General features: G+C 39.6%; 78 protein-coding genes and 1 riboswitch (1 of these 79 running past the window's edge). Of the genes, 33 read left to right on the plus strand and 45 right to left on the minus strand.

The window, feature by feature from the left end; all coding sequences use genetic code 11:
- Positions 1-1,229: 1,229 nt before the first annotated feature.
- Both ACT29H_RS04495 and ACT29H_RS04500 read left to right on the plus strand, forming a co-directional pair.
- Positions 1,230-2,318, plus strand: coding sequence for a helix-turn-helix domain-containing protein (locus ACT29H_RS04495; protein ID WP_444820407.1), 1,089 nt, complete (start codon positions 1,230-1,232; stop codon positions 2,316-2,318).
- A gap of 442 nt (positions 2,319-2,760) precedes the next feature.
- The gene (locus tag ACT29H_RS04500) at positions 2,761-5,940 is read left to right on the plus strand and encodes a GLUG motif-containing protein (RefSeq protein WP_444820408.1); all 3,180 of its coding nucleotides are present in this window, start codon (positions 2,761-2,763) and stop codon (positions 5,938-5,940) included.
- 321 nt (positions 5,941-6,261) lie between these two features.
- Here ACT29H_RS04500 and ACT29H_RS04505 read toward each other — a convergent pair whose 3' ends face one another.
- Positions 6,262-7,272 (minus strand): BMP family ABC transporter substrate-binding protein, encoded by a 1,011-nt coding sequence (locus ACT29H_RS04505; protein ID WP_444820409.1) that lies wholly within the window; start codon positions 7,270-7,272, stop codon positions 6,262-6,264.
- Positions 7,269-9,362 (minus strand): C13 family peptidase, encoded by a 2,094-nt coding sequence (locus ACT29H_RS04510; protein ID WP_444820410.1) that lies wholly within the window; start codon positions 9,360-9,362, stop codon positions 7,269-7,271. Before ACT29H_RS04510 ends, ACT29H_RS04505 begins: the two co-directional genes overlap by 4 nt.
- Positions 9,363-9,822: 460 nt before the next feature.
- Here ACT29H_RS04510 and ACT29H_RS04515 point away from each other — a divergent pair, with 460 nt between their 5' ends.
- Entirely contained in the window at positions 9,823-10,644 is an 822-nt protein-coding gene (locus tag ACT29H_RS04515; protein WP_444820411.1) for a carboxypeptidase-like regulatory domain-containing protein, read from the plus strand.
- 434 nt (positions 10,645-11,078) lie between these two features.
- Entirely contained in the window at positions 11,079-11,903 is an 825-nt protein-coding gene (locus ACT29H_RS04520) for a carboxypeptidase-like regulatory domain-containing protein (protein ID WP_444820412.1), read from the plus strand.
- Positions 11,904-12,827: 924 nt separating this feature from the next.
- On the opposite strand, the gene ACT29H_RS04525 is transcribed toward ACT29H_RS04520, so the two are convergent.
- From ACT29H_RS04525 to ACT29H_RS04540, 4 genes are all read right to left on the minus strand, one after another.
- On the minus strand, positions 12,828-14,450 hold the full coding sequence (locus tag ACT29H_RS04525; protein ID WP_444820413.1) for a sodium/sugar symporter: 1,623 nt from the start codon (positions 14,448-14,450) through the stop codon (positions 12,828-12,830).
- Positions 14,451-15,169: 719 nt separating this feature from the next.
- Positions 15,170-15,463: a hypothetical protein gene (locus ACT29H_RS04530; protein WP_444820414.1), complete on the minus strand. Its 294-nt coding sequence runs from the start codon at positions 15,461-15,463 to the stop codon at positions 15,170-15,172.
- Positions 15,464-15,551: 88 nt separating this feature from the next.
- A complete protein-coding gene (locus ACT29H_RS04535) occupies positions 15,552-15,791 on the minus strand; it encodes a hypothetical protein (protein WP_444820415.1) in 240 nt (79 codons plus the stop codon).
- A 61-nt stretch (positions 15,792-15,852) separates the two neighbouring features.
- Positions 15,853-16,503: a metal-dependent transcriptional regulator gene (locus tag ACT29H_RS04540; protein WP_444820701.1), complete on the minus strand. Its 651-nt coding sequence runs from the start codon at positions 16,501-16,503 to the stop codon at positions 15,853-15,855.
- 465 nt (positions 16,504-16,968) lie between these two features.
- On the opposite strand from ACT29H_RS04540, the gene ACT29H_RS04545 reads away from it, so the two are divergent.
- Together ACT29H_RS04545 and feoB are read left to right on the plus strand one after the other, a co-directional pair.
- Positions 16,969-17,982 carry a metal-dependent transcriptional regulator gene (locus ACT29H_RS04545; protein ID WP_444820416.1) on the plus strand — a complete coding sequence of 338 codons (1,014 nt, stop codon included), beginning with the start codon at positions 16,969-16,971 and terminating at the stop codon, positions 17,980-17,982.
- A gap of 68 nt (positions 17,983-18,050) precedes the next feature.
- Positions 18,051-20,264 (plus strand): ferrous iron transport protein B, encoded by a 2,214-nt coding sequence (feoB, locus tag ACT29H_RS04550; protein WP_444820417.1) that lies wholly within the window; start codon positions 18,051-18,053, stop codon positions 20,262-20,264.
- Between the two features lie 230 nt (positions 20,265-20,494).
- Here feoB and ACT29H_RS04555 read toward each other — a convergent pair whose 3' ends face one another.
- A complete protein-coding gene (locus ACT29H_RS04555) occupies positions 20,495-21,853 on the minus strand; it encodes a hypothetical protein (protein WP_444820418.1) in 1,359 nt (452 codons plus the stop codon).
- 81 nt (positions 21,854-21,934) lie between these two features.
- On the minus strand, positions 21,935-23,164 hold the full coding sequence (locus tag ACT29H_RS04560; protein WP_444820419.1) for an OmpP1/FadL family transporter: 1,230 nt from the start codon (positions 23,162-23,164) through the stop codon (positions 21,935-21,937).
- Between the two features lie 475 nt (positions 23,165-23,639).
- On the opposite strand from ACT29H_RS04560, the gene ACT29H_RS04565 reads away from it, so the two are divergent.
- The 6 genes from ACT29H_RS04565 to ACT29H_RS04590 all read left to right on the plus strand — a co-directional run bounded on the left by ACT29H_RS04565 (position 23,640) and on the right by ACT29H_RS04590 (position 29,687).
- Entirely contained in the window at positions 23,640-25,169 is a 1,530-nt protein-coding gene (locus tag ACT29H_RS04565) for a DUF4301 family protein (RefSeq protein WP_444820420.1), read from the plus strand.
- A gap of 322 nt (positions 25,170-25,491) precedes the next feature.
- Complete coding sequence (locus ACT29H_RS04570; RefSeq protein ID WP_444820421.1) at positions 25,492-26,934, plus strand: tetratricopeptide repeat protein; 1,443 nt, start codon at positions 25,492-25,494, stop codon at positions 26,932-26,934.
- Positions 26,924-27,691, plus strand: a complete 768-nt coding sequence (locus ACT29H_RS04575; RefSeq protein ID WP_444820422.1) for a phosphosulfolactate synthase — start codon at positions 26,924-26,926, stop codon at positions 27,689-27,691. The genes ACT29H_RS04570 and ACT29H_RS04575 overlap by 11 nt, the downstream gene beginning before the upstream one ends.
- On the plus strand, positions 27,681-28,586 hold the full coding sequence (locus ACT29H_RS04580) for a DUF368 domain-containing protein (protein ID WP_444820423.1): 906 nt from the start codon (positions 27,681-27,683) through the stop codon (positions 28,584-28,586). The genes ACT29H_RS04575 and ACT29H_RS04580 overlap by 11 nt, the downstream gene beginning before the upstream one ends.
- Positions 28,587-28,590: 4 nt before the next feature.
- A complete protein-coding gene (locus ACT29H_RS04585) occupies positions 28,591-29,337 on the plus strand; it encodes a shikimate dehydrogenase family protein (RefSeq protein WP_444820424.1) in 747 nt (248 codons plus the stop codon).
- The gene (locus ACT29H_RS04590) at positions 29,334-29,687 is read left to right on the plus strand and encodes a translation initiation factor (protein ID WP_444820425.1); all 354 of its coding nucleotides are present in this window, start codon (positions 29,334-29,336) and stop codon (positions 29,685-29,687) included. Before ACT29H_RS04585 ends, ACT29H_RS04590 begins: the two co-directional genes overlap by 4 nt.
- A 71-nt stretch (positions 29,688-29,758) precedes the next feature.
- Here ACT29H_RS04590 and ACT29H_RS04595 read toward each other — a convergent pair whose 3' ends face one another.
- Positions 29,759-30,268, minus strand: a complete 510-nt coding sequence (locus ACT29H_RS04595; protein WP_444820426.1) for a ferritin — start codon at positions 30,266-30,268, stop codon at positions 29,759-29,761.
- Positions 30,269-30,784: 516 nt separating this feature from the next.
- Between ACT29H_RS04595 and accC the strand changes: the two genes are divergently transcribed.
- Both accC and ACT29H_RS04605 read left to right on the plus strand, forming a co-directional pair.
- Positions 30,785-32,296 (plus strand): acetyl-CoA carboxylase biotin carboxylase subunit, encoded by a 1,512-nt coding sequence (gene accC / locus ACT29H_RS04600; RefSeq protein ID WP_444820427.1) that lies wholly within the window; start codon positions 30,785-30,787, stop codon positions 32,294-32,296.
- A 140-nt stretch (positions 32,297-32,436) separates the two neighbouring features.
- Complete coding sequence (locus ACT29H_RS04605) at positions 32,437-32,952, plus strand: biotin/lipoyl-containing protein (RefSeq protein ID WP_444820428.1); 516 nt, start codon at positions 32,437-32,439, stop codon at positions 32,950-32,952.
- Positions 32,953-32,972: 20 nt separating this feature from the next.
- Here ACT29H_RS04605 and ACT29H_RS04610 read toward each other — a convergent pair whose 3' ends face one another.
- Entirely contained in the window at positions 32,973-33,284 is a 312-nt protein-coding gene (locus ACT29H_RS04610) for a DUF721 domain-containing protein (protein ID WP_444820429.1), read from the minus strand.
- Between the two features lie 101 nt (positions 33,285-33,385).
- The gene (gene recF, locus ACT29H_RS04615; RefSeq protein ID WP_444820430.1) at positions 33,386-34,507 is read right to left on the minus strand and encodes a DNA replication/repair protein RecF; all 1,122 of its coding nucleotides are present in this window, start codon (positions 34,505-34,507) and stop codon (positions 33,386-33,388) included.
- A gap of 135 nt (positions 34,508-34,642) precedes the next feature.
- On the opposite strand from recF, the gene ACT29H_RS04620 reads away from it, so the two are divergent.
- From ACT29H_RS04620 to corA, 3 genes are all read left to right on the plus strand, one after another.
- Positions 34,643-35,323 (plus strand): tetratricopeptide repeat protein, encoded by a 681-nt coding sequence (locus ACT29H_RS04620; RefSeq protein WP_444820431.1) that lies wholly within the window; start codon positions 34,643-34,645, stop codon positions 35,321-35,323.
- Between the two features lie 86 nt (positions 35,324-35,409).
- Positions 35,410-35,910 (plus strand): 6,7-dimethyl-8-ribityllumazine synthase, encoded by a 501-nt coding sequence (ribH, locus tag ACT29H_RS04625; protein ID WP_444820432.1) that lies wholly within the window; start codon positions 35,410-35,412, stop codon positions 35,908-35,910.
- Positions 35,911-35,974: 64 nt separating this feature from the next.
- Positions 35,975-37,033, plus strand: coding sequence for a magnesium/cobalt transporter CorA (gene corA / locus ACT29H_RS04630; protein ID WP_444820433.1), 1,059 nt, complete (start codon positions 35,975-35,977; stop codon positions 37,031-37,033).
- Between the two features lie 118 nt (positions 37,034-37,151).
- Here corA and ACT29H_RS04635 read toward each other — a convergent pair whose 3' ends face one another.
- Positions 37,152-38,618: a PAS domain-containing sensor histidine kinase gene (locus ACT29H_RS04635; RefSeq protein ID WP_444820434.1), complete on the minus strand. Its 1,467-nt coding sequence runs from the start codon at positions 38,616-38,618 to the stop codon at positions 37,152-37,154.
- A 430-nt stretch (positions 38,619-39,048) separates the two neighbouring features.
- Between ACT29H_RS04635 and ACT29H_RS04640 the strand changes: the two genes are divergently transcribed.
- From ACT29H_RS04640 to ACT29H_RS04655, 4 genes are all read left to right on the plus strand, one after another.
- Positions 39,049-40,104, plus strand: coding sequence for a hypothetical protein (locus tag ACT29H_RS04640; RefSeq protein WP_444820435.1), 1,056 nt, complete (start codon positions 39,049-39,051; stop codon positions 40,102-40,104).
- Positions 40,105-40,112: 8 nt separating this feature from the next.
- Positions 40,113-41,903 carry an aminopeptidase P family protein gene (locus tag ACT29H_RS04645; protein ID WP_444820436.1) on the plus strand — a complete coding sequence of 597 codons (1,791 nt, stop codon included), beginning with the start codon at positions 40,113-40,115 and terminating at the stop codon, positions 41,901-41,903.
- 140 nt (positions 41,904-42,043) lie between these two features.
- Positions 42,044-43,498 (plus strand): redoxin domain-containing protein, encoded by a 1,455-nt coding sequence (locus ACT29H_RS04650; protein ID WP_444820437.1) that lies wholly within the window; start codon positions 42,044-42,046, stop codon positions 43,496-43,498.
- Between the two features lie 275 nt (positions 43,499-43,773).
- Positions 43,774-44,652, plus strand: a complete 879-nt coding sequence (locus ACT29H_RS04655; RefSeq protein ID WP_444820438.1) for a DUF4465 domain-containing protein — start codon at positions 43,774-43,776, stop codon at positions 44,650-44,652.
- A gap of 56 nt (positions 44,653-44,708) precedes the next feature.
- Here the strand turns inward: ACT29H_RS04655 and ACT29H_RS04660 are convergent, their stop codons facing one another.
- The 6 genes from ACT29H_RS04660 to pta all read right to left on the minus strand — a co-directional run bounded on the left by ACT29H_RS04660 (position 44,709) and on the right by pta (position 52,615).
- On the minus strand, positions 44,709-46,904 hold the full coding sequence (locus tag ACT29H_RS04660; protein WP_444820439.1) for a T9SS type A sorting domain-containing protein: 2,196 nt from the start codon (positions 46,902-46,904) through the stop codon (positions 44,709-44,711).
- A gap of 122 nt (positions 46,905-47,026) precedes the next feature.
- Positions 47,027-48,103 carry a butyrate kinase gene (buk, locus tag ACT29H_RS04665; protein ID WP_444820440.1) on the minus strand — a complete coding sequence of 359 codons (1,077 nt, stop codon included), beginning with the start codon at positions 48,101-48,103 and terminating at the stop codon, positions 47,027-47,029.
- 37 nt (positions 48,104-48,140) lie between these two features.
- Complete coding sequence (locus ACT29H_RS04670) at positions 48,141-49,037, minus strand: bifunctional enoyl-CoA hydratase/phosphate acetyltransferase (RefSeq protein WP_444820441.1); 897 nt, start codon at positions 49,035-49,037, stop codon at positions 48,141-48,143.
- A gap of 111 nt (positions 49,038-49,148) precedes the next feature.
- Complete coding sequence (locus tag ACT29H_RS04675; RefSeq protein ID WP_444820442.1) at positions 49,149-50,366, minus strand: acetate/propionate family kinase; 1,218 nt, start codon at positions 50,364-50,366, stop codon at positions 49,149-49,151.
- A 217-nt stretch (positions 50,367-50,583) separates the two neighbouring features.
- The gene (locus ACT29H_RS04680) at positions 50,584-51,543 is read right to left on the minus strand and encodes a 3-hydroxyacyl-CoA dehydrogenase family protein (RefSeq protein WP_444820443.1); all 960 of its coding nucleotides are present in this window, start codon (positions 51,541-51,543) and stop codon (positions 50,584-50,586) included.
- 70 nt (positions 51,544-51,613) lie between these two features.
- Positions 51,614-52,615 carry a phosphate acetyltransferase gene (gene pta, locus ACT29H_RS04685; protein WP_444820444.1) on the minus strand — a complete coding sequence of 334 codons (1,002 nt, stop codon included), beginning with the start codon at positions 52,613-52,615 and terminating at the stop codon, positions 51,614-51,616.
- Between the two features lie 547 nt (positions 52,616-53,162).
- Here pta and ACT29H_RS04690 point away from each other — a divergent pair.
- Both ACT29H_RS04690 and thiL read left to right on the plus strand, forming a co-directional pair.
- Positions 53,163-54,836 carry a dipeptidase gene (locus tag ACT29H_RS04690; protein WP_444820445.1) on the plus strand — a complete coding sequence of 558 codons (1,674 nt, stop codon included), beginning with the start codon at positions 53,163-53,165 and terminating at the stop codon, positions 54,834-54,836.
- A 199-nt stretch (positions 54,837-55,035) separates the two neighbouring features.
- Positions 55,036-56,055 carry a thiamine-phosphate kinase gene (gene thiL / locus ACT29H_RS04695; RefSeq protein WP_444820446.1) on the plus strand — a complete coding sequence of 340 codons (1,020 nt, stop codon included), beginning with the start codon at positions 55,036-55,038 and terminating at the stop codon, positions 56,053-56,055.
- A gap of 39 nt (positions 56,056-56,094) precedes the next feature.
- Here the strand turns inward: thiL and ACT29H_RS04700 are convergent, their stop codons facing one another.
- Complete coding sequence (locus ACT29H_RS04700) at positions 56,095-56,730, minus strand: LysE family translocator (RefSeq protein WP_444820447.1); 636 nt, start codon at positions 56,728-56,730, stop codon at positions 56,095-56,097.
- 239 nt (positions 56,731-56,969) lie between these two features.
- Between ACT29H_RS04700 and ACT29H_RS04705 the strand changes: the two genes are divergently transcribed.
- From ACT29H_RS04705 to ACT29H_RS04715, 3 genes are all read left to right on the plus strand, one after another.
- Entirely contained in the window at positions 56,970-59,225 is a 2,256-nt protein-coding gene (locus ACT29H_RS04705) for an inorganic phosphate transporter (protein ID WP_444820448.1), read from the plus strand.
- A 286-nt stretch (positions 59,226-59,511) separates the two neighbouring features.
- On the plus strand, positions 59,512-60,522 hold the full coding sequence (locus ACT29H_RS04710) for a porin (protein ID WP_444820449.1): 1,011 nt from the start codon (positions 59,512-59,514) through the stop codon (positions 60,520-60,522).
- 14 nt (positions 60,523-60,536) lie between these two features.
- A complete protein-coding gene (locus tag ACT29H_RS04715; protein ID WP_444820450.1) occupies positions 60,537-61,898 on the plus strand; it encodes a hypothetical protein in 1,362 nt (453 codons plus the stop codon).
- A 280-nt stretch (positions 61,899-62,178) separates the two neighbouring features.
- Here ACT29H_RS04715 and ACT29H_RS04720 read toward each other — a convergent pair whose 3' ends face one another.
- The 5 genes from ACT29H_RS04720 to ACT29H_RS04740 all read right to left on the minus strand — a co-directional run bounded on the left by ACT29H_RS04720 (position 62,179) and on the right by ACT29H_RS04740 (position 67,090).
- Positions 62,179-62,892: a LytR/AlgR family response regulator transcription factor gene (locus tag ACT29H_RS04720; RefSeq protein WP_444820451.1), complete on the minus strand. Its 714-nt coding sequence runs from the start codon at positions 62,890-62,892 to the stop codon at positions 62,179-62,181.
- A 461-nt stretch (positions 62,893-63,353) separates the two neighbouring features.
- The gene (locus tag ACT29H_RS04725; protein ID WP_444820452.1) at positions 63,354-64,010 is read right to left on the minus strand and encodes a TrmH family RNA methyltransferase; all 657 of its coding nucleotides are present in this window, start codon (positions 64,008-64,010) and stop codon (positions 63,354-63,356) included.
- Positions 64,011-64,100: 90 nt separating this feature from the next.
- Positions 64,101-64,373: an HU family DNA-binding protein gene (locus ACT29H_RS04730; RefSeq protein WP_444820453.1), complete on the minus strand. Its 273-nt coding sequence runs from the start codon at positions 64,371-64,373 to the stop codon at positions 64,101-64,103.
- 342 nt (positions 64,374-64,715) lie between these two features.
- Positions 64,716-66,665, minus strand: a complete 1,950-nt coding sequence (locus ACT29H_RS04735) for an LTA synthase family protein (protein ID WP_444820454.1) — start codon at positions 66,663-66,665, stop codon at positions 64,716-64,718.
- 131 nt (positions 66,666-66,796) lie between these two features.
- Positions 66,797-67,090: a hypothetical protein gene (locus ACT29H_RS04740; RefSeq protein ID WP_444820455.1), complete on the minus strand. Its 294-nt coding sequence runs from the start codon at positions 67,088-67,090 to the stop codon at positions 66,797-66,799.
- A gap of 549 nt (positions 67,091-67,639) precedes the next feature.
- Between ACT29H_RS04740 and ACT29H_RS04745 the strand changes: the two genes are divergently transcribed.
- Positions 67,640-68,947: a M18 family aminopeptidase gene (locus ACT29H_RS04745; protein ID WP_444820456.1), complete on the plus strand. Its 1,308-nt coding sequence runs from the start codon at positions 67,640-67,642 to the stop codon at positions 68,945-68,947.
- A 270-nt stretch (positions 68,948-69,217) separates the two neighbouring features.
- Here the strand turns inward: ACT29H_RS04745 and ACT29H_RS04750 are convergent, their stop codons facing one another.
- A complete protein-coding gene (locus ACT29H_RS04750; RefSeq protein WP_444820457.1) occupies positions 69,218-71,863 on the minus strand; it encodes a serine hydrolase domain-containing protein in 2,646 nt (881 codons plus the stop codon).
- Between the two features lie 233 nt (positions 71,864-72,096).
- Between ACT29H_RS04750 and ACT29H_RS04755 the strand changes: the two genes are divergently transcribed.
- Complete coding sequence (locus tag ACT29H_RS04755; protein WP_444820458.1) at positions 72,097-72,507, plus strand: response regulator; 411 nt, start codon at positions 72,097-72,099, stop codon at positions 72,505-72,507.
- A 425-nt stretch (positions 72,508-72,932) separates the two neighbouring features.
- Positions 72,933-75,485: a T9SS type A sorting domain-containing protein gene (locus tag ACT29H_RS04760; protein WP_444820459.1), complete on the plus strand. Its 2,553-nt coding sequence runs from the start codon at positions 72,933-72,935 to the stop codon at positions 75,483-75,485.
- A gap of 24 nt (positions 75,486-75,509) precedes the next feature.
- Here the strand turns inward: ACT29H_RS04760 and ACT29H_RS04765 are convergent, their stop codons facing one another.
- The 8 genes from ACT29H_RS04765 to ACT29H_RS04800 form a co-directional block, all read right to left on the minus strand.
- On the minus strand, positions 75,510-77,003 hold the full coding sequence (locus tag ACT29H_RS04765) for a calcineurin-like phosphoesterase C-terminal domain-containing protein (protein ID WP_444820460.1): 1,494 nt from the start codon (positions 77,001-77,003) through the stop codon (positions 75,510-75,512).
- 179 nt (positions 77,004-77,182) lie between these two features.
- Entirely contained in the window at positions 77,183-78,673 is a 1,491-nt protein-coding gene (locus ACT29H_RS04770; protein ID WP_444820461.1) for a hypothetical protein, read from the minus strand.
- Between the two features lie 102 nt (positions 78,674-78,775).
- The gene (locus ACT29H_RS04775) at positions 78,776-81,619 is read right to left on the minus strand and encodes a M16 family metallopeptidase (RefSeq protein WP_444820462.1); all 2,844 of its coding nucleotides are present in this window, start codon (positions 81,617-81,619) and stop codon (positions 78,776-78,778) included.
- A 142-nt stretch (positions 81,620-81,761) separates the two neighbouring features.
- Positions 81,762-82,220: a hypothetical protein gene (locus tag ACT29H_RS04780; RefSeq protein ID WP_444820463.1), complete on the minus strand. Its 459-nt coding sequence runs from the start codon at positions 82,218-82,220 to the stop codon at positions 81,762-81,764.
- 21 nt (positions 82,221-82,241) lie between these two features.
- Positions 82,242-83,693, minus strand: coding sequence for a RagB/SusD family nutrient uptake outer membrane protein (locus tag ACT29H_RS04785; protein WP_444820464.1), 1,452 nt, complete (start codon positions 83,691-83,693; stop codon positions 82,242-82,244).
- A gap of 171 nt (positions 83,694-83,864) precedes the next feature.
- Entirely contained in the window at positions 83,865-87,233 is a 3,369-nt protein-coding gene (locus tag ACT29H_RS04790) for a SusC/RagA family TonB-linked outer membrane protein (RefSeq protein ID WP_444820465.1), read from the minus strand.
- 183 nt (positions 87,234-87,416) lie between these two features.
- A complete protein-coding gene (locus ACT29H_RS04795; protein ID WP_444820466.1) occupies positions 87,417-88,655 on the minus strand; it encodes a FecR family protein in 1,239 nt (412 codons plus the stop codon).
- A 141-nt stretch (positions 88,656-88,796) separates the two neighbouring features.
- Positions 88,797-89,333: an RNA polymerase sigma factor gene (locus ACT29H_RS04800; RefSeq protein ID WP_444820467.1), complete on the minus strand. Its 537-nt coding sequence runs from the start codon at positions 89,331-89,333 to the stop codon at positions 88,797-88,799.
- Positions 89,334-90,116: 783 nt separating this feature from the next.
- Between ACT29H_RS04800 and ACT29H_RS04805 the strand changes: the two genes are divergently transcribed.
- Positions 90,117-93,389, plus strand: coding sequence for a S41 family peptidase (locus ACT29H_RS04805; RefSeq protein WP_444820468.1), 3,273 nt, complete (start codon positions 90,117-90,119; stop codon positions 93,387-93,389).
- A 1,487-nt stretch (positions 93,390-94,876) separates the two neighbouring features.
- Here the strand turns inward: ACT29H_RS04805 and ACT29H_RS04810 are convergent.
- The 5 genes from ACT29H_RS04810 to ACT29H_RS04830 form a co-directional block, all read right to left on the minus strand.
- Positions 94,877-97,222 carry a TonB-dependent receptor gene (locus tag ACT29H_RS04810; protein ID WP_444820469.1) on the minus strand — a complete coding sequence of 782 codons (2,346 nt, stop codon included), beginning with the start codon at positions 97,220-97,222 and terminating at the stop codon, positions 94,877-94,879.
- A gap of 459 nt (positions 97,223-97,681) precedes the next feature.
- A complete protein-coding gene (locus tag ACT29H_RS04815) occupies positions 97,682-98,053 on the minus strand; it encodes a hypothetical protein (RefSeq protein ID WP_444820470.1) in 372 nt (123 codons plus the stop codon).
- A 212-nt stretch (positions 98,054-98,265) separates the two neighbouring features.
- Positions 98,266-98,781, minus strand: coding sequence for a biotin/lipoyl-containing protein (locus ACT29H_RS04820; protein WP_444820471.1), 516 nt, complete (start codon positions 98,779-98,781; stop codon positions 98,266-98,268).
- 249 nt (positions 98,782-99,030) lie between these two features.
- Positions 99,031-100,518, minus strand: a complete 1,488-nt coding sequence (locus ACT29H_RS04825) for an acetyl-CoA carboxylase biotin carboxylase subunit (protein WP_444820472.1) — start codon at positions 100,516-100,518, stop codon at positions 99,031-99,033.
- Between the two features lie 78 nt (positions 100,519-100,596).
- Positions 100,597-102,135 carry an acyl-CoA carboxylase subunit beta gene (locus ACT29H_RS04830; RefSeq protein WP_444820473.1) on the minus strand — a complete coding sequence of 513 codons (1,539 nt, stop codon included), beginning with the start codon at positions 102,133-102,135 and terminating at the stop codon, positions 100,597-100,599.
- Positions 102,136-103,054: 919 nt separating this feature from the next.
- Positions 103,055-103,255, minus strand: a riboswitch (cobalamin riboswitch).
- Between the two features lie 178 nt (positions 103,256-103,433).
- Between ACT29H_RS04830 and ACT29H_RS04835 the strand changes: the two genes are divergently transcribed.
- Complete coding sequence (locus ACT29H_RS04835; RefSeq protein WP_444820474.1) at positions 103,434-103,772, plus strand: DUF6686 family protein; 339 nt, start codon at positions 103,434-103,436, stop codon at positions 103,770-103,772.
- 17 nt (positions 103,773-103,789) lie between these two features.
- Here ACT29H_RS04835 and ACT29H_RS04840 read toward each other — a convergent pair whose 3' ends face one another.
- Positions 103,790-104,503 carry a DUF3307 domain-containing protein gene (locus ACT29H_RS04840; RefSeq protein ID WP_444820475.1) on the minus strand — a complete coding sequence of 238 codons (714 nt, stop codon included), beginning with the start codon at positions 104,501-104,503 and terminating at the stop codon, positions 103,790-103,792.
- Positions 104,500-105,102, minus strand: coding sequence for a SatD family protein (locus tag ACT29H_RS04845; RefSeq protein WP_444820476.1), 603 nt, complete (start codon positions 105,100-105,102; stop codon positions 104,500-104,502). The genes ACT29H_RS04840 and ACT29H_RS04845 overlap by 4 nt, the downstream gene beginning before the upstream one ends.
- Before the next feature lie 539 nt (positions 105,103-105,641).
- Between ACT29H_RS04845 and ACT29H_RS04850 the strand changes: the two genes are divergently transcribed.
- Together ACT29H_RS04850 and ACT29H_RS04855 are read left to right on the plus strand one after the other, a co-directional pair.
- Positions 105,642-106,931 carry a metallophosphoesterase family protein gene (locus tag ACT29H_RS04850; protein WP_444820477.1) on the plus strand — a complete coding sequence of 430 codons (1,290 nt, stop codon included), beginning with the start codon at positions 105,642-105,644 and terminating at the stop codon, positions 106,929-106,931.
- Complete coding sequence (locus tag ACT29H_RS04855; RefSeq protein WP_444820478.1) at positions 106,928-110,422, plus strand: ATP-binding protein; 3,495 nt, start codon at positions 106,928-106,930, stop codon at positions 110,420-110,422. The genes ACT29H_RS04850 and ACT29H_RS04855 overlap by 4 nt, the downstream gene beginning before the upstream one ends.
- A gap of 130 nt (positions 110,423-110,552) precedes the next feature.
- On the opposite strand, the gene ACT29H_RS04860 is transcribed toward ACT29H_RS04855, so the two are convergent.
- From ACT29H_RS04860 to ACT29H_RS04880, 5 genes are all read right to left on the minus strand, one after another.
- On the minus strand, positions 110,553-111,782 hold the full coding sequence (locus ACT29H_RS04860; protein ID WP_444820479.1) for an isocitrate dehydrogenase (NADP(+)): 1,230 nt from the start codon (positions 111,780-111,782) through the stop codon (positions 110,553-110,555).
- A 75-nt stretch (positions 111,783-111,857) separates the two neighbouring features.
- Positions 111,858-112,139, minus strand: a complete 282-nt coding sequence (locus ACT29H_RS04865) for a hypothetical protein (protein WP_444820480.1) — start codon at positions 112,137-112,139, stop codon at positions 111,858-111,860.
- Between the two features lie 326 nt (positions 112,140-112,465).
- Positions 112,466-113,569, minus strand: a complete 1,104-nt coding sequence (locus ACT29H_RS04870; RefSeq protein WP_444820481.1) for a DNA polymerase III subunit gamma/tau — start codon at positions 113,567-113,569, stop codon at positions 112,466-112,468.
- 60 nt (positions 113,570-113,629) lie between these two features.
- Positions 113,630-114,361, minus strand: coding sequence for a 23S rRNA (guanosine(2251)-2'-O)-methyltransferase RlmB (rlmB, locus tag ACT29H_RS04875; RefSeq protein WP_444820482.1), 732 nt, complete (start codon positions 114,359-114,361; stop codon positions 113,630-113,632).
- 180 nt (positions 114,362-114,541) lie between these two features.
- Positions 114,542-115,343, minus strand: the 3' end of a protein-coding gene (locus ACT29H_RS04880) for an ABC-F family ATP-binding cassette domain-containing protein (protein WP_444820483.1). 1,163 nt of this gene lie beyond the right edge of the window; only the last 802 of its 1,965 coding nucleotides appear in the window; the start codon falls outside the window, past its right edge; the stop codon is at positions 114,542-114,544.

Genomic DNA, 115,343 nt, shown 5'->3' on the forward strand with positions numbered 1-115,343 from the left:
GTCCATCATTATAATCACATGGTCCTGGTGATTTCTACCACAGGGGGTCCATCATTATAATCACATGGTTCTGGTGAATGGTTACAATAGAATCCGTAGGAATCTAACATTTATAGAAATAAACAGCATCCGCAACATCATGCGCCAGGACAAAGTTTTCGCCGGTGATGCACAACGAGGTGTATCATCTCATCATTTTTCACGGTAAACACAATTCGGGCGGCTTCACGACAGAAACATGAGAACACCCTACTCCGATGACTTAATAAAAAATACACTTTTCCGTTATTTGCCAATCGATAATTTTCAGTAATTTCGGGACTCGTTATAAAATGGGTTCATCACAAAAACGAACCTTACTTTATGAACGCCCATAAGCTATAAGTCGATTTGTTAGGGTCGCAATGAATGACCTCTGAAAGGCTCCTACGGTTCATGGAGCAAGTCATGCCAATCTCCTTCGACCAATAATTAGAAAAACTTTATACGTATGCAAAAACAGAACACCTTATTTTTAGTATTAGCCCTTGGCATTTGTTCGGCAACACTACTCGTTGACCGTTTTCTTGTAACGATACCCGATGGGTTGGTTATAATATTGATGATTGTTGCCGTTGTTTTATTAATTTATCATTTCATTCTTTCCAGGAAGAATAAATAGAAGCAGCGAGTAGCAAAATACAGAAATACATCTACTGTAAATTTTCCCATTATAAAATATTGCCCAACAGAACTTTTCCCTTGGTCGTTGCGGATTTGCAGTTCACAACGCATCATTCTAGGGAATAGAAATCCCGTTCTTCTACTCGATAAAGATTAAATCACGTTTAAACCCGAAAAATGCATTAGAAAATCTATTACGAATTAAAATTGCTGCCAATCAAGGCGCAAGCTAACTTGTTTCAATTCACCATAGCGATGCTATGCCTCATTTCAACAAGTTCTTAACTGATAGCACTTTTAATTCTCATGACGAAGTTCAAATGCATAATTCGGGATTAATTCTTTTTCTTTTGATTTTTTTATACGGATTGCAAAGCCTTTTTTTAAGTTCTGCATGGCTTACAAATCACGCAGGTGTGGGGAAAGCCAACAATATGTCAAGGTCCCACCAAATAATAAAAAATGATTCGCGGGATTTTTTACTTTTGTACTGAATCGTTTTACATTAAGAAATGCAACTCATCCTGCCATTTAATCGCCTAGCTCTTAGTCTTATTTGTCTTGTAATGGGAATCGTATTTTTAGTGGTGCCTGTTCAAAATAATACCAACCTAAAGCCGTATAAGAAGTCGTTAATCATCTTGTCGGTGGCCTATTTTTCTTTCGCCTCACTATTCATTCTTTCTGTTCTGTTAATGCCCAAATTAAAGGTGTTAACCGAATTTTTCGATTTTATAGGACTTGTGGTGGGCTATATTCAGGCACTTTTGTTTACATTTTCCTTGCTTTTATTAATTGATAGTCGTTTTGTTACCGTCAAAAGAATTGTGCATCACACAATACCACTCATTTTGTTTGTCTTGGTATACTTCACATTCTGCCTTTTTTTTGATGTTCCTGTTGTAAAAGATTTTTCTGTCGTAAAATTCAACCTTTCCAATCCTTGTGTTTTCACCCGTGTATTGTTCTCGGGTCTTTATTTAGTACAAATTTCCTATTATGTCTATTTATTTTTACTGATAGAGAAGAAATGTAAAAAAGATATAAACAATTATTATTCGGGGAATCAGGAAGCCATTATCCGGACAGTACATTATCTGTTTTTTGCCGCCACAACAATGGGTGTTTTAGCTTTTTTATGGATTGTATATCCGGTTTTCTGGATTGAAAATGTACTCATTGTTTTTTCCTCTGTTTTTTATCTTGTTTTCGCCATTAATTATATTCGTTATCCCATTATTTTTTTCGAATTAGAGCCTTTATTAAAGGATACTTCCCTAAAAAAGGAGAAGCATTTCAGCGTTGAGATGGGGCTTCCTATGGATTGGGCGGTTTACAAAGCACAAATAGAAAAATCTAAAATATTTCTCAAAAAGGGAATTACCCTTGAAGAATTGGCCTTGTGGTTAGGGGTAAGCCGAACGGTTCTTTCTAATTCCATAAATTCGCAGGAAGGCAAAAACTTCAATTCCTGGATAAATTCCATGCGTATTTCAGAAGCAATACAAATGATGAATACGCAACCGGAGCTGCCTATTGCCCAGATAGCTGAGCTTACCGGCTATTCAGAACCCTCTAATTTTGGGCGCCAGTTCAAATTAATTACGGGTAGCACCCCCGGCCAATACAAAAAAGCCATTCAATTAAACATCTGATTATCTGCAGTCTGCATAAAACTAGTCAAATCGTACAGGATATTTGTACGATTTGATTATTCACTTTTTGTTTTCCTTTTTTTCTTTGAGAACGGTTTTAATTAAACCTGAGGCATAGGGTATTACTGTGTTCCTCCTTTGTGAGTAATTCATGGTATGGTGTTCCGGTATGACCTGTAACACCGGTTTTGCCGTGCAAGTTATTTCGGCATGTGGGAGGAACCAAAAACAGGCTTGGTTTCGGATTGTGACGGGCAACCCAAAGGGGGCTCGAAATAGCAGGACTTGCAGCCACAGCTTTCGACCATCAAACACAACAGGCTTGATAAGAAAGGTTCAAATTTAAGGTCAGACCGGTTCCGGGAATGTGGGTTTTTCAAGGAAAATCTGTGTCTGCGGCTGAGCACTTAACGTTTAAATAAAGTCAACTAATCAGATAGAAATGAAACGAAAACTTTTACTCTTATTTGTGTGGTGCCTTATCAACGCAATGTTCCTCGGGGCACAAACAGCAACCGCACCTGCAGGTAGCGGAACAGAAAACCATCCTTACCAAATTTCAAACATTGAAAATTTATATTGGCTATCGCAAACCGAAACGGCATGGGATGCCTATTTTGAGCAAACAACAGATATTGATGCTTCTACTACAAGCACTTGGGATAGTGGTAACGGCTTCTCCCCCATTGGTAATCAAACAACCCAATTTTCGGGACATTATAACGGGAAAGGTTATACCATCGATGGCCTAACCATTAACCGTTCATCCACCCATTATATCGGTTTATTTGGATATACCAGAACTGCCACCATTGATAGCTTAGGGCTTACTAATGTTAAAGTAAAAGGGACTTCTAATGTAGGCGCCCTGGTGGGATATAATTATTATTCCACGCTGAGAAATAGTTCTTCCACCGGCTCGGTTTCGGGATACGATAATGTTGGCGGCCTGGTGGGGTGGAATTTGACAGGCACAGCGGAATATATGATAACGAATTGTTACTCTTCCTGCTCGGTTTTTGGGAATAAAGGGGTCGGTGGCTTGGCGGGCTATAATTCTTTATCCTCGACGGTAAATAATAGTTATTCCACCGGCGCGGTTACAGGCGATGATAATGTCGGTGGTTTGGTGGGATATAATGCTTTATCATCGACGATAAATAATTGTTGTTTCACCGGCTCGGTTACGGGAGATTGCTACATCGGCGGCCTGGTGGGCTATAATAATTCATCGACGGTAAGTAATAGTTATTCCACCGGCGCGGTTACAGGAAATCATAGCGTCGGTGGCCTGGTAGGATATAATAATACATCCTCATCGGTAAGTACCAGTTATTCCACCGGTGCGGTCTTTGGGATTGGAATTATTGGCGGCCTGGTGGGTTTAAATTCTTCATCATCGACGATAAATAATTGTTATTACAATTACGAAACCAGCGGCCAAACATCCGGCGTTGGCTCTGACCACAACAGTCAAACCGTAACACCCCTTACCACCACGGCCATGAAAAAAAGCTCAACCTATATTTTATGGGACTTTACAAATACCTGGAAGATGGTAGACGATATGACGTTCCCTCGTTTGGTTCATGTTTCTAATTTGCCGGTCATACTACCTACGCTTTCTTCCAACACAACCGTCAGTGAAACATATATTGATACCATTCAAGTTGTGTACATGGACAATCAGGATGTATCCCTGGAATTATTATCTTATCCCGAAGGCATGACCCTGACACAAGACCGGATCATCCATTATTCACCAACAAGCTGGGGAAACGATATGGTCGAAATAAGGGTGACGGACGGTGATGGGTTGTCTTATATCTATAGTTACAATATTCAAACAATCGGTTTAAGTGGTAGAGGTACAGAAAGTGAACCATACCATATTGGCACACTAGATGATTTGCACCAGTTGTCCGGGTTGCCAGTTTTATGGGATAAATATTTTATCCAAACAGCTGATATACAAGCTTCCGAAACGAGCAGCTGGAATGATGAAGCCGGTTTCTCCCCTATTGGCAACCTGACCCAAAATTTTACCGGTAATTATAACGGGCGAGGCCATACCATCGATGGCCTAACCATGAACCATCCATTCACCCAATATATCGGTTTATTTGGTTTTACCAGTGGTGCAACCATTGACAGCTTAGGGCTTACCAATGTTAAAATACAAGGATTTTATAGTGTTGGCAGCCTGGTGGGATATACCGATTATTCCACGTTAAGTAATAGCTATTCCACCGGCTCGGTTGCCGGGGTGGGAAATGTTGGCGGCCTGGTGGGTTCCAATACTTCTTCTAATATAAATAATTGTTACTGCACCAGCTCTGTTTCGGGGGTGAATGATATCGGCGGATTGGTGGGAATCAATCAATTATTATCTACGGTAAATAACTGCTATTCTACGGGTTCGGTTTCAGGGAAGAGCATTGTTGGCGGGTTGGTAGGATATAATATTGAATCCGAGATAAGAAATAGTTATGCCACGGGTTCTGTTTCGGGAGAAAATAAGATGTGTGGTGGTTTGGTGGGCTATAATTTTAATTCCGAGGTAAATAATGGTTATGCCATTGGTTTGGTTACCGGCAATAAAATGACTGGAGGCTTGGTGGGAAGTAATAGTACCTCAGAGATAAATAGTAGTTATTTCAATAGCGAAACCAGTGGACAAACATCCGGGATGGGTGATGACAACCACCATCAAACCGTAACAGCCCTTACCACAAATGAAATGAAAGACCAAAGCCATTTTGAAGAATGGAGTTTTACTACCGATACTGCGGTTTGGGGTATAAAAGCCAATAGCACTTACCCTGCTTTATTAAGCATAAAAAACAATGCGCCTTTTGCGTTTGCGGATACCCTAAATGTTGCGGGAAATCGTTCGTTGCTGACAAACGATTATGACTACGAGACTGCACAGGAGGCTCTTACCTGCAAACTAATTTCTGCGACCACAAAAGGAAGCATAATTAATGGCACTTATCGTTTTAATCCCGGTACACCAATTGGAACAATGGATACCGTAACCTATCGTGTAGGTGAATTGTTAGCCAGCGGCGATACGCTATGGGGCAACTATGCGGTAGCCATATTACAAAAAGCGAATAATACGGCCCCTGTATTAACGTCAGTTAAAGAGGTAACAGCCAATGAAGACACGCCACTAACATTATCGCTTCATGATGTTACGGCAAGTGACCTGGAAAATGATGCACTGTGGCTGGTGATTTCATCCAGAGATAATTACACGGTAAATGGTACCACCATCACACCCGGTGCCGGGTTTGTCGGTACATTAACGGTTCCCGTGGCTGTAAGCGATGGTGAATTAATAAGCAATTGGATGGATATGACCATTACAGTCGGGCAAAATGTTTCTATTCAGCCAACAGAACAAAATAGGACGGCCATTAATGTATATCCAAATCCTGTCACAACAACATTAAATGTTACGGGCAGCACAGGTGTTGCTTATATTTATGATTTAACCGGTAAAATGGTGTTGAGCCGGGATTTGAGCCTAGACAACAGCATAAACCTATCACCATTATCCAAAGGCATTTACCTGTTAAGCATTGATGGAGAGTGCATAAAAGTGGTGAAGGAATAAGATGAAACCGAGAACCGAAGTCAGGAACCCGATTCCTTAGGGTTTTCTGGCTTTGGTTTTGGCACTATATACCTATTCTTATTGTGTTCATCACACTGGTGCATGCCCCTTTCATCCTATCATAAAAGAAAAAATGAATGCGATATTTGGATTAACCCGAAAAATGCATTAGAAAATCTATTACGAATTAAAATTGCTGCCAATCAAGTCGCAAGCTAACTTGTTTCGATTCACCATAGCGGTGCTATGTCTCATTTCAACAAGTTCTTGATTGATTGCACTTTTAATTCTCATGACGAAGTACTAATGCATAATTCGGGTTTAAATATCCCCGCCGGAACTCAAAATGAATTCTTTTTCTTTTTCAATAGCAGTTTTAATGAGTTCCTCCGGAATTTGGGTGTTTTCCATCACCACTTCATTCATCCAGAAATCGGTACTACCATCATCCATAGAAAGCACTACATTCCCTGAGTTGAGATTTCCGGAAGAGAATTGTTCGATACAATCGAACACCACCTTGTCGAAACGCTTTATAACAGAGCCGGTAACAACAGTAAGGCCCATCCAGCTTTGGTCGGCATCCACACCTACCACGTATCGCTGTTTCGGAAAGTCACGTGCAGCATTTATAATACCCTGGTTCGACCCCGACGACAGTGCAAACAACAAGTTGTGGTCCGGTAAGAGGTTGTTGGTAAACCGGTAGGCCGAATCGGGCATTTCGAACCCTGAAAAACCGGTACTCAGAAATTGGGGAGGACTGACCGTTCCGCCGGCATCAGCCACGCCCTGGTTAAATCCTTGGATGTATTCCGTAAGGAAAGGGGCATCGAAACCAGCCACCACCAATGCTTTGCAAGGGGAAGCTTTTTGAGCCGATATGTAACCGCTGACGTAGGAAGAGGCATAGGTATGAAACGTAACTTGAAACAATCTATCCTGCGCCGAAGCTGTTGTCTCCAAACCGAGAACAAAATGCTTTCCAAAATGGCCGTTAATGCTTTCAAGGGCCGAGGTGTATTGCGACCCAACGATTATAACTAATGCTTCCGGCGAGATGTCGCTTTTTAACTCAGAGATGTCCTGGATCCACTGTTCACCCGCCTCCAGCGAGTCGGGAATAATATAATTCACTTTAAAATTGACGGTCTGTACGGTTTTTTCAATGCCTTCATAGACGCCATCCACAAAACTACGGTCCCCGATTCCTTCGGTTGGAAATAGCACAAACACCTCAAATTCAGGAACAAATTCAGATAATTCATCCTCTTTTTTGCAGGCAGATACAGCCAATACGAGAAAACACAAAATAGCCAGACTTCTTTTCACGGGATTACAAATTCACTTAAACGGATGTCATAAATATTGCCAAAATTGTTGTAGTTATAAAACGACACATGTGAGCCGTTGACAAAAATAAAGCATTTTTCATACAGTTGATTGAAGGTGATTTCAGGATTTTCAGAAATATTCTTATTAATGGAATAGGCGAATTTATCAGCCAGCCAGCTTTTAATTTCCGAATCGTAAAAATAGGCTTTCGATGTTTCAAAAGCATTGGCACCGGTCATCACCAACACCCCGGGAGTTAAAATATTTTCAGCGACAGAACCCGAATAACAGGCTTCTAATGTCCAAAAAATCAATCTATATTTATCAGATTCATTCATTGCATCGAAAACCGTTTCCCAGTAATCGGAAGTAAGGATTTCAACGGTATCACCTTCCAGCACCATACCGTCGGGATGGCCATGACCGGAAGTAAACAGAAAGACATTATCGGTCGATGAACTATTCAAAACAATTGGTGTTTGCTCTGTTTCATTACCTATCAAAATATTCTTTAATGCTTCACTATTTATTTCGGAAAGGCGGTAATCCACATGCACATCTACATATAGATTTCCGCCGTCAGATTCATTTCTGACAACTCCCGGCAATGCATTATTTGGCGAGTTGCCCAGGTCATCTTCTATAATGAGTATAATCTGCTCATCTGAAAATCCGTTTTGTTTGAGCAACTGATAAGCATGCAACACGTCGGCCTGATGCCTATAATTATTCCATCCTTTGGAGGTAGCCATTAAGACGGCAAAGTTGTTCTGTTTAGCAGATAACACAGGCCAGGTACCGGTTTCGTTAAACTGCTGCCGTTCAATGGCAATGGTACGGTAAGCGGCCGAGGTAGAACTAATGCGTCCTTCCCCGTCGGAAGTATAAAAATCAGTAACCACAAATTGTCCGGCATCTACCCGCCAGCGTCCATACGTGGAAGAAGTAACATCAGTGAAATAAAGTTCATCAAAATTAAGTGAGCCACTGGCCCCATTAATATCAGGAAAAATGCCCTGACGTAACCATTCCAGTGCCTTGCCGATTTCGTCCCGTTGCCAGCTGCAAGATCCATCACGTCCTGATACCACTTGTTTTAAGGCATCGACCAAAGACTCTCCGCCTTCACCCTCCGAAACCTCCAAAGCAAGAGCAAGAAGCATTACGGCATCATACATATTGGCCAAAAAGGCATTGGGATATTCTCCGTATTTCACTTTGTAAGAAATATCGAACCCTGCCGAAGGGTCTGAAGTCAGGGCAGTACCTTCAAGGTTTTCGGCCAGCACGCCTAGGTTGTCCACCAAAGAAGGCAAACAGGCAGCATCGGAAAATAAGAGCCTGATTTGCCGGCTTTCTAACCTGTAAGCCCGACCTAATGTAGCATTTAAAGCAGGTTGATTAAGAGCAGCAATAACAGCATCGGGTGAAGTGGATACAATCGCTTCCCAACTGGCTTCACAGGCATCGACATCTTCTGGCTGAATCACCTCTACACCCGAAACCTCAAGCCCAAGTTCCGTTGCAAAAAAACCGAACCATTCTTCAAACGAATCACCATACTGCGAGTCTTCGGTTATTAATGCTACTTTGCGGGCGCCACCCGATTGTGCAAGTAAAAGCAATGTTTTTGTTTGAGCAATATCCGGTTCAGTCAAACGCCAAAAATAATCTTTACCAGCAAAAGCCCTCGAAAGATTGGACGAGGTAGCTACGGGCGCCATTAAAATTTTCTTTCCATTGATAAACAAAGGAGCAACCTCGAAAACATCAGCAGAAGTTAAAGGCCCGATAACCGCTTTGACAGATTCATCTGCGATAAATTCTTTTGAAATGGTCTCCAAATCGTTAACAGCCAAATCTTTTTTTACCAATACAATATCATGCCCGGCAACTCCTCCGTTTAGATTGATATTTTCAACAGCCCAATCCAGGGCCTTATCCCAGTCAGAAGCATATTCTCCCGTCCATGGCAACATCACCCCAATTTTCAAAGTTGGTTTTGGATCCTCGTACTCCCAAATGCTGCAACTATTGGCCAGGAAGCCAATTACGAGCAATATGGCTAATTCATTGATGCGATGCATTAATTTTATTAATTATTCGTATTAACTACTAAACTCACAGATTTAATAATACTAAAAACTATTTTCTTAAGGTTTAATGGTAAAGTATCTATTAGTTATTGGGTAAAAGGAAATGAAACGAGCATGACCAAGAAAACTTGTCACAATAAGAACATGTATAAACTTTAGGTCATGCGAGTTTCATCCAGCCAATAACTTAGATAAAATTTATACGGATGAAATATTTGTCTAAACAGGTTTTAAACGGTAACCTATATTGGCAAGGCTAATTTCCTTTTTGTTCCAATCCCCAAGGGGCACTTTCGTAATCGCGAAAAATAGAAAAACAAAATTAAATTTAAAAATCAAAAACTATATTTTTTATTGGCCTATAATCTTTTTCGAACAAATGCAACTTTTTTTCATTTTTTCTGTAAAACACTATATTTTTCTCTTTATAAATTTTAATTTAACTACTATTATGTATAATAAAGTTTCTTTTTTTCATTTATTTATTCTCGTCTCTTTTGTTTTAGTATCATGCGAAAAAGATGACACAAGTCGAGAACAATTCAGTACCATTTCCGGGAAACTGGAAGCGGGAGAGAATATGATTACTGAAGACTTTGCAAACATGCAAGTCATTCTTGCCAAACTCGGGGAGGAAGTGGATCCGGAACAGGTTACTACCCAAACGGAGAATATGGAATTGGTTCAAACATCCTTTGTGAGCGAAAACGGCACTTTTGTATTTGACAGTGTGGATGCAGGAGATTATTTAATAGCCCTATCAGAAGGTTTCATCATGACAGCAGACACCTTTGCAGTGCTGTCGGTGGAAAAAGGGCAATCAGTTACATTGGAAGATAAAATTGTTGAACGGCAGCCCGAAGAAAATTTTTTTGGGGGACGTAGACTTTATACTGTGCGTTTTAAAAACAAGACCAACGGTTTTGACGAAAATGGAAATTACCATAAAGAGCGATATCCGCTGGTATCCATCGAATTCTACGAAAATGTTTTTTCCTTAGGCACCATTACACCAGACCAAGTGAATGATGGTGAATTCAAATTTAAATTAGACCCTGACAAAAAAACGCAATTCGTTTTAAAGTGTAAAGACATAAATGACGGAACGGTTTTTACATCGGAAAAATTGGACTTTTTCCATTCTTTGGGAGCTAATCAATATGATGATATTAGCGACTACGGGTATTATTCTATTGCAGTTAAAAAATCATGGCTGTTCGGCCATATAATAGAACTTAAAATAATAGCCCTCTCCAAACTTGAAGCTTATTAGGGAATTGTTTCCCTTTTTTACGTGTTCATTGGTAAAGTTAGGATATAAAAAAATAATATCACTGTAACAGGAAACAGCATTATTTGTTACACCGAAAAACAGGCAAGTTTTTACGGAAGTAAAATTGACTTTATCCCGATCAGGAGCATTTTACCTTGTTCAAGGCATCACTACCCCAATTTTCAGAGTCGGTCCCGGGGTCTCCTACTCCCAAATCCTGCTGCCATCAACAGGAAGATATTTACAGCCATTATTGCTAACTTACTGATGCATCTCTATTAAACATAAGCCTTCCTGACTCACAAATTTTTAAAAACTAAAAACTCTAATTTTAATAAATATGTATATTTTTTGAACATATACAATTAAATTTCAATTTATTCATATAGACCTCTAATAATTTTTTGTTTAAACATTTTAATTTACCGACAATTATGTTTTATAAGCTTTTTTCATTTATTTTATTTGGTATTATCTGTTTCACTTTCGTGTCGTGCGAAGAAGACGACACAAATCCAGAACAAATCAGTACAATTACCGGGAAGCTGAAACCGGGTGAGAATATAACTACTGATGATTTTAGAGAAATGCAAGTCATACTTGCCAAACTAAGTGAGGACCTGGATCCGGAACAGGTTACCACCCAAACAGAGGATATGGAATTGGTTCAAACATCCTTAGTAAGCGAAAACGGCACCTTTGTATTTGACAGTGTGGATGCAGGAAATTATGTAATAGCCCTGTCCGAAGGTTTCATCATGACAGCAGACACTTTTGCAGTATTGTCGGTAAAAAAAGGACAGTCAGTTACATTGGAAGATAAAATTGCTGAACGACAGCCACCGGAAAATCCATATTACAAATTCCATTATTATTATGATGTAACTTTTAAAAACAAGTCATTTGGTATTGACGAAAATGGAAATTACCATAAAAATGGGTATTCGCTGGTATCCATCGAATTCTACGAAAATGGTTCTTCTATAGGTATCATTACACCAGACAAAATAAATAATAAAGGTGAATTCAAAATTGAATTATACAAGTACGAGGATCCGCAATTCGTTTTAAAGTGTAAAGATAACGTGGACGGAACGGTTTATACTTCTGAAAAATTGGACTTTTTCTATTCTTTCGGAGCAAAACAAAGATCGACACTTATATACCAATATAATTTTTCTCTTTTTGTTGATAAATCATGGCTTTTCGGGCATAAAATAGAACTTAGATCATTTGATTATAATACATTAAATATTTAAATTCTCCTCTCTTTTAGATAACTTTATAACTTTTATAAGTTAGATTTTCTTATCTGCCAAATTTGGCGGATAAGAAAATCTAAGCAACCACCAAAAAACTTTCTCAGGTCGTTTATAATTTAAAGATTAATGCGCTCTTTCAACATTTCAAAGTTTATACACCTTTTTTTGCGGATAATTCTAAGCTATTATTTAGTTGTAAAGGTCTGTAATTACTACTAAATACATATGCTCTCTTTCCACAGGAATAGATGTTATATCCATTGCCCTAATCGGATTGGGCTTTTAATTTTTAAATCCCGAACTGTAATTTTTTCGCTTCTTCACAACAACAAGTTTACATGAATTTCTAATGGTACTTGCTGCCTAAATTTGGGTGACAATTATAATGGGAAAATAATCCCCCTACCACTACTTTAAATTCATTTTACTACCGTTGCCGACTAAAAGTATGGTCAATGAAACGTGCATGACGACTTGGGCCAAATGGGGTATTTATAACTAAGGAAGAAGTGCACAGGCAGAAGTGGAAATTATCGATTTAATGATTGCGGGTTGGCAATTTCCCCTTTAGGGGATTAAGGGGTGAGCAATGGATGGAAATAACTTTAATCAACTATATAGGTGAATTTTATGCAAAGCATGACCAAGAAAATTTGTCACAACATTGACATTGCCCCGTCCTGATTTTTGTTTACAGATTAATGGTTAATAATTTGTCTATTTTCAGACTGTCCCCCTTGCAGGGAAGGCGTCACGACCAACCAAACAGCCCAAACAAAAACGGGGAACTTCCAAAGGATGGAAGTTCCCCGATTTCTTATAGGAAGAGAGCATGCCTCCGAGAGCCACAAAAAATACCGTCATGCCAGTCTCTTCATACCTCTAAAACAATTACATCAAGAGGGGTAACCGCTCAAGCTTTTACCAGAAAACAATATACAAAACGGCCAGAATAACCGTAATGGCATAAGCACTAAGATTAAAGCTTTTATTGGTTTTAAATGTTTGCTGATCCAACGCAATGGCTTTTGGATCGTCATCATCCTTGGCAGTGGTCAGCGATACACCCATAATAACAACAATGGTTGTTAAAAGGGTATACATTGCCCGATCCATAAAAGGCATATCAATAGGTAACACCTTCAACAGAAGGGCAAATGGAACAGAGACGATAACTCCGACAATAGCCCCTTTGGCATTGGTTTTTTTCCAGAATAGTCCGAGCAAGAAGATGGCGAGGATACCGGGACTGACAAGAGTCGTATATTCCTGAATATACTGGAACATTTGCGGAATCGACCCCAGGAAGTTTGCCAACGAGATAGCGATCAGCAACGCAACCAAAACCGTAATGCGTCCTGTGGTCACCAAAGCTTTGTTACCGGCATTTTTATTAAAATAGGGTTTGTAAATATCCATGGTGAAAATGGTCGCCGTTGAGTTGAGCATGGATGCCAATGACGACACAATAGCCGCCGATAGTGCAGCAACCACCAATCCTTTTATGCCTACAGGAATAAAACGTGCAATCAACCAGGGATAAGCTTTGTCGTAATTAATAGCATCGCCTGTATTAAAAGCCTCCTGGGCACCAAACATATCCTGCGAATACATGGTAAAGGCGATAATTCCGGGAATAACCACAATAAGCGGAACAATAATTTTCAAGAAACCGGCAAAAGCAAGTCCTTTTTGAGCCTCAGCCAATGATTTAGCGGCAAAAGCACGTTGAATGATGTACTGGTTGAAGCCCCAGTAGTATAAGTTGGCAACCCACATACCGCCAATCAAAACAGCAATTCCCGGCAAATTGGTATATTCCGGATTGTCCGGACTTAAAATCATATGAAACTTTTCCGAGGCTACGTTATAGATGGTAGAAAGACCTTCCATGGCTCCCCCGGTAGGTGTTACATTATCCAAAGCAATAACCGTGGTGATGATACCCCCCACAACCAACAAGACAACCTGAATGACATCGGTCCAGGCAACGGACGACAACCCTCCCCAGAGAGAATATGCGGCTGAAAATAACGCCAGACCAATCATGAAGGGGATAATTTTCGTTCCGTCACCCAGCCCCATAATGGTATCGAGAGCTTTTCCACCCAAAAAGAGAACGGATGTCAAATTCACGAAAATAAACAAGCAGATCCAAAAGATCGCCAGAATCGTTTTCAGATTGGTATTATACCTTTTCTCCACAAACTCAGGGATTGTATATAATCCTTGACGTACAAACACCGGAAGAAAATATTTAGCTACAATAATTAAAGTTATCGCTGCCATCCATTCATACGAAGCAATCGCCAACCCTATCGCAAAACCGGAGCCGGCCATTCCGATAAATTGTTCGGCCGAAATGTTGGCGGCTATCAAGGATGCTCCGACAGCCCACCATGGCAATGATTTACTGGCCAAAAAATAATCTTCAGCAGTTTTTTCTTTTCCTTTCGATCTGGAAACCCAAAGCCCGACACCTACAATCAGCAGGGCATACAGAGCAAAAATAAAATAATCAATAAAGTGAAAATCTGGATTCATATTCAATTTAGATTTTTAATTAGTAAAAACTGGTTAAATCTATTTAGCATCTGCAAAGCATTCCCAATCTAGAACTCAATTAACAAAACCTATTATTCTTTCGAAAAATTTTCCAAATATACATTACCCAATAAATCTATCCTAATGAAATTCTTAATTTCACCAAGGATGTCAAAACTTCCTTCAAATACCTATGAGAGCTCCAATCCGGCCATATTTATCCGATTTAGAAATATCGCATCTAATCTCCAATCAAAACAGGATCATTCTAAATGTCCGCTTCCGGGCCATCCGAAATGGACAAGCAAATCCCCCTCAATTTCTTTTTATACAAAGGATCGATCCCTTTTTAAGAAAATATACTATTCCGTAACCGTTGATGATTTATTTGCTCAAAATTAAGCATCCGTTAATAAATAATGGTTCCCTCAAATTCATTTTTTGTATTTATTTTCCCCTTTGGGGTTTAACACAAAAAATAATGCACCACTCCATGGCGTATAAGCTTTTCGGCCAAACTTCCATCAACGAATACATAAACAATTGATGACCCCATCAAAAGCACACACTTTAATCTTTTCTCAGGAGGAATGGTATTATGAGGAAGGTTGTTTTTAGGATATGTCAATCTATCCCAACATAATGGTGCTAAGAATATTTGGTGAGCTATTAAAATTATTCGTTGAAAACCATTTTAAATACCGTTCGGAAGATTGGTATCAACGAACCGGATCACATTTTTTATAGTCCATGACCAAAAATGCTTTATTATCGTTTACCGGCACTTCATCGGAATGAATTTTAAAAAAACCTTGCTGTCGGCATATTGCATCACTTTCTTCCGAGGCCAGATCCACGGCTATCTGCGATAATTTCTGCAACGTGGTATACTTGGTCTTAGACACGAAAGAAGCGTTATTGTTTTTCTGAATGACAATAACCAGTTTTCCATCAGACTTAAGGGTATTAATAATCTTAGGGAGAACAATGGAAGGATTAACATATTCCAACACAAAAAGCCAGATCGATATCGGTCAATTCCGGATTTTCCGTTTCCAAATCACAACAAATCGTATAAAGCTTAGGAATTTGACAACGATACTATATTACAACCTGGTTTAAATAATCGGAATTGATATCCAGGGCATAAACCTCATCAGTAACCGTATTATCGACAAATTCAATTCCATTACCGGCGGCACACCCCGGCAGGAAGAATTTTTTGGGCGCATAATTTCTCGATGCCCGGTTGGTTAATGAGCCAAGCATTTGAGATGGCCCAACGTCCTCCATGTTGGATTCATAATCAGAATACGGAATTGCTAACCATGGATTTCTCATTAGTATAAAGCTTACTTCAGTCATTGACCGAATGCAACTCGCTAATTAACCAAGTCACACCCTAACTCATCTCAACCAGTAGCCTCACACACACATCGTTGGAAAGGACTTCATTGGCATGCTCCGGATAAGAAACCGTCATACTTTTATCAAAAGGCTCGATGTGATCAATCTTTATGACGATGCCCAATTTCAGTTCTTTTCTATTCAAATACTTCAACAAATGAGTATCGCTATTCTGAATGGCACACAATCGAACAGATTGGCCAACATCAGCATCGGAAAGCTTGAAATAATTAGGTAAAACAATATTCCCGCTTTTATCGGGAATGGGCGACCCATGTGGATCTGCATCCGGGAATCCCAAAGCTTCATCCATCCTATCGAAGAGCTTATCTGAGTGAATATGTTCTATCTCTTCGGCGATTTCATGAACCTCTTCCCAGCTAAATCCCAGTATCTCTACCAGGTACATTTCAGCAATTCGATGCTTACGCAAAATTAATCCGGCAGCTTTTTTACCCTTCCCGGTCAATTGCAATGGCTTATATTTTTTATAAGTTACTAACCCCAAATCATGCAATCGTTTCACCATACTATTGACAGTAGGAATACTGACCCCCATCTTTTCACTGAGAAGAGATAAGGAAATACTTTTGCCCTCCTGGGCAATCAAGTACATGGCTTTAAGATAGTTTTCCTTTGTTTTCAGATGTCTTTCCGTTTAATTTTAACGCCAAAGATATAAAAAAACACAAACACATTTGTTAGACTAATCTAACTTATTTAATTTGCATTATCTAAATACCCAATTAAACCCATTACAACTCAGCTCATAAACAACTTAAAGACTTGAAACCAACCATGAAAACAGAAATAATAAAAGAGTTAGGCCATCCTATTGCATCTCATTGGAGAAGAAAAAATTCTTTTCAATTTGCAAGGAACCCCATATCAACTATAGAATTACCCGGTTTGAAGCGGCCTGTCATCATTGAGCCGGTTGACGATTTTACATCAGAATAGAAGTTACTTATGCTATAGATTGGATGAAACTCGCATAACCATAAATTTATACCTATTTTTATTGTGTCAACCTATTTTGGTCATACTCGTTTCATCCTTTCCACTTTCACTGAACACCGATTCACCGTTTTTCCAATAAAAAAGAGCAACAATGGAAAACTTTATGGTATTTGCATCCACGTTTCTTGCATTATTGCTGGTCATGTTATGGATTTTCTGGCCTCGGAAAGGTTTTCTGGCCAGATTAGCCATCATAAAGATCAATAATCAACGAGTATTACTGGAAGATGCTTTAAAATATCTATACGACTGCGAATACAAAAAGCAGATGTGCACCTCTAAAGACCTGGCCAAAAACCTCAATATTAATGAGCATTCTGCCAACCGGTTATTAGAGAAGCTAAATGCCATGGGACTGATAGCCATTGCCAAAGGACAGCTCCACCTGACCGAGGCCGGAAAATCCTATTCTCTTCGCATCATAAGAGTTCACAGGATTTGGGAAACTTACCTGGCGGATGAAACCGGGCACACACAAACCGAATGGCACCCCAAAGCTGATCATTGGGAGCATTTCATTACGCCGGATGATGCCAACCAGCTGGCAGCCAATATGAGCAATCCGGCTTTTGATCCCCACGGCGATCCCATCCCCACGGCCGATGGAGAATTACCTCTTTTTCAGGGCAAAGCACTGAATCAATTAAAAAAAGGGGATCGAGCCAAAATCATCCACCTGGAAGATGAGCCCGATTACATATACAAACAACTGGTGGCGCTGGGCCTTTATCCGGGAATGGACATATATGTATTAGAGGTTCAAAAAGAAAAAATCTCCTTTGCTGCCGATGGAGAAGAGTGTGTGCTAACCCCTCTTTTTGCAGAATCGGTCACTGTAGAGCCAATCGTTGCAAAGCAATCGCCGGTAAAGGCCTTAAACAAGCTTTCAGAATTGAAGCTTGGCGAAAGCGCAAAGATTGTTGCCATATCCAATAATTGTCGTGGTCAGGAACGCCGTCGTTTAATGGACCTGGGAATTGTTCCCGGCACAAACATTACAGCCCTTTTAAAAAGCGCATCAGGAGACCCCGTAGGTTATCGGATTATGGAAACCACAATAGGTATTCGAGAAAGTCAGGCCAATATGATATACATTCAAAAATGATTGACCTTAATAATCGATTTGTGTTCCTCTAATAGAAACAAGGATAGAATTCAAAAATACTGAAGACGATGACGAAGCCAATAGCCACCGGATGCGAGAACTGTCCGGTTCATCATAAAGAAAACTTAAAACGTTTGGGTATCAACACCTCCACATTTGATTATGTAATTGCACTGGCGGGCAATCCAAACACGGGAAAGAGTACAGTCTTTAATAATGTTACCGGCCTCAGACAGCACACCGGCAATTGGCCGGGAAAAACCGTGAGTCGTGCCGAAGGGGCCTTCTCGTTCAACGATAAGCGTTATAAGGTGGTGGATTTACCCGGCACCTATTCGCTGCTATCCACCAGTACCGATGAAGAAGTGGCCCGCGACTTCATTCTTTTCGGACGTCCTGATGTTACCGTGATAGTAGCCGATGCCACGCGGTTGCAAAGAAACTTAAATCTGACCCTTCAAACCTTAGAAATTACCGACCGGGCAGTCCTATGTGTGAACCTAACAGACGAAGCGGAGCGAAACCACATTCAGATCAATTTCAGAGCTTTATCTCGCGAATTGGGCATTCCGGTAGTGGGAACCGCTGCCCGCAGAAACAAAGGTATGAATGAGCTGCTAACAGCCATCGAGCAGGTGGCTTCCGGTGCTTATGTCTGTAAGCCTTATAAACCCCGAAAACGGCCAGACAAAATCAATCATACCATAAAAGATATTTCCCGGCATCTGCAGGAACTGTTCCCCAAACTTCCCAATTCCGACTGGGTAGCGCTTCGACTTCTGGAAGGCGATCAGAGTATTATTGACGCCGTTAGGTCGGGTAATCTTGGTCTGTTAAACAATACCCCCACCTCATCTCAAAGCAGTACCAACAACCAAGAAGAAAGAGACCAACTGCTTGGAATGGTGAATACGGCACGCTGGAATCTGGGGATTAACTTTCATGATTCCATTGTAGAAGGAATCTATAACGATGCAGCAGAGATAGCGGCAAAGGTGGTTAAGACGGACGACCAAAAGCCGGCATACAGTTTTGACATCAAAATAGACAAAATTGTCACCAGCCGATGGCTTGGATTCCCCATCATGTTACTGCTGCTAGCTCTGGTGTTCTGGATAACCGTGTCGGGAGCCAATTATCCTTCCGAGCTGCTTGCCTCGGTTTTGTTGGATACCTTTCATCCCATACTGAAAGGATGGGGAACCACATTAGGTATGCCTTGGTGGTTAAATGGCGTGTTGATCGACGGCGCTTATCTCTCCATGGCCTGGGTAATCTCAGTAATGCTTCCGCCAATGGCCATATTTTTCCCGCTATATACACTACTTGAAGATCTGGGCTATCTGCCACGAGTGGCATTCAACATGGATAGTCTGTTTCGTAAAGCAGGAGCCCATGGTAAGCAAGCGTTGTCAATGAGTATGGGGTTTGGATGCAATGCGGCCGGCGTTATTGCCACCAGAGTGATCGATAGTCCTCGCGAACGACTAATCGCCATTATCACCAATAATTTTTCGCTGTGCAATGGTCGTTGGCCTACGCAGATATTGATCGCAACCATCTTTATTGGAGGGGCAGTACCTGCTCAATTGGCAGGGTTGGTTTCAGCGGCTGCCGTAGTTGGCATTGCCCTTTTGGGCATTATTCTCAGCCTGGTGGTATCCTGGGGCTTGAGCCAATCAATTTTACGAGGTGAAGCCTCAGCCTTCAGTCTGGAACTCCCTCCCTATCGGCCGCCTCGAGTCCTGCAAATACTTTATACCTCTCTCATCGACAGGACCATATTTGTACTTTGGCGAGCCATTGTATTTGCTTTTCCTGCCGGCATTGTAATCTGGCTGGTAGCCAATATCCATGTGGAAGGAATTAGTATTGCCGAACAATTTATCGACTGGGTTAATCCGGCAGCGCTATTGTTCGGTTTGAACGGCATTATAATTCTAGCCTACATAATAGCCATCCCTGCCAACGAAATTGTGATCCCCACCATTTTGATGTTAACCGTCTTAACACAGAATATGTCAGGTGTCGGTGCAGGAGCGGGCGTGATGTTCGAGCTGGATTCCATGCAAGATACCGCCACACTTCTGCATGCCGGGGGATGGACACTTCTCACAGCTGTTAACCTCATGCTTTTCAGTCTGCTTCACAACCCCTGTTCTACAACCATTTACACCATTTATAAAGAGACGGGAAGTGTAAGATGGACGCTGGTATCCACATTTCTTCCAATAGCCATGGGCCTCATGGTTTGCTTGTTAACCACCTGGATTTGGGGATAAAAAAGATCTAAATCGTTTTTATTGAGCCACAAAATATCTTTAACCAATACATCGTGCTGATAATAAAAAGCCGGGTCGATTACCACAAAGTTTCATAAACCGTTTTCTCAATTATGAAAAAGGCTTTCCCGCAGAATGGGAAAGCCTTTTCGTTGTTACATTAATTATTACAGATCTCCTAATCCCTCTATTTATGCCATAGAGGCCGTCAAGAGGTGAAAGAGATCCACTTATGGAAAAACAATTCCTTTTTGATCATTAACAACAACATGAGGGACGGTACTGCCATAGGTTTCATTGATGGCATCAATAAAGGCATTAGCCACGATTGCTGACCCGCGGCCGGTAAGATGTATTCCATCCAACGAAAAAAGACCACCTGTCACATAATCATTGGTATAGGTAACGCCGTCAACAATTAATCCTTCAAAAGTTTTCAGCAACAACTCATTGGTTTCAACTACAGCCAAACCATACTGCGAAGCACCATCTCTGATAATTTTATTAAAGTCTTCGGTGGCGCCGGATAAGTTGTTCAACTCCAATTCATCCAGTACATATTCTTTGGGTATGGCGACCTGCGTTCCCCAACCTTCGGTGGTTATTTTTTCCCGAGGAAGAGTCATCAGAATCTTCTCGTCTGCTTTTATTTGTCTCCTTCCCAAAGCATGTAAAGGATCCTCAATCACAAAGAAATTAAAACCTTCCGAAAAGGCTATTTCATCTAATCCAAACTGCAACGCCAGAGCATTATAGTCGGCATATGCCGCATTGAGTGCTTCGGCCTGATCTGCACTTAATTCAAGGGCATTGGGGACAATAAGATTAAAGAAGGGGAGCAACTCAATGTCGGGAATAGTGGCTGTCACACCACCGGCCCCTGAACTTGTCATCTGTGCCATTAGGGTATTTATGCTTTGCGAAAAGAAACCAAGAGTGGTAATGTCGTCTGATTCGGTTCCCCCCGCTTCTCCTTCCCCACCGGCCAAAGCATAACTCAACACATCGTTTCCACCTATCCACAAACTAAAAAAAGTGGGATTTTGCATCAAAGCATCGGATAAAGCCGTAGAAGTTCCGGGATTTGAGGCAAACCGGGCATAAAAGGGATTAAAATTGCCTTCACCTAAAGTTGGATCTCCATACTCCGGCACGATCAAATGGAAACTTTTGGCACCGGGAATTCCAAGATTGTGGTAAGGAGCACCACTGTTTATCCAGGTAAAGGGATCTGTCAGCAATTCCGGGTTTCCTTCCGTTGTCTGGGGCGACAAGCCGGACTCCGTTACTTTTAACACCATTTCTCCCTTAAGAGACGATCCCACACTGGTACCGTCGGGAAGCATAGGAATGGAGTAAGCCTCACTGCCTACCTTCATAAGTTGTTGGGCCAGCAAAGAAGAAAAAGCGGACTGCTGGCCGTCGGCTGAAAGGGCTCCGTTGGTATATCCTGCTGTATAAGAATCGCCCAGCGATACAAACACCGAAAAATCGGCGGTCCCTTTTTGAGGCGTAGGAACATCTACATTCTCTTCACACGAAAAGAAAAAAACTGCAAAAAATATTACAATTATTATTCGACTAATCATACTAATAAACTTTTCAATTATTGAAAAAAGGATTTGTGGATGAAACTAGCTTACACCCACCCCCTTCTTTTATTCTCATTTTTAAAAGACCCAGCTCAAACCCACTCCGGGGATCCATGCTGAAGATTCATAAGTTCCGTAAAAATTCAGAGGAGCATAACCATCTTCACGTGTTTGCCCAGCAATATGAAGCAAGGAAGCATCCACCGTAAGCTTGTCATTCAGCGACCACGAAAAACCAACCGATATTCCTGTTTTGTTGGTGCCGGGCGTTTCAGGCGTCAAATAATCTTCAGGTATAGGCGTTTCATCATAATATACCCCGGCTCTCAATTTAAGAAAACTGGTAGCCTCATATTCAGCTCCAAGCCTGTAAATCATGGTATTCGTGAAATTGCGAGGATTATGTGAATCCTGAAGCGCCGCCGTATTTTCCTTAAAATCAAAATTCAAATCCTGATAGTCAGACCACCCTACATGTTGAAGGTCAAAAGCAAAGAGCAACTTATCCGTAGCTTTCAGTCCGATGCCAAAGGTAAGGTTGGATGGCATGGGTAATTCGGCCGAAAAAGTATTGTTCCCGGGGAAGTTACTTGCCATAGATGCAGGGACGAAAAAAGTGGCATCCCCACCATCCACTTTCATTAGTACCTTAGATCGGTAATTTATGCCGGCGGTAAATCGCGGACTTACTTTAAAAAAGATTCCAACATTGTAACCAAAGGCAGTGGTAGTACCATTTAGATTTACGTCACCGTCACCATCTACCAATTGTAAAGGAAGCGCTTTGGCCAGATCCACGCTACCAAAAGCAAAAACGGGTCCACCCCCAACACTAATGTTTGGGGTAATGGCATATGAAATGGTAGGTTGAACATATATAGCCTTCAATGAAATATTCTGAATCAGATAGCGTCCATCCCAATCATCATCCCATTTCAGAGAGTTTCCATAAGGAGAATTGGCCCCAATGCCCACCACAAGCTTTTCATTGAGACGCATCGCTCCATAAAAACTAAATGGTGTTCCCACAGGGTTATCACTTTCAGCCTTATAAACAGATGGTTGTTTCTTTACAAAAGAATTATTGGAAAAAACCCCACTGACCCCTGCAGAAAGAAATATATTGCCTTCCAGAAAGGACAATGCTCCCGGGTTGAAATGAATGGAAGATGGGCCCAAAAGAAGACCTGTTCCGGTATGTCCCATCCCAGTCTGTTTTTGCCCCTGCAAATTTACCTGAAAGCCTTCTGCCATTACCGTCGCACCCAACAGCACAAAGGCTGCAAGTGTTAAAATAAAATGCTTCATAACAATTAATTAATACAAATTTTAAAAAAAGAAAAGCCACGAATGTAGTCAATATCGCTTGATTAGCACACTCAGCCATTTTCGACGATATAAACATTAACGTTCGAAATTCATATATTCAAATAGTCGAATTTTCATACATCTAATTTACAGCTTTTTACAAACACTTCAAACTAAACAATAAAATCGATGGTCGATAATCCATTCATCAAAAGGTCGAATTTTATTACTGCATTTTTTCTTTAATTCGATTTTTTGATGGCTTGAATAGATTAGAGGAATGAGAGTAGATATTATTAAATAAGATAGGTATGATTCTGTTTGAGCCCGGTTAGTATTTAATAATTTATCAAATCAAATTTTACTATTATTTGTTATATTGCAGTTGAATACCCGAAAACCTTTAAGTAAAAACAATCTTTTAAAATTATAGTTGAAAATATTATATAAGTAAACCAAATTAAAGCAACCCAATATGTTTAAGCAGTCGGATATCGAACAATTAAAAGCAAAAGGCATTTCCGAATCTACCATAATTCAACAAATAGAACGCTTTAAAAAGAATTTTCCGCCAGTAAAAGCGGATCGTCCTGCCACCATAAATGATGGCATTATTTCACTCCCATCGCATGTAATTGACCATTATATTAATATTTTTAACCGTGAGAGAGAAGACAACCTTAAACTCATGAAATTTGTTCCGGCTTCAGGTGCCGCCACTCGCATGTTTAAAGATCTCTTCCAATACCTTGATCAACCGGAACCCATCATAAACTTGGCAGACAATCACCCCGTTCGACAGTTTATTGACAACTTGCATGATTTTGCCTTTTTCTCCCGATTGGAAGAGTTATTTCCGAATCATAATCTTAAAAAGCATGAAGTAAGGCGGGAATTAGCCAATGAAATTATTCAAAAAGTATTGCACAAAGAGGGATTAGGCTATGGCTTTTTACCCAAGGGATTGATTCTTTTTCACAAAAACGGCAACCTATCCAATACATCCATGGCCGAGCATCTGTATGAAGGAGCCATGTACTCAAAAGATAAAGATGGCGTAGCCAGGATTCATTTCACCATAAGTCCCGAACATCTGGATTTTTTCAGGGAACAAGTAAAGAAAGACCAATCCATAGCGAAACAAGCAACGAATACCTCATTCGAAATTTCTTTCAGTTTTCAGAAGCCTCATACAGATACCATTGCCGTCACCCCCCAAAACGAACCCTTCAGAGATCGTCATGGTCAGTTACTCTTTCGGCCGGGTGGTCATGGAGCTCTTATCGAAAACTTAAACGATTGTGATGCCGATATAATATTTATAAAAAACATCGATAATGTGGTACCTGCCTCTCTCCTACCGGTAATAGTAAACTATAAACAAGCACTAGGCGGCTTGGCTCTGGAAATCAGGAATAGAGTATTTCAATACCTTCGCCAATTGGAAGAAAAAATTTCTGATGAGCTCATTGTTTCGGCCCGTAAATTCTTAAACGACTTTCTTCACACCGATATTCCACTCCAACAGCAAACCGCTAGTATAGAGGAACAGGCAGCCTACCTTTATCAATATTTTAATCGTCCGATTCGGGTATGTGGAATGGTAAAAAATCAGGGGGAACCGGGTGGTGGCCCCTTCTGGGTCAAGGATGCAAGCGGGCAACAAACCCTTCAGATTGTGGAAGGCTCTCAATTTAACCTCAAAGATCCCGATCAAAAAGAAGTGTTTGAAGCCAGTACCCATTTCAATCCTGTCGATTTGGTTTGTATTACCCAAAATTATAAGGGAGAAAAATTTGATTTGCTTCAATATATAGATCCTGAAACCGGGTTTATTTCTCTGAAACACTTTCAGGGAAAAACCATCAAAGCATTGGAACTACCGGGCTTATGGAACGGTGCTATGGCCCGATGGTTGACCATCTTTGTGGAAGTACCGATCGAAACTTTTAACCCCGTTAAAACGGTAACCGATCTTTTAAGACCGGCGCATCAACAGGAATAGATCATCTGTTATTGGAGAGAGGCCAATATTCATGAATCGCGCCAGTGATGGCCCCCAAAGGGTATAGCCTGATAAACCTTCAAAAACGGGAGGTTACCACGCCAACACTTAAGCCTAATGAGCCAGGAACAGTTAACATCGCAAAAAGGTCATAAACCGGACAAAAATCATTGTCCGGTTTCAATGCGTATATTGCGGTTAGCCATTGGGCCGCAACAGTCCTTCCTTTTTGCTAAAAAAGGAATTAGGCAGATCAAATAAAAGGTGAAGCATTGGCTTTCCATAAAGAATGCGTACTTTTGCAGCAATAAATTTAGTGCTTATGTTTGAATCCTGGTCTGCACATTTCAATGAAGTTAAAGAAGCGGTAGAACGTTTCGAAAAAATGGAGCATAATAAACAGGAATATTTTTTTGATGTACATAGTATCGAAAGCATTTTTGATTTTTATCTGGATCAATTCGACCTTGAAAAAGCGGAACGAATTATTCAGTTGGGCCTTCGACAACATCCCGGTGCTTCCTCTTTAAAAATTAAGGAAGCTATCATATATATAGAGAAAGGGCAGCTATCCAAAGCAACGGCTATTCTCGAACTTTTAATGCATATCGAAAAATCCAATCCTGAAGTTTATTTGAACCTTGGATATGTTTATTTCAGGGAGGGAAATAATCCCAAAGCCATTCATACCTTAAAAGCCGGATTGGAGTTTGCCAATGACGAAAATGACATATTACTGGACACGGTACTGTATCTCAATCAGTTTAATGAACACAATACAACAATAGACATTTTATCAGTCCGTTACCCGAAAATCAGAAATGATGAGAATTTGCTTTTCGAGCTCGCCTATGCGCTGGATAAAATTGGTGAGAATCGAAAGGCCTACGATATATATCAAGAAGTTCTAGATCTCAATCCCTATTCCGAGAACGCATGGTACAATGCGGGCATTTCACTGGTAAAGATTGGAAGATTGAAGGAAGCGGAAGAGGCTTTTGATATGTGTCTGGCAATAAATCCGGAACATTCACAGGCACACTTCAATAAGGGGAACAGTCTGGCGCAGCAAAACAGATATCTGGAAGCGCTGGACAGCTACCTTGATTGCGTTTCCTATGACATTGATCAACCCAAATGTCTTCAATACATTGCTGATTGCTGGAGCAAACTCGGGAATACCACCAAAACAATTGCTTTTTTCGAACTGGCTGTAAAATCAGATTTTGTGGATTTCGACATTTGGGAAAATTATGCCCGATTCTTTCTTGAACAGCAGGATTCCAAAGAATGCCGAAAGATTATAGATCACATCTTAGGCGAAAAAGAATTAATGACGGAAGAAGAACTTGGAACCTTTTACCATCTGATAGCCCAATCTTATGTCTTGGACGAAAAATGGAATCGTTCCAGGAATTTTTTCATTAAAGCAGCACGTCACAACAGTAAAGATTTCCGGCATCAAAGCGCCTTATTTAAGCTGGAGAAAGCGTTAAATCCGGATTTCAACATAGAGATTTTTATTGAGCAGTATACTCAAAAATTCGTAGAGACTGCCTCCTTTCAATATATGTTGGCAGCCTATCATTTGATGATCACAGAGAATTTGGACAACGGAATATATCATTTGGAATTAGCTGTTGTAAATGCACCGGGATATATTGAAGAACTAACAGACCTCTTCCCGGAGATCATCTCCCTGGCACGGAACAATGAACAACTGAGCAGTTTAATTGAACTCAATAATGGGAATTATGAATTTTGATTTACCAAATTTACCCCAACGCCCCGACAAACCCCGTCAATATGGTCTTACCATGATGATGGACAAGGGATTAAGCGTTCGGGAAGCAGAAAATTTTGTAGAAGGAAATGCGCCTTATACTGACCTGGTAAAACTGGGATTTGGTACCAGTCTATTGGTACCCAGCCTGGAAGCCAAACTGAATATCTACCGAGAAGCGGGTCTTCATGCCTACTTTGGCGGCACTCTATTTGAAGCATTCATTATTCGAGGAATGTTTGATGAATTCCGACGATACCTAGATCGTTTCGGGATGGAATATGTTGAGGTAAGCGACGGAACCATCTCCATGAACCATCCGGATAAACTTAAATATATTGAATTGCTTTCCAAAGAGTATATTGTAGTTAGTGAAGTAGGATCCAAAATTGCCGATAAGGTCATTCCTAATCCGGAATGGATTTCTATGATGAAAACAGAATTAGAGGCCGGGGCGTGGAAAGTAATAGCAGAGGCTCGGGAAAGTGGCAACACCGGGATCTACAATAACGATGGTTCTGCCAATCTTCATTTAATTGAAGATATTAGAAGTCATCTGGATGCGGATAACATTTTGTGGGAAGCTCCGAAAAAGCCTCAGCAGGTATGGTTTATCAAACATTTTGGCCATAACGTGAATCTGGGGAATATTGCACCAGGAGAGGTTATTCCTCTTGAAACACTGCGATTAGGTCTTAGAGGTGATACTCTTTTAGACTTTTTGCCCGATGCTGAATAAGACAATTTCACACTTTCTGAAAGGCGTTGCCATGGGAGCAGCTAATGTTATCCCCGGGGTATCCGGAGGTACCATTGCTTTAATAACCGGAATATTTATCCGTCTGATCAATACCATCAAGGCTTTTGACTCGAAAGCGTTAAACATTCTGTTACATGGACAATTTAAGGCGTTTGCCCGTCATACCGATCTGGCCTTTTTATCTGCATTGTTTGCCGGGATAGCAGTTGCAATAATCTCTTTGGCCCGACTATTGGAATTTCTTTTTTTAAATTATCCGACCTATGTTTGGTCCTTCTTTTTCGGACTAGTACTGGCCTCCGTATATTTTGTAGGGAAAACCGTCAAGAATTGGCATTTGGGTGCAATCTTTACTTTTCTTGCAGGTGCGGCAATAGCCGTGACCATATCGGTATTGACCCCTGCTTCTGAAAATAGTTCATTTATCTATTTGATGTTATGCGGGATAGTTGCCATTTGCAGCATGATATTACCGGGCTTGAGCGGATCTTTTGTTCTGGTTTTGATGGGCAACTATCAATTGGTAATGATTGATGCCGTCAACCATTTTGACCTTGGAATACTTATCCCTGTAGCCTTAGGAGCCATTATTGGTCTGCTGCTTTTCAGCCGATTTTTGTCCTGGCTCATCAGTCGATTTCCAGACTCCACCATAGCGTTACTTTCCGGCTTTATTTTAGGGTCTTTAGGCATCTTGTGGCCATGGAAAGATGAAATCACCAGAACTTTTGGTGATAAAACAAAAGTAGTGGGCTATGATTGGTTTCTTCCGGAGGTAAATACCCAATTATTTTTTGCTCTGCTTTTTTTAATTTTAGGAATTTTAAGTATCGCCATTACCGAGATATGGGCCGGGAAAAAAGAAAAAAAGTAATCACATGGAAACCTTTGGACTCATAGGATACCCTTTGGGGCATTCATTTTCGCAACGTTTTTTCACTGAAAAATTTCAGAGAGAGAACATTGATGCCAGATACCTCAACTTTCCTATATCAGATATTCATCAGCTTCCAGACCTGTTAAAAAAGCACCCATATTTGGGGGGCGTAAATGTGACCATTCCTTATAAACAACAGGTCATGGAATACCTTGATGAAATTGACCCGCAAGCCCAAGGAATAGGAGCAGTAAATGTGGTCAAAATTGAATGGAAAAATGCAAAACCTCGACTAAAAGGATATAACACAGATGTTATTGGTTTCATACGATCCATCACTCCTTTGCTTCAACCCACACACAAAAAAGCCTTGATTTTGGGAACCGGAGGAGCCTCAAAAGCAGTAGCCTATGCCCTTCAACAATTGGGACTGCTTTACCGCTTTGTGTCGAGAACACCACAACATCCTGCCCATGTATCATACGAATCGTTAACGAACGAAATCATTCATGAGTATGGGGTTGTTGTCAATACCACACCTGTAGGCATGGCGCCGCACACGGATGCCTACCCTCCTATTCCCTACGATGGGATTACCCCCACGCATCTTGCATTTGATTTGGTTTATAATCCTGAGACCACTCAATTTCTTGAAAAATGCGCTAAAAAAGGGGCTACAATAAAAAACGGACTTGAAATGTTGCATCTTCAGGCCGAAGCAGCCTGGGAAATCTTTAATGGGAAATGAGCAAAAAGAAGAAAAAAATCAGTGGTGGAATGGTATATAGTACCAACCCTGATTTCAATCCGCAAGATTACATTGAAAATGAGGATACAGAAACAATTTCTCCCGACAAGCAGGACTTAAGAGTTAGTTTAGATCGTAAAAACAGAAAGGGAAAATCTGTAACTTTAATTACCGGGTTCATTGGAAGCGACTTGGATCTACAAGAATTAGGAAAAAAATTAAAAGGCATTTGCGGAACAGGTGGTTCTACGAAAAATGGCGAAATCCTTATTCAAGGCGATTTCCGGGACCGCATTATAGATTATCTTCACAAAAACGGATACTCCCGAACAAAAAAATCAGGCGGTTAATTTTTCTTGCAAAAAATAAGCCGGGGCTAATATTCGATACGCCCCGGCTTTCAACATTCATTCCTCCAATATTATTGGTTTTCGGATCCCTGATTTCGCATAGCCAGGATGTCTCGATCCAACAAATAGAGATTATTGTTCTGATCACCTAATAGTTTTAATTTGTCCAATATAGCTGAAACAGAAGCTTCTTCCTCAATTTGCTCATTGACGAACCACTGCAACCAGCTATGGGTGGTAAAATCCTTTTCTTTCAGGCACACATCCACAATGTCATTAATAGATGCCGAAATCATCTGTTCATGTTCATAAACTTTTTCAAACAAAGCTTTAACACTCGAAAAATCAACAGGCGGTTCATCCAATGCGCTAATAATGGCCTGTCCGCCTCTTTCATTGACATACTTTACAATTTTCAACATATGAGTGCGCTCCTCATCGGACTGGGCATACATCCAGTTGGCAATCCCTTCTAACCCGTTGCTTTCCGACCAACTGGCCATAGCAAGGTATAAATTGGATGAGTAACCTTCTTTTTCAATTTGCTCGATCAGTTTCTTTTCAACATTCTTATTCAACATAATTACCTTGTTTTGATGGTTATTCAAGCTTTAAATATAAGAGATAAATAATCTTCTTGCTTGAATCATTGCCATCCCAAAACTAATTTATATCAATTCTTAATAATTCCTAATTAATAGATGACATTTCTCATATCTATTATTCATTCCTAGAATAAATTTTATTAGCTCAATTGCACCCACAAGGGTTCCCTCCTCTTGCCGCATAATTTCATTTACCAAAGATTTAAGAGAATGAAACGAGCATGACAACGTAGAGTTGTCACAACAAGAAAAGGTATAAACTGATGGTCAAGCGAATTCCATCAGACCAATGAATTAACCGAACTTTATGCTGGTGAAAACAAAGCTATTATGAAGCCTATTGACATGTAAGACCATTCAATCACAAACAGATGCTTACCCCCCATTACACAAGCCATACTAAAATTCAAAAGATAGTTAGGATTAAAAAATTTGAACCCAAAAGCATCCGTTTTGTTAACAATAAGAAAAGAACATTAACAATTATCAGGTATGATAAAAAAAATATTAGTGGCCAACCGGGGTGAAATAGCAGTACGAATAATCCGTTCGTGTCGGGAAGCCAACATTGAAAGCGTGGCAATATACTCAGCACCGGACCGAACTTCCATGCATGTTCGTTATGCCGACGAAGCCTATCTGGCAGGCCCGGGCCCATCAGGCCAAAGCTATCTCAATATTCCCAGAATAATAGAGATTGCCAAAAAAAGCGGGGCCGATGCCATCCATCCAGGGTATGGTTTTCTTTCCGAAAATGCAGACTTTGCCCAAAGAGTTCGTGATGCAGGGCTTATCTTTATTGGGCCCGATACGGAAGCAATTAGGATAATGGGTGACAAAATGAAAGCACGTGAATTAATGATTAAAGCGGGCGTTCCCGTTGTACCCGGATCAGGTAAGCTTGACCTATCCAATGAAGCTAAGATAAAGCAAATCGCCGAAGAGATTGGTTATCCGGTTATGATCAAAGCATCGGCAGGAGGTGGAGGAAAGGGAATGCGCCTGGTGTGGAGTCCGGACGAAATAATTCAGGCAGTAACAAGAGCCCAATCCGAGGCGCTGAATGCTTTTGGTGACGATACCATCTATATGGAAAAGTACCTCCAATCTCCGCACCATATAGAAGTACAGATTCTTGGCGATCAACACGGCAATATTGTACATCTTTTTGAAAGAGAATGCTCTGTACAGCGTCGACATCAGAAGGTAGTGGAAGAAACCCCCTCTCCGTTCATTACGGATGAGATTCGAAAAGCCATGACGGAAAGAGCTGTAGCAGCCGCTGCGTCTGTTAACTATACTGGAGCGGGAACGGTGGAATTTCTTGTAGACGCTCATATGAACTTTTATTTTCTGGAAATGAATACCCGATTACAGGTGGAACATCCCATAACTGAACGAACCACCGGTATCGATTTAGTTAAAGCACAAATCAAAATTGCCAATGGAGAGCCTCTGCCCTTTAAACAACAAGACATCCAAAGGACGGGACATGCTATCGAATGCCGTATCTATGCCGAAGATCCGCAAAACAACTTCATGCCGGGAGCAGGAAGGATCCTTCATATAACGGAACCATTAGGTCTTGGAGTTCGTACCGACGGGTACATTTACGAAGGTTATGAAATTACGGTCTTTTACGATCCTTTAATTTCAAAACTTATAGTTTGGGCCCAAAACCGCGAGGAAGCAGTTGCCAGAATGAAAAGAGCGCTCTATGAGTATAAGATTACGGGGGTTAAAACCAATATTCAATTCTTGGAGAGAATAATGAATACCTCCGAATTTATTCAGGGGAAATATGACACCCATTTTATTTCCAACAATGAAGAATACTTGCTGAAAGGGGAACCATGCCATGTGGAATGTGAAGACCTGGCGATGATTATGGCTTATGTGGAACATCAGGCACACTCCGATAAAAGATTACGATTTTCACTCAATCATCACCAAAAATCGAACTGGAAAGAGTACGGTCGCCTCTACAGAATTAACCCTTTTTAAAAACATCTTTTGTTTTGGAGAATGCGTAATTTAACTCATGAAACGAGCATGTCCAACGAAGTTTGACACACCGAGAACATATATAAACTAATGGTCTTGTGAGTTCCATCAGACCAATGGATTAACCAATTTTTATACGGATGAAAATATTAGCTAAAAACGGAAAGCGACAAGAGGAAATCACCGTCTTAAAAAGAGATGGATCCATTCTTATCGTTACGATAGGTGGCAGAGAATATACTCTTGATATTGAAAAAGTTGAGAATGGCGTATATTCGGTTTTGTACAATGGAAAAAGCCACAATATGGAAATCATAAAAAGCGGAGATAAAAGTCACTATGCCGTCAATACCCAATACAAATCGTTTGATATAGAAATAGCGCCTGCAAGTTCAAGCACCAACGGCATTAAAAGAAAGGGAAAGCTAACAGAAAATATTAAGGCACCTATTCCCGGAAAAGTGATTGCAGTTAAAGTATCTCCCGGGGATCCGGTGCAAGAAAATCAGACGCTAGTTGTTCTTTCAGCAATGAAAATGGAAAATGAATTGAAAACGCCCACTGCCGGAATTGTAAAAAAAGTCAATGTAAAAAAAGATGATTTAGTGAAAGAAAACTCTGTTTTGGTGGAAATTAAAGCAGCCGAAGAAAAATAACATATTGGATCATCCGTTGACTACCGAATGACCAGATCTTTTATCAAAGGTTGCCCGATGTGTAGGTTCATTTGATGAATAATTTTATCACGATGCATCATTAATTCATTACGGATAATACTGCTGTTAAGTGATACATAGACCACCCCTTGTTTGAACCATATACTCTTTGTAACTCTTACCACAGAAGGACCTACAGCCACCTTCCAAGCATGCGGAATTCGCGAGGGATATATCCCTTTAGAAATAGATGGCTGCCCCATTATTTCTTTTAGGATATCTTGCAGCGGTTGTATGGATTTTTTTCTTGGATTTTTCCTTTTGTAGTTCATTCTTCTCGGGCTTTAAATTTCTATATGGATGGCCACAAAAAAATTCAATTCACGGCATTAAATAGTCCAAATTTTTTAAGGAATCCTATATAAAAAGTTGCTTAATGCTCCATTTCCGCATTCTTTCTATTAATAACTCCTTCCCTCACTTCAAAAAAACGGTTATTTTTTCCGGTTTGCCTAACAATGCCTTCCAGACGTTCTTTTTGCGTATCTGTAATAAAAATCTGACGAAACCGCTCTTCCCCTACCAATTGAATCAGTCGGTTTCCCCTTTCCAGATCCAATTTGTCAAAAACATCATCCAACAACAGAATTGGTGCAAAACCATTATGTTTGGACAAAAACTCATACTGAGCTAGTTTCAACGCAATTAAAAATGATTTCTTTTGTCCTTGCGATCCTTCCTTTTTTACCGGTCGACCACTGAGCATCAGCGAAAGATCATCTTTATGAATGCCATGGGTGGTATATCCTAAAATTAAATCACGGGAACGGTTATTTCTTAGCATTTCCATAATATCTCCGCCCTGATAGTGTGAAACATATGTAATATCCACAGTTTCATTTCCGCCACTGATATGAGAATAGAGTTCCCTAAAAACCGGGACCAACTGTTCAATAAATTGACTTCGGTGTCTGTAAATATCTTCCCCCAATGTTGCCAGTTGTTCATCCCAAACATCGAGCTGAGCTATCAAGCCGGGATTTAATTGGTCATGCTTTTTAAGAAGGGCATTCCGTTGCATTAAGGCACGGTTATAGCGAATTAATTGCTCCAGATACAACTTGTTATATTGCGACACAACACTATCGACATACTTGCGTCGTTGGTCGCTGCCTTCGGTAATTAAACGTTCATCCGAAGGCGAAATCATTACCAAAGGCAATAATCCAATATGCTCAGAAAGCTTATTATACTCTTTTTTGTTTCGTTTAAACTGTTTTTTCTTATTCCGCTTTAGTGCAACATAAATTTGCTCTTCATGCTCGTTTCTCTCAAAGGTCCCTTGGATAACAAAAAAATCCTCCTCATGGTTGATATTCTGACTATCAATAGAATTGAAGAAGCTTTTGCAAAACGACAAATAATAAATCGTATCGAGAAGATTAGTTTTCCCGGCTCCATTGGCGCCCACAAAACAGTTGATACCCTCACAAAATTCGGGATCAGCTTGCGAAATGTTTTTATAGTTTAGAATATTCAGATGTTTCAGATACATATTGGCTCAATCAAAACTGCAAAATTAACGAAACTAAAACAGAGAGTCGATAACTTTAAAAAAATAATAGCACCCCTGTTTTGAATAAAAAGGAAAAGAATTACATTTGCCTTCGGAATAAAACGAATTAAAGATATGGCAAAAAAGCAACAACACGAAGACAGTTTTGAAAACGTTGAATCGGCATTGACTAAAACCGAACAGTTTATTGAAGATAATCAGAAACTGATCAGTATAGCTGCCATTGCTCTGATTGTTATTGTTGGTGGTTATTGGGCTTTTAAAAAGCTATATATACAACCACTTCAAAAAGAAGCCCAAGAGAGCATTTTTCATGCACAGCAATATTTTGAAACCGACAGTTTTAATCTGGCCCTAAATGGTGATGGGATGAATCCCGGATTTCTGGAAATCATCGATAAATATAGTTCTACCGATGTTGGAGAATTATCTCAATATTATGCAGGGATCTGTTTTCTTCATTTGGGGAATTTGGAAAATGCCATTCAATACCTGAAAGATTTTTCAACAGATGAGCCGCTACTTCAAGCTACAGCGCAAGGTGCCATTGGTGATGCTTATCTTGAATCCGGCAATAGGGAAAACGCTATTGATTGGTACAAAAAAGCCACCAGTTCTTTGGAGAATGAAATGATTACTCCATTCTATCTATTTAAATTAGGTCTTCTATACGAAGAAATGGGAGACAAAGAAAAAGCTTTGGAAGCTTATAATACCATAAAAAAGAATTACCAAGAGAGCTCTGAAGGACGGCAAATTGACAAGTACATTACAAGAGTAAAAATATCAGGGTAATTTTAAGGTGAGTATTTATCTTTTATCTAATAAGAAGGTTGTCGTCTTTTTCCGGCAACCTTTTTTTACTTTAAAACAGATCAATCATGGCAACAAATCTGAAGAATTTATCCGATTATGATCCGCATCATGTTCCATCTGCCGAAAAAATGAAATTTGGAATTGTCGTATCAGAGTGGAACTGGGAAATAACCGAAGCTTTGCTCAATGGAGCTTATAACACTCTCCTAAAAAACGGAGCAAAAGAAGAAAATATAATGGTAGCCAAAGTTCCCGGCAGCTTTGAATTACCTTTCGGGGCTTTTCGATTTATTCAAAAAAATGTTGATGCAGTTATATGCTTAGGATGTGTGATTAGGGGAGATACCCCCCATTTCGATTATGTATGTCAAGGGGTGACGCAAGGTATTACCCATTTGAATGTCAAGTATGACAAACCAGTCATCTTCGGAGTTCTGACAACAGATAATATGCAGCAAGCCAAAGATCGTGCCGGAGGTAAATTAGGAAATAAAGGCGACGAAGGTGCTATAACAGCTATAAAAATGGTAGATACATCATTAAAAATTAGATATTCTAAAATTTAATAACTTAGAGGTCGATATTATGTATTAGGAACGGGTCCATTCCCGTTCCTGAAAAATACCACCAATGGGCAAATTACGACTTCAACGAAAAATGCTTGAGCCTAAAATCCAGTTTATAGGCCATCAATTCATGGACATTCCTTCCATCCAATTGTTCAGATACTCAGAACAAGAAATTGAAGAAATTAGAAGTGAAGGGAGTTTTGACAAAATCCATGATAAAATAGAAGATGGTAATAATGCTGTTATCTGGATTAATATTCACGGTATTCATGATATAGAAATAATCAGGAAGATTGCAGATCGCTTTAAACTGGACAAATTAATTATACAGGATATTGTTGATACCACACAACGGCCCAAAATAGAAATCCATCCCGACTTGATTTTTTTTTCCGTTAAATCATTGTTACCCGACAACGGCAACAGTATTGAACCTGAACAGATCAGCTTCATCCTGAAGGACAATGTGATCTTATCTTTTCAGGAAAAGAAGGGTGACCACTTTGAGTATATCCGTGACCGGTTAAGAGAGAGCAAAGGTCTTGTAAGAAAAGCCGGAGCCGATTATCTCCTTTATTTATTACTGGATGCTATCACAGATAATTATTATACCAGCCTCAACGGTCTGGAAAAACGATTAAATGATCTTCCTCGTAAGATTATGGAAAGTCCTAAACCTGAACACATAGTAACCCTTGAACATGTCAAACAGGGGCTTTTTACCATCCGAAAAGCAATTTATCCAGTGAAAGAAGCCATCATTTTTACAGTGAAAGGGCAAACTGGTCAAATTCCCAAAGAAACCATCCCCTATTTTTCCGATTTAAAGGATCAGTTGTTACAACTGATTGATGAAACAGACCTGAATATAAATCGTGCCGAAGGTATTACCAACCTGTTTTTCTCCTACCAAGGTCACCGGATGAATGAAGTAATTAAAGTCTTGACCATCATCACCTCTCTTTTTATCCCTCTTACTTTCATTGCGGGGATTTACGGCATGAACTTCAAAAGGATGCCTGAACTAAACTGGGAATACGGATATCCCTTTGCTCTGGTACTAATGCTTGTCCTCACCGTCGGAATGCTCTGGTTTTTTAAACGAAAAAAATGGCTATAATCGTCGCTATTTATCTACCCAAAAGAATCAGTATTATCCGCCTCTGAGGTATCCTATAACCTATGCGTGCCTAATTAAATCCTTTTGTAATAATTTATCTTTCCTTCTTATAATGAATCTAAAGCGATGCTGCCGGAAAAACAATAGTAAACTGAGAGCCTTTTCCAGGTTCACTTTGCACTTCAATATTGCCGTAATTTAATTCCGCCATTTCTGACGAGAGCATCAATCCCAGTCCTGTTCCTGCTTCTTCGCTTGTCCCTTTGGTTGAAAGATTTCCCGACAAGGAAAAAATCTTTTCCAGTTTATCTGCCTGAATACCTATTCCGTTATCCTTAATATGAACCTTAATGTTTTTGCCATCTCTTTCCGAGGAACAACAAACCTCTCCACCCGGAAGTGAAAATTTTATCCCATTATGAACCAGATTCCGGATTATAAATTCGACCATATCCTTATCCGCTTTAATTACATCAGTTTCATCCACCTTATTGACCAAATGAATTTTTTTCTTATCTGCTTGAGTCGCTAAATAGGAAAAGACTTTTTCTGAAATCTCTTTTACCTTTACCTTCGAAAAAACTGGAGATAGCTGCCCCAACTGAGATTTAGACCAAGTTAAAAGATCATCGATAAGCTTATATGTCTGCTCTGAGGCATTGGCAATTTGCGAGGCCATTAGTTTTAATTCCTTCTGTGAAAAATTATCCATTTCATCATTCAGCATTTGCGCAAACCCCATAATTGCCTGAAACGGACTACGTAAATCGTGAGCAATAATTCTGAAAATCTTATCCTTGGTTTCATTCAGTGCCAGAAGTCGAGCTTCATTCTCTTTTAGCATGGACTCCATTTTGACTTTATGACTAATATCTGAAACCAACAAACATTTGGTATTCTTTCCTATTCCAAAAAGCTTAAATTCCATCATTTTACCTTTGCAAACATCCTCCCACTCGCTGATCTCTTCTCCGTGCTGAACCGTTCTGTTTTTTTCAATGACTCTGGATATATTTTTAAATTCCAAAACAGATGAAAGTTTCTGGTCAATAAAAGAAATACGATTAAATATAACCGAAGCTCTTAAATTTGCGCGAGTTATCAAATAGTCGGAGCTCTCACCTTCCGACCTTATTTCTTCCAGGATAAAGATGCCAACAGGTGAATTTTCAAAAAGTTTCTCGAACGACTTCTCTTTCAATATCAATTGTTCTTTGAGCTTTTTACGCTCCGAAATATTGAATTTAATAGCAATAAATCCCGTAATGGCATTATTGTGCTCAGAAAAAATAGGTGATATAGATGCTTCTTCCGAAATAATCTCTCCACTTTTGCTACGATTAATAAACTCTCCATTCCAACTTTTTCCTGCTGAAATAGTTTGCCACAAATCATCATAGAATTTCCTTGGATGAAATCCACTCTTCAGAAAATTGGGTGTGCTACCAATTATTTCTTCACGTTTATACCCATATACCTTTTCAAACACCTCATTAACAAAGAGAATCGCACCATCTGGATCAGTAATCATTATAATACCGTCGGAGCTATTCAACGCTTTAACTAATTGTTGTTCTCTAATCATAAAATAGGAATTATGAAATTATATCTACTTTACGCAAATCTGGAAATTTAAATCTTTTAGGCCTTTGTATTTTTGATAATCATCCTCTATAAATTCCATAATTGTATAAAAAAGGGGGACGTAGGGTTATTAATCGCAAAATTCAGAATAAAATGAAATCATTTCTGATATTAATCTAAAATGCCATTTTCCCCAAATAATATGATTTGCAAAATGATTTTCGAACAAAAAATATAGTTACTAAAAGGAAAACATTTGATTTCAATAAACGTTTAACGGCATAAGTCAAAAATAAAAAGACCAAATGATTTATATAACAAAGGAATCAATATTCAAAGGGGATAAAATTTCACCTCTTCTTCCTTTTTCATTACTTTAGCCCTAAAAATAACGGTTCCTCGCTGTTTTTTAAACAAAAGATAATTCGATAATGAAAGGTTTTTTATTATACATCATTTTGATTTTAAACACTTTGATAACAGAAAGTATTCTTGCGCAGTCGCACTATAGAGATTCTCATATTGACAAGAAAGAATGGATCTTTTCTTCTGATAGGTTTGACGGAATTGAAATCCATAACCAACACGGAAATATTGTTTTTAATCCAACAAAAAGCGATTCACTTTTCGTAACCGTCACTATTGTTGTTAATACAAAAAATCCACAATCGGCTGAAGAAGTTTTAAATCAGATAGATGTAAAAGATGCAGTGGTCGATGGCAATATATACTTCAGGACATCATTTGACCATGAATTTTATTCCGGTTTTCCTTTTGAAATTAATTATGAAGTACTGGTTCCACACCATTTTAAGCAAATCATTTTAGAAAATCAGTTTGGAGATGTCAATATTAATACTTCCACTGCCCTGTTTGATGGAAATTTGAGCTATGGAAATCTTACCCAAGCAACCACAGCATCCGTAGACACCATACGTGGAAATTTATCGTTTATTAAGGGCCGATTAAACCATGCTAAAGTTTGCAATTTAAGCCTTGATAATTGCAATATTCATTTCCAAAAAGTAGTCCAAGGGATATTTTCAGGACAGTATTCCCAACTTCACCTTGTTAATGCTGATGTAGCTGAAATAAAAGGAAATACTTCCAGATTCCACATCGAATCCATCAAGCAACTGAAATTAAATGGGGATTTTTGTTTTGCCACCATTGACGACATTTATCAACAAGGCCAAATAGAAATTTCTAACGGTTATTTAATTATTGAAAGTGTTGGCAATCGCTTAAAAGAACTCTCTGTAGCCAATGACCGAACCCCCATACAACTCAGCTTACCAATAACGCTTTCCTATACCCTACAGGGAGAAATTACCAATGGAAACATTTCCCATTATGCAAGGCAACAATTGCGAATCATCACAGATTATGAAAAAACATTATTTTCAGGCAGCTTTAATGAAAACAGTGAAAGCACCTCTATAATCCTTTTCAACAAAGACGCCGGAATTGAAATAAGAACTAAATAGGAGATAAAATGTCAGATTACTCAGAAAGAATTCAGGAACTGCGATCCAAAATGGCCGCGAAAGGAATTGATGTATGCATTATTCCCGGAAGTGATGACCACATCAATGAATATTTATCGGAACACTCGAAAATAAGGGATTTTTTATGTGGTTTTACTGGTTCGGCCGGAACGCTTGTTGTAGGAAGCGATTTTGCCTTTTTATGGACAGATTCTCGTTACTATCTTCAAGCGGAAGAACAGCTGGAAGGCACAGGAGTAAAGCTGGTAAAAGAGGGTCTCCCGGATATTCCTGATTACATTAATTGGATTGCCGACAATTTATCTGCCGGGAGTAAGGTTGCCATCAACGGCCACTGCTTTTCCATTAATAAGGTCAGAGAAATAAAAATGGCTTTTCATCAAAAGCAGATTCAATTGGAAACAGGGCTCACCCTGGCTGAAGATGTGTGGACAACCCGTCCTAGCTTGCCCGACAACCCCGTCATTGAACATCCGGAAAAGCTATCAGGGCTTTCACGAATTCAAAAAATTGATTTGGTTCGCCAGGAACTAAAAAATAAGGAAGCGACCCATTATGTGACGGGATCTCTCGATGAAATTGCATGGGTAATGAATCTAAGAGGATCTGACATTCCCTTTAACCCTGTATTTCATGCATTTCTGGTGATCTCACTGGATTCTGTCTCACTTTATATTAATCCCAACAAACTGACTTCTTCAATTGGGAAAAAACTCTCAAAAGATAAAATAAGGATTAGTTTATATCAGGATATCTATTCGCATCTTAGCGAAATACCTGATCATGCTGTTGTTTACATTGATCCTCAACGTAACAACTCAATTCTCTATTCTTCTATTCCAAGCTCAATCCCAAAAATAGAAGGAACTGGACTGATAACCTCCTTAAAATCGATTAAAAATGATATTGAAATAGAAAACATTAAAAAAACGATGGTCGAAGATGGCGTAGCCATGGTTCGATTTTTAAAATGGCTGGAGGAAAAAGTTCCTTCGGGTTCCGTCAGTGAACTTTCTGCCGCCCAACAATTGCTGGAATATAGAAAACAATCCCCCAACTTCCAGGGAGAATCATTTAATACCATTTCGGCCTATGGTCCACATGGCGCAATAGTTCATTACAGTGTTTCCAAAAATTCTGATGTAGTTCTGAAAAATAAAGGAGTCTTTTTACTAGATTCAGGTGGCCAATATCTTACAGGCACAACTGACCTCACTCGTACTATAGGGTTGGGACCAGTAAACGAACAGGTTAAGAAAGATTTCACCTTGGTTCTAAAAGGGCATATAGCCTTGGCTTGTGCCATTTTTCCCACCGGAACGCGCGGTGTTCATCTTGATATTTTAGCTCGACGCCCAATGTGGGAACATAAAATAAATTATGGACATGGCACTGGACATGGCGTTGGATACTATCTCAATGTCCATGAAGGGCCCCAAAGTATCAGACTCCAGGATAATGGTATTGAAATTAAACCGGGAATGGTAACATCCAATGAACCGGGTATTTACCGACCTATGGAATATGGCATACGCATTGAAAACCTAGTGCTTTCCCGCACATTTGGGGATTCGGATTTCGGCACATTTTTTGATTTCGAAACGCTCACGCTCTGTCCCATCGATACCTCTTTAATCATTGAAAAGATGTTATCCCCAAAGGAAATGCAATGGCTCAATAATTACCACGAAAAAGTCTATAGCTGTCTTGCCCCCGAACTCAATGCAGAAGAGCAAGAATGGTTAAAACAAAAAACCCGTTCAATTGGGCAATCTTAAATTACCATAGGAAGAGCTAAGTTTTCTTTAGACCGGTTGATTTATAAATATAGACCTATAGTTGGGAGAAATATTGTTGGATTGAGAACAGTAATATTTCAATTATGTTAGATATTCAATTTAAAAGTAGGTTTTTCATTATGAAAAAATTAAATATTTACCCATCTTTCTTTATTCTGTTATCCTTTCTCTCTCTGGTTGGGAATGCCATGACCAATTCGCAGGAAGAAGGCCATAAAATCGAAATAAAAATAAACGGCTTCAAGGATACCACCTTGATTTTGGGGCATTATTTTAATCAACGTATGTATGTAGATGATACCACCCGTATAGATTCCAATGGCAGAGCCGTATTCACAGATAAAGAGGCATTGCCAGGTGGCATCTATGTAGTTTACCTGCCCAATAAAAAGTACTTTGATTTACTAATCGATAGAGATCAGACTTTTAAGGTAAGTGTAGATACTTCCAACTTTATCACATCCATGGAAGTTATTGGTTCGGAGCAAACAAAAGCTTTTAACCGATATCAACGATTTATTTTTGAAAGACAGGAGAAAGCCCAAAAACTGCAAGAACGATTAAAGGCTGCTGGTTCTGAGAGCAATGATAGGGAAAAAATAAGAGAAGAACTAGATATATTAAACGAAGAAGTAAAAAATCATTGGAACGAACTAATAAAAAAACATCCTGGTTCCTTGTTAGCACTATTTCTAAAAGGTATTCAGGAGGTAGAAATTCCCGAATTCGATTTACCTGAAGGGGTGAAAAATACGGATTCAATCCGACGGGTAAAAACCTATCAGTATTATCGTACACACTATTTCGACAACATCGATCTTACGGATGAACGAATTTTAAGAACACCCTTCTTCGGCAAAAAAGTAGCACACTACTTCTCTTCATTAGTACCGCAAATACCGGATACTTTACTGAAGGAAGCAATTACAATTATCGAAAAATCCAGACCTTCTCCAAATGTATTCCAATTTCTGGTCAGCGATCTTTTCAACTTTGCCAACGACAGTAAAATCATGGGTATGGATAAGATGCTGGTAGGCTTGGCCGAAAAGTACTACCTTTCCGGTGAGGCCACATGGGCAGATGAAGAGTTTTTGAAAAAGCTTGAAACCAGAGTTAAAGAACTAAAACCCACATTAATAGGTAATCAGGCACATGACCTCAAAATGCAGGCCTACGATGGTCCTTATTTTCGGCTTTATGAGATTCAAGCCCCTATTACCATACTGGTGTTTTGGGAAACCGATTGCGGACATTGCAAAAAAGAGATTCCTAAACTAAACAAGATCTATCAGGAAGACCTTATTGAAAAAGGTGTAAAAGTATTTGCGGTCTATACCCAGGGAGATCAACCCGAATGGGTCGAATTCATTGAGAAACATGAATTATACGATTTTATTAATGTATGGGATCCCTATCGTCATACCGGCTTCAGGGACTATTATGATGTAAAAAGTACACCGACCATTTTCATTCTTGACAAAAACAAAAAAATTATTGGAAAACGCATTGCGGTCGATGATCTGCCAGGTTTTATTGATCATTTCTTGAAATTTCAAAATGAAAAAGGATAAAAAGATTTGGATAATTGATGTTAGCAAATAGACAATTAGCCTTTAAAAGATGGGCTAAAGTATGAAAAGAAAGATTATATCTTTGATATTGTATTAAAAAAAGCTAAGACCAGGAAATGATCAAAAAGAATAGCAAACATATATCGACTAGGAAAAGAACCAATCTTTTTATTCAACTCATATCCTTATTGGTTACATGCCACTTTATATCTTGTTCGAATGCAGAAAGAGAGATTCCAGCACCAGAAATTTACCTGACCAACAATGATGGAGAAATGGAAGTAAATCTTGGAGACACCATTATTTTAGCCCCCAAGATCACCTATAATTATGATGCGTTGTACGAATGGAGAAAAAACGGTATTCTTTTAGAAGAATCAGGTCAGATTCTTACGGATACGGCCACCAACCTCGGAAGTATAGAATATTTCTTTAAAGTGACCACCCCTTATGGAATTGATTCCATGTACATTCCGGTCGATGTAATTATTTTAGCCAATTTTGATGAACTTGCATTTTCCGTCGAAACTGATACTTTCAACGTTGGAGCATTTCCTGATAATGGCTTTACTCATAAAGGCTTATTCTTTCCCAATACCTATACCAACGATACCATTTGGACAGGATTTGGTCTCAGCAACATAGGCGTCAAATCTTCCGACTATGAAGACATCACCCCACACAGTGTATATAACAACCAGGATCAATCAGATTATTTTCTTTTAGTTCGATTGCCCAATGGCTTAGAATCGTCTCCTTCTATCATTTCATTTAACGATGGGAAAGACCATCTTTTAAAATCAGTTGAGATAAACAATACCACTCTAGGACGTTATTTAATGAAATTTGGAACGGACCACTATGAAAGAATGGGCGGAAGTGGAAGCAACCTTGCAGATTGGTGTAAGATTACCATTACAGGCATCACCACCAATGGCCAAACAACATCTTCTATTGAGTTTTTCTTAGCAGATTATCGGTTTGAGAACAACAAAAGAGATTACATTGTTGAAGAATGGACCACTATTGACTTAAGCACCTTGGGGGAGGTTAATAAAATCCAGATTTCCATCTCAAGCAGTAAAACTGACGAAAATGGAAATGGTATCACCCCAGAAATGTTCTGCATTGACAATTTGAAAGTATTTACATAGAATAAATACCCTTTGATTACAAATCAATAGGAAAAACTTCCTGAAATTTCAATTTCTTACCTACGAACTACTAATTTTGATACTAATTTTTTCCCATTTATTTTGAGCTGGAGCAAATAGACTCCCGTTTGCAATTTATCGGGGAACCTGAATTCAGTACGATTATCATTGATTTCGATCTTTCTGGTTATGACCAATTTACCATTTTGATTATAAATATATATCTCTCCTTTCCCAATTTCTGGAGAATAAATATTGATAAAGCTGCCGGCAGGATTGGGTCCAATCATGATTGCGTCGGGAATCTCGACATTGCTAGAGTCTGCATATACCACCTCTCCCACAAGGACATCAATCCATGCAACACATGGGAAATTCCCACTAAAGGAAGAATATGATTGCCATCCGCTATCGATCAGATTAAGAAAGAAGGAATTATTTTCTGAATCGCTGCCCGCCGGTATCTGATAAACGGCAAAGGTATCAACAGGCGTATTATAATTATGGGAATAACCAGCGAAAAAAGTTCCGGAAAAAGAGACAGGTTGATCAAACAATAACAACACCTCTCTATTGGCAGCTTGATCTTTTATGTTTAATTTTTTATTCACCAAAAGATTTTGAGGTGTGTTTATTCCTGTCCATATTTTAATATCTATCTCACCACTGCCTTCTACCTCTATTTTTCCAGGAATTAAAAAAATCCCATAAATCTTTCCTGAGGAAAATTCATCAAACCGTTCCGCAACATCGGTAATTAACAAACTATTAGGACCAGTCCAATAGCCATCACCGTTATTAGTATATTTTAATTGAGGGCTTGCATTTTTTGGAAAATGAGAAAAACGCATCAATTCACCGAATGTGGGATCATAACCGGGAAGTGAATTTAAATCTTCACCTGTAGGATTCAACCATATATCTATTCGGGCAGTATCCTCCGGTAGATAATCCCATATTTTATTCAATCGGATAAAATAATCATTAACCGGATTACTGCAGGTGGCAGAACCACCCGACAACAAACCAATTAAAGCACCATCATCCAAAAATAATCCTGCACCTGATGAACCCGGTTCGGTGGTTCCTTCGGCCCAAGCTTCTACTTTCCAATGCGAGTCATTCAAAAAGGGATTGCCAAAACGAGAGGTAGCTGAATAGGTTTCTTCAATCGGCACGCCTGCCGAAATCGCGACCTTTTTTACATCACCATAGGGGTGATGAATAGTATGTACAATACCGGAAGGCTCAGAACCAAGATTCCATCCGGAATAATAAGCCCTGTAATAGTCGGGCGGTGGAACCGACAACTCTAACAACGCAAAATCCAGCTGGTCGGCAAAGGCACGCAACTCAGATCCCGAAATACTTTGAATCTTGGTGCCCTCAACAAATGTCTGACACTGGGGAACTTCGTAATTGAAGATAAAAACCACCGAGCCTGACGAAAGATTTGTTCCCAAACAATGTCCAGCAGTAAGGATGTAGGGAGTTCCATCGTTATTAGTATTATTTAATAATGTGCCACTACAATATTCTGTACCGTCTACAATTACCTGACAAACAGATCTTCCGTTTAGCAACCAGAATTTTTCATCAAAACAGGAAAGATCTGTATGACAGGGGCCACTATCTCCAAAGTCGCCAACTTTCGATTCAATAATTCTAAAAATATTTAGAAAATCGTGATTTACAGCCCCTATTTTCAGTTGCGTTGCATCATCACCAAGCTTTTTCCCCGTCCACTCTATAACTAATTCATCGCCTGGAACCGGTGTTGTCGCTAAACCACCCCATTTTTTATTATTTTGGCTGGTCAAGGCACCAAGCACATAAGTCCCTGAAACATCATAAATGAACAACGTATCCCCTTGTGAGAGATGAAATCGATCGAATATTACATTAAGAGAAAAAGCACCAGCCGATTTGATTTTTAATTGCCAATATAAACGCCCATCCTCCAAGACTGTTAAAACACCTGAATTCTGAGGTGTCAACTCAACAAAATTAGGATAACCAAAGCGCAAAGGGCGTCCCTTTTGATTACTATTATTTTCAATATTGATATATTCTGGAGAAGGAGGTTGAAAGTTTATTAAAGTTTTTTTGGCATTGAAATTTTGTGTTGAATAGCTTAGCTCCATCCCTTCTCCAATCTCTAGCATCAATGGTTTTCCTCCATGCCCTATTTGGGCAATCATCAAGGTGTTCCAAACAAAAATGATGGATGTAACAGTTATGATTCGCCGCATTGCATATTTTATTGTCTGAAACATAAAAGCCACAAAAAAAGTTACCGGAAATAAAAAAACACACTTCCGGAAACTTTCTATTGGTCTAGCTCGATACATCCTTGAGAAAGTATTTCTTTTCGTCAATACACTTTGCATTCCATTTCTCCCCTAAGAACAGCAAGGGCATTCATCGCCAAGGCAGACATTTCATCTTCACCGGGATAAATTTTTATATTTCCAATCCAATTAATGTATTTTCGAATATAGCCAACCACGGTATTATTCTGAGCCATCCCTCCCGTAATCAAAACAGCATCTACTCTACCCTCCAGAACTGAAACACAGGCACCTATATTTTTTGCAATTTGGTAAGACATGGCATGCAAAATTAAATCAGCTTTTTTATCACCATGAAGTGCTTTTTCCTCCACCTCGTGTGCCTGATTAGTTCCAAGATGAGCCATAAGCCCTCCCTGTCCGGATACTTTTTTACGCATCTCATCGTGAGAATATTGTCCGCTAAAACACATATCCACCAAACCTCCTGACGGCAATGTTCCTGCTCTTTCTGGCGAAAATGGGCCAAAACCATCGAGCGCATTATTTACGTCAACCACCCGCCCGTTTTTATGAGCCCCTATTGAAACCCCACCTCCAAGATGAGCCACAATAAGATTCAGCTTTTCATATTTTTTTTCCACCGATCTGGCATAATTTCTGGCTACTGCCTTCTGATTAAGAGCATGAAAAACAGATTGTCGGGGTAACTCCGGCAACCCGGTGATCCTCGCCACATCCTGTAATTCATCCACCACCACAGGGTCCGCAATAAAAGCCCTAGCAGAAGGTAAACTTCGCGCGATATCATCCGCAATTAAACCTCCCAAATTGCTGGCATGTTGCGGTTTTGCATTGCGATCCGTCAATTCATTTTTCATTTTGTCATTTACCTCGTACACTCCAGAAGGGATAGGACGAAGTAAACCTCCTCTGCCAACAACAGCATCTATTCGCGCCACTTCTATCTGAGCCAGCTCCAATTCTTTAAGGATTACTCTTTTCCTAAACTCATACTGGCTGGGAATATCATCAAATTCAGATAATTCTTCCGAAGAATGTCTCAGTGTCTTTAAAAAGATCGATTTGATATCATCATATACTGCAATCTTAGTAGAAGTAGACCCTGGATTGATAACCAATATTCTAAATTTTTTCATAAATAATTATACTATAAATTTAGCATTATGGCAGTCATCAGGCCAGAGCTGCCAATAATATACTGTAAAACTTACTCTCTTCTGAATCACTTCTGGACGTCAGAACAATGGGGGCCGATGCTCCTAAAATAATAGAGGCCACTTTAGCATGAGCAAAAAAGACCAAACTCTTGTAAAGCACATTCCCAACTTCAATATCTGGCATAAGCAATAGGTCGGTATCACCTGCCACCTCACTTTTTATATTCTTATGATGAGCACTTTCAAAACTAACGGCATTGTCAAATGCCAGCGGACCATCAACGATGCAATTTCGAATCTGGTCACGCTGATTCATTTTGCTTAGCAAGGCAGCATCAGTCGTGGCCTGCATACTTTCATTCACCATTTCAATGGCCCCTAAAACTGCCACTTTAGGCCTTTCTAGGCCTAATTGGTTTAAATAACTCACCGAATTCTCCAAAATAGCAATCTTATCCTGAAGATTTGGAGCAATATTCATGGCAACATCCGTCACCGCAATCAATTTATGATAAGTAGAAACTTCAAAGAAGGCCAGATGCGACAGCAATCGCCCCGAACGCAAACCCCACTCTTTATTCAACACCCCGCGCAATAACACCGGTGTTGGGACCTTGCCTTTCATGAGAATATCTGCTTCCCCATTATGCACCATCCTGACAGCTCGTTCTACGCATTTTTCCGGGTCATCTTCTTCGACAAATAGCGAATCGCCAAAATCATATTCCTTTTCATCAATAATATGATAAGTCTCTTCTCTATTTCCAATCAAAACAGGCTCTATAAAACCTGCTTTATAGGCTTTATGAAGGGCATTCAGGGAAAAAATGTCCTGCGAAACTGCCAGAACCAATTTTTTAGCTGGCTTCGAAGGATCAATTAATTTTTGTAAATCTGACAGTTGTTTTAACATACTCTATAAATTTAACAAAAAAATGAACTGGTCCCCGCATTGTTTATACTTTTTGACATGGTTGGCCCTCATGAATCTTGACATTCAACAAATACCTAACAGTACAAGCTACTATCTATTAACCAGATTTTCAACAATCCCCCTAGTATCTTGGGCAATCACCAATTCTTCGTTGGTGGGAACTACCACTACCCTCACCTGACTTCCGGACATACTAATATCCATTTCCTTTCCCCTAAGGCCCGTATTTTTGTTTTCATTAATTTTTACCCCTAAAAAATCCAATCCGTCACAAACTTTTCTTCGAATAAGATCGGCATTTTCTCCTATTCCCCCCGTAAACAATAAAATATCTATACCGCCCATGGCTGCAGCATATGAGCCAATATATTTCTTTATACGGTAACAATACATTTCCAGTCCCATACGGGCATTTTCATCTCCACTCTCAACCGCATCTTCAATTTCCCGCATATCGGAAGAAATCCCTGTTACCCCAAGCATTCCACTATGTTTATTGAAGAGAGTAGAGGCCGAACGGGTACCTATTTTTTCTTTCTCCATTATATATGTAACAGCACCAACATCTAAGTCTCCACAACGAGTACCCATCATCAACCCTTCAATGGGAGTAAACCCCATAGATGTATCTACAGATTCACCATTCTTAATGGCCGCAATCGAAGCACCGTTTCCAAGATGGCAGGATACAATTTTCTGGGTTTGATAATCTCTATCCAAAATTTCACAAGCACGACGACTTACATATCGGTGACTTGTTCCATGGAAACCATATCTTCTAATACCATACTCTTTATAAAGAGACTGTGGAATACCATACATATAGGCATGTTTGGGCATCGTTTGATGAAAGGCAGTATCAAAAACCCCCACCTGAGGAACATCCGGGAGAAGCGAAGAGATAGCCTCAATACCCTTTAAGTTGGGAGGGTTATGCAATGGCGCCAAATCGATACATTCCTCCATCTTTTTTATTACATCATCTGTTATAAAAACACTAGAATTAAACATCTCACCACCATGAACGACCCGATGTCCTACGGCATCAATTTCATTAAGATCCTCGATGCACCCGTGCCGTTCACTAATCAAAACACCAAGAATATAGTCAATTCCGGTTTGATGATCTAGAATTTCCCCTTCAAGCAAAACCTTTTCACCAGAAGATTTCTCATGTTTAAGAAAAGATCCTTTAAGTCCTACCTTCTCTACTCCTCCTTTGGCCATAACCGACCACTCTGAATCGGTCATATTGAACAATTGATATTTTATTGATGAGCTTCCGCAATTAAGCACTAATATTTTCATCAGTATAAAGTTTATCTAATTCATTGGTATGATGGAACTCGTATGACCATTAGTTTATAAATGAACTTGTTGTGTCAAACTTTGTTGGTCATGCTCGTTTCATCCTTATAAATTTTATTTATCAAGGTCGAATGAAAGCCACATGGCAAAGGCTTTCTTTTTACCATTATTTTAATGATTCAAATATTCATTACCATGCTCGTTTCATTAAAACACATTATTCTGAAATTCTATTACCGTTGGCATCATATTTAAAAAACCCCTGACCGGTCTGGACTCCAAGACGTTTGGCCCTCACCAGTCTTTTGATCAGAGGTGAAGCCTTGTATTTAGGGCCACCAAATTCTTCATACAAATTTTCCATCCACTTTTCAACTTTATTCAAGCCGATAATATCAGCCATATGGAAAGGTCCATAACGCATACCCGTACCAATGATCATCGTTTTATCTATATCCTCTGCTGAGGCAACACCTTCCATAAAGGCCTCGCAAGCTTCGTTCAGTAGGGTCACAAACAATCGAATACTCACCAGACCTGCAGATTCTTCCACGGGTATGACTTCCCGATTAATCAGTTTAATAAACGTGCAAACCTTTTTGTAGACTTCATCTGTAGTATATAGCCCTTTAACCACTTCAATAATTCTGGCTTCAGGGGAAGTAACAAAGAAATGCAGGCTAACACATCGGTCAGGATACTTTAACTCACTGGCCAGTTCTGTTATAATTATGGTAGTAGAGTTCGTAGCAATAATCGCTTCTCGATCTACCACCTGTTCAATTTTATGAAATACATCTTTCCTAACGTCAATACTTCTCAGACCGGTTTTTTCATCCGCCCGTATAGCTTCAATAACAAAATCGGACCCGGCCAGATCTTCAAAATCCATTGACCCTTTTATGCGCCCCATGATAGCACGCTTTTCGCCAGAGGTCAACCCCCAGCTTTCAATTCGATTATCCAACTCTCGACTGATACTCTCCAACGAGTTTTGAATCTTCTCCTCACTTAATTCAATAAATACCACTTCAATCCCATGCCAGGCTGCAATGCGGACAATATTCTGTCCCTCCTTACCACATCCTATCACTCCAATTTTCGAAAAGAGGGTTTTTACGCGTCGTTTAGCACTTAGTGCATACCTTTCAATAGGTTCAACAACAATTTCAGCCATTTTTTATTTCAACTTTTTTCAAAATGATTAATAAAAAAGCCGGTATTCCACCGGCTCATTATATAATAAGTTATTTACCCATTGCCTGAGTGGCAGTAATGGCAATCAGGTTAACAATATCGCTTACTGAACACCCTCTCGATAAATCATTGATGGGTGCTGCCATCCCTTGCAAAACCGGACCAACTGCTTCGGCATGAGCCAATCTCTGAACCAGTTTGTAGGCAATATTCCCAGTTTCCAGCGAAGGAAAAATGAACACATTTGCCTTACCTGCAATTTTACTATCAGGCGCTTTTTTACGACCAATCTCAGGGATTAAAGCAGCATCTACCTGCAATTCGCCATCAATGTCTAGGTTGGGATCTTTTTGTTTGGCCAGCTCAGTAGCTTTCACCACTTTATCTACCATTTCATGTTTGGCACTTCCTTTGGTCGAAAAACTCAACATGGCCACTCTTGGTTCAAACCCTAAAAGATCACGGGTAGTCTGTCCTGTTACAACCGCAATTTCGGCTAATTCTTCTGCAGTTGGGTCCGGATGAACCGCACCATCAGCAAATACCATAATTCCGTTTTCCCCAAACTCATTATCTTTAAGAATCATAATAAATGCTCCCGATACTACACTAATTCCGGGCTTGGTTTTAACAATCTGAAAAGCAGGTCGTAAAACATCTCCGGTAGCATTTTCCGCACCGGCAACTTCACCATCAGCATCTCCGTTTTTAATCATCAACACCGAAAGATAAAGAGGGTTTTCAACAAGTTTGGAAGCTTCTTCCCTTGTCAGTCCTTTTTTCTTTCTTAATTCAACGAGCAAATCGATGTATTCTTCTTTTTTTGGATTATTTAACGGATCTATAACCCTTGCTTTTGAAAGATTTTTAAGCACCAAACGTCGACTCTCCTGTTCAATTTTCTCAGGATTCCCTAACAGAATAATTTCCGCCAGACTCTCTTCAATAATTTCATCTGCGGCTCTTAAAGTTCTTTCTTCTGTTCCTTCTGGAAGAACAATGCGTTTTTTGTTTTCGGCAGCTCGTGCCTTTATTTGATTGAGAATATCCATTTTAAAACGATGTTTAGATTTGTGCAAATTTAGAAGATTTGTATTGAATTTACCTGTTTTTTATCATCAATTATAACTTTTTTGCTGAATTGGTCGATTCATTCCAATTCCATCGACGTCTCCTATTTTGCTAGTGAATTCCTCATTTCCTGATATAGAAAGTTGCAAATATGAATCGAAACTTTTTATCAATTTTTTATTGATAACTACCATCTACATATTAACAAAATAGTTCATAAAATCTCACCTTTAGTCAACCTCCATTCCTCTCCAGCAATCAACAAATCAATGATTCTCAACGAAACGAACATAATAAAAGGAGCGTTACAAGAGAGAACGCCTAAAAAACATTGTCATAAGAGTACCGACCAACCAAACTACATTTTGCCCAGAAAAAATTACTTATTTAAATTAAACCCGATTTCTCAAATGGCTGTTAACACAGATTATAAAGTATCCTGAAAATAATCATAGGTGGTCAAATCATTTTTTATATTTTTGCAATTTGAACTGCCCCTATTTGTAAATCATTGAATAATAATTTATCATGAAGAAAGCGCTGATTTATGGAGTGATATTCGCTCTTCAAACTGGATTGATCTTTCCCCCATCCGATGTATTGGCTTGCACCAACGTTCTAGTTTCCAAGGGTGCCTCTGCTGATGGATCTGTAATGATCTCGTATGCAGCAGATTCACACATCCTTTATGGGGAACTCTACTTCCGACCTGCCAAAGACTATCCCCAAGGCAGTATGCTTGACATATACGAATGGGATACAGGGAAGTATCTTGGTCAAATAGAACAAGTGCCCCACACCTTCCAGGTAGTTGGCAACATGAACGAACATCAGGTTTCCATTGCCGAAACCACCTTTGGTGGAAGAAGCGAATTGCGAGACACCACAGGAATTATGGATTACGGAAGTCTGATCTATGTAACCTTACAAAGGGCAAAATCAGCACGCGAAGCCATCCATATCATGTCTTCCTTAGTTGAAAAATATGGTTATTATAGTTCTGGGGAAAGCTTTTCCATTGCCGATCCTTATGAGGCATGGATTATGGAGATGATAGGAAAAGGCCCCAACAACAAAGGAGCTGTTTGGGTAGCCAGAAAAGTCCCTGACGGATATATATCTGCACATGCCAACCAGGCAAGAATCACCACCTTCCCTCTCAATGATGAAGAAAATTGTCTCTATTCACATGATGTGATTTCATTTGCAAGAGAACAGGGTTACTTCAATGGAAAAAACAAGGACTTCAACTTTGCAGATGCTTACGCACCGTTAGACTATGGCGCTGTTCGTTTTTGCGAAGCCCGTGTATGGAGCGCCTTCCGCCATGTTAACGAAAAGGAGGCCAATCAATATGAAGATTTCATTATGGGACGTTCTTCAAAGCGAATGCCCCTGTTCATTAAACCCACAAAAAAAGTAAGTGCTAGGGATATAATGAACATCATGCGGGACCATTTTGAAGGCACCGTTCTGGACATGACGCAGGATGCTGGGGCTGGTCCATTCAAGGTTCCATATAGATGGCGCCCACTCACCTGGACAGTGGACAGTACAGAGTATCTAAATGAACGAGCCATCGCCACTCAGCAAACCGGCTTTTCTTTTGTAGCACAAATGCGGAGTGGGCTTCCCAATCCTGTAGGGGGTATTCTCTGGTTTGGTGTAGATGATGCCGATGCATCGGTTTATGTTCCCATGTACGCCGGAATAAAAAGCGCTCCCTATGAGTATGCTGTAGGCAATGGTAATATGCTTGAATTTTCCTGGGATGCTGCCTTTTGGGTATTTAACTGGGTATCCAATATGTCATATAGTCGTTACAACTATATGATTAAAGATATCAGAAAAGTTCAGAAAGAACTGGAAGACAAATTTGAACTTATGCAACCGGCCATTGATAATACTGCCAAAATGTTGTATGAAAAAGATCCTAAAATGGCCAAACAATTCCTTACCGAATATTCACATAATCAGGCGCGATTAACGGTGCAAAAATGGCAAAAGCTGGGACAATTCTTAATGGTTAAATACCTTGATGGAAATATCCATCCCGAAAAAAACGGTGTGTTTCTTAAAAACAATTATGGAGAACCGCATTCGCCACAGTTCCCCGGCTATGATGAAGATTACTATCGAAACGTGGTAAAAGATGCAGGTGATAAGCTTAAGATGAAAGACTTCCCCCCTGCTCGTGAATAATTGCAAATTAAACAAAGATTTTTTATTTGTTTCTCTGATGTTCCATTTCATCAAGTAAGGATGTTGTTATAATTTTTCACGGGTAATATTCACCTAGAAGCGTCGGAGAGTTTAGTTATTGTTTACAAATAGCATTATACAATTTCGAAAAGGATAATTTGAATCCTGAATTGAACTAAATTCCATTAACAGAACATTAATGAAATTATCAGATATTGGTGAATTTGGGTTTATTGAACGAATAACAGAAAAATTTCCCCAAATACCCCTGAATGGAATAACAGGAATTGGCGACGACTGTGCCATTATCCCTCAACACAATGATTTTGAAATGGTAGTAACTACTGACCTACTAGTTGAGGATATTCATTTCCTCAGAGATAAAACCACCCCTTTTGATTTGGGCTACAAATCATTGGCGGTAAATCTGAGTGACATTGCGGCAATGGGAGCTTTACCTGTCGCCTCATTTCTTTCAATTGCTATTCCGGCGAATCTAGATGTTAACTATCTAGATCAGTTTATTGACGGATACAAAACACTCAGTAACAAATATAAAGTCCCCCTATTGGGGGGTGACACTACAAAATCGCCAGACAAACTGACCATCAATGTGTGTGTCCTAGGAAAAGTCAAAAAAGGAAAAGCACTAAAAAGGTCTTCTGCCCAACTTGGCGACATAATTGCCGTAACCGGTCCCCTAGGAGATTCGGGGGGAGGACTGAGACTAATTCTTGAAGATATCCAAGATGATAATGAAGCCTACAACACTCTTATTCATTGGCATCATCGTCCAGAACCGGCTGTCCGGGAAGGATTAACATTATCTAGCCTACAAGGGATCAGAGCCATGATGGACATCTCGGATGGCTTGGCCTCTGATTTGGGACATATTCTCAAAGCTTCCGGGTGCGAAGCAACTGTAGATCTTACAAAAATTCCAATTTCAGATTCTTTGAAAAAAGTATCGACACAACAAAAGTGGAACGTAGTTGAAATTGCAGTTTCTGCAGGAGAAGATTACCGATTATTGCTAACCATTGATCATAAATATTACGATAAAGTAGCTGAAAGTTATAATAAAGAATTTTCATTGCCTCTGACACCAATTGGGTCTATTACTGGCAAAAATTCCTCAGGGAAAATAGAATGGACCAAAAATGGAAAACCCACCTCATTTTCAGGAATGGGATTCAACCATTTTAGTAAAAAAAATTAAATACAATGATCAAAAAAAGTTGTTGGAATTAAAAAAGTTTCAAGCATACTCTTTTAACATCCAAATAATAAAGGCCAACAAAACAAGACCAATTATCAAAGATCCGGCAATTTTGTTAATCCAGTATAGCCTGCGAAGATTAACTTTAGATCTAAATAAACTAACGAACCCTGTTAAAAGGGACCACCAAAGGCTTGCGCCAATAAAAACACCGGTAATTATGATTAAATGACCGGTCAGTCCATATTCGGGTTTCAAAACGCGAAAACTTGCAAAAAAAGCAATGAATAAGAATATGGCCAACGGATTACTGAGGGTAAGAAAAAAGGTGGATATAAAATCCCTAACAAAAGAATGTTTAACTCCCCTTTGTCGTCTTAACCCTATTGCAGGATTGGTTCTGAAGATTTTAATACCTAAACCGATCAGAACAATAGCTCCGATTAGTTGGATCCAAAACATTCTGGCTTCAATAAAAGTTACAATATAAGATAAACTAAACCCCGCAATTATAGCATATAAAACATCCGAAATTACAGCCCCCAATCCGGAAAAGATACCGGATAATTTACCATTCTGCAAAGTACGCTGAATGATTAATATACCAATTGGTCCAATTGGTACCGAAGCTGTAAATCCAACCAAAATCCCATCCAAAAGTGTGCTCCAATACATCTGTCATCGTTTTTCGTTTGCAAAGATTGAAAAATTGTAAAAACTAACATTGAAAAATGCACATCTTTTTGCAGCACTTTTCTTAAAGTTTTAATATATTGACACCAATAAAGCATTTTATTTCATAGGTAAACTAATCTCTTAACAATTCCTTAACATAGAAATAACATCCACCAAACACAGCGGACATGAATACCCACTATGTTTGCCACCGAAAAAATTAAATTTTGCTTCAACAAATGGAAACTATTTATTTAGTAATCGTTGGCGTTCTTTTTCTTCTTGCCATTTCCGATTTAATTGTTGGCGTTAGCAATGACGCTGTAAATTTTCTCAATTCAGCCATCGGCGCACGAATTTCATCCTTTAAAGTGATTTTAATTGTGGCTGCTGCCGGTGTTTTTGTGGGGGCCAGTTTTTCGGGAGGTATGATGGAGGTTGCACGCAAAGGGATTTTTAACCCTCAATTTTTTCTTTTTGAAGAGATAATGATCATTTTCTTAGCAGTAATGCTTACCGATATTATCCTTCTCGATCTTTTCAACACATTCGGACTCCCCACTTCTACAACGGTATCCATAGTTTTTGAATTGCTGGGTGCTGCGATAGGAGTTGCCGTAATCAAATCCTTTAACAATCCGAATTTTTCTGTAGCTGACTATATCAATTCAGCCAAAGCCCTTGCCATTATTTCGGGCATCCTCCTCTCCGTCGCGGTCTCATTTACTGTTGGGATTATCGTCCAGTATGTTGCCCGAATAGTATTCTCATTTAATTTAAAAAAGCGGCTCAAATACCTGGGATCTGTATGGGGGGGAATGGCCATAACTGCTATCACCTATTTTCTAATCGTTAAAGGAGCAAAAAATGCTTCTTTTATGGAGGAAAATACTCGTTCATGGATTGCAGAAAACGGACGAATGATTATTCTGTACAGTTTTATTTTCTGGACCGTTCTTATGCAGTTGCTCTATTGGCTATTCCACTTCAACATACTTAAGTTCACAGTATTAGCAGGAACTTTTTCTCTGGCGATGGCCTTTGCAGGAAACGATTTGGTTAATTTCATAGGAGTGCCTCTTGCTGGGCTGGAATCCTTTAAAATCTTTAAAGCGTCCGGTGTAGAGGCCGACACCTTACTGATGAAATCGCTGGCCGGAGAAATCCACACTGATTCTTTGCTCTTGATTCTTGCAGGTTTAATAATGGTAATCACGCTCTGGACTTCAAAAAAAGCAAGAAAAGTGGTGAAAACTTCCATCGATTTGGGAAGACAGTCAGAAGGCGAAGAACGCTTTGGTTCATCTTTTTTTGCCCGTTCCATTGTGCGTGGCAGCATTGCCATTTCCAATTCGTTTAATCAGTTTATTCCCAAAAAAGTTCGAGACTATCTTGACCGCCAATTTGACAGCACCCAATATGAAGAAGAAAGGCAAAAAATGGGAAAAGAGGCGCCGTCCTTTGATGCCCTAAGAGCTTCTGTAAATTTGGTGGTGGCAAGTATTCTTATAGCCTATGCCACATCCATGAAACTCCCACTTTCCACCACATATGTAACATTTATGGTAGCAATGGGAACCTCCCTCGCTGACAGAGCATGGGGACGTGAAAGCGCTGTTTACCGAATCACCGGTGTTGTTTCTGTTATTGGAGGCTGGTTCTTAACGGCATTTTCTGCTGCTTCCTTGGCCTTTATTATGGCCACCGTAATGATGTATGGTGGCAATTATGCCATATTCCTTCTCATTCTATTGGCAGCTTTCATGATTTATAGAACCCAGATCATAATAAAAAAAATGGAACGTGAAGATAAGCGCTTTCTGGAAATGGAAATTGAGGAGGTAAATGGTGAAATCACTTCTGTGAAAGTCCTAGAAAAATGCAGAACCAACATTTCCGATGTTCTTAAAGATCTCTCAAAATTATTTAGTGATACATTAATCTTCTTTGAAGCAGAGGACAGAAAACACCTAAAAGAAAACAGCAAGGAAATTGAAGCCTTAAATAGACGGACAAAAAAACTAAAAAGCAACATCTACAACACAGTCCGAAAACTACAAGAAGATTCGATAGACTCTGGACTCTATTATGTGCAGGTAATAGATTATTTGCGTGAAACGGTTCACTCATTAACATTTATAGTAATTCCTTGTTTTGAACACTTAAACAATAATCACAAAGTTTTTTCCGAAGAACAGTTTGAAGAAATCAATATTCTGGAAGGAAAAGTCAGATCTTTACTTACCAAAAGCAATAACATGATTGAACAATCTGATTTTAACCTCCTTCAGGATTTAATAGATGAGCAAATAAAAATAATTGAAGTAATTAAAGGTATGCGCAAAAAACAGTTGAAACGTATCAAAAAGGAGAAATCCGGGACTAAAATAAGCATGCTATATCTCTCCATTTTACACGAGACACAAAACATGCTTCTACATCTGGTCAATTTGCTCAAAGCGCAAAGGGATTTTGTGTCGGCAATGAAAAAATAAATGTTTAAAATTTATTACTTTTGCACTCCCACAGAAAAAAATCATTAGTCTTTTGCTATCATAGTTATTAGTTCCTAAATCATCTCGTATGTTTGGAGATTGACAGAAAAAATCTCCATGGTAAATCCTAATTCATATAGAATCTGATACAGGCTTTGACATGTTAAAAAAAAGGAAAATATTGATCAAATAAATACCTGCAAAGCTTAAAACTAAATTTTAACACACTAATTATTAAGACAATACTCACATGAAGTATTGTTCTGATGACTCAAATTGTTGGGAAATGCAGAAAAAAAACCGCACATTGTTTCTTCTGGTAGGAATTTGCCTTGTGTTGATCCAAACTAAAGCCCAGGAATCCTTGACAAAAGACGAATTTCATCCTTCAGGAAAAGTATATGGAAGAATCTTTACTAATTTTAATACCTCATTAAAAGGCCCTGACAAACAAACAGCATTTGAAGTCCGTAGGGCCTACTTGGGATATAAATATCTAATATCGCCAGAATTTTCGGCTGAGATAAAACTGGATATTGGTTCTCCCAATGATGCAGAATATTCCCTTCAAAGAAGATTTGGTTACTTTAAAACTGCCGCAATCTACTATCAACCTATAGAAAATCTTCAGCTAACCTTTGGATTGCAGGATGTCATGCAGTTCAAACAACAGGAAAAATTTTGGAATCGTCGTTACATTGTTAGACCTTTTATGGATATTTATAGTTTTGGTCCAAGTGCGGATATAGGAATAAAAGCCATATGGGATAGGAAATTGTTTAATTTAGACATAGCTTTTTTTAATGGTGAAGGTTATTCCAGTCTTCAAAACGACAATACCTTTAAAGCAGCATTGGGATTAACTGTTTTTCCTGCCCATAGATGGACCGTCAGAATTTATGGAGATTTGTCGTCCAAGTCTATCCATCAATCCACAGCAGTAATGTTTGTGGGTTATTCCCATGACCTATTTTCACTGGGCGGGGAATATGCCATGCATTGGAATCGTGATTTTAGGGAGAATCATAACGTTAATGGTTATTCTATAAAAAGTGATGCAAAAATTCTGCCCAGGACGAAAATTTTTTTAAGATATGACAAAATTGATTCCAACATACTGGAAGGAGAATCAACACCTTGGAACCTAGCCAACGATGAATCAGCCTTGACTACCGGAATAGAATATATTCCCATTACGAACATTCGAATAGCAGCCAATTATCAAGATCATTATCCCCAAGCTAGAAATATGGATATGGTTGCCGCCTTTTTTCTGAATATAGAAGCCTCATTTTAAAAAACACTTTCGACATGATAAAAATTCAATTCGTAAAATTAGCAGCAGGATTGTTTTTGATATTCTTGGGACAATCGGGATGTCGGGATTCGGAATATGTTCTTCCAAATGATTATACTACTGTAAGCGATAGAGGCAACGGTACTGGGACCACGATATGGTCGTCTGATAAAGAATACCTTTTAAATGGTATTGTATTTGTTAATGAGGGCCAAACCCTGACCATAGAAGCTGGTACAGTAATCCGTGCTGAACCCGGCCAAGGAGAAAATGCAAGTGCACTGGTCATTGCCAGAGGGGGAAAAATTATTGCCGAAGGAACACCTGAAAAGCCCATTATTTTCACGGTAAAAGGTGATGACCTGAAAGGTTCAATACCCATTGAAAACAACGGATTATGGGGAGGAGTCATCATACTAGGAAATGCACCGGTAAATACACCATCGGGTGAAAATTTGATAGAAGGCCTTCCAACAGAAGACTACCGTGCATTTTACGGTGGAACCAACCGAGAGGATAATTCAGGCATATTAAAATATGTTTCGATTCGTCATGGTGGAACAAAATTGGAAGATGGCAATGAAATTAACGGATTGACGCTAGGAGGAGTTGGTAGCAGAACAACGATAGAATTTGTTGAGGTAATTTCAAACAGAGATGACGGATTTGAATTTTTTGGAGGAACCGTAAACGTTCGCTACTTGCTTTCAGCCTTTTGTGGCGATGATGCTTTTGATTTTGATCTGGGATACCACGGCAATTGCCAATTTTTAACTGGGCTTCAGGCGGGATCAACAGGTGATTTGCTAGTCGAAATAAGCGACCGCAAAGGCTATTCTAAAACAAAACCATTTATCAGCAACGCCACACTGATAGGTCGAGGAATGGACGAAGACGGTATTTCTGCTAAGTTTTACAACAGCGCAGCGGGAACAATTGTAAACTCATTATTTCTTCACCAAACCCATGGCATTTATATTGAATATTCAGCTAACAATTTAGATAGTTTCCAACAATTTGAGAATGGAAATATTAAAATTGCCAACAATGTATTTTACATGATTGGCAATAACTCTGCCCGACAGATATTAAGTGTATCTTCCACTCAATCCATGAACACAACAGAACAAGATTCTATAATTAATGCTTCATTTAAAAAAGAAAATAACCTTTTGGAAGATCCAGAAATTAAATATAACCCACAAAAAATTGATGTTATGAATTTATTACCAGATCATCCAAACTTGGGGGAAGTTTTTATTATCGAGGATGTTTGGTTGAAAAAGCCAAATTTCAAAGGGGCTTTTAGTGAATCCAACAACTGGTTGAAATATTGGAGTATCCTAGATAAAGAAGGTTATCTATTAGAAAATTAATCATAAACATACAATATCAATTCCTTTAAGAATAACTTTTGCCAAGCAGGACTAATTTAGCATATATATATATGCAAATCGGCAAAAAAATACCTGCGTATTAAACAGGTAAACAATCATAAAAAAATCTATTTTTTTATTTTAGCTGTTGTGTTTGTTAATAAGCCACACAAAACCAAAATTCCCCAACTCTACCAGTTTGTCTAAATCCATAAATGAAAAAGCAAAATAAAGAATATTTACTTTTCTCAGTCAAAAAATCTCCGTAAAAGACGTTTTTCTATTTGGAAATAAGGTTGATATCGTTCATTAATTTGTCCCGATATGATTTTCCAATGGGAATTACTTTTGTGCCACTATCGGTTTTTATGACCACCGAATTGTCTTCTATCACCTTTATTTTACTAAAATTGACAATAAAAGAGCGATGTATTCTCATGAATTTATCAGATGGCATCTTATCGGCAATAGCTTTCATGGTAAAATGAATGGTATATTTTTCTTTAAATGTATTTAATACCACATAATTTTCTAATGCCTCAATCCACAGAATATCATCATATTTAATCCGCACAAGTGATCCGTTATTTTTAATAAAAATTTCTGTACTCTCTTTTACAGGACTATCTTTTTTCTCATAGCGCTCTCTAGCACGATTAACGGCTTTAATAAACCGTCCAAATTGGACTGGTTTCAAAAGATAATCGGTTACATCATATTCATATGATTCTAAAGCATATTTTTCCTGAGATGAATATATGATTACTTGGGGAATAATATCCAAGGAATCCAGAAATTCAATTCCGGACATCTCTGGCATTTCAATATCAAGGAAAATCAAATCCACTTTTTCTGCTCCGGCCTGATTAATTGAATTAAAGGCTTCAACAGCACTGGAATATGATCCTGTCAGGTGCAGCCCTTCTGTCCTGCCTACAAACTCTTCAATGATTTTTATTGACAGCTTGTCGTCATCAATAATAATACAATTCATACGTTTAATATTTACTAATTTTGGTCGTATGCCTTTCTTTACATTAATAGTATTGTTACTCCGGCTTGAGAACGGAAAAGGATTAAATCTACATTTAACAAAACCAGACCTGCCAAGGCATATTTGACAGTTGATATAAATCCAAATTTCTATTTTGCCGGTTTGGGCTATGTTGAAAGCTATTGGTTTCCGGCATTCAGGCTCATTTATCTGCCTCTAAATTAATTCAAAAATACAAAATATACTATTTTTAATCAATTTACCGCCAAATTTAACAAATTTAAAGCATGTTAGCATTTAAATTCTCACATTCCTTACCAGATAATTTCTGAAATCCCTCAGATATCCTTAAGTGACGAAATCACAAACTTTCAACACTCACACTTTAATATATGTTTTCGTCAACAACCTAAAATCAACAAAAAAATAAAGCCAAAAAACACCAATAAAATTAGATTACTTCAACATCTATTGTTCTTGAAAGCTTTCTCAATCAGGTCGGCTTTTTTAATTGACTTTCGCATCCAGGCAAGCAATAATTGATTACGATATTTATAATTGATTTTCCACTCGGAAACATCTAGTTGTTTACGAATATGGGTAGAAAAATGTTGCAGCATGATGGCCGCAGCTACTGAGATGTTCAAACTTTCGGTAAAGCCAATCATTGGAATGGTAATAAAATCGTCTGCCAAATTTCTAACCACATCCGAAATACCATTTTTTTCATTGCCTAAGATTAAGGCAACAGGCCCGTTACAAATATCCAGATCATAAAATGGCAAGGCAGTTTTATCTGGAACTGTAGCAATGATTCTATAATTTTTTTTCTTCAAATTGGAAAGAACGGTTTGGGTGGTATTTCCATCCCTATCAGCATAATGATGAAGAGATAGCCATTTGGATGCACCGAGGGCAACATCCGGATTTACTTCATAATTGTTGTCATCGTCAATGATATGCACATCCTGCACGCCAAAACAGTCACAACTTCGAAGTACAGCTGAGGCATTGTGCGAATGAAAAATATTTTCCAGAACAACGGTCAAATAGTTAGTCCTATTATCAATAACCCTTTCAAACAACTGAAATCGTTCAGTTGTCAAAAACTTAGACATGTATTGTATCAGCTCTTTTTCCATATACCTGTAAAAAGGGGTATTTCTCAAAAGAAACACCCCTTTCTTATTCTTTCGACCAAAAAAGAATTAATTTACAGCATCGGTAAGCTCACTACCAGCTTTAAATTTAACAACTTTCTTGGCAGGAATTTGAATTTCCTTACCGGTTTGCGGGTTCCTACCAGTACGGGCACTCCTCTCAGAAACAGAGAAAGAACCAAATCCAACCAGTGCAATCCGGTCACCTTTTTTCAATGCATCGCCGGTCACTTTAATAAAACCATCTAATGCCTTTTTAGCATCGGCCTTGGTCAATCCTGACTCGCCGGCAATTGCTTCAATTAATTGAGCTTTGTTCATAATAAAAATTAATTTTAGGGTTATAAAATAGGTTTCCCAATCTTCCTAGCACAAATATAGACGGTTTTTGGTGTTTACCAAATTTCAAAACACAAAAATTGTATTAAAACATCATTTTTTTTGAACAATGATGCAAAACTGTGGTTAAACAGCCATTTTGTTGCCAGTTCTTTATGCCACACACTATCAATGCCCCTAATATCCTAACAAATTTGAAATCAAATATTTTTATGATCAATTTTTATATTTTGTTCAAAACGGCAAATGCACATTCTTTATAAAAACTCATATTTTTCCAACCCTTTGGCACTTTTAATTCCCCCCAAGACCTTTCCCTCAAATTTACTCTTCCTTAAAGGCCAGGTGATCATTAATCATCCGTGTTATATATTGCTGAATATAGGCTTTCATTAATTTTTCAGCGTTGGCAATTTCGATTTGTCCTTTTAAATTCTTCTTCTGCAAGGGATCTTGAATCAAATCATATATGCCTGTCACCTCTTTCCCGTCAAAATATAATGCATACTTGTCATAAAGAAATTGATACGATTCATTGAAATAATTCATTACAAACCGGTCTTTTTGACCAGAGGACAAAAGATCATTTCCAAAAGCGATAAATGGATAGGGATAATTGATATAAGACATTACAGTAGGGAGGATGTCAACTTGTTGTGCTAAGGCCGTATCCATGCGAGGCTCAATTTCTCCAGGCTTATAGAACAAAATAGGTATAGCAAAACTTTCAGCCGGAGTTTTATATTCTTCATGAAAAGGAATTGTGCAGTGATCAGCCGTAATAATAAAAAGTGTATTCCGGAACCACTCTGCTTTTGACGCTGTCTCAAAAAAACGCTTTAAGGCCATATCAGTGTAGCCCATACATCTGTGCAAAGGAAGAGGTCCTTCCGGGAAATACCCTTCATACTTTTCAGGAACTTTAAAGGGATGATGCGATGAGACAGAAAAAATAGTGGTAAAGAAAGGTTCTTTTAACTGCCCCATATCTTTAGCAAAATATTGAAAAAAGGGTTCATCCCAGATACCCCAAATACCGTCAAAATCATCATCATTATTGTATTCGTTTTTCCCGCGATAGTAATCAAATCCGGCCATTTTAGTAAAAGCCTTAAAGCCCATAGATCCATTAGGGGCTCCATGGTAAAAGGCTGTTTCATAACCTATCTTTTTAAGAAGAAAAGCCATACCGTTGATCCTGTTGTTGGCATATTCCGAAACAATATAGGGTTGCACCAATGATGGCACCGATGCCACTATGGATGGAAGCGCATCAATTGATTTTCGCCCGTTGGCATAAGCATGATTAAAAGCCCATGACTGAGCAATCAGACTGTCCAAAAAGGGTGTATATCCCTTATATTTTCCACCTTCAAGTGTATCATTCAACGCACCTATATGCTCTCGTCCAAAGCTCTCCAAAATAATCAAAACAACATTGGGGTATTTTTTTTCCTTATCTCCACTGCCAAATGATGCAGAACGACTGGGAACGTAAACAGGGGAATATATCTCATCTAGTTTATCCGTTGGAAAGTATTCAACCGGCTGAAACACTGATTTTCCAAGAGTTCGCAAAATGGCAAATGGGGTATTCAAAACAATGGGGATTTGCTCCGGCCTATCCACATATTGGGCAGCATTACTTATATTAATAGGCCGCGTACTGTGCCGAAAGCCACCCCGCATCCCTCCTATAGTTAATCCACCGGCCACTGCCAATACAATGGTGCCGATAATAGTATATTTCCACCAAGGATTTATTCCCTGTGGCTTTGATTTAAATCGACTATACCCCAAAACCATCACCAATATCAATATCAACCAGAAAAGAGTAGCATACCAATAGTCAATAACAAAACGCCCCCACAAGGAAACCATATTATCTTCATGGCTAAAAATCTTAAAAACACTAGCAGTCGTCCTTTTCAAGGTAAATCTATAATAAATAAAGTCGGAAACGTTAGCTGCCAACCCAACTGCATTAGTGATAATAAAAAGCCATTTTAATCCCACCCTGTAGCCTCTACGAAACTTTATCCTGAATGGGATAAGGAATAATAATATATATAGAGCATTAATGTAAAGAATCGCACTCAAATCAAACCGAATCCCTCCATACAAAATCATTGAAAAGGTTTGTAATGACAGATTTTCAAATAAATTACTATTAAAAAAATAAAATGCCACACGACAAATCGAAAAAAGGATCATGACCAATCCCAATCGGTATATCAAAACCAAATACTCATTCCAATTTCTTATATGCTTCATTTTTTTTATTAAATAAAAATCCATGCAAATTTAAGATAATATGAATACAAACTAACGGGCTCCTCACAACCAACAAAAAAAGAGACTGTTCAAAAAAAACAGTCTCACATTAAAAATTTATCAATTGAATGCTATTTACTCTTCCTAGCTTGATCCCTTAGTTGGTCAATTCGAGCCATAACCTCCCTTAAATTGTCTGGATATGATTCCTGTTGACTATTCTTATTTTTAATATTCGGGAAAGTCGGTTCAGTCGTCAAATTCTTCTGATTTTTTTGAGGATGTGGATTTAAATCAAAATTGGGATAGATTCTTGGTTCAGAAAAATTTTCCACCTCTTCATAATCTAAAAAGTCCAAATAACGCAACAACTCTTCGAAGAATTCCGCTTTGTCGTCTCGTACTTTTATGCGATAATGTTTCATATTTTCTATATTTTTAATTTTTACTTGAAATTATTTAAAGCTCATTTCACCTATTATCTCATAATAGAATAACAAAATGGAATCTAAAAAGTTAACAAATTCCATACCATACAAGTGAAATTAATTATTTTTACAAATGATTTAGCATTTTCCACTTCTTCAATCGCAGAATTTAAACTAATATTTTATCATAAAAGCCCTCAACATTAATGTGTTAAACCCCTCTTGAGTGTAAAATTGAATTTTATCTCAAGATTAATACAAAAAAGATTACACCACCTTTTAAGCCTAATAATCAAAATTCTAAACATTACAAGTACTATAACGAGATAAAAGTCAAAAATAAATTTACATAAATCAGATAAAATTTGGAAATAAACTAATTAATTTTCTTTTAATTTTGTCAAAAATGGATCACGGTTTCATTATTTAATTTTAAACTTTTCTTGTTCGAAACAATCCTATTTTTTGAACAAAAAGAAGAGAGGCTCTCTTTTGAATTAAGTTATGACCTCAAAAAAACAGATAAATCACAATAAATCTGCCATCATGAAACAATATGAAAAATTAGCAACAGAACTTATCGACTTTATTCATGAAAGCCCAAGTCCTTTTCACGTGGTAGAAAATGCTTGCCGACTTTTGGAGAAAGCCGGATTTCAAAAACTGGAACTGCACGATACATGGGCACTCAAAAAGGGCCAAAAATATTATACCACCAGAAATGGCTCTGCCCTCTTTGCATTTATTATCGGTAGTGAACCGGCTCACAAGGAAGGAATTAGAATGATCTGTGCGCACAGCGATTCTCCTTCATTTAAAATCAAGCCCTCACCCGAGATAATTGGTGACGACTACTATATTTCCATAAACACAGAGGTATATGGCGGTCCAATTCTTATGAGTTGGCTTGACCGGCCTCTCTCTATGGCTGGAAGGATTGTCATAAAAGGGGAAGAATTATTGAAACCGGAAATCCGATTGGTCAATTTTAACCGACCGATGCTCATCATCCCAAGTTTAGCCATCCACTTAAATCGCCAAGTAAACGAAGGTGTTAAGTTCAATCAACAAAAAGACATGCTACCCCTTATAGGGATATTGAATGAAGACACCTCCCCTAAAGGAGTCCTAAAAGAACTACTGGCAAGGGAAGCAGGAATTGATGCCGAACGAATACTCGACTTTGACCTAACCCTTAATGAATACCAGAGAGGTTGCATCATGGGTGCTGATAATGCCTTTATCTCCAGTCCCCGTCTGGACGATCTTGCTATGGTACATGCAGGTTTAAAAGCCATCACCAAAGCTTCTCCAGATGAAGCAACATTTATGTTAAGTATCTTTGATAATGAAGAAGTAGGAAGTCAGACCAAACAAGGGGCAGGTTCTCCTCTTTTTAAAAATATTTTCTATCGCATTCTCAAACAATTAGGCAACGACGAAGAGGCCATTCAGCAAGCCATTTATCGTTCTTTTATGATATCAGCCGACATGGCTCATTCAGTACATCCCAATTTACCTGAAAAACATGATCCGGTATTGCACCCACTGATAAATAAAGGGCCGGTTATAAAAATCCACGCCAACCAGAAATATACCACGGATGGTGACAGTGGTGCCGTATTTGAATCATTGTGCCAACTAGCTGGTGTTCCGTGCCAGAGATTTGTTAATCGCAGCGATATGGTCGGCGGATCAACCTTGGGAAACATTCTGACTTCACAACTGGATATCCGATCGGTGGATGTGGGAAACCCCATGTTGTCCATGCATTCGGTCAGAGAACTTGCTGGGGTTAAAGACCATTATTATATGATTAGAGTATTCGAAAAGTTTTTTGGATCCAATAAATAAATTTGTGGATGAAACGAACAGTACGAATTAGATTGTCCAAAAAAAGAATACCAAGCAAAAGATCATAAGAGTTCTACCAGAACAACAAGTTAATCTAATTTCATCCGTATAAAATTTACTTAAGTTATTGGTTGGATGGAACTCGAATGCCCCTATGTTTATACATGTTCTTTTGGACAAAAATCAACTTGCTCGTTTCATTCTTATAAATACATGCAATGGGAGAAGGCTTCCACCGGGAATTCAATGATACCTTTCCTCTCCCCTTGCTTAATTTTCATTTAGGTTATCATTGTATCTTATTATGGAACGATAAATGATATCCTGAATTCTTGTTCGATAATTACCTTCTATTAGTTTCTTATTATACTGGTGGGGATGGACTCTGTTCGAAAGAAAGACGTAAACAATTTCTGTTTCAGGATCAGCCCAAGCAAGTGTTCCTGTGAAGCCGCTGTGTCCAAACGAGGAAAGAGATGCCTGCCTCGAGACAGGACTCTCTTTTTTGCTATCCGGTTCGGGTTTATCAAAACCCAAACCACGCCGATTTTGTTTGTGAACACGACTGGTAAATAGTTTTACCGTTCCGGAATTCAGGTATTTCTTTCCTCCGTATCGACCACCGTTCAGGTACATCTGCATCAATTTTGCAATATCCAACGCGTTGGAAAACAAGCCGGCATGTCCGGCTACTCCTCCCATCATGGCAGCTCCGGGATCATGAACCCACCCATGAATCAACTGCTTACGAAAAGCCTTGTCCTCTTCCGTAGGAACAATCCGTTTCTGTTCAAAATGATTAACAGGCAAAAAAGAGGTGTTGAACATACCAAGCGGTTCATAAAAATATTCTTTAACATATTTATCTAACGATTTATTCGAGAGTCGATGCACCAACTCACCCAAAAAATAAAACCCCAAATCACTATAACGATATTGACCTCTTCGATACAACCTTGAATCAATGACCTGCAACATCATCGAATCCAGATAAAATTTATTTATAAACCAATTTTTGGCAACCGCAACTGAAAAAATGGAATCGCTAAACTCCCGAAATACATCCTTCCGATACGCCACCGTTCGGTTCAGATATATATATTCGTCAAGTTTTATGTTATAGAGCCATGAATATCTTCCGGCAAACAAGCTACCCTTCAACTTGCTTTTATCAATTGCTTCCAAATAAAATGGGATATAGGATGCCAAACCGCTTTCGTGTAACAATAACTCTTTTATGGTTAAAGAGGACTTTTCGGTGGAATCAACTTCAGTAAAAAAAAGACCTAGTGTATCCTGCATTCTCCATTTTTTTTCGTCAAACAACTTCATTAGAGCAGGAATTGTGGCTGCAATTTTTGTTATGGAAGCCAAATCGTAAATATCATTTTCTTTTACAGGTCTTGTCTTCTTATATGTATGATATCCATATGCTTTGTTCCAAACCACCACCCCATCACGAACCACCACCACTTGACCTCCAGGAAGAGCTTTTTCTCGAATCGCTTCTAACATGAGAGTATCTATTTTAAGTAAACTATCGGTCAACATCGACACCTCCTCCGGTACACCAAACTTCAAACGGGTTTGAGAACCCCTTAATGAAAAGTCTTCAATCCTTTTGACCCAATAATCTGACATCCTTGCTCTTTCGATATCCATGCCCAAAAACAAAGCCTGAGCCAAGCTTTCCCAAACAACTGGCCATTCCGAAGTACCGATAATAAGCAACTCTAACTCTTCCGGAAAGGAATGTTCTTCAAAAAAGTTACCAGAATAACCTACCGCTAAAGCAATTTTAGACTCCGGGTTTTGTAATCTTATTTCTCTTATTCTTTGTCTAATAATGGAATCTGTCAATTCCTTTCCCCCATAAAGCCAAACCACTAAATCTGCAGGAATGGAATCCCTCTCTTCTATTTTAACATGATTAGCTGCCATGGAAAAAAAAATTGAAATCTGATTTTCCGAAGCATCAGGTATTATCTTAATCTTTTTATCACTCAAATTTGCAGACAAAAAAGAATTATCCTCCCTACCAAACATTCGAATCCCCTTTTCAAAAGCAATTCTTCTGGCATAAGTACTAAATGGTCTTGACACAGGTATGGAAACAAAGCTCTCTTCAAATAGAACCGACTGCTCAAGAAAATCCATTATTTTTTTACATCCTACATTCAAAAGCTCTTCATTCAGCATTTTAAATTGATAAGCCCTAAGCAAACGATTAAAATCCCTTTGGTAATCCGAGGTCAGAAAAACCGTACCTTGCTGAACAAGCATTTCAAAATTCGGAACTATTGCAATTTCTGGCGTATCCACTTTCTGCATTCCAGGATTGATAACAATATTTTTACTACCTGCTAACCCCAAAGACTGTAAGTCGATAAACAGTTTCTCCGGAAGTGGAACAACAGGAATCTTAAAAATCTCTCTTTCTTGTGCAAGCCATAAAGCCAATGAATTATAAGAAGGGACATTAAGTCCTTTTCTATCGCAGATATCAAACAAATATTCCCCAGAAGCTAGGAGGCCCGAAATCTTATTTTGAGCCATAAAATTCATCAAATCTTCTCTCAAAATATGGCGATGCAGAGAATCTCTGACACATTGGATTGCTCTAATATCAGGAAAAGGAATCTCCCTATCAGAAGTTTTAAAACCATTTATAACATTGATCATCGCCATTTTATTCCACACACTGAAGTCAGCCTCCTCTGTTTTTGGAAAAATAATTTTTCCATTTTCCAGATGATGAGATGGCAGCAGCAGGAGACTAATTTTCTGTTGCAAGCTCATTTCATCTACCGACCTTCTACTTTCAGCCGACGACACATGTCTCAATGCTTTCAGGTCAGCAACCATTCCCGTTGCTAATAACATAGCAATTACGCAAAGAACGATCTTTTCAGTCATCCTTAAAACGATCATCTGTTTTCCCCCGCTCTTTTTACATCTTTTAGTATGGCTCTTTCCTTTGTAATATCCAAAACAACAAAAAAACACGGAACCTGCCAATTAATTCCATGAAATCATTTTTAAAGAAAATTTTTCCGGATAAATTCAGGTGGAATTAAAAATAAAGTGTTAATTTGTGCTTCCCTAAAAGCAAGAATAAACGTTTATCAAATTACATTATCTATTCACATATGTTGGATTCAGATTTAAGCAATGCCCTAAACCAAGACTGGGGAGATAAGGTCATTCTGGTTGTCGAAGACGTGGATACCAATAAAATATTCTTTGATGCAGCCTTACGTCGAACCAGCGCTAAAATATTATGGGCCAAAGACGGCCAAAAGGCCATTGAGCTTTTTAAAGACAATGAAGTTGATTTGGTGTTGATGGATTTGCAATTGCCCATAATGGATGGATACACTGCCACTCGCGAAATAAAAAAAATCAATCCCAACATACCCATCATTGCACAGACGGCTCATGTCATGTCCGGCGAACGCGAAAAATGTATGGAGGCAGGTTGCGATGATTATTTAGCCAAACCCATTCGGTTAAAGGTATTAATTGAAACCCTGTCCAAATATTTAAATTCTGACGAATAAAAAATCTATTGGTTTCTATCTAAAATTGCGACAGTTTTATTGGTAAATAAATCTCTCCAATTTTAATTTCTCAGCACATAAACAATATTCATTATATTCTGGAAAAGAAAAGGTCCCTTTCTTAAGAAATGCAATTCTCTTTATTATCATTTTTTTTGCGCATTTATGGATTCTTAAGAAAAAAAGTAACCTCTTAATATTAAACTTTATCTGCATTCATTTTTATTGCGACGGGAGTCAAAACCAGATTTTTATTTTCCATCAGCTTCTTTGAATATGCAGGATCTGTTCGTTTTAGTATCTCTTCACTTTGTTGAAAAAATCCTGTATTAATTGAAAAAATAAATCTTCTGAATTATTTTCCCCTATTTTAGCGATCTGGATTATTTCAGAGTTCTCCAACCTGCAAGCCAAAATAAGATTAAATGAAAAATTTAATATACCCCCTTATGCTTTTCATCTTAGAACTTTCTTATTTCCAGGATGGCACAGCACAAATATCAACTTACTCAACACCTGCAGGGTTCAATCAAGCCAACTCCCTGAAAAGCATCAAAAACATTCCGCAAAAATTATTGGACTCGGTCAATGTCGATTTTCAAAAATCATTAGATCAGAAAAACGGCATTCCAAACCGAATAGGGATAGTTCAAAACATGAATATTAACATCAGAGAGGAAGGAATAAAAAGCACCCTTGGGCACATTAATATCTGGCGCTTTAAGATCAATTGTCCAGATGCCAAAGCTCTCGGGTTGTTTTTTAACAACTACTTATTACCTCCCGGTGGTGAACTGTACGTTTACACCTCCGACACAACACATATACTGGGGGCCTATACCAATATCAACAATAAAAATTATCGGCAGTTATCCATTGGATCCATTGATGGAAATGATATCATAATCGAATACAACGAACCGATAACTCCTCAATTTGAAGGTGAAATTGTTCTGGAATCGGTATTTACTGCCTACCGAAGCCTAGCAGAAGCCGGCAGTACTTTCATCGATATCAATTGTGACGAAGGCAATGATTGGCAGGATCTGAAACGATCCGTATGTCTGATGAGTTTTGCAGAAGAAAACTCATGGTATGTTTGCACTGGAGCATTGATTAATAATGTTAGACAAGACGAAACCCCTTTCTTTTTATCTGCCAACCACTGTATCAGCTCACAAGGGGTTGCACAAACCCTTGTCACCTACTTTAATTATGAAAATTCCACCTGCAACGGCAACGATGCCTCACTAGATCAATCCATTTCCGGAGCAACTCTTATGGCCACAAGCAGTTACAATGACTTTACCCTACTGAAACTTTCCACACCTCCACCTACCGATTACCAACCATATTATGCCGGATGGAACGCAAATGATGAGCTAACCACCGGATCAACAACCTGCATCCATCATCCGGGAGGAAATCCAAAGAGTATAGCGATTGACCGCGATGAACCAGTTAATTACCCCTATAGTATTAGATGGGATGATAATTTGGTTACCAGTCCAGACACCCACTGGCAGGTAGAATACGATGAAGGTGCAGATGCCAGTGGCTCTTCGGGAAGTCCGTTATTCGACGATGATAAAAGGATAATAGGTCAGTTGCACGGAGGGGATGATGAAATCTCTCTTTTTGGGAAATTCTCTGTTTCCTGGGATTACTATTCGACGCCTTCTTCCCAATTAAAATACTGGCTCGATCCGGATGATACCGGAATCACTGTTTTGGATGGCATTAACTACAATCGCCAGCCCAACGCCGATTTTGAAAGTGATGTTTCCTTGGCTTGTTTAAACACGGCGATCAACCTCTCAGACCTTAGCAAAGGCCAACCAACACAATGGTATTGGACTGTGGAACCCGAAACATTTCAATTCGTAAACGGGACTGACCCAAACACTCAAAATCCGCAGGTGCTTTTCACCAAAGAGGGTTCCTATTCGATCACTCTGATTGTCGCCAACAATTATGGTTCGGACACCATTACCTACGAAAATCTCATTGAAGCAAAAAGTGTATTCCCGGTAGCTTTCTCAAACATGACCGATGAAATATCTCTTTGCGGTAAAAGTATGGATCAATATGAACTTGAAGCGCAGGGCGCCGAAAATTATTCATTTACCATATCAGAAGAAAATTTCTTTGATTATGATATCAATGACAATCTTTTGACCTTAACGATTAACGATAAGGCTCGTCAAAACGGTTCTTTCGATGTTACTGTCACCACCACAGGCGGACATGGCAGTTGCCTCTTCTCCGACAGTGTTTTAATTCATGTTTCATTCCCGGTAAATGACAATATAGAAAATGCCATAAATCTGAAATTGGGCAACAATGGCACTTTCACCTTAAATTGCGGGACCATAGAACCCAATGAACCGGCACCCCCCAGTGGAGAATGTTCATCAACAACCCTATGTTCTACTTCCGAGGCACAAGAGGATGACATTTCCACATGGTTTAGTTTTAAAGCCCCCTCCAACGGTAAAATAACCATAAACGGACAAGGTTCCGGTGCTCAATTTGCAGTTTACCAAGCAGACACATATAGCGATATTATTTCCGGTAAAGATTCTTTTTCATTGATTGCTGCCACAGGCTATTCTTCTTCACCTACCCTTAAAAATTTAAACGTAAACCGTTTTAACACCTATTGGCTACAGGTCTTTAGTGACCAAAGCGATGTGGAAACAATGGAAATAACGCTTTTGAGCAATACCATAGAAGTTTATCCCAATCCTTCCGACGGCATCTTTCATCTGACCATCTCAGGTGTTTCAGAAGAAGAGAGTGCCACTATTAAGGTTTTCACACAAAACGGAAGACAACTACTAGCTCAAAACATCACCATCAGTCCTCAAAATACTTCTTTTGATCTAAACCTTACAGGATATCCTTCGGGCACCTATTTGATTTATGTCCAAACTTCACAAGGGGAATTGGTCAGGAAAGTGATGCTGAGACCCTAACCGGGAAATAAGACACCAGCTTTTTTATTTTATCAAAAACAGAGTATGATCGGTTACTTCCAGCCCGTAATCATCAAAGGCTTTAATGTCAATCTTGCCAATTTTCCCTTGAAGCGTATCCGGTATATTCCCCATCCACAAATGGGGTGAACCAGAACTTCGCAAAGCCGCTCTCCGGCTGAATTTGGTTGGGAAAACATCACTTCTGTTCATAGCGACGATACGAGCCACCTCCGGTGCGGTCATCTTAATACGCTCCATAGCCTGCCACCCCTGGTTATTAATGTTCATATATACCTTAGTGTGCTCCGATCCGGCATAAACATTTACCACAACACAATTTTTATCAAGTTTTTGCAGCATTTCCACTTTGGTATCAATAGTATCCTGACCGTTAACCCAAATATTCATTTGTTGCGAAGCATCCATACCTATTCCTTTAAATCGAAAGGAATAATCACTTCCATCAAAATCTATAGTAAAGTAATTCCTGGGAGAACCATCTTGCATCAAGGCATGCGGGACGCCGTAAAGGTATCGTTCACCTGTCCACCAAGAACCACAGGAAGCTCCAACGCCCAACTCGGCAATATTATCTGAAAAAATATGCCTTCCAACCCGGTGTGTATGGCCAGTAAGGATTAACACTTTCCTGCTTGCACCAATAACAGAAAATAAGTCTTCTTTATTCCGTGTATGAGTCATTGGAATATGTTGACAAATTACAACAAGTTTATTTTCCGGTACCAGGGAAAGGTCATTTTTCACAAATCTAATCTGTTCAGGAGAAATAAATCCAAAATATGACCTTCCCCCTTCAGACCAAACATTGTTCAAAACAATAAAATGTACATCACCGTAATTAAAAGCATAGTGAGAAGCGCCAAAAAAGCTGTTAAAAGTACTATCTTGATGTTCTGTATGATAATTCCTGTCATGATTCCCGTAAACCGTCCAGGAAGGGGCATTTAACTGTTCCAGCATGTTTGCTATAAAAGGCTCCAATTGACTATCACTATTGACCAAATCTCCTAAAAAAATATGAAAATCCAAATCGTTGCGCGATAAGAGCTCCTTCATCAATGTTTTGCTGGCATAAGATGCTTCTTGAAGGTTGTCAATTTGCACATCTCCAATAGCCCCAATTCTGAATTTATTTTTTGGCTCAACTTCAATTAAAGGAATTGATATGGACAAGACAGTATCTTCAACAAAACGCCCCAGATAACTAAAGGCTGCGTTTTTTATTTTGACAGGCACATCATATTTTGACGGTAAAATAGGGAATAAACTGCTACCTAAGGGAACTCTTAGCTCGAATTCGCCTTTACGGTTACTCACAACAATCGTATCACCATTTGACAAGGGAATGTTTTTTAATAGGCGCTCCCCTTTATCATATATGCTGTTACCATTTTTATCCCAATACACCCTTCCTGAAACATAGGTTGATTGCCCTTTAACCAAGAAAGACTGACAAAATAAGATAGCTACCCAAAACAAACAATATCGTATCATTGATTTTATATTTTTCATGACAATAATTCAACATAGTTCAATGTGTTCGCAAAAATAAATTAAAACATTTTACACATATCGACTCTAAAGCACTGGTCGAAACAGAAAAAAAATAAACAGAAAAGGGTGCCCCCTAAACTCTTTTTGGCACCCTTCCTTTTACAACGCTGTTCTATTTATTATTCCTGAGGAATATCATATTTATAAAGCATAGTATTTTCTATACTGGTATTGGTGAATACTGCATATCCCACGCCATTGGGGGCAAAATCCAGAAAGAGAGATTCACTTTCCACGCTTTCAATGACTTCCGGTTCGGTCCAATCCTGAGTGGTTTCATCAAAAGCAACCATAGTAGGATACATATTTTCATTTCTATAAAGCATATAAGGAACTCCGGTGGGTGAAATTGCCAGGCTAAATTCCCGACCACTGGTAGCATCAACTTCGATAGGAGAGCCGATAACATCCCAAGAAGCATTTTCTTCGTTGTATTTAATAACTCTGGGACGATAAATATCTTCTCCCACTACATTATCTGCAATAGCAACATAGATATTTCCATGAGCATCAACATCCATATCAAAATCACGGTAATAAATTTTGGTTGCCTCTTCATCCATATAACCTTCTGAAATGGTTGTCCAGCTTCCTTCTGTATATTTGTAAACAGAAATAGTAGAAAGACTAACATTAAGAACCCCTAAGTAAATAGAATCACCCACACGGCAAGCTTTGGGATAATAAGTATTGGTTTCGGAAGGACGACCAGGTATTGTAATTGAAGTTTCCCATGTGCTTCCGTTAAAATCAGAAATGTTTAAGTTCCTTCTAGGAATTTGACCATCTCTTCCATCATTAACCGCCAAAAGCATTGGATTGTTATCACTCTTCAAAACGATATCATTATGGCCAATTTCAGTATCCGTAATTCCATGTCCGGAATCACCACCTACATAACCCCATCCTGAAGAGGTATAGGACATAACAGAGCCACTTTTATTATCATTCGAATAGTCTGCAAAAGCAATATAAGGAACCCCACTGGCATCAAAAGCCATACTAATATCACTGGCTCTTGTTTCCGAAGCAGTAGTCTCTCCTAAAATGGCTAATTGTGTTCCTTCAAGGACCAATACTCCGGCTTTGTAGTTATCAGAATCATCGGCCGACTGTACATACCCAATATATGGAATTCCTGAAACCGGATTAACTCGCATTACGATTTCACGCATATCGGTAGTATCACTGGCCAATGATGTCCAAACCGCATCAGGCAAATCCCCGACGGTTACCGTGTATAAGGAATTGCTGGTACCTTCCGTAACCAAGTAATCCACCGGCAAAGTAAAATCATTGGCAGTAATTCCACTTTCTTGAACCACTCCTCCCACAAAAACTGTGTCATCCTCTGTTACTTCAAAGCGGGCTATTAATGCAGATTTGTCAACATAATTAGGTAATGCAATAGAAAGATCTCCAATAATATTTTCAACCACATAGTCTTCTAATAGATTTCCCGGATTATCTTCGGCATAAAATCCGAAGCTAACAAATTCGGCATCTCCATATTCCGGCAACTTAACATCGTCACCATCGTCTTCACACGACACAAAAATGCCGCCCGCCATTAAAAGCAAAGTCAAAAAGAAATAAATGTTCTTTTTCATGATATTTATTTTTAGAATTAGAAAATAGTTTTCTCTCACCAACTAAATTGTTATCGGATCATAATTTCTTTTTCCTGATTTTTAATTTAGCTGGAATACGCATCACATTTTCTGCTCAGCCGATATATGACCATCAACTTCAGATACTTCCACCCTTGGATTCAAAATGCCTTTAATCACCGGCAATCCTAAAATATTACTCTGAATCATGGCAGCCAATTCTTCTGCTGTAACCGCTTTTACCACTTCATCGTAATGAATAATTGCATCCCAATATTCTTCTTCATAGAACAATTGGTTCCTTAAGGCCCTGCTCCAATACAAATTCTTTTGCATATCAGCATACCAATCTTTCACAAGGTTTTTTTTCACATCATCCAATATCGGTTTAATCAAAGCAGGATTACCAGAAAGGGATTTCAATTCATCAAAAGTCCTGTCTATTAAAGCATTTACATCTTCAGGAGCACAGGAAAAGCTAATGGTAGCCCTTCTGTATTTCCTTGGAAATTTGGTGGCAGCCGCCTGTACTCCCACACTATAAACCTTCCCCATCTCTTCACGCAAGGTTTGAAGAAGGCGAGTCCTGATGACAGCTTTCATCATTTCTGCTTTTATTTTATATTGACTCAGCGTTCCCGGGTAATTGTAATCCTGAAAAACTAAAGAGACCACCGACCGCGGATTATTTCCGGCATTTCGTTCAAACCTCGGTGCAGCATCGGAAAAGTTGGGGCCTTGGTAAACGAAACGATCCGGACCATCTCCCTTGGGAAGGCCACCAATATATTTAATGATCAATGGCTTTACCTCCTCAAACGGAAGATCTCCAAGAATAACGAACCTAAACCCCGTTGCCTCCCCAAAGCTTTGACGAAATACAGGTAGCATCCTTTCAAAACGCAGTGACTTTTCCAAAACAGTATCATTCAACTCCTGACGGATATAACTTCGACCATTTAGTAAAATATTTAAATCCTGATAAAAAGTGTCCTGTGCAGTTTTATTGGATGTCAGATACTTCTCTATGGTTTTGGTTTTTATTTGACGGAACACGGCAGAATCGGCTCGTGGTTCACTCCATTTTAGGTAGAGTAATTTGAACAGCGTTTCCATATCCTTATGATCGGAGCTGCCGACAATTCCGGAACGAGTTTTTTCAATAACGAAATGCAATGAAACGGTTTTATCTGCCAGGAAATGGCTCAAAGCCTCCCGTTGAAACGCCCCGGCACCACTTAATGGCACCAGGCTCCGCGCAAAAATACCGTTTACATAATCGGCACTGTCTAAGGCATATAATCCGCCTTTTCGAAAACCGCTCAGCTTAATGTAATTGCTTTCTCTTTCGGAATATTTATAATAGACCTCCGCCCCATTTTCCAGAAGAATCCGATGGGCTCCGATTTCTTTAACTTCTTTTATTTCTTTGATTTTTCCCCCAACCGGATCTTCAGGCAGCAATTGGTCGGGCACACTATAAGCCAGCTCGTAGGGTTCTATATCGCTTCCTGCTATTGAATCGAAAATGGCCAGCAGCTCTTCTTGGGAAGGAATTTCTTCCGAGACTTTATCAAAGTAAGACACCATATAATGAGTCTTATCTCTATTCCTTATTTGCTGGAGCTGTTTGGCCAGAGATACAGAATCAATCAGGCTGGCATATTTTTTTGCCAGTTGATATTCATAATCTATATCCACAATCTTGTTTCCGGCAAAAAAGTCGGAGTATATTTCAGTAATAAATGATTTTGATTCTATGGGTGATTTTGACTCTGCTTTATCACGCAAAGCATTTAAATACCTGGTTTTGATCTTCTCTATCTCCAGAGTAGTAAAACCATATCTGAAAATCTGTTCAAAATGCGTTGCAAATTTTATTATACCATCCTCGATTCGCCCCGGCACCAGATCAACCGACCCCATTAAAATCCCTTTCACATTGATAAAGCTGCTTTGTGCATAGCCGCCATTGTTATATGGAGGATCATAGAACGAAAGATTGGCAAAACGCTCCTTGAATAGTTTATTCATTAATTGCCGCTGTAAATAGGCATAATAGTCCGACTCTGTTTTTACGCCCGAAGGTTTATCAACCAACTGAATAATATTTAATTCCACCTTATCCAGCGAGGAATGATGTACGTATTTAACCTGCACATGCTCAAAATCAGGAATCTCATAACAAGGAGGGGTCTGCGTTAAAAGATCGGAGCTAAGTTTTCCAAACCGACGTTTTATTAATTTCTTGGTTTCTTTGGGATCCACATCACCCACCACAGCGACTGCCATAACAGAAGGAGCATACCATTTCTCATAATAATCCTTTAATCGCTGATGAGGAAAATTCTTTATAATAGCTGTATCCCCAATGGTTAATCTTTCCGAATAACGAGATCCGTTAAGAAGTTCCAGCAGGAAAGCCTCCCGGACTTTTCGTTCGGGACCGGTTTGCTGCAACCATTCTGAAACAATCACGCCCCGTTCACTTTCTATTTCTGTACTGTCCAATAACAATCCCCCTGCAATATCGGAAAGAACCATGAGGGTAGAATCAAGCAAACCTTTTGATTCAACAGGCATGGTAAGTTTATAAACAGTCTCATTCATCGCAGTGTGGGCATTGAAATCCACACCAAACTTGGCCCCTTTTGATTCCAGAAACTCAATCAGCGTTTTTCCCGGAAAATTCCGCGTACCATTGAAAGCCATATGTTCGATAAAATGCGCCAATCCCTGTTGGTCGTCCTCTTCGTAAACCGATCCTGACTTTATGAATAATCGGAATACAGCTTCATCTTTGGGATAATCATTAGGAAGAATATAGTAGGTCAGTCCGTTTTTTAATTGGCCTTTTAATAAAGTTGGGGATTGAATCAATTCCTGCCCAAAAGCAAATGAGCTCCCCAACAAGAACAAAAGAAAAAGAGTTTTTAATTTTATCATTGGAAATAAATTTCGATTCAAGAACGAATTGGTAACAAGATGCTCCAACACTAATAACGCTGCATATGCCCTGATTCCTCTTCAATACTTCACGGCAATAACATACTCCGTTATCGGGTTCTATCGCCCAATTACAACGCTATTATTCGGTTTTAGTAATTTTGAGTTCAGTTTGATGGTGATCCGGCCCCGGCAACCCAAGCGTAAATCCCAGGTTATTACCTGTAAGACGAATAACAATACTATTATCTTTTGAAGGATCCAATGCATTAGGGAGCCACTTAATTCTCACAGGCATTTCATAAATCCCCGGTAGAAAGGTCATAGTATTTCCTTGCGTAATCAATTCAAAATCTACGCCTTCCTCCAATCCGTTTCCTACCAAAACTTCATAGTCAACCACCAAATTTTGGGATAGTGGTTTAGAACTCAAATAAATGTTGTACTCTTTTAATACATTAGCCTTGGAAGAAACCTTTATCGACGACGCCCCTTCATACATGATATGGATAAATGGACGATCATAAACCTCTGTTTCATTTTCGTTACAGGCTAAAAAAACTAACATCAACAAAATGGGAAATAAGCTTTTTGTCTTCATTTATATTTTCTTTTCAAGAAACTAATTATTCACGGTCGGATTAGGAGTAATATTTTTATTGGCATTTAGCTCCTTCTCAGGAATTGGGAGCACAAACAAATCGCTGGGGTAGGCAATATACCGCACGGATGAACTGGTGGATACTTCCCTCACCAAATCTTTTTTCTTCCTGGTAATATCAAAAAATCTGCTACCTTCAAAACACAATTCTTTTGCCCTTTCCTGGTCAATAATTATCTCAAGTTCAGCAGGGTCTTCACTAATCACAATATTTTCAGCCTCTTCACCTATTGCACGTGCCTGAATGGTTTTAATATCATTGGCTGCTTTATTATACATTCCTTTGTTAAGGAAGGCTTCTGCCCGATTTAAATAAACCTCGGATAAACGCAACACAATAGGATCGTAATGCTTATTCATTTCACTCACATCAGCAGAGATCCAGAATTTTTTACATACCGGCTGGTTGTCATCATCTGTTAAAAGCAATAATCTCACATCATTTGGATTATCGAACAGACCGATCAATGTGTCAGCCGGAACAGCCACCGGTGAAGTAGGAGAATAGAATGAAGCCAAAGAAGAGCTCTTATTCAGACCATTTATTCGAAATATCATTTCTTCGCCTTCTTCTAAATTATTAAACATGTCTGTATAATCGTCCCGATTGGTTAACGACATCTTTTCAATAAGAATATCCGAATAAAAAATAACATCATCCCATTGCTCCATATACATTAAAACTCTGGCTTTAAGAGCATAGGCCGCCTCCAATGAAGCGTAGTAGGGGCCTTTTGATTCTGTTCCGTCAAACAGGTTAATAGCCTCATCAAGGTCTTTCACAATTTGGTCATACACCTCAGCCACACTGCTTCTAGGAAGGTTATCATCCGGCCCCGGGATTTCAAGAACCACCGGAATGCCGGGATGAGAAGCATCATCGGTATAGTTGAAAGGTTGAGCATAGCAGCGACATATATCAAAGTGTACCAAAGCTCTCAGAAACAACGCTTCGGCCATTATCTGATTCAATTCGGTAATATTTTGAGGAAATTGTTCAACCAACGAGGGTTGATATTCTATGATATTATTAATGTTGGCCAACGCTTCATAGCCATAACGCCAGATATGTCCCACCGTTCCGGTAGCATCATCCTGGGTGGATGAAAAATTGTATTGATCTATCATGGTAGCATTATCTCCTACCACATTTAAATAGAGCATATCCCCAGCCACGTCAGGATACTGATAGGAATTATTATCATAAAACTCATAAACAGCACTATAAGCGCCCGGCAGAGCCGATCGAATGCCATCCATATCTGAAAACAAAATAGGAATCGTGGTTTTCCCGAGAGGATCAACCTCCAAAAAATCACAACTCCAAAATCCGTTTACAATAACTAATAAGAGGACTATAAGTCTTTCCTTTTTGCGAGCTATGTCCTTTATTACTTTTAATTTATATATCATAATTTCCTTGTATTTTTAATCTTGTAATATTTTCTCGTCCGAGATTAATGCTTAATGAATAATATTGTATTCTTTAAATCAATTGGTGCTGAAAAATCAGAATCGAGCTGAGCTCCGTTGCTCCGGAAAATATCCCTTCTGATACTCAGGTAAATTTCTCAGCCCATGATTTTAAAAAGAAAAATTGACGTTTAATGAATACATGGTTTCCATAGGATAACCACTCATTGATTGTCTATATGAGTTCCTGTCACTGTGATCATAAGGGGTCCATAAGCCCAGATTATCCGCAATAAAGGAAATACGACACCCGTTCAGGTTTACCTTTTCCAAAAGATATTTGGGTAAATTATATGATAATGAGATGTTTTGAAGTCTAAGATGAGTTTTTTCATAAAGATAACGTGTTGAATTCATCGTAGAACTGGTAGAAACACCCCATATGGGTTTAGGTGATAATGCCAGGTCGCCCGGTTCCTGCCATCTGTCAAGCTGATTAACAGACTGATTTTCGGACATGATATTTAATCCATCGGATGAAGTTCCTCGTCCAAAAGAACTAAACCCATAACCGCCAATTACATAATTTAATATTACCTGAAACTCAAAGTTTTTATATTCTAAAGTATTGATAAGAGCCCCGTCCAAGTCGGGCGAAGAGGATTTATAGGGGACACGATAATCATAGCTGTAGTTTTTGGTGATATTACCCTCTGCATCATACCACATAGGGCTACCGTCACGTGGATCCACTCCGGCCCATCGGACTAAATAATAGGTGTCCAAGCCATACCCTTCACGCCAGATTTTCGTTCCCATGGCCTTTTCTATTCCATTATACAATTCCAGTAGTTTATTGCTATTATGGGAAGCATTCAACCGAGTTGACCATCGAATCTCCGGTGTCAACACATTAACGGAATTTACAGTTATTTCATATCCTCTGTTTCTGATAGATCCCACATTACGGTAAATCGTAGTATTTCCCGTTGTCCAGGAAACATCCACATTACTGATCAAGTCAACAGTTTTATTATTATACCATTCAGCATCAATTTCAATTCGCCTTAAAAATTTAACTCTCAACCCTAAATTGGTCATATAAGTTGTTTCCCAGCTAAGACCGGGGTTGGGACTCATTGTCAATGCTACTCCAGAATTATTGACATAATTATAACTCTCACTATAAGAATAAACCCCTTCGGCCTGACGATTTCCTAAGCGGGAATTTCCATTAGTTCCATAACTCCCTTTTATTTTAAGAATGTCGATAAACGGCACATCAAAAAAATCTTCTTTATGAATATTCCAGGAGCCGGCAAGCGACCAGAAATTGGCCCATCTGACATCTTCACCAAAAAGGGAGTTACCGTCTCTTCGGTAAATTAAGTTAAGATAATACCTCATATCGTAGGAATATCCACCTCTGGCAAAGAATGACATTGCCCTGTCAAGGTCTGAGCTACTGCTTCCATCCTGATCTTCTGCATAAGCAATCTCTTTAATATGGTCGTTGACAAACCCTTCTCCGCTGGCACTTACAGAATTTCTTTTTTGAGATCTCATCTCAAAGCCCAACATGGCATCCATATGATGCTTGCCAATTGTTCTATCGTAATTAATCCGCTCGATATTGGTCCAGTATAAAAAATTGGAATGTCTCCGTGATGAATAGCCTATCGGCTCGCCGTCAGAGAGAGACATGCCTGACCAATTTGTTCTGGCGCTATACTGTTCTTCGAAATAACTTTGATAATCGACGCCTATTTGAGAGGTAACAGACAAGTCATCATTTACACTATATTTTAGAGAAATATTACTGTTCGAAGCAAAAGTTTTTTGTATGTGATCATTTTCTTCACGTTCTGCCACACTATTGAAAAACTTCGCTGTTTTCCAGTACGGATTTCCCTCTGCATCCATTCCGTCAATATATTGGTTATACAGTCTAAAAGAGCCGTCGTTGTTATATACAGAATATATGGGAAGGAACTCATAATAATCAGTTCCGGGGTTAAAAATGTTGTTGACATTATAAGATGCACTGACACGGAACCCGGCAGTTAGCTTTTTGCCCAAATTCAAGTCATCATTGACGCGAAGAGAAAAACGGTCCTGGCTATTTCCTATCACTGTTTGTTCTTCACGATAATAGCCACCGGAAATATAATAGGTAGATTTATCATTGCCCCCACTCAGAGTGAGGTTACCCTGATAGGTCTGTCCCAAGCCGTAAAATACATCATACCAGTCGGTATTGGTGGTACTGTATTGATTCAAATCATTGTCTTGAAAAGGGAAATAAGCCAAATCTTTTCCGGCATTTACATAAGCCTCTTTGGCAAGTGTTAAGTATTCTTCCGCATTTAATACTTTAAAGCGGGTAGATTCATTTATCATTGACACGCCGTAACGTCCGGAAATATTAATACGGGTGGCTCCTTTTGTCCCCTGACGAGTAGTTATAAGAATGACGCCATTGGCTCCGTCGGCCCCGTAAATTGATGTCTCAGAGGCGTCTTTCAATACAGTAATTGACTCAATATCCTCGGGATTAATGTAGGATAAAGGGCTAACAGACACTTCTACCCCTGTAATCATATTTGTTCTGTCGCCAGTAAATATGGGCGTCCCATCAACAATCCACAATGGTTCATTCGATGCCGACAGAGACGCTTCCCCCCTAACCCGCATATTATACCGCGTTCTGGTACTGGAAGGAGCATCCGTATTAGGTTCAATACGTACACCGGGGACAATACCATCCAGCAGCAGGTCTACTCTTCCCGATGGTAGTGCTTCTAAATCTTTTGCATTTAATTGAAAGGCACTTCCGGTCATATCTATTTGGCTTTGCTTCTTACCATAGGCTCCTACCACCACCACATCATTGATTATCTGCTCTTCGGGTTGCATCACCACATTGATTTCATTTTGATCTCCAACCGCAACCTCATGCACTCTCATTCCAATAAAAGAAAAACGAAGAAATTCATTCATCCCCTCCCGTACACGTATACTGTACTTTCCTTCCGTATCTGTCACCACTCCATATCCGGTTCCTTTAAGAATAATATTAACCCCCGGAAGAGGTAAGTTTTGATCGTCCAAAACCGTTCCGGTTACTATTCGCTCTGGCCGTTTCTGCTGATTAGTCTGCTTATTTATTGGACGATTATCTTTACGGAATAGAATTATTTGACGATCATTTATGGTATATTTATTTGCTGTTCCGTCAAATACTTTCTTCAACACAGATTCAATATCGTCATCCAATGAAATAAGATCCACCTTACGGTTTAAATCCACATTTTCCTCACTATAAATAAAAATGTAATCGGTCATGGATTCTATTTTTTGAATCACTTCCGCAACCGTCACATTTTTCATTTCCAGCATCAACATTGTCTGGGGCCCCCTTTCATTTGCAGAAGCCATCATGATTCCGGAAATCAAAAAAACAAATGTCAGTTTACCCATTAACCTCAAAGGATTTAAGATTTTGTTGGCAGCTCTTTTTCCTGTTCCTTTTTTTCTCATGAATTTTCGTATCACCTAATTAATTATTATAATTTTTCACTATATGACGGCAAACCTCCTCTTGTCTGGTTTGTTCCATCAAACCATAACAGTCGTGCATCGGAATTTTTATGGTTTAAATTCCGCCAATAGAAAATTAACACTGATCTTTATCTTATTAGCAGGCCGGAAACTCCGAAATAGCTACTCCCCGGAATACCGATCGTTCACCAGAATGTGATCATCCAGAATCTGGTATTCGATACCGGCCACAATGGAAAGAGTAGTCAAAACAGTATCAATAGAATTATACATATTTAATTTTCCGCTTATGGGAAGCGCCTGATCAATATCCTCCTCATTAAAAATAATCTTCACATTATAAAAGCGCTCCAGTTTTGCCAAAACGTTAGCAATCTTTTCATTGGAAAACTGATACCATCCTTCCCGCCAGGAAATAAACGGCGCCATATTGACCTCTTCCTTCACCTGCATCTTTTTTCCAGCTTTATAATAGATGGCCCTATGTCCCGGCTCAATGGTTACATTTTGATTAATTATGCCTTTCAAAGATCTAACGCCTACACGCCCTTCCAGCAGAGCTGTTTCTACTTTATCGTCTTCGCTATAGGCCGACACATTGAACTTGGTTCCCAACACCTTAATGACCACAGAGGAGGTCTTCACATAAAAAGGTTTTTCCTTGTCCTCAGCCACTTCAAAATAACCCTCACCTTCCAGAAAAACAGTTCTGCTATCACCGGTAAATTCCTGTGCAAAAGCTAGCCGACTGCCGGCATTCAACCACACCTTCGACCCGTCTGACAATACCAATTTGGTTTGGCTACCATAAGGTACTGTAACTTCATTCAGTACCACTTGCCCGCCCTTCTGACCCCGCGGAACAACATTTTTCACAATACTGTCTCCTCCTAGGCGTAAGGCATTTTCTTTCTCCAATACGACAATCTCCTTCCTTTCTCCTTCCAACTCGACCTGTTTGCCCTTCGACAAGAATAATACCGGTTTATCGGCGTACATCCACGATTCGGCAGATGAAAACCGATAGGTTGCTTCGTCGGCAGAATTATTCAAATACCAAAATACTCCCAACGATAATACCACTACCAGCATGGCCGCAACACTTATATACTTTCTGATGCGATAACCATCTGCCCTCAAGGATTTTTCTCTTTGGTAATCAGAAATAATCCTATTCCAAAGTTGCCGTTTCATGGCCCGGGGCATTTCCCCGTCAGGTTCTCCTGCGCCAAACAAAAGAACCATATCACGTGCCTCTCTGAACGCCGCCTGTACGTCCCCTGAATATTTAGCCAATTCTGACTTCCATTCATTTTCGTCCAATTCTGATACCAGCGAAATAAAACCAGTGTCTTGAATCAATTCCTCTACAGAGACACCTGTATATCTTTTGAGTTTCATCCTGTTTATTAATAAATAGGTGGAAAACGATGATTTGTGACAGTTTTTACAATTTTTTTTTCAAAAAAATATTTCTCCTCTTCTTTTTCTTTCATATTGATACAATCGACTTCTTTGAATGACCGACTTATCTCCTCGAAATCAGATCTTCTTCCTTAATGTCTGAATAGCCCTTGAAACCAACTGACGTGCTGTATCATAAGGAATCCCCATAATTTCACAAATTTCCTCATAATCGAAACCACAGGTGAATTTATAATACAATATTTCTTGTTGGCGAGATTTCAACGATTGAAGTGCCCGGGACAAGGTCTCTTTTTGTTCCTCCCTTGTTTCTCTTTCCATTATTTCCTCTTCAATGGAAAAAGAAACTTCATCTGAAGGAACGTATGAGGTATCTATGGAAGAATAAATCCCTGCCCCTTTCATGGCTTTCAGTATCAAACGCCGAAACGCTTTAAGAAGATATAGCCGGATATTCTCAGTATCGCCCAGATTATTCCTCGATTTGATTAATGTCAAAAATAAATCATGAATGACATCCAACACCATAGCCTCGTCGGAGGTAAATTTGAGTCCGTAGTAATACAAAAAATCTGCGTGTTGATTATAAATGGCCGATAGAGCGGAATTTTTCCCCTGCTTAAAATTCTCCCAAAGTATCTTATCGTCAGCCATATAAGTGCTTTGTTTTTGATAGCCATTTATTGTATCCCATGACGGGGAATGGTTTATTCTTTCTTAATAACCTGGGCAGGGTAAGTAATTATTGAGAAAAAATGCTAAAATAATATATTTCATTGGCCTGATGCCAACGATTAACAAAGATTACAATCCACCATCCACAAAAAAATAAAATACAGGTCCCACAATGGCCTTCTATAATCAGGTATTGATAATGGCTGATGGGTAATTATTTTTAATATCCGATCAAATTGAATATTTTTATGTTGTCATTCCTCGAAAATTTAGCTTAAGTTTAATTTTGCATTCCGATTGCATTGTTGCCGAAACGGAGGCTTAGGATTTTTTGACAGGATTTTTCATCTCTGTACCTTTAAAATATCTGCTTTTATGAGTATTCCACAAGTTTATTATAAGCCACAGTCTATAAGTAAGGAAGCCATTGAGGAATGCACTGGAAGAAGCAGTTTTTATTGGTTCGTGAATAGTCATGAGTGTTAGTTTCTCCGGAGACTATTGACTAATCATTAAAAGTCAATTTTAAATTCCACCAGACCAATAAATTAGACAAACTTTATACGGATGAATAAACCATTCTTGTTCTGGCCATGTCAATAACATTTAAAAAAATAGTTTTCCAACAAATAGCGAAACAAGATAAAAACTAAAACAAATTCCTTTTTTAACAACATACCAATCATTCAATTTCAAATATTGCGAAGTAATTTTAAGATCTATTGTTGACCTAATACACATAAGTATTAAAATTTAAACATCATGAATTTAAAAAAGCTATTTCTATCCCTCTCTTGGCTGATTGCCCTTCCGGCCATACTTATGGCCGAGGATGCCAGACTGATGCGCTTTCCGGGCATCAGCAACGATAAGATTGTATTCACCTATGCCGGCGATTTGTACACGGTGCCCATTGAAGGGGGCACGGCACGTAAAATTACCTCCCATAAAGGCATGGAGTTGTTTGCCCGTTTCTCGCCCGACGGTTCACAGATTGCCTTTACCGGTCAATATGACGGAAATACTGAAGTATATGTTGTGCCTTCCGAGGGAGGCATTCCAAAACGATTAACTTTTACTGCTACATTGGGTCGAGACGATGTATCTGACCGGATGGGGCCCAATAACATTGTCATGACCTGGACCCCCGACGGACAGAACATTGTATTCCGTACGCGCAAAAAAACTTTCAACTCATTTAAAGGTCATTTGTATAAAGTGTCTGTCGATGGAACAATGCCCGAACAATTGCCCTTCCCCGAAGGAGGATTCTCATCCTTCAATGAGGATGGAAGCCGGCTGGCCTATAACCGTGTGTTCAGAGAATTCCGTACTTGGAAATATTATCAGGGCGGTATGGCCGACGAAATTTGGATTCACGACTTTAACACGCATGAAACCAAAGCTATTACAAACAATGACGCGCAAGACATCTTCCCCATGTGGATTGGAGAGGAAATATTCTTCCTGTCGGATCGCGACCGAACCATGAACCTTTTTGTTTATAATACCAAAACAGGTGACACCGAAAAGGTAACCAACTACACCGACTACGACATTAAATTTCCTTCCCATAATGGACACACCATTGTTTTTGAAAAGGGAGGCTTTCTGTTCACATTTAATGCCAAAACCAGAGAAATAAAACAGGTTCCCGTAACCATCAACAACGACATGGTGCTGGCTCGTAACGAAATCAAAGACGCTTCAGATGACATTAATGCGGTAAGTCTGGCACCCAAAGGCGAACGAGTACTCTTCTCGGCCAGGGGTGAACTCTTCTCAGTGCCCGCAGAAGAAGGAATCACTTATAATCACACGCTCTCGCCCGGCGCTCATGACCGGGATGCCGAATATTCACCCAACGGAAAATGGATGGCATGGCTCTCCGATCAGAGTGGTGAATATGAAATATGGATTAAACCCGCCAGCGGTGAAGGAGAAGCAAAACAGCTAACGACCGGAGCCGACACCTACAAATTCAACATCGGATGGAGTCCCGACAGCCGGTATATTGCCTGGAACGATCAACATTACAGGCTGATGATCACCGAGGTTCCTTCGGGAAAAACCAAAATGATTGCGAAAAGTAATTTCTCTCAACTGAGCGACTTTGCCTGGAGCCCCGACAGTCGTTGGATCGCCTTTACCGACGGAATGCCTAACCGTATGGACGTTATAAAAGTTGCCAACATCGAAACGGGTGAAACCAAAATGATTACCGAAAAATGGTATGACTCGGGTTACCCCTCTTTCTCCAACGATGGGAAGTATCTCTTCTTTAGCTCGCAGCGCGACTTTAGTCCGGTGTATAGTGAAACCGAATGGAATCATGCCTACATCAACTCTTACCGCATCTATTTTGCCATTCTGGATAAAGCCACGCCCTCACCATTCGCTCCAAAAAATAAAGATGTGAAGCCAATGGAAGAAGAGAGCGATAAAACCAACGGCAAAAAAGACAAAAAAGCTAATAACAAAGACAATGGTGAACAGAAAGAACAAAAAGTCACCGTTAAAATTGATTTCGACGGATTAGCCCAACGCATCGTCGCCCTGCCCATTGTTCCGGGACATTATTACAATATCAGCTGCGTGAACGGAAAGGTTTATTATAACCGACAATTCCAGGTACGCCAGGATGAGAAAGGTTTGTTCGTTTTCGATTTGGAGAAAGAAAAAGAAGAAGCCCTGGGCAACTATTTCTACACTCTTTCACCCGATAATCAAAAGATGTTGGTGGGAAAAAGCAAAAAATGGAAAGTGATTGATCTGCCATCTTCCGCCATCACCATAGATGAGCCAATCGATCTTTCAGGCATGAAAACCAGGGTGGACTACCGCGCAGAATGGAAACAGATCTTTGATGAAGCCTGGCGACAAATGCGCGACTTCTTCTATGTGGACAATATGCACGGTCGGGACTGGCAGGCTGTTCATGATAAATATGCCGTATTGCTGCCTTATGTTAATCATCGCAACGACCTCAATTATGTGATTGGGGAAATGATTGGAGAACTTAACGTGGGACATGCCTACGTCAATACCGGAGAAAAGCCCCAAAGCAAACGTATCAAAACCGGGTTGCTAGGAGCTAGCGTAGCCCAGGATGCCTCCGGGTATTTCAAAATAACCGAAATTCTGGATGGTGCTCCCTGGAGCGACCAGATGTTTTCACCGCTGCAGGCACCGGGTGTGGATGTCAGCGAAGGAGATTATATCCTGGCCGTTGACCGGCAGTCGGTGAAATCGGTAGATAACATTTTTGAACTACTGGTAGGAAAAGCCGGACAAACCGTAGAATTACTGGTCAACAGCAAACCATCGACTGAGGGTGCCAAAAGAGTTCTGGTTACCCCCATCGACGATGAAAGTGAACTCTACTATTTCAAATGGGTGAACGAAAACATCCGTAAAGTGAGCGAAGCCACCAACGGGCAGGTGGGATACATTCATATCCCCGATATGGGTCCCAATGGATTGAACAAGTTTGTGCGCTTTTTCTATCCGCAACTCGACAAAAAAGGTCTCATCATCGACGACCGTGGCAACGGAGGCGGAAACGTGTCGCCTATGATTCTGGAACGTCTGGCCAGAGAAGCCTATCGGGTGAATATGCGAAGAAACTCGCCGGAAATAACACCCGTCCCCAACCAAACTCAGGTTGGTCCCAAAGTGGCGCTTATCGATAAATATTCCGCCTCGGATGGCGACCTCTTCGCCTTTGGATTTAAAGCCCTTGGTATTGGAACCACCATTGGTACCCGCACCTGGGGAGGTATCGTAGGCATCACCGGTTCGCTCCCATTCATCGACGGTACACAGTTGAGAATTCCTCAGTTCACCTCGCTCTCTATGGAAGGGAACTGGATCATCGAAGGGAAAGGAGTACAGCCCGATATCGAAATAGAAAATGATCCGTGGAAAGAGTTTAACGGTGAAGATCAACAACTAAACAAAGCCATCGAAGTGGTTATGCAACAGATGAAGAACCGTAAACCGCTGCCCACAATACCCGAAGCGCCGGTTAAATAAAGCTGTATTGCTCGTCCGCTTTGAATAAAGCAGAACAATATTAAAACCCCTGATGGTATGAAAAAATTGATTTCGATACCGTCAGGGGTTTGTTTATACAAATAAGTTTTTAGGTTAAAAGTCGAAATATCTGTTTCTTCCCTTTCATCTCAGCTGAATCGTATTATTTCTTTCGTTCTCTTCTGTAGGTTTTGCTAAATTATGAACCTTTTTCCCGTATGGACCTGAATGATTCTCCATAGCTCACCTCATACTCCGGATTCTTAATTTCTGTAAGAGAATTCTCTGAAATAAAAACAATGTTTTCTGTTGAAATAATCCCTCGAATTCAGCCACAATTCTGGCCTCTTCTTGCAGATACCATTCATTGTCTCCATAAAGGTTAAGCAGCGTAATTTCAATTATCTGGCTCTGAGTATTGACGCTATACTCATAACGAATTATTGTTTCATGAAATTTGGAAGCAATAATTTGTAATTTATTCTTTATAATTTTTTTTAGGGGACATAAAACCAAAGTAGTGTATTAGATAATTTGCTGGATAGCTCATAGAAAAGGAAGGTACAAATTTGCCCATTTTCACCAGTATAAAATTAGGTTCATTCATTGGTCAGATGGAACTCACATGACTCAGGGTATATAGACACTCTATTGTGACTATCTTACATTGTCATGCTCGCTTCATCTGATTTCAAAATATATAGTTTTCCTCATAAAATTGAAAGAGGATGGTTTGAAAAAACAGTATTATTTTGTCCTTCACTCTCTATGACCCCATTAATGAATTAATTTCATTATCAAGGCAATACCTCGTCAACCTAATACCTGAAAAGTATGGAAAACAGGAAGATGAAACTAAACAATCCCCATTACTTCCGTCATTCAACCTCACCAACTATGTCGTGGAGCACCCCTCCCCCTTCACCAATAAGAGTCAGACACCCATTAGGGTGTCTAATAAGCACCTATAGGGGTGTCTGGTAAACACCTATAGGGGTGTCGGATAAACACCTTATAAGGTGTCCGGTTTCAACTGCCTGCAGTTGAGATCGTCAGTTGTTTAAGAATAGGGCTTGGAATAAATTTTAACCCGAAAATTGCCATAGAACTTGGTCGTGAGAATTAAAAGTGCAATTAAGAACTTGTTGAAATGAGGCATCGCATCGCTATGGTGAATGGAAACAAGTTAGCTTGCGACTTGATTGGCAGCAATTTTGATTCGTAATAGATTTTCTAATGCATTTTTCGGGTTTAATGGCAGAAATAAAATGGCGTATCTAAAATGTCTAATTTTCACTCTGGTGAACTCTGTAAAACACAAAAATTCCCCAAAGTGTACATAGCGTTTCAGAGAAAAACACCATGTAACACCCTGAGGAATTTTGATAAAAAGATGGATCGATTGTTAGATTCTAGATTATTAAACTATTAGACCTAAGCCCAATTACCGGATGACCGAGTAGCCTAATAGCCTATTTTGCCTGTTTTCACTTCAGCATATTTCCCAATTTGATGCCGAAATAGAGGGTTCTGGGAAGCGATGGTCCATACACATAGGCGGGGTCGCGGTCCACACCTGAATCGAAATCATCCTGATACGAGTTGAAAATATTCTTCATACCCGTATATAATTGTAGTTTGGCACCGTTAATACGAAAAGTATAACGCAGTTTCATCCCAAAATCGAAGAAAGGATCGGATTCGCGCAGGACACTTTCGTTGTAGGGAACCAGCATCGAGCCGGTATAATTACCCGTAGATGAGACACAAAAATTCTTGAAGGGATCCCAATCGATGGTAAAATACCCATAGGTATCCGGCGTACGGAAAAATCGGGTCTCGTTCAGCTCATGCACCTCTTCATATTCACTGCTCTGAAGGGTAAAACCGCCTTTAAGCTCCCATTTATCGGAAGGGACCAGGTTGGCCTCTATGTTGATTCCCTTCACCACAGCCCCTTCTTCGGCATTGACACGGGTATAGATGACGGTACCATCCTCATCGGGCTCTCCAAATTCGTTGGCAAAGGCATTATCCAGTTGGGTATAGAACCCTTCGACCAAAACCCCCAGGAAGGCTTTACCCACCTGTTGGTTGAAATCGAGCGACAGCATGTAGCTATGACTGGTTTCCTGTGTGAGGTCATCGGCATTTTCATGAAGGATTTTTTTGGCTCCCGAAGTCTCGATATGCAAATCCTCATCAAAAATCTGAGGTGCCCGGTATCCCTGCGAATAGCTGGCTCTGGCCTGTAGTGATTTCAGGATGTCGTATTTCAGGGTTATTCTGGGACTAAAAACATTTCCGGAAGTGGAGGTATTTTCGGCCTCATCTTCGATGGTATAACGATCGAAACGGGAACCGACAGAAATGTTGAGTTTATTAATATCCCATTCGTACTGAGCAAAAAGGCCGAACGTATTGGTTGTCTGGTCGGCCACCATACGATTGGGGACATAAGGTCCGTTTTCAACGGTAAAATCAGGGTCTTCCAAATCGGGATATCCCAGCTTTTTATCCTTTAACCGGGCACCGATATCTTCGATCCCGACCAATAGGTTTGAATTCCGAAAAACTGCATTATACTGAGCACCCACGGTATAGGAAAAGTCTTTGGTATTGCCATAATCGGCCAAGGATTGCTCAGCGCCATAGTAGGAGTCTCGAACCACCTTTTGCCCGGAAACATAAACCGACAACTTATCAGCTTCGCCAAAGAAACGATCATAAGCCAGTGCACCTGTCGTAATGTTGTGTTCCACCGCTTCGGTGATGTCAGCCATATGTTCGGGCATGTCAAATTTGTTACCCCCTCTCCTGCTTTCTTTAATATTGAAAAAGTCGGCCGTCAATTTATCCCGCGTTCCAAACCTATGGAAGATTCTTCCTCCGAAGGTGGTATTCTTCAATTCTGTAAGTTCGGAAAAAGAGTCATTGTTGGCATCGAAGGGTTCACGGTCGCGAAAGAAACCATATACCGCCATTCCGGTTTTATTATCATTCGAAACCACCGATGCATTGAAATTGACGGTATAATCCTGTGAAGGATCCCCGGCACCATCCATCCCAATCCCGGTAATGCTGTTTCCCGTTCCAAACTCATAGGAATTGTTAATGGGATCTTTAAGAATAAGGTTGATGGTTCCTGCAATGGCGTTGCTGCCGTAGAGGGCCGATCCCCCACCCCTGATGACCTCAATACGCTCAATCATATTGGAAGGGATCAGTTCCAGTCCATACACCCCGGCCAATCCGCTAAAAATGGGGCGGCTGTTGATGAGGATCTGAGAGTAGGGACCTTCCATCCCGTTCATGCGAACCTGTGAAAAGCCACAATTCTGACAGTTGGACTCCATCCGCAACCCCGGACAAAAATTAAGGCCGTCGCTTAACGTAACGGCCTGCGCTGTTGCAAAAAGCTTAGGGGTGAGCGTATTGACAATGGTAGAAGATTCCTGACGGTTCGATTCGTTACGATCGGCCGTAACCACGACCTCTTCAACGCCAAGTACATCTTCCTGAAGTTGAAATTTAATTTCTTTGGTATCATTGGCTTTCAAGTCAACTTCCACAACTTGTGGTTTATAGCCCAAAAATTGAGCTTTCACCCGGTGATGCCCTACCGGAAGGTTGATAAGCCGATAATGACCGGTTTCATCCGTGGCCGTACCAATAGTCGTATTGACAATACTGACATTGGCAAAAGGAATATGATTTCCGTTTTGGTCCACCACATGTCCTACGATATTGGCATCCGATCTTTTTTGTTGAGCTTGAGCAATACTAAGAAATAATACAGTGATAATTAATAGAAATGATCTTAAAAAATTCATGTATCTAATAATTTGGGTTTAGTTTAACTTTTGAAATTTGTGTGGAAAAATAACGGTCACGAACCATGTCCTCAGAAAAATTGTTGAAGCACTGATTCAGCCATTCCGAAATCACTCAAAGGCGACCAAAAGAGAGTGATACGATTAATAGAGAACGGTTGAAGAACAAGACAATACTCTCCCTCTTCCGGTCATTTATGCTCTGTTTTGTCGCTCCAATCATTGGAAAAGAAAATGGCGTTTCATCCGCATTTAATATATCTAATACATTGGCCTGATGGAACTCGCATGATCATCCGTTTATACATGTTTCTATTGTGACAACTCTTTGTTGTCATGCTCGTTTCAGCCGTTATTCCACAAAACAGGACTTCCATACAAGACCGGCCAATATCAACAAGCCGGAACACCCTTTGGCCTAAAATATAACCGCAAGTAAAAAATCGAGGAATGGCAAAATCAATGAGACAAACATGGTGGATCGCGCCCTTGACGAACCACCAAAAAAGAAGAAATAAAGATGGTCTCATCGGCAATAAAAAAGTCCTGTTTGATCAAAAGATGCAACAGAGCTATTGCCAGGAAAAGAATGGGAAAAAGAAGGGTTAAACTGTCAAAAAAATGATATTGAGCACCGGTATGATGGTGAGCATTCACCGGTATATCCTTTTGATCCCCCTTCTGAAAAGGATGTGAGTGAACAATCACCTCTCCGTTGGCGTCAATATGCGTATGAATAAATAGAGCCTGATTGACAACAAGCATTGTCGAAACAGCGACCAAAATAAGCGCTGTTAATCGAATAATTCTACTATCAAGGCCTTCTTTCATGAAGGCAAAAATAAGAGTTTTGTTGGTTTATTCCTTGGGTTATTGATAAGCGCGTTTAAAAATACCAAAAAAAAGGGATAGAAATATTGAGGTCAGGCAATGCCTTTCAAAAGACTTAGAGACCTTCCTGAATATGGTATTCAGCCAATTATCGATCAGCCGTTGACCAAATTCCATGTTTCCGACTGAGGATGAAAATTAACAACAATAAGCTATTCCACTTCAATATCCATCAAAATATGGTCTTTCATCACCGGGCTTCCTGCCTGAACATTCAGATTTTTAATAGTTCCATTGACGGGGCTTTGGATTTCATTTTGCATTTTCATGGCTTCCAACACTAACAGAGCCTCTCCCTTTTTCACTTTTTGTCCGGGTGTTACCATTACTTCCATAATTTTCCCCGGAAGCGGTGCCGTAAGCTTCAGTGCGGCAGAAGCAGCTTGCTCTTTGATTTTTCTGGTTCTTCTATGAGACGATTCAGAAGTGATTTCAAAACTGTAGGTATTACCGTTGACGGCAACGATGCATTTGTTTTGTTTCAGCCGAATAATTTCCCCTGAATGCTGTTTGCCGTCAATATTCACCATAAACTCATCGGAATCCACTCTCTCCAACGACATTTCATGTTGGGTTTTGCCAATCTTTTGAATGCTTCCTTTATTAACATCTACAGGTATTTTTTTGCCTTCGATCAATACGATATATCGATTGTTTCGTGTCTTCATCCGTATAAAGTTTTTCTATTTAATGGTTCTAATGAAACTCGCCCAGTTAAATTATATTCTTACCCCGATGGTGCGGTGGCATTTGCCTTTTTGCCATGTTCGTTTCATCCATTTAAAAGCCAGGAACCATTTGATAAATATAACGTCCCTTCGCGGCTAAATGACGAACAAAAATAACCATTGGCACATGACCGGATTGTTATCGTGGCTCACCATGGTGGTTTTGGCAGCACCGCAATGCGTGCTGTCTTACTTAAAAAAACGACTCAATCGCCAGGGACTCACCTTCTTTTCACTGATCTGTTGATGATCAATGCTATTAATTTCATTCAGATATTTAGTCATGCCCAGATAAATGGCTGCTACCAATTCATTATCTTCCTGATAAAAGTTTTGTTCCAGTTCCTTTTCAATGAAAGAAGTGGAATAATTCCCCTCTTTAAAGGCATCGTTGTTAAGAACCATTTTGAAGAAAGGCAAAGTTGTTTTCACCCCTTTAATTTTGATGTTGTTAATGGTGCTCATAGCCGTTTTCAGGACGGATTTTCGGTCGGGCCCTTTAACAATCAATTTGGCAATCAACGAGTCGTAGCAGGAAGGGATAATATCGCCGTCCACATAACCTGAATCTACTCTGATGCGTCGTTTTCGCGGGAATTTAATGGTATCAATAATGCCATTGTCGGGCGAGAAATCGGCTTGAACATCTTCCGCGTTGATGCGAAACTCAATGGCGCACCCTTTTCGCTTAATATCCTTTTGAGTAAACGCCAGCTTTTCACCATTGGCCACTCTGAATTGCTGCTCAATAAGATCAATACCTGTTATTTCTTCGGTAACGGGGTGCTCCACCTGAATGCGGGTATTCATCTCCATAAAGAAATGATTCAGATGCTCATCCACAAGGAATTCAACCGTACCAACACTATAATATCCAGTGGCTTTACACAATTTCACAGCATCCTGACCTATTTTGTTACGTGTCTCATCATCGAGGGCGGGCGACGGAGCCTCTTCCAACAACTTTTGGTGTTTTCGCTGAATGGAACATTCCCGTTCAAAAAGATGGACGACGTTTCCATGCTTGTCGGCCAATACCTGAAATTCAATATGTCTTGGATTTTCCACATATTTTTCAATAAACACCGCGGCATTCCCAAAAACCGACATGGCCTCACGTGAAGCTGCATTAAACATCCGCGGCAATTCATCGGGTGCATAGGCCACACGCATCCCTTTACCACCTCCGCCGGCAACCGCCTTTATAATTACAGGAAAGCCAATGGAAGCAGCTGTCCTTTCGGCCTCGGCCAATGAGGTGATGACGCCGTTACTTCCCGGCAAAACCGGCACATTATTTTTAATGGCAATATCCCGTGCAACGCCTTTATTGCCCATCTCGTCAATATGTTGATGCGATGGACCGATAAAAGCAATATTGTGATGCAGACATTCCCGGGCCAGAGCCGGATTCTCCGATAAGAATCCATACCCCGGATGAATGGCATCGATATTATATTTCAGCGCCGATTCAATGATTTTATTGATATTGGTAAATACATTGTAAAAAGTTTCTTCCGACACATCGATCACCTCATCGGCCGATTTAAGGTAGGTGGCATTGGGTTCTTCATGGGTAAGAAACATAAAGGTCTTGATACCCATTTTTTTTGCGGTTTGAGCAATTCGAATGGCTATTTCGCCCCGATTGGCTATTAAAACAGACTTTATTTCCATAACAACGAATTCATCTTATCTAAAAAATTGATTGCTCTTCTCTAACAACAGCAAAGTCGGTCCGACTTGCCCGATCATTTAGAGAGGTATGTTGCCGTGTTTTCGGGAAATTCTTTCCTCATATTTATTCTCCAGCAAAGCAAAGGTGGATATTAGTATCCTTCTTGTATCGGCGGGATCAATCACTTCGTCAATAAATCCTTTTTCCTCTGCAATGAAAGGATTCGCTATATTTTCTTTGTAGTCCTGAGCCAGCTTTTTACGTAATGCTTCAGGATCTTCTGCTTTGGCCAGCTCTTTTCGGTTTAATATTTTCACAGCACCTTCAGGTCCCATAACTGCCATTTCAGCTGTTGGCCAGGCAAAATTAAAATCGCCTCCCATGTCTTTGCTATTCATGACGATGTAAGCGCCACCATAAGCTTTTCGTAAGATCACGGTAATCTTTGGAACGGAGGCCTCGGCAAAGGCGTAGAGAAGTTTGGCTCCATGCATAATGATGGCATTGTGTTCCTGATTCTGGCCGGGCATAAAGCCGGGGACATCTTCCAGAACCAGGATTGGAATATTAAAAGCATCGCAAAAGCGCACAAAACGGGAAGCCTTGCGTGCGGCACTAATGTCGAGCGTTCCGGCCAGAAATTTGGGTTGATTGGCTATAATTCCAATCACCTGATTATCTAATCGCCCAAACCCGGTAACAATATTTTGTGCAAAATTTTCGGCCACTTCAAAAAAGCTGCCGGTATCCACTAAACGGGTAATGATATCGGTAATATCGTAAGGTTTACCGGAATCATCCGGAATAATCAGAGAGATATTATCCAGTCTTGGAGGTTCAATATCGTCACGATGAGCTACCGGCGGATGTTCCACATTGTTGGAAGGCAAATAAGAGAGTAACTTTTTAACGCCGAGAAGGCAATTCTCTTCATCCGAATAAACAAAGTCGGCCACCCCTGAAGTTGAAGAGTGAATATCAGCTCCTCCCAATTCTTCAAATGAAACCTCTTCGTTAAGCACTTCCTTCACCACTTCCGGGCCGGTAACAAACATGTGGGAAGTATTCTTAACCATAAAACGGAAATCGGTCAATGCCGGGGAATAAACGGCACCACCGGCGGCAGGACCAAGAATAACGGATATCTGAGGGATTACCCCCGAGGATTGGACGTTTCGTTTAAAGATACCCGCATAGCCGGCCAAACTGGCCACGCCTTCCTGTATGCGCGCCCCTCCCGAGTCAATAAGTCCAATGATTGGATATCCCATTTTCAAAGCAATATCCTGTACTTTTTGAATTTTTTTGGCATGCACATGCCCAAGAGATCCTCCCAAAAAATTGAAATCCTGAACATATAAGAGAACCTTCCGACCATTGATCGTTCCAAACCCACAAATGACCCCATCACCATAAAAATCTTTACTGGGATCTAAAGACTTAACAAAGGCATCTATTTCCACAAAACTTCCTTCATCCAAAAGCAAGTCAATACGCTCTCTGGCGGTCAGCTTTCCCTTAGAATGCTGTTTGTCGTAGTAATTACCGGAATATTGGTTTTCCAGCTTTTCCTGTCTGGCATAAAACTTCCGGTATGGTAACCTGTTGTCTTGCATAATATTTTACATTAGAGCATTCAAAACTTTTTAAAGTACAAATCATTACCCCAATATCAACAGTGTCAGCTGAGCATAAACAAAGGCTATGGAACTGGTATTCTCCAAGACTGATTTCTCAACATTTACCCGCAACAATAATCTATTATTCAACCTATTGTGGTTCGATATTGGTTCATCAATGTCCATAATAAAAACCCAAAAGAAATGGTAGCAACCTTAAGCCACCGGACAATACCTTCCATAAACAATGGTTTCTCAAAATTGTTTTCCGGCACCAATGACCCTATTGAGTTCTATCAACCATTAATTCTTTGTGGAAAATAGCTTTAGTAGTAGTAAAAAAATAAAACGGAACCGCTTTTACAGAAAGAAACAGATCAGGATGTTTTGCCTAAAACCAACACATATTAAACGCCAAACACCCTTTTTTTCGACATGCATAGTTATCTATTTTTTCATGCGGCTCCGTTAAATTTGGGCTAAGTAAGGTTAACAAAGGAAAATTACACCTTGTCAATTTATGGGCAGATAAATCATTCCTGTTTCTTGCACTTTAAACAGAAAAGCCGACAAGGATGCGTTTCCCTATACATTATCCAGCTAAGGGATTTCAACTCTATTATGCTACGATTTGTTCAAATTTAAGGACGCATTAACTGGTTGAGACCTTACCTTAAGGAGTTCTTGAACCACCAATTAACAGTAAAAGATTTCCCATTGACTTATTAGGGGCCATATTAATCCGCCCGCATTTGAATGGGGTGACAACAACACATAAAGCTGCATTTTTCTTCATTGCATAGCATTTTAAGATGAGCAAAAATTTTAATGCAACTCCCGGAAAAAGAAATGGACAGGAAAATATCGGTTGTTTTGGGGATACTCTGCCTCTCCTTTGCTTTTCGCCCGAAAGCTACGGATCAAAATTTTACCGGCAGGTCTTCTGGCTCGTCCTGTTTTGATGGCCTTCTCAACCGTATATGGTCAATGGCATTGCAGGTATCAAAACACGTTAAGGACTTACAGCTGCGGGGACAGCTCCTGACTTTCACAGGATTCCCTTTTAATTTCTTTTTAATTGATTATCAAAAAGAAAGCCGATAAATATTGGTATTATGACAAAAGCAAATATAGATAATTTTCTTTGATCGTTCCATTTTTATATTGGATAATTTATCTTTTTCTCTCTATCTCTAAATATCCTCGAAGCTTTCTTTTGCTATTAAAAATCACAATAAATGGGGATTGTTGTTTTAGACGGATCAGCCCATTTTTGAGAAAAATTCTTAATCACGATGAAAATAATCAACAAAACAACCAACGGCACTATTTTTAGATGCAACCAATGCAACAACATCCACATTGAATACAATAACCTAAGTTTTTCCTTTTCTCCTTCCCAATTCAATTTTTTTGTGGATTTCTTCAAAAACATCAAAGCCAATCATTGGGAGAAGATGAATGCCGCCTCCCCTTATTCCAGAAAGATCATTATTCCTGTGCACCATCGCAACATTACTCTTTTGATGAACGCGCAAGAAGTAAAAGAAATGAGAGTATTACTGGGGATTGAAAAAATTGACCTTGAACGCTGCCCATTTCCAAAAATAGCCTTGGAAACATGTATCAATTAAACCTTCACCCACTACCACTAGATTTCAACCACATAGAGATAGCACAGGCTGGTCAGAGTAGCCAACCCAAAGCTCAATAAGGTGCCTATGAGCATATATTCAGTAAGTTTTCGGTCTTTTGCCCTGGAGATATCGCTGAATCTGAAGATCGATTTTGCGGCGATCAGAAAACCAATAGCCTGCCATTGGTGAAAGACGATGAAAGCAAAAATAAACAGGCGCTCCAGCATGCCAATATATTTTCCGGCATTTGGCAACGACTCATTGGGGCTGAGTTCGCTAAAAGACCATCCGGACATTAAGGTTTTGACAATAACCGATGAAACCGATGTAAGCATCAAGAAGGTGCTTATGAGCAACAATACAGGAAAAGTAAAAAGCCATTGGACGTTGAAAGAAAAGGGTTCATATAGATCCACCAACAGGATAATGACCATCAGATGAAAAAACTGGTCTGCCATAAAAAGCAATCGGGGATTAATGTTTTTCTCCAGCTTTAACTTAATCCCGTCAATAATAAAATGGCTGGCAATAGAGATTAAAACCAATGGCCAATAATACCACTGAAACGCCAACACCAGCCATAGAAAAAAAGCATGAACAACAAGGTGCAAGTAAAAGAACCCGGATTGAAACTGTTTCTCCCTTTTCTCTTTTACCCATTTATCGGGCTGAAAGACAAAGTCGCCCAGAAAATGGGCAATTAAAAGTTTTAATATCAGAGAAGTCATAGGCCGGCCATTTTTTCTCTGTAAAACCCATCCAATTGTATCATTTCGTTAAAGCCTCCTCTTTTGAGGGCTTCGCTGGTATTGCTTTGGGAAATACCAAGCTGCTGTGCAATATCATTTTGATTACTATCAGGATGCTCAATAAAGGTTTTTATTACAGTGGCCACTTTAGGCGTCCAGCTATTGGCGGTTAAAAGAGCCAACTTAAGCATAATATTCAGGGCTTTATCCGTTTCAGGATGATCTGTCTTCAATGCCAAGGTTTGCTTTTTTAATTGGTCAAAACATTCGCCTGAAAAAATAAAAGCCGGTCCGTTGGATTCAGTGATTCTTGACGACCAATGAGTCACCTCCCCTATTCCGATAGCCATGCGAACATCTAGTTCACTAACACATTTCATAGACGCTTTAATGTGCAAGGCAGCCATCAATGCAGAGGAAGGTTCCACCATCAATTGAAAACTATCTCCACGAAAGATTTCCCACGCCGAAGGTTCCTCGCCATATTGAACAAGTACAGATTTTAGCTCTTTAATCCAACTTTCTGGTTCTTTGTCGCGAGATCTTATTATATCACCAGTTATTACAGCTCTCTTCATTGAATTCAAATTTATTGATTTTTATTCCAAAGTCAAACCCGTAATTCAACATTCCTAAATATCGTCCTTAGAACCGATAATCACAAATATCGGCTCTTAAACCGATAATCGCAAATATCGGCTCTGAGACCGATAATTTTAAATATCGATTCTCAAGCCGATAATTCATTCATTTGTATAATACAACCCGTATAACTCAATTTCATACGTAATCTTTTAATGCCAACCCTATTGTCATGTTCGAATCATATCTAACTTATCATTCGCTATATGTTTCTCAAGAAACATTTGGATTTTCGATGAATACCTTTAATATTGTGAAGACGAATAAAATTAGGTCCGTTTCAATTTTTGGGAAAGAAAGCACCTAACCTTTTATTAGTATAAAATAAATTAACTCATTGGTCTAAAGCAACTTACATGACATGCTAAAATTTCATGCCGGTTCTTTTAGGGCAAACATTGCCAGAGTCAATTCATACGAGCATTGAATTGATCAATTAAGCTATAATTATCAAACCAAACAGATACACAACTCTATGTCCGTTAAAATTCTAGCCACCGGAGATCTTCATATTGGCAAAAGATCCTCTGGTCTGACAAACGATGCCGACGAAATGGCCACCAAACACACCTGGGGACGAATTGTGGATATGGTCATTAACAATGACTTCAATATATTAGTTCTCACCGGTGATATAGTGGATCGGGACAACCGCTATTTTGAAGCAATAGGTCCGCTTCAGAGTGGTTTTAGTCGACTCAAAGAAGCCGGGATTCCCATATTTATGGTCGCCGGCAATCACGACTACGACGTATTGCGTCAGGTCGCTGACCCAACAAAGTATGAAAATATTCGTTTTTTAGGTATCAACGGAAAGTGGGATATAAAAACCATATCTGTAAATGGTCAGACCATAAGATTTGCCGGATGGTCATTCCCCGCCCAGCATGTCGTGACCAACCCATTACAGGAGTTAGATATCGACATTTCTGAAGAGCCCACCATAGGCTTACTTCACAGCGATTTAGAATCAAACAACAGCCACTACGCCCCGGTAAGAACAGAAAACTTTTTGGAACACCCCGTTGACGCATGGATTCTGGGACACATACATAAACCTCAGATCATTCGAGACACGCCTCCTATCGTGAGATATCCGGGTTCGCCTCAGGCGTTGAGTCCCAAAGAACAAGGGATACATGGACCCTTGCAAATTATAGTAGAATCAAAGAACAACATCCATATTGAGCAGATCCCTCTTTCACCGGTGAGGTATGAAACCATTTCAATTGATATATCAGAGGCAAAAAGCGAAGAGATACTCCGAAAATGGGTAGTGGACAAAACACTTCAATACAAAGAAAACAATAGAACCAATTTATTGGAAACCCGTTTTCTGATTCTGGATATTTTATTAATTGGACAGCACCCCAATGTTGGTAATGTAGAGGCCTGGATGTCAACCATACAGGACACTTTCAACTACGACTATGAAGAAGGGATAAACATAACGGTAAGAAAAGTGGACTACGACATCATGCCCACAATAGAGCATTTGTCGGACCTTGCCAAAGAGTCTTCACCAGCCGGTCTGTTGGCCGAAACCATTCTGGCCATTCAAAACGGACAATCTACTCCTCTGCTCAATCAGTTAATTAAGAAGTGGAAAAATAGTGTTGAACGAATCAATAACTCCCCCACTTATCATCGGTTAAAAACCAACCATAGAATAGTTAAGCCTGACGACCATACAGCCAAAAGAGAAATTCTAACCCAATGCCGAAGACTGCTGGCAGAATTGTTAATCCAAAAGTCTGAAAAATGAACAAGCAACCATATATCATCCAAAAACTGCACATTCAAAAACTTCCGGGCATCCCTAACGGTTTAAAACCTTTTGATAACCTGGCCCCTAATATTAATATTGTATCGGGACCAAATGCCTCGGGAAAAAGTTCTACAGCCCGCATCATTCAACAATTGATCTGGCCGGGTCATACCAATGAAATAAGAGTCAACGCGTCGGTACTGCTCAACAACAGAAAGCCGTGGGAAATAAATATTGACGCCGACCACGTAATGCTTCTTCACGATGGCAAGCCCGACACCATTTCGGGACTACCGGCAGCAGAAAGTTCTCATCGCTATCTTCTGGCCCTTCAAGATATGATCTCCGAGGAAGAAACGGAGGCGGCCCAAACCATAATTCGGGAATCCATTGGGGGTTACGACCTTGAAGCTGCTAAAAACAAATTGGACTATACCCCTACAATCCTTTCCAAAAACATAGGCAGTTACAAGCACTTGGAAGAAATCATCAGAAAATTCCACAATTCATTAAGCCGCCAGGAAAAAATAAAAAGAGAGGAAGAAAACCTCACTAAACTGTACAAAGAAAAAGAGGATGCTGAATTGGCAGGCAAAAAAAGTTCCTTTTATAAGCTTCTTTCCGAATATCTGACCTCCAAAAATGCGCTAATTGAAACAGGTGAGGTACTTAAAACTTTTCATCCCTCAATGGAAAAAATTTCCGGAAAAGAACCGGATTTAATAGAGAAACTGGAATTACAAATTAAAACATCAGAAAATTCCATTGCGAGGGCACAGGTTGAAATTGAGCAAAACACCCAAAAATTAAATCAATTAACAATCCCTGAATCGGGACTGATGCCCGGAACCATTGAAGAGCTGGAAAACAGAACAGTTCGAATAGCAGAATTACATCAAATTATCCATTCAAACAGAGAAGAAATTGCTAAGCTGGAAATCCGGGTACAAGAAGCTTTAAACAACATCGACCATGAGATCGATCCTTCTGAATGGCAAGGGATTGATCTGAATGGTGTGGGACAGCTGGACCATTTTTTACAAAAAGCCACCCCGGTCTTAAATAAAAAAACACGTTTAAAGGCTGAATTAGAGCTTCTTGAAGATCAATTCTCCCAATGGGACCACCCCAAATACGAAAGCGACAAGATTAAACATGCCATCAGCACGCTAAATAGTTGGCTGACGGAGCATCCAGAAACAAAAGAAACGCCACAATGGCTGATTCCTGCACTGGTAATTGCAGGATCCGTTACGGTTCTGGTAACCTTTTTCATCGGATGGCCCGGTCTGATAGGGATAGCTCTGCTGGCAGGTTTATGGGTTTACTCATTGTTCGCTTTCTCGGGTCAAGATAAGCTAAAAATCAGGGAAGATGACTTCCTAAAATCTGGGATAACCCCTCCCGCCGAATGGAAAAATCAAGAGGTTGTCAACAGAATAAATGAATTGGTTAAAGAACTGCATGACGCGAAGAAATGGGAAGAGATTACAGAAAAGAAACGAGACCTGACCAGACAGCTAAGTGAAATAAATATCCAATTGGATGAACTCCGGCATGTCAGGGAAAAACTGATCCAAAAGATTAAAGTAGTTCCCGGCATCAGCGATATCTCCGAAAATGATTTTCAAAGTCTCGCCTGGCTTATTGATAACATAAAAAAGTGGCAAGATGCCCACTTAAAACTTATCTCGCACCAAAGAAAAACAGAACAGCTGCAAGCAGAACTGAATCAGCAGTTGGAAGAGTGTAACAGAATTTTCACCTTAATGGGTTTCGAAGAAGCTTCAGATCTCCAGCAAATCAAAGCCAGATTGTCTGAACTAAAAACACAGGAAAAAATCCACAACGAACTGACCCATAATATTCAACAAATCGGAATAGAAATAAACTACCAACAGAGGACTTTGCAAACCGCTAAAAATGAACTGAATAAAATTTATTCAGAGCTTAACTTCACTGAATCAGATAAAAACAAAGTTCTTCTTTTATGCGGACAACTGAATGACTTCAAATACCAAAAGGATCAATTCCTAAAGAGAAAGGCAGGCTACGAAGAAAAGAAAAAAGCACTGGAATCGCACCCCCTCTTTTCCGACTTTGGTATGAAGACAACTCAAATAACCCCGGAAGAAGCGTCCTTAAAAGCTGAAGAGTTTGCACGCATTGCAGAAAATTGGGAATCGATCATCAACCGTATCAAAGAGATAGAGAATAGTGTTAAACATCTTACACAGGGGCACGAATTGGAAGAACAACTGGCTCAAAAAGAAACGGCACTGGATGCTCTTCAGAACGTTTACCTCAAAAACATGTCGGGAATAACTGGACATCTGATCGTTGAGGAATTAAAAGAAAAAACAAGGGACCAGAATCGGCCTCAAGTATTCAAAGGCGCCAATAAGCTTTTTAACAAGATTACAGCCGGACGCTACGAATTGCGCCTCAATGATGAAAACAAAGCTTCATTTTCGGCCTATGACACCCTGCTCAAAAGGGAACAGCCTCTTTCAGAGCTTTCAACCGGCACTAGAATACAACTTCTGCTGGCAGTTAAACTTGCATTTATAGAAAAACAGGAGGAGTCAATAAAACTCCCTTTATTGGTCGACGAACTTCTAGCCAATAGCGATGACGAAAGAGCAGCTGCCATTATCAGGGCTCTAATTGCCATCAGTGAGGAAGGAAGGCAAATTTTCTATTTTACGGCCCAGGATGATGAAGTCAGAAAATGGTTGTCATTTTTAAAACAACACAACGATGTCGGGTATAGTTTGATTTCCCTGGCAGAAGATGCTCCCTCTACTGCCCCTCAGAATCAAGATTTACAAAATATGGTGCAGGATATTGAACTTTTTCACGCCCTTCCATCCCCCGAAGGCAAGAGCCTTTCTGAATATGCCAGATCCATTGAAGTCCCTTCCTTTGACATCCTGTCACATCATGTTGAAAAACTACATCTGTGGTTCCTGGCAGAAGATGAAGATGTCAACTGGCTGCATCAATGTCTCTGCCGAGGCATACGTCATTGGGGACAGCTACACAGCTACATTCAAAATAACGGTATTATTCCGGACCTAAGTGAAATAAAATGGCAAGATATCAAGCATAAGGCAGAATTACTTTCGCAATTTCAGGAATTGTTCTCCATTGGACGACCTAAACCTGTTAACCGAGAAATTCTATTGCAATCAGGTCATATCTCCCATAAATTTATTGACTCAGTAACCGATAAACTGGTAAAACTGAAAGGCAACCCCCAAATGCTCCTTCAAGCGCTACAAAATGGTGAGATTACAGGTTTTAGAAAAGCTAAAATTCAAGAATTGGAAGAGTTTTTTATTCAACACAACTATATTGATGAAAACGAGCCTCTTCCCTTCAGCGAAATTCTAATAAAGCTTCAGGCTTTTATCTCTGAAAATAATATTAACCCGATAAGCGCAGAAAAATTTTTAAAGAAAGTGATATCTTATCACCAAAATTAATCTCCAATATAAAAAACCCCCTTTAAAAGCCTGGGACTTAATGTCCTTCTTTCAAAGGGGGTTTTTAGTAGCTATTTTATCCCCAAGATTATTTATATCAGGGATTAATTCTGAAGAAATCCTTTATTGATTACCCTTCCATTTTAGCCTTCAAGTTATTAGCCAGTGTTTCCATAAAGGCTTCCGTATTGAGGTAATGCTCTTCTTTCATATCTTTTCCGTGGATGGTAAGGGCCAAATCTTTGGTCATCTTTCCACTCTCGACAGTATCAATACAGGTTTGTTCAAGCGTGTGGCAGAAATTAACCAGCTCTTCATTGTTGTCAAGTTTACCACGGAAAGCCAGACCCCGAGTCCATGCAAAGATAGAGGCAATAGGGTTGGTAGAAGTCGGTTTTCCTTGTTGATATTGGCGATAATGACGAGTAACGGTACCGTGGGCTGCTTCAGCTTCCATGGTTTTTCCGTCCGGGGTAACCAGGGTGGAAGTCATCAGCCCCAGAGAACCAAAACCTTGTGCAAGAGTATCGGATTGAACATCACCATCATAGTTTTTACAAGCCCACACAAAGCGACCGTTCCATTTCAGGGCAGCCGCAACCATGTCATCGATCAAGCGATGTTCGTAAGTAATGCCTAATTCTTCAAATTTTTCTTTATAATCGCTTTCATAAATCTCTTGGAAGATATCTTTAAAGCGACCATCGTATTTCTTCAAAATAGTATTCTTTGTAGACAGATAAAGGGGCCACTTCTTCATGATTGCCTGATTGAAGCAGCTATGCGCAAAACCGCGAATACTCTCATCTGTATTATACATAGCCATAGCGACACCATCACCTTCAAAGTCATAAACATTAAATTCCTGAGTTTCTGAACCATCTTCAGGCGTAAAAGTGATGGTCAGTTTACCCTTACCTTTGGTCACAAAATCGGTGGCACGGTATTGATCCCCGAAAGCATGACGACCAATACAAATAGGATGTTCCCAGCCTGGCACCAGGCGTGGCACATTTTTTATAAGAATGGGCTCCCTGAATACGGTTCCACCAATAATATTACGAATGGTACCATTTGGGGATTTCCACATTTTTTTCAGTCCAAATTCTTCGACACGCTTTTCATCCGGGGTGATGGTTGCACACTTGATGCCCACATGATATTTCTGAATAGCTTTAGCAGCATCCACCGTAATCTGGTCATCAGTAGCATCTCTACTTTCGATACTCAGATCATAGTATTTAATATCTAGGTCTAGATATGGAAATATAAGCTGTTCTTTAATCATCTTCCATATGACCCTGGTCATTTCATCACCATCGAGTTCAACTACCGGATTTAGTACTTTAATTTTCGCCATTGTTTAATTATTTGTATTTCAATTCGGTCAAATAAACACTTAAATATTGACAAAGTTCAATTCAACACGGAATAATTATTCCAGATCCAGATTGAGGGCATCTTTAAGTTTGTTAAGTACAGGGTTTTTTTCGGCCAATAATTTATATTTATCAGCAGCAGTATAAGCCTTTGAAGGCTCTTGTTCCTCACGTACATATTCCACTTCGAGCTGCACCCCTGCATTTTTCAACTCCCTTCGAAGAAAATTCAACAATGGCCCCTTCTCCCTCATCAACTCCACTTCTTGTGTTTCATTTTGAAGCGGAAACACCACCACTTGTTTCCCTTTTAATCTTGGAGTATGGGCGGTTAACATGCTGAAAAGCCTGGGATTATTAGCCTCTACCGTATGTGCATATTTGCTCCAGACTCGTTGTAATTGTTCCGGGGTAAAATCATTATTCCATGAAGGATCTATATCAGATTTCGTCGAATCATTTGGCTGATTTACTCGGTTAGAAGACGATTGCTGAGAAATACCATTAATGCTGGTTAGTTTTTTGATGGAAAAACTTTTCAGCTTTTTGGCGGTATGCCTATGCTCCGAAGTACTATCTCCTTGGGTAGAACCGGATTTTGCAGCAGAAATACCTTTAGTTCCAGTACCAACAACATGCGTTGACGCCGTTTCAGTTTCAGCTTCTACTTTTTTTTTTCTGAAATGAGCCTGGATAACTTGATAAGTGCAAATTCCGTATGCAACCGCTTATTCCTTGCATTACGAAATTGCAAATCGCACTGGGTTGCAATTTCTAACGCCTTTACCAGAAAATCCAAAGGACAAGCCTGCGCCTGCTCAAGATATTTTTGACGTACAGCAGACCCTACTTCCAATAATCCTAAAGTAGCTTCATCTTTGCACATCAAAAGATCCCGAAGATGACTGCATAACCCTGCCACAAAATGCCCTTCTTCAAATCCATGGTCCAGAATTTCATTAAGAATTAGCAAAACACGAGTCGTGTCTTCCTTAAGAAAGGCATCTATAAGTTTAAAATAGTAATCATAGTCCAGCACATTGAGGTTATCAATAACCTGCTGGTAGGAAATATTTTTCCCGGAAAAGGCAACAATCTGATCAAAAATGGACAGAGCATCGCGCATAGCTCCATCGGCTTTCCTGGCAATTACATTGAGTCCCTCCTCTTCGGCTACAACCCCTTCATTCTTTGCCACATATTTAAGATGCTCAACAGCATCTTCCACCTTTATTCGGTTGAAATCAAAAGTCTGACACCGCGAAAGAATGGTTGCTAGAATTTTATGCTTTTCGGTGGTCGCCAAAATAAAAATGGCATGTTTGGGAGGTTCTTCCAGTGTTTTAAGAAAGGCATTAAAAGCCTGTTGGGAAAGCATATGAACCTCATCGATAATATAAACGCTGTATTTTCCCATCTGGGGTGGGACACGTACTTTATCGATGAGCGAACGAATATCTTCTACCGAATTATTACTGGCAGCATCCAGCTCATGAATATTGTAGGACCGATTTTCATTAAATGCCCTACAGGAATCACATTCATTACAAGCCTCAAAATCAGAGGTTATATTTTTACAGTTAATGGTCTTAGCAAAAATACGTGCACAGGTGGTTTTTCCAACTCCTCTGGGGCCACAAAAAAGATAGGCATGCGCCAGCTGTTGATTTTTGATGGCATTTTTCAGTGTGGTTGTAATATTCTTTTGCCCCACAACTGAGGCAAAAGTATCTGGTCTGTATTTACGCGCAGAAACGATGTATTCCATAACTATTATCTATGAGCGCAACAAATATAATCAAAACCACCGGGTGTTCCAACAATCTGCTCAGCTGCGATTGCGAAGCACCTCATAAATAAGGATTCCTGCCGCAACAGAGACATTTAAAGATCCAATGTTTCCATGAATAGGAATCGATACCAGTGCATCTGCCATTTTAAGAAGCTGTGGTGAAATTCCCTTGTCTTCCGCCCCCATTATTAACGCAACCGCGTTGGGATAATTAACTTTGCGATAGTCTGTTTCCGCCTTTTCAGAGGCCGCAGCAATAAAAAATTCTCTGTTTTTCAAATGTCGAAGCACATAATAAAGGTTTTTTTCACGGCATACGGGTATACGAAACAGCGCACCAGCCGAAGTTTTTATGGCATCAGATGTAACAGAAACACTTCCCTTCTCCGGCAAAACGATGGCATCGACACCGGCGCATTCGGCCGTTCTCGCTATGGCTCCAAAATTCCGCACATCGGTAATCCCGTCCAAAATCAAAACAAAGGGGGCCTTCCCGTTTTCCAGCACTTTTTCTACCACCTCTTCGATATTCTGGTATTCAACTGGGGAAAAGTAACCAACGACACCCTGATGGTTTTTTCGGGTCACTCTGTCAATCTGTTCGGGCTTAACCCGCATACATCGGATCCCCTTCTCTTTCACCATGTCTAACAGCTCATTGGCTAATTGCCCTTTCAGACTTTGGCTCACCAACACTTTATCCATACTACGGCCTGCCTGCAAAGCCTCCATTACGGGTCTTATACCAAACACGATATCTTTTTTCATAATTTCTTCCTGTAAATTGTTAAGTATGTATTTAGGAACCCAACATTAACTGCAACAGTTTCCAGCAAAAACAGTTTTGATTTGGTTTCCCTATTTTTTATTTAACCCAATATTTTGTTGTACCAACCAGACAATAGGATTTCTTCATAAAAAGAATTGAGCAAACTTGGACAAAACGAATCAGTCGTCCATTTCCGACCTCATTTTTTTTAGGTCTTCCATTAGGGTATGCATTTTTTCCCATTCACTCATCTTTTCCTCTATCTGTTGTTGTAATTTCTGATAATCCTCAAACAGGGAAGCATCAGTAGCATTATCCGGATTTTCTAGTTTGAGAGATATTTCCTCAATCTTTTGTTCCAATTGCGAAATGGTCTTTTCTGCAGCATCAGCGTCCTTCTCTGCCTTTTTTATTTTCTTATTGAGCTCTTTTCGTTCTGCAAATGCATTTTTCCCGCCACCAGAGCTGTTGGATTTCGTTGATATTTCAGATGTCTTCCGTCCCCCTCCTTTTGTGGATTCCAGTTCGCGAAAATTGTTCATCCGTTTCTTCTCCAGAAAATCATAGATACCCCCGATGTGTTCTTTGATTTTTTTATTAGCGAATTCACAAACACGTGTAACCAGCCCATCCAGAAAATCCCTGTCGTGCGATACAACCAATACGGTTCCTTCAAAATCCTTCAAAGCTTTTTTTAAGATCTCTTTTGATCGCATATCCAAGTGATTGGTTGGTTCGTCCAACACCAAAAAATTGACCGGTTCGAGCAATAACCTAACCATGGCCAAGCGTGTACGTTCCCCTCCAGATAATACAGCGACTTTCTTATCCACTTCTTCTCCCCGAAACATAAAAGCGCCCAAAAGATCCCGAATTTTGGTACGGATTTCACCAACTGCAACATTATCTACGGTTTCCAGAACTGTCAGATTTTCATTCAACAGCTGAGCCTGGTTTTGGGCAAAATAACCTATTTTCACC

The sequence above is a fragment of the Thermophagus sp. OGC60D27 genome, from assembly GCF_052400625.1.
In the GTDB taxonomy this organism is placed as follows: Bacteria; Bacteroidota; Bacteroidia; order Bacteroidales; family Marinilabiliaceae; genus Thermophagus.

Excerpts from the sequence above, each read along its gene's own strand:
- ribH (WP_444820432.1), top strand. The coding sequence starts at position 35,410 with ATGGCAACAAATCTGAAGAATTTATCCGATTATGATCCGCATCATGTT.
- ACT29H_RS04590 (WP_444820425.1), top strand. The coding sequence starts at position 29,334 with ATGAGCAAAAAGAAGAAAAAAATCAGTGGTGGAATGGTATATAGTACC.
- ACT29H_RS04525 (WP_444820413.1), bottom strand. The coding sequence starts at position 14,450 with ATGAATCCAGATTTTCACTTTATTGATTATTTTATTTTTGCTCTGTAT.
- ACT29H_RS04700 (WP_444820447.1), bottom strand. The coding sequence starts at position 56,730 with ATGTATTGGAGCACACTTTTGGATGGGATTTTGGTTGGATTTACAGCT.
- ACT29H_RS04515 (WP_444820411.1), top strand. The coding sequence starts at position 9,823 with ATGTATAATAAAGTTTCTTTTTTTCATTTATTTATTCTCGTCTCTTTT.
- accC (WP_444820427.1), top strand. The coding sequence starts at position 30,785 with ATGATAAAAAAAATATTAGTGGCCAACCGGGGTGAAATAGCAGTACGA.
- ACT29H_RS04865 (WP_444820480.1), bottom strand. The coding sequence starts at position 112,139 with ATGTTAACCGCCCATACTCCAAGATTAAAAGGGAAACAAGTGGTGGTG.
- ACT29H_RS04565 (WP_444820420.1), top strand. The coding sequence starts at position 23,640 with ATGTTTAAGCAGTCGGATATCGAACAATTAAAAGCAAAAGGCATTTCC.
- ACT29H_RS04840 (WP_444820475.1), bottom strand. The coding sequence starts at position 104,503 with ATGACTTCTCTGATATTAAAACTTTTAATTGCCCATTTTCTGGGCGAC.
- ACT29H_RS04755 (WP_444820458.1), top strand. The coding sequence starts at position 72,097 with ATGTTGGATTCAGATTTAAGCAATGCCCTAAACCAAGACTGGGGAGAT.
- ACT29H_RS04745 (WP_444820456.1), top strand. The coding sequence starts at position 67,640 with ATGAAACAATATGAAAAATTAGCAACAGAACTTATCGACTTTATTCAT.
- ACT29H_RS04545 (WP_444820416.1), top strand. The coding sequence starts at position 16,969 with ATGGAAAACTTTATGGTATTTGCATCCACGTTTCTTGCATTATTGCTG.
- rlmB (WP_444820482.1), bottom strand. The coding sequence starts at position 114,361 with ATGAAAAAAGATATCGTGTTTGGTATAAGACCCGTAATGGAGGCTTTG.
- ACT29H_RS04585 (WP_444820424.1), top strand. The coding sequence starts at position 28,591 with ATGGAAACCTTTGGACTCATAGGATACCCTTTGGGGCATTCATTTTCG.
- ACT29H_RS04715 (WP_444820450.1), top strand. The coding sequence starts at position 60,537 with ATGATAAAAATTCAATTCGTAAAATTAGCAGCAGGATTGTTTTTGATA.
- ACT29H_RS04765 (WP_444820460.1), bottom strand. The coding sequence starts at position 77,003 with ATGATACGATATTGTTTGTTTTGGGTAGCTATCTTATTTTGTCAGTCT.
- ACT29H_RS04580 (WP_444820423.1), top strand. The coding sequence starts at position 27,681 with ATGCTGAATAAGACAATTTCACACTTTCTGAAAGGCGTTGCCATGGGA.
- ACT29H_RS04860 (WP_444820479.1), bottom strand. The coding sequence starts at position 111,782 with ATGGCGAAAATTAAAGTACTAAATCCGGTAGTTGAACTCGATGGTGAT.
- ACT29H_RS04725 (WP_444820452.1), bottom strand. The coding sequence starts at position 64,010 with ATGTCTAAGTTTTTGACAACTGAACGATTTCAGTTGTTTGAAAGGGTT.
- ACT29H_RS04720 (WP_444820451.1), bottom strand. The coding sequence starts at position 62,892 with ATGAATTGTATTATTATTGATGACGACAAGCTGTCAATAAAAATCATT.
- ACT29H_RS04495 (WP_444820407.1), top strand. The coding sequence starts at position 1,230 with ATGGGAATCGTATTTTTAGTGGTGCCTGTTCAAAATAATACCAACCTA.
- ACT29H_RS04785 (WP_444820464.1), bottom strand. The coding sequence starts at position 83,693 with ATGATATATAAATTAAAAGTAATAAAGGACATAGCTCGCAAAAAGGAA.
- ACT29H_RS04635 (WP_444820434.1), bottom strand. The coding sequence starts at position 38,618 with ATGATTAGAGAACAACAATTAGTTAAAGCGTTGAATAGCTCCGACGGT.
- ACT29H_RS04675 (WP_444820442.1), bottom strand. The coding sequence starts at position 50,366 with ATGAAAATATTAGTGCTTAATTGCGGAAGCTCATCAATAAAATATCAA.
- ACT29H_RS04735 (WP_444820454.1), bottom strand. The coding sequence starts at position 66,665 with ATGAAGCATATAAGAAATTGGAATGAGTATTTGGTTTTGATATACCGA.
- ACT29H_RS04710 (WP_444820449.1), top strand. The coding sequence starts at position 59,512 with ATGCAGAAAAAAAACCGCACATTGTTTCTTCTGGTAGGAATTTGCCTT.
- ACT29H_RS04830 (WP_444820473.1), bottom strand. The coding sequence starts at position 102,135 with ATGCAAGACAACAGGTTACCATACCGGAAGTTTTATGCCAGACAGGAA.
- thiL (WP_444820446.1), top strand. The coding sequence starts at position 55,036 with ATGAAATTATCAGATATTGGTGAATTTGGGTTTATTGAACGAATAACA.
- ACT29H_RS04775 (WP_444820462.1), bottom strand. The coding sequence starts at position 81,619 with ATGATAAAATTAAAAACTCTTTTTCTTTTGTTCTTGTTGGGGAGCTCA.
- ACT29H_RS04790 (WP_444820465.1), bottom strand. The coding sequence starts at position 87,233 with ATGAGAAAAAAAGGAACAGGAAAAAGAGCTGCCAACAAAATCTTAAAT.
- ACT29H_RS04640 (WP_444820435.1), top strand. The coding sequence starts at position 39,049 with ATGAAAGGTTTTTTATTATACATCATTTTGATTTTAAACACTTTGATA.
- ACT29H_RS04650 (WP_444820437.1), top strand. The coding sequence starts at position 42,044 with ATGAAAAAATTAAATATTTACCCATCTTTCTTTATTCTGTTATCCTTT.
- feoB (WP_444820417.1), top strand. The coding sequence starts at position 18,051 with ATGACGAAGCCAATAGCCACCGGATGCGAGAACTGTCCGGTTCATCAT.
- ACT29H_RS04655 (WP_444820438.1), top strand. The coding sequence starts at position 43,774 with ATGGAAGTAAATCTTGGAGACACCATTATTTTAGCCCCCAAGATCACC.
- ACT29H_RS04605 (WP_444820428.1), top strand. The coding sequence starts at position 32,437 with ATGAAAATATTAGCTAAAAACGGAAAGCGACAAGAGGAAATCACCGTC.
- ACT29H_RS04575 (WP_444820422.1), top strand. The coding sequence starts at position 26,924 with ATGAATTTTGATTTACCAAATTTACCCCAACGCCCCGACAAACCCCGT.
- ACT29H_RS04820 (WP_444820471.1), bottom strand. The coding sequence starts at position 98,781 with ATGAAGACACGAAACAATCGATATATCGTATTGATCGAAGGCAAAAAA.
- ACT29H_RS04850 (WP_444820477.1), top strand. The coding sequence starts at position 105,642 with ATGTCCGTTAAAATTCTAGCCACCGGAGATCTTCATATTGGCAAAAGA.
- ACT29H_RS04835 (WP_444820474.1), top strand. The coding sequence starts at position 103,434 with ATGAAAATAATCAACAAAACAACCAACGGCACTATTTTTAGATGCAAC.
- ACT29H_RS04845 (WP_444820476.1), bottom strand. The coding sequence starts at position 105,102 with ATGAAGAGAGCTGTAATAACTGGTGATATAATAAGATCTCGCGACAAA.
- ACT29H_RS04730 (WP_444820453.1), bottom strand. The coding sequence starts at position 64,373 with ATGAACAAAGCTCAATTAATTGAAGCAATTGCCGGCGAGTCAGGATTG.
- ACT29H_RS04670 (WP_444820441.1), bottom strand. The coding sequence starts at position 49,037 with ATGTTAAAACAACTGTCAGATTTACAAAAATTAATTGATCCTTCGAAG.
- ACT29H_RS04510 (WP_444820410.1), bottom strand. The coding sequence starts at position 9,362 with ATGCATCGCATCAATGAATTAGCCATATTGCTCGTAATTGGCTTCCTG.
- ACT29H_RS04855 (WP_444820478.1), top strand. The coding sequence starts at position 106,928 with ATGAACAAGCAACCATATATCATCCAAAAACTGCACATTCAAAAACTT.
- ACT29H_RS04770 (WP_444820461.1), bottom strand. The coding sequence starts at position 78,673 with ATGAAAAAGAACATTTATTTCTTTTTGACTTTGCTTTTAATGGCGGGC.
- ACT29H_RS04760 (WP_444820459.1), top strand. The coding sequence starts at position 72,933 with ATGAAAAATTTAATATACCCCCTTATGCTTTTCATCTTAGAACTTTCT.
- ACT29H_RS04795 (WP_444820466.1), bottom strand. The coding sequence starts at position 88,655 with ATGAAACTCAAAAGATATACAGGTGTCTCTGTAGAGGAATTGATTCAA.
- ACT29H_RS04750 (WP_444820457.1), bottom strand. The coding sequence starts at position 71,863 with ATGACTGAAAAGATCGTTCTTTGCGTAATTGCTATGTTATTAGCAACG.
- pta (WP_444820444.1), bottom strand. The coding sequence starts at position 52,615 with ATGGATATTCTCAATCAAATAAAGGCACGAGCTGCCGAAAACAAAAAA.
- ACT29H_RS04535 (WP_444820415.1), bottom strand. The coding sequence starts at position 15,791 with ATGAGAAATCCATGGTTAGCAATTCCGTATTCTGATTATGAATCCAAC.
- ACT29H_RS04610 (WP_444820429.1), bottom strand. The coding sequence starts at position 33,284 with ATGAACTACAAAAGGAAAAATCCAAGAAAAAAATCCATACAACCGCTG.
- ACT29H_RS04690 (WP_444820445.1), top strand. The coding sequence starts at position 53,163 with ATGAAGAAAGCGCTGATTTATGGAGTGATATTCGCTCTTCAAACTGGA.
- ACT29H_RS04705 (WP_444820448.1), top strand. The coding sequence starts at position 56,970 with ATGGAAACTATTTATTTAGTAATCGTTGGCGTTCTTTTTCTTCTTGCC.
- ACT29H_RS04870 (WP_444820481.1), bottom strand. The coding sequence starts at position 113,569 with ATGGAATACATCGTTTCTGCGCGTAAATACAGACCAGATACTTTTGCC.
- ACT29H_RS04815 (WP_444820470.1), bottom strand. The coding sequence starts at position 98,053 with ATGAAAGAAGGCCTTGATAGTAGAATTATTCGATTAACAGCGCTTATT.
- ACT29H_RS04570 (WP_444820421.1), top strand. The coding sequence starts at position 25,492 with ATGTTTGAATCCTGGTCTGCACATTTCAATGAAGTTAAAGAAGCGGTA.
- ACT29H_RS04520 (WP_444820412.1), top strand. The coding sequence starts at position 11,079 with ATGTTTTATAAGCTTTTTTCATTTATTTTATTTGGTATTATCTGTTTC.
- ACT29H_RS04555 (WP_444820418.1), bottom strand. The coding sequence starts at position 21,853 with ATGATTAGTCGAATAATAATTGTAATATTTTTTGCAGTTTTTTTCTTT.
- recF (WP_444820430.1), bottom strand. The coding sequence starts at position 34,507 with ATGTATCTGAAACATCTGAATATTCTAAACTATAAAAACATTTCGCAA.
- ACT29H_RS04680 (WP_444820443.1), bottom strand. The coding sequence starts at position 51,543 with ATGGCTGAAATTGTTGTTGAACCTATTGAAAGGTATGCACTAAGTGCT.
- buk (WP_444820440.1), bottom strand. The coding sequence starts at position 48,103 with ATGAAAAAATTTAGAATATTGGTTATCAATCCAGGGTCTACTTCTACT.
- ACT29H_RS04645 (WP_444820436.1), top strand. The coding sequence starts at position 40,113 with ATGTCAGATTACTCAGAAAGAATTCAGGAACTGCGATCCAAAATGGCC.
- ACT29H_RS04810 (WP_444820469.1), bottom strand. The coding sequence starts at position 97,222 with ATGAATTTTTTAAGATCATTTCTATTAATTATCACTGTATTATTTCTT.
- ACT29H_RS04620 (WP_444820431.1), top strand. The coding sequence starts at position 34,643 with ATGGCAAAAAAGCAACAACACGAAGACAGTTTTGAAAACGTTGAATCG.
- ACT29H_RS04800 (WP_444820467.1), bottom strand. The coding sequence starts at position 89,333 with ATGGCTGACGATAAGATACTTTGGGAGAATTTTAAGCAGGGGAAAAAT.
- ACT29H_RS04660 (WP_444820439.1), bottom strand. The coding sequence starts at position 46,904 with ATGCGGCGAATCATAACTGTTACATCCATCATTTTTGTTTGGAACACC.
- ACT29H_RS04560 (WP_444820419.1), bottom strand. The coding sequence starts at position 23,164 with ATGAAGCATTTTATTTTAACACTTGCAGCCTTTGTGCTGTTGGGTGCG.
- ACT29H_RS04825 (WP_444820472.1), bottom strand. The coding sequence starts at position 100,518 with ATGGAAATAAAGTCTGTTTTAATAGCCAATCGGGGCGAAATAGCCATT.
- ACT29H_RS04805 (WP_444820468.1), top strand. The coding sequence starts at position 90,117 with ATGAATTTAAAAAAGCTATTTCTATCCCTCTCTTGGCTGATTGCCCTT.
- ACT29H_RS04740 (WP_444820455.1), bottom strand. The coding sequence starts at position 67,090 with ATGAAACATTATCGCATAAAAGTACGAGACGACAAAGCGGAATTCTTC.
- corA (WP_444820433.1), top strand. The coding sequence starts at position 35,975 with ATGGGCAAATTACGACTTCAACGAAAAATGCTTGAGCCTAAAATCCAG.
- ACT29H_RS04780 (WP_444820463.1), bottom strand. The coding sequence starts at position 82,220 with ATGAAGACAAAAAGCTTATTTCCCATTTTGTTGATGTTAGTTTTTTTA.
- ACT29H_RS04595 (WP_444820426.1), bottom strand. The coding sequence starts at position 30,268 with ATGTTGAATAAGAATGTTGAAAAGAAACTGATCGAGCAAATTGAAAAA.
- ACT29H_RS04500 (WP_444820408.1), top strand. The coding sequence starts at position 2,761 with ATGAAACGAAAACTTTTACTCTTATTTGTGTGGTGCCTTATCAACGCA.